This is a genomic window from Gracilibacillus lacisalsi DSM 19029, from assembly GCF_000377765.1.
GTDB lineage: Bacteria > Bacillota > Bacilli > Bacillales > Amphibacillaceae > Gracilibacillus > Gracilibacillus lacisalsi.
The window spans coordinates 230,685-346,027 of the sequence record NZ_KB898662.1; the positions used below are offsets into that span (position 1 = coordinate 230,685).

Annotated in this window: 110 protein-coding genes, 2 pseudogenes, 1 riboswitch and 1 other annotated feature (2 of these 114 cut by a window edge); of the genes and pseudogenes, 29 read left to right on the forward strand and 83 right to left on the reverse strand. The window is 36.6% G+C overall.

Annotation, left to right across the window (positions count from 1 at the left end):
- The 4 genes from D569_RS0101010 to D569_RS0101025 form a co-directional block, all read left to right on the forward strand.
- A protein-coding gene (locus D569_RS0101010; protein ID WP_018930530.1) for a GyrI-like domain-containing protein crosses the window boundary here: on the forward strand, positions 1–188 show its 3' portion. Its footprint begins 274 nt before the window's first position; only the last 188 of its 462 coding nucleotides appear in the window; its start codon lies beyond the left edge, outside the window; the stop codon is at positions 186–188.
- A complete protein-coding gene (locus D569_RS23380) occupies positions 185–586 on the forward strand; it encodes an NUDIX domain-containing protein (protein ID WP_018930531.1) in 402 nt (133 codons plus the stop codon). Before D569_RS0101010 ends, D569_RS23380 begins: the two co-directional genes overlap by 4 nt.
- A 134-nt stretch (positions 587–720) precedes the next feature.
- Positions 721–1,017: a hypothetical protein gene (locus tag D569_RS0101020; protein ID WP_018930532.1), complete on the forward strand. Its 297-nt coding sequence runs from the start codon at positions 721–723 to the stop codon at positions 1,015–1,017.
- A 78-nt stretch (positions 1,018–1,095) separates the two neighbouring features.
- Entirely contained in the window at positions 1,096–2,007 is a 912-nt protein-coding gene (locus tag D569_RS0101025) for a VOC family protein (RefSeq protein ID WP_018930533.1), read from the forward strand.
- Between the two features lie 50 nt (positions 2,008–2,057).
- Here D569_RS0101025 and D569_RS0101030 read toward each other — a convergent pair whose 3' ends face one another.
- The 7 genes from D569_RS0101030 to D569_RS0101060 form a co-directional block, all read right to left on the reverse strand.
- A complete protein-coding gene (locus D569_RS0101030) occupies positions 2,058–3,497 on the reverse strand; it encodes an MFS transporter (protein WP_018930534.1) in 1,440 nt (479 codons plus the stop codon).
- A 27-nt stretch (positions 3,498–3,524) separates the two neighbouring features.
- A complete protein-coding gene (locus D569_RS0101035) occupies positions 3,525–4,148 on the reverse strand; it encodes a cysteine hydrolase family protein (RefSeq protein WP_018930535.1) in 624 nt (207 codons plus the stop codon).
- A gap of 57 nt (positions 4,149–4,205) precedes the next feature.
- On the reverse strand, positions 4,206–5,207 hold the full coding sequence (locus D569_RS0101040) for an ABC transporter substrate-binding protein (RefSeq protein WP_018930536.1): 1,002 nt from the start codon (positions 5,205–5,207) through the stop codon (positions 4,206–4,208).
- Positions 5,208–5,229: 22 nt separating this feature from the next.
- A complete protein-coding gene (locus tag D569_RS0101045; RefSeq protein WP_018930537.1) occupies positions 5,230–6,099 on the reverse strand; it encodes an ABC transporter permease in 870 nt (289 codons plus the stop codon).
- 12 nt (positions 6,100–6,111) lie between these two features.
- Positions 6,112–6,891, reverse strand: coding sequence for an ABC transporter ATP-binding protein (locus D569_RS0101050; protein WP_018930538.1), 780 nt, complete (start codon positions 6,889–6,891; stop codon positions 6,112–6,114).
- Positions 6,892–7,020: 129 nt separating this feature from the next.
- Positions 7,021–7,191, reverse strand: coding sequence for a hypothetical protein (locus D569_RS25110; RefSeq protein ID WP_425401980.1), 171 nt, complete (start codon positions 7,189–7,191; stop codon positions 7,021–7,023).
- 397 nt (positions 7,192–7,588) lie between these two features.
- The gene (locus D569_RS0101060) at positions 7,589–8,872 is read right to left on the reverse strand and encodes an NCS2 family permease (RefSeq protein ID WP_018930540.1); all 1,284 of its coding nucleotides are present in this window, start codon (positions 8,870–8,872) and stop codon (positions 7,589–7,591) included.
- A gap of 281 nt (positions 8,873–9,153) precedes the next feature.
- Between D569_RS0101060 and D569_RS24205 the strand changes: the two genes are divergently transcribed.
- The gene (locus tag D569_RS24205; RefSeq protein ID WP_018930541.1) at positions 9,154–9,300 is read left to right on the forward strand and encodes a BH0509 family protein; all 147 of its coding nucleotides are present in this window, start codon (positions 9,154–9,156) and stop codon (positions 9,298–9,300) included.
- Positions 9,301–9,831: 531 nt separating this feature from the next.
- Here D569_RS24205 and D569_RS0101075 read toward each other — a convergent pair.
- From D569_RS0101075 to D569_RS24210, 11 genes and pseudogenes are all read right to left on the reverse strand, one after another.
- A complete protein-coding gene (locus D569_RS0101075; protein WP_018930542.1) occupies positions 9,832–10,941 on the reverse strand; it encodes a GntR family transcriptional regulator in 1,110 nt (369 codons plus the stop codon).
- 116 nt (positions 10,942–11,057) lie between these two features.
- Complete coding sequence (locus tag D569_RS0101080; protein ID WP_018930543.1) at positions 11,058–11,771, reverse strand: YesL family protein; 714 nt, start codon at positions 11,769–11,771, stop codon at positions 11,058–11,060.
- A 23-nt stretch (positions 11,772–11,794) separates the two neighbouring features.
- Positions 11,795–12,880, reverse strand: coding sequence for a Gfo/Idh/MocA family protein (locus D569_RS0101085; RefSeq protein ID WP_018930544.1), 1,086 nt, complete (start codon positions 12,878–12,880; stop codon positions 11,795–11,797).
- A gap of 27 nt (positions 12,881–12,907) precedes the next feature.
- Positions 12,908–13,786 carry a sugar phosphate isomerase/epimerase family protein gene (locus tag D569_RS0101090; RefSeq protein WP_018930545.1) on the reverse strand — a complete coding sequence of 293 codons (879 nt, stop codon included), beginning with the start codon at positions 13,784–13,786 and terminating at the stop codon, positions 12,908–12,910.
- Positions 13,787–13,813: 27 nt separating this feature from the next.
- Positions 13,814–14,647, reverse strand: coding sequence for a carbohydrate ABC transporter permease (locus D569_RS0101095; RefSeq protein ID WP_018930546.1), 834 nt, complete (start codon positions 14,645–14,647; stop codon positions 13,814–13,816).
- Between the two features lie 19 nt (positions 14,648–14,666).
- Positions 14,667–15,617, reverse strand: a complete 951-nt coding sequence (locus tag D569_RS0101100; protein ID WP_018930547.1) for a carbohydrate ABC transporter permease — start codon at positions 15,615–15,617, stop codon at positions 14,667–14,669.
- 56 nt (positions 15,618–15,673) lie between these two features.
- Complete coding sequence (locus D569_RS0101105) at positions 15,674–16,966, reverse strand: ABC transporter substrate-binding protein (RefSeq protein ID WP_018930548.1); 1,293 nt, start codon at positions 16,964–16,966, stop codon at positions 15,674–15,676.
- Between the two features lie 481 nt (positions 16,967–17,447).
- A pseudogene (locus tag D569_RS23385) lies at positions 17,448–17,880 on the reverse strand (MFS transporter); the annotation flags it as partial.
- 211 nt (positions 17,881–18,091) lie between these two features.
- Positions 18,092–19,399, reverse strand: a complete 1,308-nt coding sequence (locus tag D569_RS0101120) for an MFS transporter (protein ID WP_018930549.1) — start codon at positions 19,397–19,399, stop codon at positions 18,092–18,094.
- A 148-nt stretch (positions 19,400–19,547) separates the two neighbouring features.
- Positions 19,548–19,898 (reverse strand): carbohydrate ABC transporter permease, encoded by a 351-nt coding sequence (locus D569_RS0101125; protein WP_018930550.1) that lies wholly within the window; start codon positions 19,896–19,898, stop codon positions 19,548–19,550.
- Positions 19,899–20,135: 237 nt separating this feature from the next.
- Positions 20,136–20,279, reverse strand: coding sequence for a hypothetical protein (locus D569_RS24210; RefSeq protein WP_018930551.1), 144 nt, complete (start codon positions 20,277–20,279; stop codon positions 20,136–20,138).
- Between the two features lie 184 nt (positions 20,280–20,463).
- Here D569_RS24210 and D569_RS22285 point away from each other — a divergent pair, with 184 nt between their 5' ends.
- Positions 20,464–21,153, forward strand: a complete 690-nt coding sequence (locus tag D569_RS22285) for a hypothetical protein (protein WP_018930552.1) — start codon at positions 20,464–20,466, stop codon at positions 21,151–21,153.
- A 129-nt stretch (positions 21,154–21,282) separates the two neighbouring features.
- Here the strand turns inward: D569_RS22285 and D569_RS0101140 are convergent, their stop codons facing one another.
- From D569_RS0101140 to D569_RS0101260, 24 genes are all read right to left on the reverse strand, one after another.
- On the reverse strand, positions 21,283–22,653 hold the full coding sequence (locus tag D569_RS0101140; protein ID WP_018930553.1) for a hypothetical protein: 1,371 nt from the start codon (positions 22,651–22,653) through the stop codon (positions 21,283–21,285).
- A gap of 315 nt (positions 22,654–22,968) precedes the next feature.
- Complete coding sequence (locus D569_RS0101145; RefSeq protein ID WP_018930554.1) at positions 22,969–23,418, reverse strand: RpiB/LacA/LacB family sugar-phosphate isomerase; 450 nt, start codon at positions 23,416–23,418, stop codon at positions 22,969–22,971.
- A 15-nt stretch (positions 23,419–23,433) separates the two neighbouring features.
- The gene (locus D569_RS0101150) at positions 23,434–24,498 is read right to left on the reverse strand and encodes a LacI family DNA-binding transcriptional regulator (RefSeq protein WP_018930555.1); all 1,065 of its coding nucleotides are present in this window, start codon (positions 24,496–24,498) and stop codon (positions 23,434–23,436) included.
- 8 nt (positions 24,499–24,506) lie between these two features.
- Positions 24,507–25,391, reverse strand: coding sequence for a carbohydrate ABC transporter permease (locus D569_RS0101155; protein WP_018930556.1), 885 nt, complete (start codon positions 25,389–25,391; stop codon positions 24,507–24,509).
- A 12-nt stretch (positions 25,392–25,403) separates the two neighbouring features.
- Complete coding sequence (locus D569_RS0101160) at positions 25,404–26,294, reverse strand: carbohydrate ABC transporter permease (RefSeq protein ID WP_018930557.1); 891 nt, start codon at positions 26,292–26,294, stop codon at positions 25,404–25,406.
- Positions 26,295–26,609: 315 nt separating this feature from the next.
- Entirely contained in the window at positions 26,610–27,956 is a 1,347-nt protein-coding gene (locus tag D569_RS0101165) for an ABC transporter substrate-binding protein (protein ID WP_018930558.1), read from the reverse strand.
- A 256-nt stretch (positions 27,957–28,212) separates the two neighbouring features.
- On the reverse strand, positions 28,213–29,070 hold the full coding sequence (locus tag D569_RS0101170; protein ID WP_156822846.1) for an NAD(P)-dependent oxidoreductase: 858 nt from the start codon (positions 29,068–29,070) through the stop codon (positions 28,213–28,215).
- Between the two features lie 34 nt (positions 29,071–29,104).
- On the reverse strand, positions 29,105–29,800 hold the full coding sequence (locus tag D569_RS0101175) for an RraA family protein (RefSeq protein WP_018930560.1): 696 nt from the start codon (positions 29,798–29,800) through the stop codon (positions 29,105–29,107).
- Between the two features lie 276 nt (positions 29,801–30,076).
- Positions 30,077–31,039 (reverse strand): 2-hydroxyacid dehydrogenase, encoded by a 963-nt coding sequence (locus D569_RS0101180; protein ID WP_018930561.1) that lies wholly within the window; start codon positions 31,037–31,039, stop codon positions 30,077–30,079.
- Between the two features lie 25 nt (positions 31,040–31,064).
- Positions 31,065–32,555 (reverse strand): aldehyde dehydrogenase family protein, encoded by a 1,491-nt coding sequence (locus tag D569_RS0101185; protein WP_018930562.1) that lies wholly within the window; start codon positions 32,553–32,555, stop codon positions 31,065–31,067.
- The gene (locus D569_RS0101190) at positions 32,548–33,738 is read right to left on the reverse strand and encodes an iron-containing alcohol dehydrogenase (RefSeq protein ID WP_018930563.1); all 1,191 of its coding nucleotides are present in this window, start codon (positions 33,736–33,738) and stop codon (positions 32,548–32,550) included. Before D569_RS0101190 ends, D569_RS0101185 begins: the two co-directional genes overlap by 8 nt.
- 2 nt (positions 33,739–33,740) lie before the next feature.
- Entirely contained in the window at positions 33,741–34,829 is a 1,089-nt protein-coding gene (locus tag D569_RS0101195; protein WP_018930564.1) for an Ldh family oxidoreductase, read from the reverse strand.
- On the reverse strand, positions 34,826–35,542 hold the full coding sequence (locus D569_RS0101200; RefSeq protein WP_018930565.1) for an RraA family protein: 717 nt from the start codon (positions 35,540–35,542) through the stop codon (positions 34,826–34,828). The genes D569_RS0101195 and D569_RS0101200 overlap by 4 nt, the downstream gene beginning before the upstream one ends.
- Before the next feature lie 11 nt (positions 35,543–35,553).
- Positions 35,554–36,249: an RraA family protein gene (locus tag D569_RS0101205; RefSeq protein WP_018930566.1), complete on the reverse strand. Its 696-nt coding sequence runs from the start codon at positions 36,247–36,249 to the stop codon at positions 35,554–35,556.
- Positions 36,250–36,523: 274 nt separating this feature from the next.
- Complete coding sequence (locus D569_RS0101210; RefSeq protein WP_018930567.1) at positions 36,524–37,225, reverse strand: YesL family protein; 702 nt, start codon at positions 37,223–37,225, stop codon at positions 36,524–36,526.
- A gap of 431 nt (positions 37,226–37,656) precedes the next feature.
- Positions 37,657–38,064 (reverse strand): VOC family protein, encoded by a 408-nt coding sequence (locus D569_RS0101215; protein WP_018930568.1) that lies wholly within the window; start codon positions 38,062–38,064, stop codon positions 37,657–37,659.
- Positions 38,065–38,198: 134 nt separating this feature from the next.
- Complete coding sequence (locus D569_RS0101220) at positions 38,199–39,326, reverse strand: MFS transporter (RefSeq protein WP_211216070.1); 1,128 nt, start codon at positions 39,324–39,326, stop codon at positions 38,199–38,201.
- Positions 39,327–39,679: 353 nt separating this feature from the next.
- Complete coding sequence (locus D569_RS0101230) at positions 39,680–40,258, reverse strand: YdcF family protein (RefSeq protein ID WP_018930571.1); 579 nt, start codon at positions 40,256–40,258, stop codon at positions 39,680–39,682.
- A gap of 23 nt (positions 40,259–40,281) precedes the next feature.
- Positions 40,282–41,244, reverse strand: coding sequence for a D-2-hydroxyacid dehydrogenase (locus D569_RS0101235; protein ID WP_026287179.1), 963 nt, complete (start codon positions 41,242–41,244; stop codon positions 40,282–40,284).
- 338 nt (positions 41,245–41,582) lie between these two features.
- Positions 41,583–42,401 carry a carbohydrate ABC transporter permease gene (locus D569_RS0101240; protein WP_018930573.1) on the reverse strand — a complete coding sequence of 273 codons (819 nt, stop codon included), beginning with the start codon at positions 42,399–42,401 and terminating at the stop codon, positions 41,583–41,585.
- Positions 42,402–43,292 carry a carbohydrate ABC transporter permease gene (locus D569_RS0101245; RefSeq protein ID WP_018930574.1) on the reverse strand — a complete coding sequence of 297 codons (891 nt, stop codon included), beginning with the start codon at positions 43,290–43,292 and terminating at the stop codon, positions 42,402–42,404.
- A gap of 42 nt (positions 43,293–43,334) precedes the next feature.
- Positions 43,335–45,344 carry a glycoside hydrolase family 31 protein gene (locus D569_RS0101250; protein ID WP_018930575.1) on the reverse strand — a complete coding sequence of 670 codons (2,010 nt, stop codon included), beginning with the start codon at positions 45,342–45,344 and terminating at the stop codon, positions 43,335–43,337.
- A gap of 78 nt (positions 45,345–45,422) precedes the next feature.
- On the reverse strand, positions 45,423–46,658 hold the full coding sequence (locus D569_RS0101255) for an ABC transporter substrate-binding protein (RefSeq protein WP_018930576.1): 1,236 nt from the start codon (positions 46,656–46,658) through the stop codon (positions 45,423–45,425).
- Between the two features lie 180 nt (positions 46,659–46,838).
- A complete protein-coding gene (locus tag D569_RS0101260) occupies positions 46,839–47,864 on the reverse strand; it encodes a LacI family DNA-binding transcriptional regulator (RefSeq protein WP_018930577.1) in 1,026 nt (341 codons plus the stop codon).
- A gap of 462 nt (positions 47,865–48,326) precedes the next feature.
- Between D569_RS0101260 and D569_RS0101265 the strand changes: the two genes are divergently transcribed.
- Genes D569_RS0101265 through D569_RS0101275 form a run of 3 tightly spaced genes read left to right on the forward strand, consistent with a single transcriptional unit; the run spans position 48,327 to position 51,161 of the window.
- Positions 48,327–49,337, forward strand: a complete 1,011-nt coding sequence (locus tag D569_RS0101265; protein WP_018930578.1) for a TRAP transporter substrate-binding protein — start codon at positions 48,327–48,329, stop codon at positions 49,335–49,337.
- A 4-nt stretch (positions 49,338–49,341) separates the two neighbouring features.
- Positions 49,342–49,836: a TRAP transporter small permease gene (locus D569_RS0101270; protein ID WP_018930579.1), complete on the forward strand. Its 495-nt coding sequence runs from the start codon at positions 49,342–49,344 to the stop codon at positions 49,834–49,836.
- 20 nt (positions 49,837–49,856) lie between these two features.
- On the forward strand, positions 49,857–51,161 hold the full coding sequence (locus D569_RS0101275) for a TRAP transporter large permease (RefSeq protein WP_018930580.1): 1,305 nt from the start codon (positions 49,857–49,859) through the stop codon (positions 51,159–51,161).
- 430 nt (positions 51,162–51,591) lie between these two features.
- On the opposite strand, the gene D569_RS0101280 is transcribed toward D569_RS0101275, so the two are convergent.
- Positions 51,592–52,173 carry a thioredoxin family protein gene (locus tag D569_RS0101280; protein ID WP_018930581.1) on the reverse strand — a complete coding sequence of 194 codons (582 nt, stop codon included), beginning with the start codon at positions 52,171–52,173 and terminating at the stop codon, positions 51,592–51,594.
- A 275-nt stretch (positions 52,174–52,448) separates the two neighbouring features.
- Between D569_RS0101280 and D569_RS0101285 the strand changes: the two genes are divergently transcribed.
- From D569_RS0101285 to D569_RS0101310, 6 genes are all read left to right on the forward strand, one after another.
- On the forward strand, positions 52,449–53,117 hold the full coding sequence (locus D569_RS0101285; RefSeq protein WP_018930582.1) for an HAD family hydrolase: 669 nt from the start codon (positions 52,449–52,451) through the stop codon (positions 53,115–53,117).
- A complete protein-coding gene (locus D569_RS0101290) occupies positions 53,104–54,048 on the forward strand; it encodes a carbohydrate ABC transporter permease (protein WP_018930583.1) in 945 nt (314 codons plus the stop codon). Before D569_RS0101285 ends, D569_RS0101290 begins: the two co-directional genes overlap by 14 nt.
- Complete coding sequence (locus D569_RS0101295) at positions 54,045–54,887, forward strand: carbohydrate ABC transporter permease (protein ID WP_018930584.1); 843 nt, start codon at positions 54,045–54,047, stop codon at positions 54,885–54,887. The genes D569_RS0101290 and D569_RS0101295 overlap by 4 nt, the downstream gene beginning before the upstream one ends.
- 87 nt (positions 54,888–54,974) lie before the next feature.
- A complete protein-coding gene (locus tag D569_RS0101300) occupies positions 54,975–56,360 on the forward strand; it encodes an ABC transporter substrate-binding protein (protein ID WP_018930585.1) in 1,386 nt (461 codons plus the stop codon).
- Between the two features lie 56 nt (positions 56,361–56,416).
- Positions 56,417–57,811 carry an MBL fold metallo-hydrolase RNA specificity domain-containing protein gene (locus D569_RS0101305; RefSeq protein ID WP_018930586.1) on the forward strand — a complete coding sequence of 465 codons (1,395 nt, stop codon included), beginning with the start codon at positions 56,417–56,419 and terminating at the stop codon, positions 57,809–57,811.
- Positions 57,798–58,592: a DeoR/GlpR family DNA-binding transcription regulator gene (locus D569_RS0101310; protein WP_018930587.1), complete on the forward strand. Its 795-nt coding sequence runs from the start codon at positions 57,798–57,800 to the stop codon at positions 58,590–58,592. Before D569_RS0101305 ends, D569_RS0101310 begins: the two co-directional genes overlap by 14 nt.
- Positions 58,593–58,752: 160 nt before the next feature.
- Here D569_RS0101310 and D569_RS0101315 read toward each other — a convergent pair whose 3' ends face one another.
- The 4 genes from D569_RS0101315 to D569_RS0101330 form a co-directional block, all read right to left on the reverse strand.
- A complete protein-coding gene (locus D569_RS0101315) occupies positions 58,753–59,580 on the reverse strand; it encodes an energy-coupling factor transporter transmembrane component T family protein (protein WP_018930588.1) in 828 nt (275 codons plus the stop codon).
- Positions 59,571–61,286 (reverse strand): ABC transporter ATP-binding protein, encoded by a 1,716-nt coding sequence (locus D569_RS0101320; RefSeq protein ID WP_018930589.1) that lies wholly within the window; start codon positions 61,284–61,286, stop codon positions 59,571–59,573. Before D569_RS0101320 ends, D569_RS0101315 begins: the two co-directional genes overlap by 10 nt.
- A gap of 19 nt (positions 61,287–61,305) precedes the next feature.
- Positions 61,306–61,860 (reverse strand): ECF-type riboflavin transporter substrate-binding protein, encoded by a 555-nt coding sequence (locus D569_RS0101325; RefSeq protein WP_018930590.1) that lies wholly within the window; start codon positions 61,858–61,860, stop codon positions 61,306–61,308.
- A gap of 99 nt (positions 61,861–61,959) precedes the next feature.
- On the reverse strand, positions 61,960–62,817 hold the full coding sequence (locus tag D569_RS0101330; RefSeq protein ID WP_018930591.1) for an SAM hydrolase/SAM-dependent halogenase family protein: 858 nt from the start codon (positions 62,815–62,817) through the stop codon (positions 61,960–61,962).
- 85 nt (positions 62,818–62,902) lie between these two features.
- Positions 62,903–63,180, reverse strand: a binding site (T-box leader).
- 384 nt (positions 63,181–63,564) lie between these two features.
- On the opposite strand from D569_RS0101330, the gene D569_RS0101335 reads away from it, so the two are divergent.
- Both D569_RS0101335 and D569_RS0101340 read left to right on the forward strand, forming a co-directional pair.
- Positions 63,565–64,563, forward strand: coding sequence for a pectate lyase family protein (locus D569_RS0101335; protein WP_018930592.1), 999 nt, complete (start codon positions 63,565–63,567; stop codon positions 64,561–64,563).
- A 489-nt stretch (positions 64,564–65,052) separates the two neighbouring features.
- Positions 65,053–66,561 carry an extracellular solute-binding protein gene (locus tag D569_RS0101340; protein WP_018930593.1) on the forward strand — a complete coding sequence of 503 codons (1,509 nt, stop codon included), beginning with the start codon at positions 65,053–65,055 and terminating at the stop codon, positions 66,559–66,561.
- A gap of 110 nt (positions 66,562–66,671) precedes the next feature.
- Here D569_RS0101340 and D569_RS0101345 read toward each other — a convergent pair whose 3' ends face one another.
- The 9 genes from D569_RS0101345 to D569_RS0101385 all read right to left on the reverse strand — a co-directional run bounded on the left by D569_RS0101345 (position 66,672) and on the right by D569_RS0101385 (position 76,408).
- Entirely contained in the window at positions 66,672–67,658 is a 987-nt protein-coding gene (locus D569_RS0101345; RefSeq protein WP_018930594.1) for an RpnC/YadD family protein, read from the reverse strand.
- A gap of 173 nt (positions 67,659–67,831) precedes the next feature.
- Positions 67,832–69,361: a glycine betaine uptake BCCT transporter gene (locus D569_RS0101350; protein ID WP_018930595.1), complete on the reverse strand. Its 1,530-nt coding sequence runs from the start codon at positions 69,359–69,361 to the stop codon at positions 67,832–67,834.
- Between the two features lie 438 nt (positions 69,362–69,799).
- A complete protein-coding gene (rbsB, locus tag D569_RS0101355) occupies positions 69,800–70,723 on the reverse strand; it encodes a ribose ABC transporter substrate-binding protein RbsB (protein WP_018930596.1) in 924 nt (307 codons plus the stop codon).
- Between the two features lie 13 nt (positions 70,724–70,736).
- Positions 70,737–71,678 (reverse strand): ABC transporter permease subunit, encoded by a 942-nt coding sequence (locus D569_RS0101360; protein ID WP_018930597.1) that lies wholly within the window; start codon positions 71,676–71,678, stop codon positions 70,737–70,739.
- Position 71,679: 1 nt separating this feature from the next.
- On the reverse strand, positions 71,680–73,161 hold the full coding sequence (locus D569_RS0101365) for a sugar ABC transporter ATP-binding protein (RefSeq protein WP_018930598.1): 1,482 nt from the start codon (positions 73,159–73,161) through the stop codon (positions 71,680–71,682).
- Positions 73,162–73,178: 17 nt separating this feature from the next.
- Positions 73,179–73,568 (reverse strand): D-ribose pyranase, encoded by a 390-nt coding sequence (gene rbsD, locus D569_RS0101370; protein ID WP_018930599.1) that lies wholly within the window; start codon positions 73,566–73,568, stop codon positions 73,179–73,181.
- Positions 73,565–74,449 (reverse strand): ribokinase, encoded by an 885-nt coding sequence (gene rbsK, locus D569_RS0101375; RefSeq protein ID WP_018930600.1) that lies wholly within the window; start codon positions 74,447–74,449, stop codon positions 73,565–73,567. The genes rbsD and rbsK overlap by 4 nt, the downstream gene beginning before the upstream one ends.
- The gene (locus D569_RS0101380; RefSeq protein WP_018930601.1) at positions 74,449–75,429 is read right to left on the reverse strand and encodes a LacI family DNA-binding transcriptional regulator; all 981 of its coding nucleotides are present in this window, start codon (positions 75,427–75,429) and stop codon (positions 74,449–74,451) included. The genes rbsK and D569_RS0101380 overlap by 1 nt, the downstream gene beginning before the upstream one ends.
- Positions 75,430–75,574: 145 nt before the next feature.
- Positions 75,575–76,408 carry an AraC family transcriptional regulator gene (locus D569_RS0101385; protein ID WP_018930602.1) on the reverse strand — a complete coding sequence of 278 codons (834 nt, stop codon included), beginning with the start codon at positions 76,406–76,408 and terminating at the stop codon, positions 75,575–75,577.
- 112 nt (positions 76,409–76,520) lie between these two features.
- On the opposite strand from D569_RS0101385, the gene D569_RS0101390 reads away from it, so the two are divergent.
- A complete protein-coding gene (locus D569_RS0101390; protein ID WP_018930603.1) occupies positions 76,521–77,522 on the forward strand; it encodes a Gfo/Idh/MocA family protein in 1,002 nt (333 codons plus the stop codon).
- A 6-nt stretch (positions 77,523–77,528) separates the two neighbouring features.
- On the forward strand, positions 77,529–78,458 hold the full coding sequence (locus D569_RS0101395; protein ID WP_018930604.1) for an aldo/keto reductase: 930 nt from the start codon (positions 77,529–77,531) through the stop codon (positions 78,456–78,458).
- A gap of 466 nt (positions 78,459–78,924) precedes the next feature.
- Here the strand turns inward: D569_RS0101395 and D569_RS0101405 are convergent, their stop codons facing one another.
- The 3 genes from D569_RS0101405 to D569_RS0101415 are packed head-to-tail and all read right to left on the reverse strand — an operon-like array spanning position 78,925 to position 80,277.
- Complete coding sequence (locus D569_RS0101405; protein WP_018930606.1) at positions 78,925–79,248, reverse strand: YqfO family protein; 324 nt, start codon at positions 79,246–79,248, stop codon at positions 78,925–78,927.
- 38 nt (positions 79,249–79,286) lie between these two features.
- Positions 79,287–79,718, reverse strand: coding sequence for a cytidine deaminase (locus D569_RS0101410; RefSeq protein ID WP_018930607.1), 432 nt, complete (start codon positions 79,716–79,718; stop codon positions 79,287–79,289).
- 46 nt (positions 79,719–79,764) lie between these two features.
- Positions 79,765–80,277 (reverse strand): GrpB family protein, encoded by a 513-nt coding sequence (locus tag D569_RS0101415; protein WP_018930608.1) that lies wholly within the window; start codon positions 80,275–80,277, stop codon positions 79,765–79,767.
- A 239-nt stretch (positions 80,278–80,516) separates the two neighbouring features.
- Here D569_RS0101415 and D569_RS0101420 point away from each other — a divergent pair, with 239 nt between their 5' ends.
- Entirely contained in the window at positions 80,517–80,900 is a 384-nt protein-coding gene (locus D569_RS0101420) for an SET domain-containing protein (protein WP_026287183.1), read from the forward strand.
- 47 nt (positions 80,901–80,947) lie between these two features.
- Here the strand turns inward: D569_RS0101420 and D569_RS0101425 are convergent, their stop codons facing one another.
- The 6 genes and pseudogenes from D569_RS0101425 to D569_RS0101445 form a co-directional block, all read right to left on the reverse strand.
- Positions 80,948–81,664 (reverse strand): hypothetical protein, encoded by a 717-nt coding sequence (locus tag D569_RS0101425; RefSeq protein ID WP_018930610.1) that lies wholly within the window; start codon positions 81,662–81,664, stop codon positions 80,948–80,950.
- Positions 81,665–81,837: 173 nt separating this feature from the next.
- Entirely contained in the window at positions 81,838–82,404 is a 567-nt protein-coding gene (locus tag D569_RS0101430) for a DUF4256 domain-containing protein (RefSeq protein ID WP_026287192.1), read from the reverse strand.
- Positions 82,405–82,491: 87 nt separating this feature from the next.
- Positions 82,492–82,701, reverse strand: a pseudogene (locus D569_RS25070) (GNAT family N-acetyltransferase); the annotation flags it as partial.
- Positions 82,655–82,870: a hypothetical protein gene (locus D569_RS25075; RefSeq protein WP_018930612.1), complete on the reverse strand. Its 216-nt coding sequence runs from the start codon at positions 82,868–82,870 to the stop codon at positions 82,655–82,657. The gene D569_RS25075 and the pseudogene D569_RS25070, both read right to left, overlap by 47 nt.
- 156 nt (positions 82,871–83,026) lie before the next feature.
- Positions 83,027–83,479, reverse strand: a complete 453-nt coding sequence (locus tag D569_RS0101440) for a hypothetical protein (protein ID WP_018930613.1) — start codon at positions 83,477–83,479, stop codon at positions 83,027–83,029.
- Positions 83,480–83,662: 183 nt separating this feature from the next.
- Entirely contained in the window at positions 83,663–84,154 is a 492-nt protein-coding gene (locus tag D569_RS0101445) for an RNA polymerase sigma factor (RefSeq protein WP_018930614.1), read from the reverse strand.
- A 253-nt stretch (positions 84,155–84,407) separates the two neighbouring features.
- Between D569_RS0101445 and uvsE the strand changes: the two genes are divergently transcribed.
- Complete coding sequence (gene uvsE / locus D569_RS0101450; protein WP_018930615.1) at positions 84,408–85,373, forward strand: UV DNA damage repair endonuclease UvsE; 966 nt, start codon at positions 84,408–84,410, stop codon at positions 85,371–85,373.
- A gap of 164 nt (positions 85,374–85,537) precedes the next feature.
- Here the strand turns inward: uvsE and D569_RS0101455 are convergent, their stop codons facing one another.
- The 11 genes from D569_RS0101455 to D569_RS0101505 all read right to left on the reverse strand — a co-directional run bounded on the left by D569_RS0101455 (position 85,538) and on the right by D569_RS0101505 (position 98,595).
- The gene (locus D569_RS0101455; protein ID WP_018930616.1) at positions 85,538–86,443 is read right to left on the reverse strand and encodes a sensor domain-containing diguanylate cyclase; all 906 of its coding nucleotides are present in this window, start codon (positions 86,441–86,443) and stop codon (positions 85,538–85,540) included.
- A gap of 497 nt (positions 86,444–86,940) precedes the next feature.
- Entirely contained in the window at positions 86,941–87,210 is a 270-nt protein-coding gene (locus tag D569_RS0101460; protein WP_018930617.1) for a hypothetical protein, read from the reverse strand.
- A 9-nt stretch (positions 87,211–87,219) separates the two neighbouring features.
- The gene (locus tag D569_RS23795; RefSeq protein ID WP_018930618.1) at positions 87,220–89,283 is read right to left on the reverse strand and encodes a T7SS effector LXG polymorphic toxin; all 2,064 of its coding nucleotides are present in this window, start codon (positions 89,281–89,283) and stop codon (positions 87,220–87,222) included.
- Positions 89,284–89,574: 291 nt separating this feature from the next.
- On the reverse strand, positions 89,575–90,255 hold the full coding sequence (locus D569_RS0101470) for a DUF3169 family protein (RefSeq protein WP_018930619.1): 681 nt from the start codon (positions 90,253–90,255) through the stop codon (positions 89,575–89,577).
- On the reverse strand, positions 90,252–90,458 hold the full coding sequence (locus D569_RS0101475; protein WP_018930620.1) for a helix-turn-helix transcriptional regulator: 207 nt from the start codon (positions 90,456–90,458) through the stop codon (positions 90,252–90,254). Before D569_RS0101475 ends, D569_RS0101470 begins: the two co-directional genes overlap by 4 nt.
- A 427-nt stretch (positions 90,459–90,885) precedes the next feature.
- The gene (locus D569_RS0101480; protein ID WP_018930621.1) at positions 90,886–93,258 is read right to left on the reverse strand and encodes a glycoside hydrolase family 2 TIM barrel-domain containing protein; all 2,373 of its coding nucleotides are present in this window, start codon (positions 93,256–93,258) and stop codon (positions 90,886–90,888) included.
- Positions 93,259–93,294: 36 nt separating this feature from the next.
- Positions 93,295–93,930 (reverse strand): YesL family protein, encoded by a 636-nt coding sequence (locus D569_RS0101485; protein WP_018930622.1) that lies wholly within the window; start codon positions 93,928–93,930, stop codon positions 93,295–93,297.
- Positions 93,931–93,949: 19 nt separating this feature from the next.
- A complete protein-coding gene (locus tag D569_RS0101490; RefSeq protein ID WP_018930623.1) occupies positions 93,950–94,780 on the reverse strand; it encodes a carbohydrate ABC transporter permease in 831 nt (276 codons plus the stop codon).
- Positions 94,777–95,778, reverse strand: coding sequence for a carbohydrate ABC transporter permease (locus D569_RS0101495; RefSeq protein ID WP_018930624.1), 1,002 nt, complete (start codon positions 95,776–95,778; stop codon positions 94,777–94,779). The genes D569_RS0101490 and D569_RS0101495 overlap by 4 nt, the downstream gene beginning before the upstream one ends.
- An 85-nt stretch (positions 95,779–95,863) precedes the next feature.
- Positions 95,864–97,297 (reverse strand): ABC transporter substrate-binding protein, encoded by a 1,434-nt coding sequence (locus tag D569_RS0101500; RefSeq protein ID WP_018930625.1) that lies wholly within the window; start codon positions 97,295–97,297, stop codon positions 95,864–95,866.
- Between the two features lie 278 nt (positions 97,298–97,575).
- Positions 97,576–98,595, reverse strand: coding sequence for a LacI family DNA-binding transcriptional regulator (locus tag D569_RS0101505; RefSeq protein ID WP_018930626.1), 1,020 nt, complete (start codon positions 98,593–98,595; stop codon positions 97,576–97,578).
- Positions 98,596–99,006: 411 nt separating this feature from the next.
- Here D569_RS0101505 and D569_RS0101510 point away from each other — a divergent pair, with 411 nt between their 5' ends.
- The 6 genes from D569_RS0101510 to D569_RS0101535 all read left to right on the forward strand — a co-directional run bounded on the left by D569_RS0101510 (position 99,007) and on the right by D569_RS0101535 (position 104,857).
- On the forward strand, positions 99,007–99,687 hold the full coding sequence (locus tag D569_RS0101510) for a response regulator transcription factor (RefSeq protein WP_018930627.1): 681 nt from the start codon (positions 99,007–99,009) through the stop codon (positions 99,685–99,687).
- Positions 99,684–101,546 carry a sensor histidine kinase gene (locus tag D569_RS0101515; protein WP_018930628.1) on the forward strand — a complete coding sequence of 621 codons (1,863 nt, stop codon included), beginning with the start codon at positions 99,684–99,686 and terminating at the stop codon, positions 101,544–101,546. Before D569_RS0101510 ends, D569_RS0101515 begins: the two co-directional genes overlap by 4 nt.
- A gap of 166 nt (positions 101,547–101,712) precedes the next feature.
- The gene (locus tag D569_RS22295) at positions 101,713–102,528 is read left to right on the forward strand and encodes a polysaccharide deacetylase family protein (protein ID WP_018930629.1); all 816 of its coding nucleotides are present in this window, start codon (positions 101,713–101,715) and stop codon (positions 102,526–102,528) included.
- Between the two features lie 30 nt (positions 102,529–102,558).
- Positions 102,559–103,224 carry an N-acetylmuramoyl-L-alanine amidase family protein gene (locus D569_RS0101525; RefSeq protein WP_018930630.1) on the forward strand — a complete coding sequence of 222 codons (666 nt, stop codon included), beginning with the start codon at positions 102,559–102,561 and terminating at the stop codon, positions 103,222–103,224.
- A 469-nt stretch (positions 103,225–103,693) separates the two neighbouring features.
- Positions 103,694–104,566, forward strand: a complete 873-nt coding sequence (locus D569_RS0101530; RefSeq protein ID WP_018930631.1) for a DMT family transporter — start codon at positions 103,694–103,696, stop codon at positions 104,564–104,566.
- Positions 104,567–104,623: 57 nt separating this feature from the next.
- Positions 104,624–104,857: a hypothetical protein gene (locus D569_RS0101535; protein WP_018930632.1), complete on the forward strand. Its 234-nt coding sequence runs from the start codon at positions 104,624–104,626 to the stop codon at positions 104,855–104,857.
- A gap of 142 nt (positions 104,858–104,999) precedes the next feature.
- Here the strand turns inward: D569_RS0101535 and D569_RS0101540 are convergent, their stop codons facing one another.
- The 6 genes from D569_RS0101540 to D569_RS0101565 all read right to left on the reverse strand — a co-directional run bounded on the left by D569_RS0101540 (position 105,000) and on the right by D569_RS0101565 (position 111,256).
- The gene (locus D569_RS0101540) at positions 105,000–105,755 is read right to left on the reverse strand and encodes an HAD family hydrolase (protein WP_018930633.1); all 756 of its coding nucleotides are present in this window, start codon (positions 105,753–105,755) and stop codon (positions 105,000–105,002) included.
- Between the two features lie 3 nt (positions 105,756–105,758).
- A complete protein-coding gene (locus D569_RS0101545) occupies positions 105,759–107,204 on the reverse strand; it encodes a CehA/McbA family metallohydrolase (protein WP_018930634.1) in 1,446 nt (481 codons plus the stop codon).
- Between the two features lie 13 nt (positions 107,205–107,217).
- A complete protein-coding gene (locus tag D569_RS0101550; protein WP_018930635.1) occupies positions 107,218–108,534 on the reverse strand; it encodes an ABC transporter substrate-binding protein in 1,317 nt (438 codons plus the stop codon).
- Positions 108,535–108,553: 19 nt separating this feature from the next.
- Positions 108,554–109,390: a carbohydrate ABC transporter permease gene (locus D569_RS0101555; RefSeq protein ID WP_018930636.1), complete on the reverse strand. Its 837-nt coding sequence runs from the start codon at positions 109,388–109,390 to the stop codon at positions 108,554–108,556.
- Between the two features lie 18 nt (positions 109,391–109,408).
- Positions 109,409–110,266: a carbohydrate ABC transporter permease gene (locus D569_RS0101560; protein ID WP_051084497.1), complete on the reverse strand. Its 858-nt coding sequence runs from the start codon at positions 110,264–110,266 to the stop codon at positions 109,409–109,411.
- A 225-nt stretch (positions 110,267–110,491) separates the two neighbouring features.
- Positions 110,492–111,256 carry a DeoR/GlpR family DNA-binding transcription regulator gene (locus D569_RS0101565; protein WP_018930638.1) on the reverse strand — a complete coding sequence of 255 codons (765 nt, stop codon included), beginning with the start codon at positions 111,254–111,256 and terminating at the stop codon, positions 110,492–110,494.
- A gap of 339 nt (positions 111,257–111,595) precedes the next feature.
- A riboswitch (purine riboswitch) is annotated at positions 111,596–111,697 on the forward strand.
- 159 nt (positions 111,698–111,856) lie between these two features.
- Here D569_RS0101565 and D569_RS0101570 point away from each other — a divergent pair.
- Positions 111,857–112,930: a SulP family inorganic anion transporter gene (locus D569_RS0101570; RefSeq protein ID WP_018930639.1), complete on the forward strand. Its 1,074-nt coding sequence runs from the start codon at positions 111,857–111,859 to the stop codon at positions 112,928–112,930.
- Between the two features lie 15 nt (positions 112,931–112,945).
- Positions 112,946–113,488 carry a phosphoribosyltransferase family protein gene (locus tag D569_RS0101575; RefSeq protein WP_018930640.1) on the forward strand — a complete coding sequence of 181 codons (543 nt, stop codon included), beginning with the start codon at positions 112,946–112,948 and terminating at the stop codon, positions 113,486–113,488.
- Positions 113,489–113,602: 114 nt separating this feature from the next.
- Here D569_RS0101575 and D569_RS0101580 read toward each other — a convergent pair whose 3' ends face one another.
- Positions 113,603–115,343, reverse strand: the 3' portion of a protein-coding gene (locus D569_RS0101580) for a bifunctional diguanylate cyclase/phosphodiesterase (protein WP_018930641.1). It continues 260 nt past the right edge of the window; the window shows 1,741 of its 2,001 coding nt (coding positions 261–2,001); the start codon falls outside the window, past its right edge — the gene reads right to left on this strand; its stop codon occupies positions 113,603–113,605.

Consider the following 115,343-nt stretch of genomic DNA (forward strand, 5'->3'; position numbering starts at 1 on the left):
TGGTATTTAACCATATTGGTCATGCTAAAGAAATTCCGAATAGTTATAGAAAACTATGGAACATATTCGAAGAGCAAGGTTATCATATTAAAAAAGGAATGCCCGAAATTGAAATGGTAGCAACTAATATGTTCGGAAAAGAAGAAACAAATGAGTATGAGATGGAGATTTGGATACCAATAGAATGATATGCTATAAGTTTTTATTTCTTTTAAAAGGAGTGATTATCCTGATTCCGATAAAAAAAGCTTACGGCTATGTGACAAGGCTTAGAGAAGGAAAAATGCAAGTATTGGTTTTTCAACATTCTATTTCTGAAGCTGGAATACAAATTCCAAAAGGTACAGTAAATAATGAAGAAGAAACACATCATGCGGTGATTAGAGAAATCCAAGAGGAAACAGGATTGGAGCATTTTGAAGTGAAACAATTGATTGCGGAAGACTACTGGAGAAATAATGATGGAGCTATTCATCATAGGTTTTTTTACAAAATAAATATATCTGACGCACCCGATGAATGGCATTATCAGCCAACAGGTGGAGGAGAGGAAGAAGGACTAACCTTTCATTTCATCAAAAGATGAAGTGGAACTTCTACGTGGTCACGGAGATTATTTGAGCATTCTCTTTGATGAATGGTGATGTTAGACTTAATCGTTCTTGTTACCCCTCTTTCATATTCTTTAAGCTAATCTTTGTTTAAAGAAAGGAGAATTTTTTGCTAAAGACATCTGTGAAAACATGGAATTGGTTAGGTTTTACCTTTTTACTTCTCTCGATTTCTAGCGCTCTATTAAATATTTCTGTGTTCGGCTCAACCTATATAGTTTTTTATGGACTTAGTGTTATTGGTTTTATTATTGGATTTACTGGCTGGTTACTTCTCAAATCTCAACCAGTTGATTCCATAACTAGAATTGCAGGAAATATTGGATGCTTTGGTAACTTAGCTATTGTCATCTTATTTTTCCTTCCCTTTTACTTTCTTTGGGGGACTTATATTTTTGGTCCTTAAACCGTGGTGTATATAGCAAATTATAAGAAATCCAGCTCGAATCCAAATGATAAACTAAAACAAAAAGGAGGAAGCACTATGTCCATACGTAATCAAAATATTATTCCCCATTTATGGTATGACAAGGAAGCGAATGAAGCTGCAACGTTTTATACGACTATTTTTCCTGACTCCAGAATTACAAATCGTACAGTTCTTAAAGAAACTCCATCAGGTGACGCTGATTTAATCTCATTTGAGCTGTGGGGACACCAATTCATGGCAATTAGCGCAGGCCCTTATTTCACATTCAACCCGTCAGTGTCTTTTATGGTTAATTTTGATCCTTCAAGAGAGAAAGACGCGAGTGAGAAATTAGATGACGTTTGGAACCAATTGTCCGAAGCGGGCACGGTATTAATGCCACTTGATAAATATCCATTTAGCGAGAAATATGGTTGGATTCAAGACAAGTATGGTCTGTCCTGGCAATTAATCCTCTCCGATCCAGAAGGTGAAGAGCGCCCTACAATAGTACCCTCGCTAATGTTTGTTGGAGAAAGATGCGGAAAAGCGGAAGAGGCGATTCATTTTTATTTGTCCTTATTTAAAAATTCACGGCAGGGACAAATTGCCCGCTATCCTCGAGGGATGGAGCCTGACAAGGAAGGAACAATTATGTTTGCGGACTTCATGCTCGAAAATAATTGGTTTGCAGCAATGGACAGTGCTCAAGATCATCCATTCAATTTCAATGAAGCAGTCTCATTCATGGTAAATTGCGACACACAAGAAGAGATTGATTACTACTGGGACAAACTGTCTGCGGTTCCTGAATCCGAACAATGTGGATGGTTAAAAGATAAGTACGGAATTTCATGGCAAATAGTGCCAACAGAAATGGATGAAATGATGAGAGAAGGCACACCAGAACGAATTGAACGTGTTAATCAAGCTACTCTTAAAATGAAGAAGCTTGATGTGGTGGAGTTGCAGAGAGCGTATAAATAATAAACTCCTTACAAAGGAATCCCCATAGAGATACTCTCAGAGGGATTCCTTTAATTTTCTGCAAAAACCCTGATACTCAATAATAAGTTTACTGTATTAATGAACAACAGAAACCAAAAAAAACTTTGAAATCCAAGGATAACTTGACCTAATTGACTTTGATCACCTCCGCTCATCCATTCCGTTATTGATCCTTCTACCCACAAATTCATAAATGTTACTCCGAAGGCAGAACCTAATGCCAGTCCTAAATTTCTTAGCAAAGCGATTGCACTACTCATTGTCCCTAATAATTCTTTAGATACTTGACCAATTATCAATGTATAATTTGGTGATGTCAAAACCCCCATTGCTACTCCAAGTAGACATAATAAAGTGGCAATCTTCCAAGTAACAGTTACTGATGAAATAAAACTTAACCCCACTAAACTAACCAACATGAGACCCAATCCAGTTATCACCACCTTTTTACTACCAAAAAGGTCTGCTAGACTTCCACTGATTGGTCCAGTTATTGCCATAAATAAAGGATATGCCATTAATAATATTCCTGCGAAAGATGTACTTACTTCCAATACACCTACTAAATAAAAGGGAATAACAACCATTGTAGAAAATGTAGTCAAATAACTAACAATAATCGTGATACCTCCTATTTTTATAAGAGGCGGTTTGAATAACGAAAGTCGAATAAATGGGGATTCTATTTGATAACTTCTTTTAATAAATAACCATATTGCTATAAAACCAGTCAAAGAAACAGGTAGCAAGTAAAGAGCAAACCCATCATCCCCTATCATAGTTAATACATAAATAACTGCAGTGATACCAAAGGCAAACATTGCAGCTCCCGAATAATCAAAAGGTTTATTTGCCCGTTCAGGATTATCGCTGGGAATAAAACGAAATGATAATACAGATACAACAATAATGATCGGTACTTGTATCCAAAATAATATGTTCCACGAAAAGACATTGATCAATAATCCACCTATAGACGGTCCTAATAACGCTCCTAACCCAACTGAGGTTCCAATAATACCTAATGCTCTCCCTCTATTTTCGTCCGGATAATTCGTTGAGATAATCGCCATGTTAGTAGATTGTAGCATAGCAGCACCAACACCTTGAATAATCCTTGCTGCTATTAAAAAAAACAAGGAAAAGGAAACTGCTGATAGTAGTACACCTACCCCAAACACTATATATCCAATATTATGTACCCTTTTCAATCCAAATAAATCTGCTAGCTTACCCATTAGAGGTAAGCTAATCATTACTGCCAATAAATAGGAGGTGATCACCCATTGTGTAATACTGAGAGAAGCTTGAAAAAATAATGACAGTTGAGGTAAAGCAATATTAATCAATCCTGCGGAAAAGTGAGACAAAAAAGCACCAGGACACACTACTAACAGAATAAATACTGGTGCAATTGTTTTTTCTTTAGTTATCGGTAAAACAATATGTTCAGAATTGGCTTTTCCCATCGATCATTCACCTACACTTCTTACAATCTAGAATGTCCGTACTAATGGTTCGGGTGTCATCCATTTGTTTAAAATTTGATCTGAGGTTGTCACATCCCCAAAATATTCATCAATATTGATTATAGTCATTTCGTGTGCTTCCTTTGAAAAAGAGGCACAACAGTCTTCCAATAGCACCACCTGGTAATCTAGCATAAAACCATCTCTTGCAGTCGATTCTACACATACGTTTGTACTAATTCCTGTCACCAGCAATGACTTAATTCCCTTCGTTCTTAACACCGATTCTAGTCTTGTATTAATAAAAGCACTGTAACGATGCTTTATCACGACAATATCTTCAGCGTGTGGCTCAATTCGATAAAATTCAGAGCCCCATGTCCCTTTTCTGCATACATCTGGCTTTTCTTTATTTTTAAAGCGTTTCATCCAAGTCTTCGAATCCGTACTGTCTTCATGTATGGTCTGAATAAAAATAACTGTTACTTCTGCTTTTCTTGCTTGTTCAATCACTTTTTCTAAAGGAGTAATCATACTACTAACCATTTCTAGATTTGCTCCTTTTTGTGCTAAGCTCCCCTCTTCATGACAGAAATCATTTTGTACATCAACAACGATCAACGCTGTTTCTTCTGGTTTTAAGTGTGACATATTTCCCTTCCTCCCTTTTTAAAGAATGGAGGTTTCATCCCCCAACTCTCAATCCTGTTATTCATTTGTCTTTTCAACAAATTGCATATCGATTAATTCATCATAATCATAACCATCTGTATACACTCCTGTTTGTTCCACTACTTCCATTACATTTTCAACGGCTTCCTCAGAAATATATCCATCTACACTCCACAAATCATCTGAATACGCTCTGTCCAATGAAGCTTGCAAATCCTCTTCAGAAGATGTTGAAAATTCCTCTTTTAACACATTCATTGCTAATTCCTTATCGTCATTCACTGCTTTCAACCCTTTAATAACTGCATTTACAAAACCTTGAACAGCTTCAGGATCTTCTTCAATTGTTGATTGTCTAACACTTAAAACTGAATAAGCATAATCACCAATTTCAGGAAATTTATAAAATGGTTCATTCCAAACTTTTTTGTCAATACCACTATTTATTTGCGGTTCTGCTCCAACAGCCATATCAGCCTGTCCATTCTCAACTAAAGATAAAACTGCGGAACCGTCAGCTGGTTCTTCTAATACGACATCACTATCAGGATCAAGTCCAACATTCATTAATAACCATCTTGTTAAGAGATTGGGGCTACCTCCATATCGTCCTGCAGCAATTGTCTTTCCTTCAAAAAACTCCTTCAATCCTTGTTCACTATCATCCTCCAATACTTGATTCGTTTCAGCCATGATATACACATTTGCCCTGTTAACAACATTGACAATAGACTTAATCGGATCATCACTTCCGTCATTCGCCATTTGATTGGATTCTGGACCACCAATATTACCCCAAGCTTCTCCACTTATAACGGTGGTGACATGTGCCCCTCCAGTCGATGTTACTACTTCTACATCTAATCCTTCTTCCTCAAAATATCCTTCATTTATTGCAACATATAAAGGCAAGTATCCAATTAAATGAAGTGGTTCTGCAATTGTAATTTTCTTCAGTTGTTCCTCAGCACCTGAGGCATTCGTACACCCACCTAAAACCATCAAAGAAACAATTACTATAAGTAACAGCTTTTTCATAAACTTGTCCCCTTTTCCTCTGTTATTGTGGTCTTCCTTGTAATAAGAATCGTTCTAACCAGACCGTACCTAAGTACATAAGAATGGATACGGCAGACAACACCACTACACCAACCCAAACGAGATTAGTATCCATTATTTGTCCTGCATATAAAATCATCCTTCCAATACCTTGTCTCGAACTAATGAATTCTCCAACTATCGTCCCGGCTAAGGCCAACGCTATATTAATTTTCAAACTACTCACAATCCAAGGCATTGCAGATGGAATAACGACCTTCGAAAATACTTGGTTTCTACTCGCACCTAATGAAAATAACATCTTTTCTAAATCTTTATCTACGGAATGCACACCACTTTTTGCTGCCAACGCAGTCACAATGACAGTCATCATGAATGCTAAAATAACTTTAGAGGAGAAACCGATGCCAAACATAATAACTAATACCGGCGCCAACGCTAACTTAGGGATAGCATTGAATGCAATTATATAAGGTTCTGATATTCTGGAATATAGATCTGACCACCAAAAAGATAGCCCAAGCAACGATCCAATAAAGGTACCTAATATAAAACCGATAATAGTTGCTCCTGAAGTGTACGCCAAATCCATTAATAATGATCCTTCGGTCAATGATGTCCAGCCTGTCTGGACAATGGTGGAAGGATTACTCCAATAATAAGAATCTAGTATACCAACTCGAGTGAATAACTCCCAGGCAATTACAATAAGAAATCCAACAAGTATTCTGCCTAGTAACGTGATATTTTTTGTTCTACTTTCTCTCTGCTCTGGATCATCTACTTCGGATTGATTCTTAACTTTAGGAACAACACTTCTTTGTGTCATATGATCTTTACTTACCGCCACGTTATTAGATCCACTATTCATCTTGTTTCCTCCTTATTCAGCTTTATTAAGGCTCTCTTGATCTTCTTTTAACATTCCAAGTAATCTTTTCTTTAAATTAACAAATTCCAACATGGATAATGTATCTTGACCTCTTGGCCTAGGAAGATTAACAGCAACAATTTCCTTTAATCTCCCAGGTCGAGGTGAAAGCACATAAATTTCATCCGATAAATAAATCGCCTCATCAATGTCATGGGTAACAAATAGCACTGTTTTCTTAAAATCCCCCCAAATTTGTAATAACCAAGTTTGCATCAGTAGTCTCGTCTGAGCATCCAAAGCCCCAAATGGTTCATCTAATAAAATAACATCCTGATCATATAGCAACGTGCGAAGAAGTGCGGCCCTTTGCTTCATACCACCTGACAATTCACCTGGATAATGATTTTCAAACCCGCCTAACCCGTATTTTTCCATTAAGGGAATCGCTCTTTTTTCTGCTTCTTTTTTCGACACTCCCTTTAGTTCTAGACCTAAAATGATATTAGCCAGTATCGTCCGCCATGGAAGTAATAAATCCTTCTGCAACATATACCCTACATGTCCACTCTTTCCGATAATATTTTGGCCATCCAATAGAATTTCGCCAGAGCTAGGTTTTAATAAACCCGCTATCATATTAAATAATGTAGACTTACCACATCCGCTAGGTCCGATTATACTGACAAATTTACCTTCAGGGATTTTCATATTTGTTTCCTGTAATGCAATAATGTCTTGCCCCCCTTTCCTGAAAACTTTACTGCCCTCTACAACTTCCAATTTGTACATATTACCCACTCCCTCATTCAATTTATAATATAGAAAAAACCGTCAACTCAGATCTCCGAAAATATAGACTCTCGTCCATGTTAAGATCATAAGCTGACGGTTTTCCTGCTCTCAAAAGATTGAGTTCATTTAACCAGTCACATAATTTGTTATATTATTACTCAGAATGATAATTGTTACATTCATATTTTTAGTAGGATCATAGTCTCGTAGAACGATTTCAATATCAAAATCAAAATGTTCTACCAACTTTTTCTCCAATTGCTCTTTATAATTGATATTTACTAACCTTTCGATCATGTGGGAAACATCTTTACTTGTTTCATAGATGATATTCAAAACAGGAATTCTTTTATTTTTCGATACAATTATAATTTTGTTTTCTATTAGAGTGACGTGTTGCTCAATTAATCCTATTTTAAAAATATCCTGATGCACTTGATTATTTTGCTTCATTAAATTCTGTTTCAATTCCCCGACTGTATATTTTTCCAATGTGTGTATATCGAGTGCACCTCCGATCTATCGTTCTGATTAATCTAAATCTAACATACATGTTCATTACATTCTTGATTTTTGTCATATTGTTTAACATAGTTTTTAATGAGTGTTAAAAACAGGATGCTAAACCTTTAGCGGAGTTTACCACAACATCTTGCCTAAAGAACAAAAAAAGAGCCTTTGAAAATTCAAAGACTCAAACAGCAAAGTGAATAATGAAATGAAGTAAAAACAGACATGCGATCACGTAAAGTGTGAAGGATACTTTTCGTGCGCTCCCTGTACTTAATTTCAAAATCACATAAAGAATAAATCCAATCGCAATTCCATCTGCAATGCTATAGGTGAAAGGGATCATCACAATAATAAATATCGCAGGGAAAGACTCACTTAGATCACGCAAATCTAATTTCTTTATATCTTGAATCATAAGTCCTCCGATGATCATCAATACCGGCGCAATCGCATTGGCAGGAATCATTTGGATATATGGAATAAAAAACGTAACAATTAAAAACAAGAAACCTGTCGTAATCGTCGTTAATCCTGTTCGGCCGCCTGCCGTAATAGCTGCCGTTGTTTCCGCAGTTGATACGGTCGGACTCGAGCCAAAAAGACCAGATAACATAACCGAAATTCCATTTGACTGAAAAGCTTTCTTAAACTTCTCTGGGCGATTTGTTGCAGCAACATGGCTATACGTTAAACCAACATTCTCAAATAACACAACCATAGTAATCGAAAATACCGCAACTAAATACGGTAATGTTGCCCAATCACCGAAAGAAAAAGCTCCAAATACTTCCTGATATCCTTGCAACGAAAATGACTCATTTGTTTTAGAAGGTAGTACTCCTAATAAATAAGCAATTCCAGTTCCAAACAGAATCGTCCATAAGAAGTTACCTTTGACATTGCGAATAAATAATACTAACGCAATGATAAACGTAACAATTGTCGCAAAAACAGCAGGATCACTGAAATCTCCCAAGGCAATAATAGATTGATCGCCCCGCTCAACTAGATGCCCCTTCTCTAAACCGATCAACATAAGAAATAGTCCAATTCCGATATTAATCGCCAGCTTAATCGATTCTGGAATCGCATTTTTTATCACCGTTGTCAGCGATGAAAATGCAATCAATGTGAAAACAAAACCAGATACAGTAGTAACTCCGAGCGCTTGCTGCCACGTAAGCTCCATCGACTGTACAAGCGTATAAGTAAACATCGCATTGATCCCCATACCCGGAACGACTAGAATTGGAGCATTGGCATATAGCCCCATTATCAGACAACCGACAAAAGAAGTAAGGATGGTTCCTAGTACTGCTCCTTCTAAAGGAACACCCGCTTCTGATAAGATCAAGGAATTCACTGCAATAATGTAAGCAATCGTGAAAAACCCGATTAATCCCGCAGACAATTCTTGTTTTACGCTAGTCTCATGTTGTTTTAATTGAAAAATATCTTTTCTCAATGTAATTCCTTCTATTCAATTATCCCTCTCCCGACCCGCTCTAATAAAAGAGCCAACTTATATTGTATTAAATTTAAGGAAGTTGTCAACTCTAATTTGCCAATTGGCCCAGTAAAACACGATTTCTGCTAACTATAACAACCTCATATTACTTCATGTCCAATCGTTCTCAAATTGATATTTGTATTATCTCATATCGCGATTTATAATAAAGATAACAACATGAAAACGCTTCACCAAATGTATAACTCTTCGAAAGAAGAGCATGAGGAGGACTTCATATGAGCCAATTAGAAAGAAATGACAAAATGGAACACCTACTAGAGAAAAACAAATTTACTAAAGAAACCATCTTCAACATGACAGACGAACAAATAGAATATTTTCACTGGCTCTATTTCGAGGAATCTGTATATGATTTAATGTAAGATTAACTATAAATATATTCACAGCTCTTGGTTGAATGAATCCGAGAGCTGTTTTTTAATGCTGTCTCTGCACAAACAAATAACCCATTTGTGATTGGGGAACTTGAAGAACATCCAGATGTGATTTTAACTAACTCCGGTGTACAAAATCAGGCTTTTCTTGAAATTTTTTCAGGTAGTTTCATATGCAAGCTGACACCAAAACAGCGGAAGTACAATTTGAAGAAGTACCACATGACATGGAAGTACATGTAAATTCTTTATAAACTGCTTTTTATTTTGCGTTTGGGTTGAACTGGATGGTGTGATTTCAGATACGAGCGTAAAAAGATATAATAAGTAACTTTAAAAAAGCCACTTTTTGTACAATGGGTGGCTTTTGTTTCAAGTTTTACTTTAATATTTTTTTGAATTTCAAAAATTTATTTTGGATGGATCAACCGTTTCTGGTTAATACTGTCCTAAAATTTTGTTAAGCCTACGGTGGAGTTATAATCTCCTTTGTTTCCCCCATCCAAAACACCCTCCCGCTTATAACTCCGAAGTAATGACATTAACAAGCGGCATCGTGGAATTTCCTTCATGGAAGGTAGCTTTGATCTCTTCTTTCTCAGATTCTAAGCCATTCTCTTGCATTTTTAATAGTTTTTGAACAGCTCGCCTGCCAATTTCTCCTTCATTCTGCTTTAAGTGTGTAAAACTCCACTCCATTGAGCCTAACGCTGGGCTGTCAAAGGAGAGTATCGAGATATCTTCAGGTACCTTTTTATCCAGCTGTTCCACTGCAATCTTCGCTAAGACGGCAATTTTATATTCTAACGCCATTAATGCGGTTAAATCAGAGTTATCTGTTAAATATTGTTTAATCAATTCAATATCTCTCTTTTCGGTAGTTGGAACTCTTTTGATGGTGTCACACCAATACGCTTTATTTACACTAACCTCATTTTCTGCAAAGGCGCTTACAACTCCATTTAATCGTTCTTCTATCGTCGTAATCTCAAAATCCTCTGGAATAAGTATACCTATATGTTCATGACCAATATCAAATAAATATTTAACCCCTTTCTTAGCAGCATTAAAATTATCCGAAGATACAGACGGAGCAGCAATACCTTTGAAACTACGGTCAATTAATACAAATGGGAATTTATTCACAATCATTTTCATAATTTCCAAACTATAATGCTCAGATTTTGCGGGAAATACAATCAGTCCATCGACACCAAATGCCAATAACTCTTTAATCGCTTTTTCTTCACGTTCTGGTATACCATGTGAACGCTTCAACATAATGAAACATTTGCCATCTGCCTCTTCCTCAATCGCCTCAATAATCCCTGTACCATAGCTGTCAGCAAAATTTGGGACAATCAAACCAAATACTGGCTTTGTTTGATTTTTTTTTTCAACATGGTCCGATACTTGACTCGTATTCAAAACAAATGTTCCTTTTCCTCTTTGTCGATATACGAAACCTTCTTGAACCAACTTTTCTAGTGCCTTTTTACTAGTTATACGACTCACTGAAAACGCCTCTGCTATCTCTTTTTCAGAAGGTATCTTTTCACCAGTTTCATATTTCAATGAAAGAATATCTTGTTTCAGAGATTCATACACTTGCTCATACAATGCTCTCATTTTTATCACCTCAAGATCAACGATGTATACTCCATTAATATATTATTATAACAAAAAAAGAGGGCAGCCATAAATTATTCCTTTTTTCCATAAGCAAAAGGTTAACTAGCTAGTAGCTAGTTAACCTTTTCAGAAGTTATTGATATTGTCTTCACCATTTTAGTAAAAAAGCGATAAAAACCATAAAACGCAATATAAGCTATAAGTGATCCAAGAAAAAACGGAATCAGAAATGTAGTTATTTGAAAGCTGCAATATATAATAACTAAGCTTATAATACCAATTATGATTGTTAGTAATGGGTTAACAAAACATATTATTATAGCATTTTTTATGGCTTGGAAAAGCTTTGTATGAACATGTACAGTCACAGAAAAGAAATGTAATGTGATGACGATTAGAAAAAAAACGATCAACATAAATACATACATAAAATTTTCATTTACTTGATTTACAAAAAAGAAATAATCAACCACTAAAATAATCCAAAGAAGGGTAAAAATACTCCCACCCAGCATACTTCTGACATAATTAGCTTTCCAATTCGTTATAAATAACTTTAATATGCTCGTATCATCATCCGCATTTATGATTTTATGTCGTAATGTACCAAACATAGCTGTAGTGGATGGAAAAAACAAGAACGGAACTAAAATAAGGATATATACGGAAAACGCCATTACTTCTCTTAGATCGTCGACGACCAATAACATGAAAGTTAAATAAGCGATAGGCATGTTAAACAAAAACCATAGCAAATTAGTGACAACTATCATCATTAACCATTCGGTAACTTTATATACTTTTCCTGCTAGGCCATCTAGTTCCATGTTATCGCTCCTTTAGTAATTGATCAAATTTCCGGAATATGAATTTCTACCTCTCTTCCTAATTCTGACGATCGCAAGATGCCATCAATAATGGCTTGGTTGATCAAGATCTCTTCAGCAGGAATCGGTGCCGGTTTATTTTCTTTTACTGCCGTAACGAAATCACGTACCTTTTCTCTAAAAATATCAACAGTATGCTCCTTTACAGGAATGGATGTCTCTACATGATGATGTTTAAGATCATGGAATAATTCAATGGATCCGATACCACCATCCCAAACACCACTCCACGGACCTTTACCAGCCGGTGTTAATTTCAAGCCAGCATCTGTTCCAAGGAATAAGGTTGGTCCTAAAGAATCCATATGCATAGCCCAGGAGATTTTGAAATTCAATACTTTACCACCTTCTAGCCGAACCATCGCTACACCAAAATCTTCTACTTCAAACTTATCAGCTTCAGGGTGATAAGCTGGATTCGTTCCAAATAAATTAGAGGTATAAGCTGATACCGTTAATGGCTTAGGATAATTTAATGCATTTAAGACTAAATCTAATGAATAACAACCAATATCCGCCATTGCTCCTGCTCCAGCTAATTCTTTATTAATAAAAGTCCCGCCTGGCATTCCTCTACGCCGACCACCACCTGCTTGCATATAATAGATATCGCCTAGTTTTCCAGAATCGATTATTTCTTTAACCGCTATCATATTGGGGTCATATCTTGGTTGGAAGCCCACACTTAAGATTCTGTCATTATCTTTTGCTGCTTTTACCATATCAATACCTTGATCTAGTGTGACAGCTAGTGGCTTTTCAACTAATACGTGCTTACCTGCATTCAACGCTTCAACTGAGGCAGAATGATGTGCTACATTTGGTGTACAAACGCTTACAGCTTCAATATCTAACGCTAATAATTCTCTTACACTACTACATGCCACAGCACCTTCTATTCCAAGCTGATCAATAAAATTTTGTGCCTTACCGGGTATAATATCTGCCACACCAATAATCTTTACATCTGGAAAACTTAAATAAGCTCTCGTATGAGCTGTTGCAATTCCACCGCTTCCAATAATTCCAATCTTCACTTTTCTAGTCATCATAACGCTCCTTTTATGTCCATTCATTTATTTAAAATATCTCTCTAAATGTTGCTTCGCTTTGATAATACCTTGCTTTTCTAATTCAAGAGAACCCCAATAACGGTGATCTTCTAATTCGATGCTAATCGGCCCTTTATAACCTATAGCTTCAAGACCTATAGCCACTTTCCCCCAGTCTACTTCTCCATGACCTGGTATCGTATATCTCCAAGACCCTTCCGAAAAGTCAATATTTGTTCCAAATGTTGCTGGTAAAACCCCATATTCATATAACTCTTGCTGTAGTATTTCTGTATCTTTACCATGACAGTAATTTATATCTTCACCAAATTCTTTTAATACCCTCATATAATCTATCCCTAGGCGTACTAAGTGAGACGGATCAAAATTCAAACCAAAATGTTTAGAAGGAATCGAATTAAACATCGTTCTTAGCATCTCAGGTGTACAGCCAATTGTCGGGTAGTGTGGGTCTGGGCCTGGATACCCTTCTAAAGCAATGTAGAGATCCTCTCTTTCTGCATGTGCAACAATTTCAGGGAATGTTTCTTTCCATAATTCAAAGCTTTTCGACCTAGGCGTACTATTCTCCTCAGGAATCAAGCACATAAATAGCACCTTTCCACCTAAAGCAGCGACCTCAGACATCTGTTCTTTTAAATCGGATACTGCTTGTTTCCTTTTATCAGCATCTAAACTTAATAGTTTTGTGTTCCCCACAGCACCTCGGCCATCAATTGAACCTACTATAAGTCCATGCCTATCAAGTGTTTCTTTTATATCTTGATTCCATTCTGGAACATCCATCACCTCTAACCCTATACTCGCTGCCCAGTTAGCAGCATACTCCAGACCTTCTCCTCCAATATTCGGAGATAAACGCATTCCAATTCGATAATCCATATCAACAACCTCCTATTGAAAACTAATTTATTTGATGCCACTAAAGGTAATCCCTTGAATAAATGTCCGCTGCATAAAGAAAAATAGAACAATAATTGGTAATGTCATCATAGTGGAAACAGCCATCATCAAGCCCCATTCCGTACCTTTTTGGCTTTGGAATTGCTGTAAACCTAGTGACAACGTATATTGTGATTCATCTGTAAGATATAGCAACGGCCCAATAAAGTCAGTCCACACATTCATAAACTGAAATAACCCAATAGCTAACACAGCTGGCTTAGCTAGAGGCAGCATAATTTGCCAATAAATCCTGAATTCACTTGCCCCATCAATTTTTGCCGCATCACGTAATGTGTTGGGCAGACCCATAAAAAATTGTCTCATTAAAAAAATGGAGAATGGTACACCGAAAAAGGCTGGCACTATTAATGGTAACGCTGTTCCTACCCAACCAATTTTATTAAACAGGAGAAAAAGCGGGATCATCGTGACCTGCATCGGAATCATCATTACTGCTATCGTGATGATAAACATCGCATTACGACCTTTCCACTCTAGCTTAGCAAAGCTGTATGCTACGAGAGGACAGGATATAATAACCCCTATCGTACTGAACACTGTAATAATGGTCGTATTAGATAAGTAGGTGAAAAATGGAATATATTCTGTTGCTTCCATATAGTTACTCCATTGAAATGGATTAGGTATAAAATCAGGTGGATAAGTAAAGATTTGTGTAACTGGCTTCAATGAGGTGGACATCATCCACAGGAATGGTACTAAGAAAAACGCCGAAGCAATTAATAAACCAAAGTGAGCAGATATTCTCAAAAGATTCTTTTTAGCTTTTGGCTGCATCACTAGCTACCTCCTTTTTTTATTTCCCTTGGTAATGCACCCAACGTTTGGATGAAAGGAAAATGACTGCTGTTAAAAGCATGATAACGATAAATAGAATCCATGCCATCGCCGATGCATAGCCCATCTTAAAATACTTAAAGGCATTGTCATACAAATACATGACATAAAAGGTTAGTGAGTTATCAGGCGTTCCTTGCCCTTGTGTCATCGTGTATGGCAAGGTAAATTGCTGAAAAGCACCGATTGCTCCCATTACCAAATTGAAAAAAATAACCGGGGTTAATAATGGCAATGTGACTGTAAATATTTTTTGTAGCCAGCTTGCACCATCCACATCAGCCGCTTCATATAATTCCTGCGGGATATCTCCGAGCCCTGCTAAATAAATAATTACAGGCTGTCCAATTGCCCATAAAGACATTAGTATTAAAGATGGCTTTGACCATGTTACACTTCCTAACCAGTTAGGTCCTGTAATGCCGATTGCATCTAGCGCACCATTTACTAATCCAAAACCTGGATTTAGTAGCCACATCCACAATACCGCTAATGCCACATGAGGTACTAGAGTTGGTAGAAAAAAAATCGTACGGTAAACAGCCATCCCTTTCACTCTCATATTCAGCATCATGGCTAACGCAACCCCAATAATAATACTTAAAGGAACAAAGAAAATGGCAAAATAGATGGTATTATATATAGATTTCCAAAATAAACCATCACTCATCAATTGCCTATAATTTCCTAAACCGACAAATTCACCAGGGCTTAATATACTATATGTAGTAAAGCTAAAATAAATAGAAGAGAAGAGTGGAAACGCATAAAATAGTATTAAACCTATTACCCATGGTGAAGCAAATAACCAACCCGTCGCAGATGAGCCACTTATTTTAGACTTCTTCCTGATTGGAACTTCCATGCTTTCCTGTATTAAAGGCTGATCAGAGTCTCCTTTTATCTTCATTTAGATACCTCCCTTTTTAAGAGGTAAAGGAGAAGTGTTATCTTCTCCTTTACTGACTATTCTCCCAAAGCTTCTGTAACTTGCTGAGTTACTTCCTCTAAATTCTCTTTTGGTGTGCCATTCCCACGAGTAGAAGCCTCCACTGCATCCGCTAATGCATTCCAATACAGGGAACCTTCTGTCATTACTGGCCGTGAATTAGAGTCAGGCAATATATTAATAAATTCAGAGAATATTGGATCCTCGTCATACCCTAATGATTGATTTACTGATTCAATTACGGAGAAGTCTCTACTTGTTTCACTAAAAATCCTCTGCCCTTCCTCACTACCAAAGAACTTCAAGAATTCCCATGCACCTTCTTGATTGTTAGCTCCCTTAGGGATTACTACAGACCAGCCACCAGACCATGTTTTGAAATTATCACCTGTAGGAGTTGGAATTGGCGTAACACCATAGTTTAAATCAGGAGCAAATTTCTCTAAAGCTGCAACACCGAAGTTACCATCAATTTTCATACTAATCTGACCTGATACAAATGGGTCCATCGCGCCCGAACCTTGAGAATCTGTAAAGCCAGCAATATCTTCCACACCATATTTTTGGCCAAACTCTGTTATCCACTCAAGCGCTTCCACATTCTTAGGATCATCAGCGGTTACTTCTCCTGTCTCTACATCATAGAAATCCCCACCAAATGACCAGCCCCAGCCATAGAACCACCCTTGACCAAACCAAGGAATAAAACCAATTCTTTCAAAGCGATTTCCTTCTTTGATTGTTAATTTCTCCGCTGCTTCTTCCAATTCCTCAATTGTTGTAGGAGGATTTTCAGGATCTAAGCCTACTTCTTCAAAATGATCTTTATTATAGAAAAGCAATCGTGAATCGGTTGTTGTTGGAATTCCGTATAAATCACCTTCATAACTAACCTCTTCCCATGCGAAATCATAATAATTATCTTGACTTATTCCATCTTCTTCTGCCATCTCTGTTAAGGGTTCGAGGGAACCTTGCGCAGCCCATGCGGCTACTTCAAACCGGTCAAAATAGGCAACATCAGGAGGGTTTCCACCGGCAATAGCTGTTAATAATTTTTCGTTTTGCCCCTCACCTTGATTTGCTACATAAGTTGCTTCAATATTGATATCTGGATTTTCTTCTTCAAACACTTCTATCACATACTCTACTGCTTCCCCAGAAGTGTCAGTCATAGAATGCCAGAATTGCACTGTATTTTCACCACCAGCATCACCACCGCTTTCTTCATCTGAAGAACAAGCAGCCAAAACCAAAACTATCGCTAAACAGAAACCAACCATTGACTTATGAAAGATAGAATTGTTCATTGTTACCTCCCCTTACTTTTTAGAATTTTTCCAGAAAATAAAACCGATTTCCCTCCTTATCATTTATGTAATTGTACTTGAAGCAAACTTTCCAAAGTTGTTATATCATTCTTTATACACTCGATGTAAACGTTATCATTAATTATACATAATATACCATTGCTGTCAATGATATATTTATATGTTTTATACAAATAAAAAATGAATAATTCCCCAAAAACACCTTCCAAACCATAAAATAAAGCGTTTTTTAACAACCAAAAATATATTTTATTTATGATTTTTTATATTAAATAGAGTAGGTTTCTGTAAAACAGAATAAAAGATATAAAAATATATCATTATACGCCGATCACATCATTGGTATGCAATTTTTTTATCAATTTTACTATTGGATTGAGTCATGAAGATAATTTACCCTAAAAAAGCTGCTGAGAAATATATCTCAACAGCCTGAATTTTATGTTGATTAAACTACTTCTTACTGCCGTAACTTCTTATCTTTTACTAACAATGATATATATAACAAAATAGAAAGTACGATGGATATTGCACCTGCAACATAAATGTAGCTATAACCAAGCGCGGATGCAATAAAGCCAAAGCCGATCGCTCCACCCCCTACACCCAAATCAAAAAAAGGAGAAAAACGTCGCATTCGCCATTCCTTTGCGGTTATCCGGAGCTTGGTTTACTGCCCATGCTTGAAGGGCAGATTGTACGGTACCAAATCCTAACCCATACAAAGCAGCAGCTGTATAGAGAACAAAAGAATTGAGTAGCCAAGCTAATAACACCATGGCAATTAAAATGAGAAACATCCCTGGCAAGAACACGACAATATGCCCTTTTTTATCATACAATTGTCCGGCAAATGTTCTCATGATCATTAAGAAAGTCGCAAAAACAACAAAGTCCTCCCTCATAATTTGAGATGAATATTATACTTCCTTACTGATTATTGTTAGATAAAGCTATTGAAAGTAATAGATTTGTTCACCGTAATTGGATTTGTCGTTTATCCTAGTTTATTCTACAAATCTTTACTCTTCCTTATTGGATTTTCGAGCTAGTAAAAATTCCACCTTTCCTCATAAACCAAAAAAAGGTGGATCAACTTACTACTTAAAGATTGGAAACCGAAGATATCCGATTTGATCGATTTCCATAACGTTCTTCTTCAATTTGCTCTAGTGTCTTACCACGAGTTTTTGGTGTTAGAGCAACACCAATTATCATATGGATGATTAAGAAACCGATCATAACAATTCCTGCAACCGTAAAGCTAAGTGTATCCATTATGATAGGTAAAACGAAAGACCAAAGGGCAATTCCGCTTCGCACAATAAAGTACATAAACCCTTGTGCCGTGGCGCGATAACGCGTAATAAATAGTTCACTCGTCCACAATGCATAAAAGGCTTGTGCTCCAATACCTGCTGCTGATCCCCATAATACTACGAAAAGGAATAAAGAAACCCAATTCATTGGTACAAAAGTTAAAATCAACCATGCTACAACACCCATAGTAGCACCTAAACCAAATAAGAATCGTTGACTTATCTTATCAGCCAACTTCATGAAACCAAAGAATGTAGTCAACACTGTAAACATCCATAAAAAGGCTTGCAACAAGTTAGCTTGTCCATTCGTTAAACCGCCTACATTTTCATAAATATATGGCATGAAATATCCCATTGCTCCAGCCGTTAAATTCCAGAACAAGTAGATTCCAATTAATAGAAAAATAGCTTGTCGATTCACTTTTAGCGAAAATAAATCTTTCAACGAACTCTGTAATAACTTTTGATCTTTGCTTTCTTGTTTTTTCTTTTCATTATCATCAGACCAAATCTTAGACTCTGGTAATCCACGTCTTAAATACCAAGTAATGAAAGCCACAATTAATAAGTGGAAGAAGATCAGACGTGAGCCCAATAACCCTAATGGTTCTACGAGAACCGCTAAGAAAAAGGTAATCATTGGACCAATCGACCAAGCTAATTGCGCTGCTCCTACGCGTGCTGCTCTTTGTTTAGACGGTGCTTCTTCCGCGATATATGTCCAAGACACTGGTACAGCTACACCAACCGCTACACCTGTAATAATAGTACCGATCAATAACATTGGGAAACTGACTGAAAGCATAATCAGTAATATACCAAACATATATACAAGCAAATCATAGTTAAATACAATTTTCCGACCGAATTTGTCTGTAATATAGCCTCCTAATAATGCACCAATAGCTGCACCAAGCGCATTTGCACTTAAAGCACTCAACAAGCCAACACCAACACTGTCGATTCCCAAATAGGTTTGCCAAAGTGTAAGGCTACTGGCAGCTGCGATAATCGCACCAGCCTCAATATAATTCGCCATAGCTATCGCAACAGTAGCCTTCCACCCTGTTGTCACTTTTTGCTTTTTCATGAATCATTCCTCCATTATAGAAATTTATGAATTCGTTTACAAAAAGATCTTTATGTCTCTATAAAAATGGAAATGTTACACCTAAAATAGTATAAAAAAACAAAAAAGTCAACACAAACAAAAACTAAACAAATTAAATAGGTTTTGTTTAGTTTTGAAAAAGGGGATAATAATAGCCCACATTCTTATTGGAATATAGGCTATTATAATACAACCATGATAACCGCTTTAATAATGGTAATGTTATATGCACAAGTTTCTGCCACCAGTTCGCTCCATCCAAGCTAGCACTCTCATCTACATCCTGCGGCAAACTACTTAATTCCGTTGATAACAATAACATGTTGAATGATATACCGATCCAAATATTAGCTATAATGACACTCCACAAAGCAATATCAAGACTTGATAACCAGCCGATTGGTTCTTCTATCAAGTGAAGATCAAGCAGCATCTGATTCAATATTCCTTCAAATACACTACCTACTGTATAGATCAATGTATCCCCATTCTTCTACATAAGCTGTTATATCAGCTAAAATTCCCATCGACGCCATCGACACATTGTTAACAGTATCGGCAATCACTATACAGGCAATGTATCTTCTGCTGTTCCTACAGATAATTGTCGATTCATTTCATCGAACGGAACATATTCAGCTACTACTTCTACTTCATCTTGTTACTCATTATAATCCGCTAAAATTTCCTTTAATGCATCTTCTGACCCAGTATATTAATGCCATAATAAAAACTCCTGTTTCCCATCATCAGTTTCTTGTTGTGTTCCCTCTTCACTATCTCCACATGCAGCTAACACCAACAACATCATCAATGTCGACTTAGACCATACATCAAAGAATTGATGAAAAAGGCACATGAAAAAGGTACGCCTGTCATGAGACCACTGTGACTATTGGATTACTGCTGGTGATTCACCGGCGGAATCGTTTTGTTCATTACAGCAAAATATGGAAAGGAAAAATAATCTAGTAATGGTAAGTTGTTATCATATCAGATCTTAAAAATCTGTTGATAATTAAAATAAGATGGAGGTAAAACAAATGAACAATAATAAGGAAAGGAAATTTAAAGTAACAAACACGGGTCTCATACGTTGGGCAGGCTTATTCGCTATTTTGGCAGGGATTTTATACATCGTCATTCAGTTTATTCACCCAGCAGATAATATATCTTCAGTAAACTCAGACTCCTGGGTAATGGTTGCCTGCTTGACAGTTGCGATGTCCATCTTTAACTTAATTGGAATCATTGGGATCTATACGAAACAAGTAGAAGAAAGCGGATGGCTTGGCTTAGTTGGATTTTTAATCTTTAGCCTATTTTGGTTAGCTTCGACGGCATTTAGTTTCATCGAAGCCTTTGTATTACCAATGCTCACTAACGATGCTCCGGAATATGTGACAGGTTTCTTAGGGATCTTTGGCGGAAATGAAAGCGAGGTTAATCTTGGAGTGCTCCCTGCATTAGCACCGATAGCAGGAGGACTGTATACACTTGGCGGCCTTTTGCTAGGGATCGCAACTTTCCGTGCTAATGTCTTACCACGGTTGGCGGCAGCCCTGCTTGCTATTGCTGCAGTGGTGACACTCGCTGCTGCAATCATCCCCCATCCACTCGATCGGCTATTAGCGGTACCTATGGGAATCGCTCTAATATGGTTAGGGTATGCTCTTTGGTCAGGACGTGAAAAAAACATCAAAAATTTATCAAATGTCTCATTAGAGGTGTAAATTTTTCTCCTAGTCGACATTTGTAAAAGATCTTAAGCCTAATTTCACGCTAAAGATACGGAATTAGGCTTTTTGCTCCATTACGTTGTCATGGATATATGCAGCAGGAATTGGTAAAAAAGCATTAAATTACTGACTTGCATGCGCCTTCTTCCTTCTAGAAAACCCTTTTAAAAATTTGAATCGCTTCGTTTTTTTCGAAGTAGCATTTAAAAATAATAACAAAATAATTAGTTCTGCCAAAAAGCCAATGGATTGCGCCAATGCTCCAATCGATCCTCCTCCACTTGGAAAAACAAAAATAAGGATAAACAATGCAGCCACCGCTACTATCACATTTCCAGTTTGTGAAAATGACATCACCTTTGTTTCATTTCTTATCATGAGTATACCATTTGCAAAATCAATCCATGGAAAACAAAGCGTGAAAAGAACAAAAAAGCGTAATGCTAGAATACTATGATCAAGTAACTCACCTGAAACTCCGATAATATGTTGAAAAACCCATACACCAACAGGAGAATAAGCAATAAACATTAACATTAAGCTAGGTATCAAACTCATCAGAACAGTAAAGCGGATAACAGATCGTTGGTCTTGTTGATAAAAATTGATAACAATTTGATGAATATAAGAAGCAATACTATTTAACAAATGTACAACAGATAAAGCAACAGCATAAGAAGCAATCGCAATTTCTGCTTTCGTACTCCAACCAAGTACCGCGTTTATCGTTGGTGTGACACTTACTGCAATTAATGATGCCACCATTAAAGGGCTATAAAAACGAAAGATCTGTGATTGTTGAACAACTCTATGTTTTTCCTTTTTTTGTGGTAATTCCCTAACAATCAGTCTTCCTTCCAGAACACTGACAAGTGCTTCAATTGCCATCCCGGACAAGAAGATATAAGCACCTATATAACCGTGGTTCACCCAATCATTCTTGAGTAAGAGCCAGGCTAAAAAGGCCATAACAATGAGCCGTATGACCATTCCAATTGTCAGCCATTTCGTTTTTAAATTCGATATTATCACACCTTGATATAAACAACGAATACCTGAAAAAATTGTTACGAACATTAGCACGCGGTAAGCCTCTATTGTTGGTTCAAGCATTCGATCACTTACACCAAGCAAAACCGAAAAAAATCCTTTTCCTAAAGGAGAGTATGCTAGGATTAGACTAATTAAAAAAATAGCTGACAACACATAAAATGTAGCATTTTTCATTAATTTGTAGGAGATCTTATCTCGTACTAATGTCGAACAAGTTTGACGTAATATCACTGCGCAACGTTCCAATAAACCAAATAAACTCATTGCTACAGAATAACTTGCAATGACAATGGCTGGTTCAGGAGCACGTGCCAGCGTACTGTTTATAATAACGTGTGAAATGGTCACTAAGCTTGCTGATACACCCAATGGAACAAAAAAATAAAGAAGAGTACGAAATGAAACTTGACCACCTTGTGAAATCGCTTCCGTTTTATTCATTATGAAACACTTCCTAAAGTATGTTTATAGAACATATTAGATTAATTCATCAAATAATGCTAGTTATTAGAGCCATAAAAAAACACAATACGAAAAACACCGTCAATTCACGGTGTTTTTAGGTTTATTCGACTCTTCTGTAACTCCTTGTTGTTCCACAATCGATCTGATGAAACGGTCATGCTATACAAATAACAAATACTACCATTATTGATATTTCCCTCATAGACGATTTTCCTTTGTGAACCTTATTGATGAAGCCTCGGTGGTCTTGTGAATAACAGTCAGAAATTTAGTAAACCATTCATTTTTTCCTTATGAAAATGAATTATCCATTTCATCTAGTTTTGCTACCCTTCTCCTAAAATCTTCATCAGCACTAAATTTTGCTTTTATAAATGACTCAATGAGATCTTCTGCTAACCATTCTGACACTATTTTACCGCCAACACACATCAGATTTACATTATCGTGTTCAACGGATTGATGTGCAGAATAAGTATCATGACAAACAGCCGCCCGTATCCCTTTTATCTTATTACCTGCAACAGCTGCTCCAATACCGGTACCGCAAAAAACAATTCCTCGATCACATTCTTTTGTTACTATTTTTTTAGCTACATTTTGAACTATATCAGGAAAATCCACTTGTTCCTCTGAGTAGCATCCTATATCAACCATTTCACATCCTAAACTTTCCAGAAAAGGAATCATCCGCTTCTTTAATTGAAATCCACAATGATCACTTCCCAAAGCAATTTTCACCTTGCTGTCACCTCCTTATTGTTCTATTTCTTTTGAAGATTCTCTCACTACAAGCTCAGGTTGAAAAATAATATTTTTAATAGTTGCTATTTCTTTTGACTTTATCTCTTTAATCAGAAGCTTAGCTGATTCTTTTCCAATATCATAGGAAGGCTGTTTTATAGTTGTTAGCGGAGGAGCGAGATGCTTAGACCAAATCGTATCATCATAGCCTACAATACCCATTTCACTAGGTACTTTTTTTCCTAGTTTTTTTAATGCCTCTATTAATTCAAGCGTTAACATATTGTTAGTTGAAAAGACTCCATCTATAACTGGGTTCTCTAATAAATATTGCTTAATTTGTTTGTTTGCTTTTCTTAAATTTTCGATCTCTAATATATGAAAAGATTCTTCCGTTAAACCATTAGAAATAAGAGCCTCTTTATAACCTTTAATTCTTTCTTGCCAAGTACTAATATTTTCATTTTTATACGTAATCGCTAATATATACTGACGACCGTTTTCCAGCAGATGATTTACTGCTAGATAGCCACCTTTAACATTATCCACAACTACATTATTTGCCTGAAGACCTTCTATTTTTCGATTAATGACAACCATCGGATATTTATCATGAACTAGTTTTTCATATAACGCTTGATTTCTAACAGTTGGATTAATGACGATTCCATCTACTTGTCTCATCTGAAATTCTTTGATATATTGCTCTTCAAGTTCGGGATCACCATCTGAGTTGCATATCATCAAGTTGTATCCTTCATCCTTACAAGTATCTTCTACACCCTCTAATACATTAAACCAAAATTCATTTCGAAAATTAGATAAAACGATGCCGATCACATTTGTTTTCATGGACTTTAAGCCTTTTGCTAATGCATTGGGGCGATATTCTAATTCTTCTACAACTTTTAAAACTGTTTTAATTGTTTCAGGAGTGTTATGACCATAATTACCGTTTAAAATCCTTGAAACAGTAGTTTTGGATACCCCAGCTTTTTCCGCAACATCAGCTATTGTCACTTTCATAGCTATCACCATTTTCCAAAATTTTATATATTCTATTACTTTTACATCCATTCTACAACTTATCCTTTTAGACCCCCAGTTGTAATACCCTCAATTAAATACTTTTGAAAAAAAATAAACACTCCGAACAAAGGAATTAAAGATAAAGTAGACATGGCAAACATTGGTCCCCAAGCACTCTCACCAGCTGAGTCCAGGAACATTCTAAGTCCCTGTGCTACAGTATACAATTTTATATCGCTAATGTATAATAATTGTCCGAAGAAATCATTCCAGGTCCAGATAAATGTAAAGATCATGGTGGTTACCAAAGCTGGAATCGATAATGGTAGGATTAAATACCAGTAAGTCATGATTTTACTACTACCATCTATCTCTGCTGCTTGCACTAGTTCGTTTGGAATTCCTCTCATAAATTGCACCATGAGAAAAACAAAGAAACCTTCCACTGCAAAGAATTTTGGTAATATAAGAGGATAATACGTATTTATCCAATCTAAATAATTAAACATAATATACTGAGGGATGACCGTAACATGAAAAGGTAGCATTAGGGTTACGAGCATTAAGGCAAATAGAATTGGTTTAAATTTAAATTGTAATTTTGCAAAAGCATAGGCTGCCATAGAACAAGCGACTACATTCCCAATAATCGCTAACAAAACAATTAACATGGTATTGCTAAAAAATAATCCAAACGTGTATCCAGATACCCCTGCCCATCCCTGTGTGTAATTATCGAATGTCCATTCTGCGGGAAAAAATGATACCGAGTTAAAAATCTCAGAGGGATACTTAAAAGAACTACTTACCATCCAAAGCAAAGGATAAAGCATCACCAACCCCAAAACGATAACAAAACAATGAATGATTGTTTTACTTATTTTTCTTTTTTGCTTGGATTGATTCTTGGCTTTTAGTGCATCTCGAGCACTAATTTCCATATTCCATCACCTCTATCCTTGATAATATACCCACTTTTTCGATGTAGCAAAAACTATTGCGGTTGCAATCGAAATTACTATTAATAAAACCCAAGCCATAGCTGATGCATATCCCATCGCAAACTGGGTAAATCCTTTCTGGTAAAGATATAAAGTATAAAATAAGGTTGAATTTAATGGACCACCTGTTCCACCGCTAACAATATATGCAGGAGTAAAAGCTTGAAATGCTCCAATCATCCCCATCACTAAGTTAAAAAAGACTACAGGAGTGATCAAAGGTAATGTAATCGTAAAGAATTGCTTCACTAATCCTGCACCATCGATCTTCGCAGATTCATAAAGTTCAATTGGGACTTGCTTTAACCCAGCAAGAAAAATCACCATGGAAGCACCGAATTGCCAAACCATTAATATAACCAATGTGTATAGTGCCGTACTCGGAGTGGAGATCCAGTTTATCCCCTCCAATCCGAATTTGCCTAAAATATTATTAACTAAACCATTCCCACCAAAAATTTGCCTCCAAAGAATTGCAATAGCTACACTTCCACCAAATAAGGATGGGACATAGTAAACCGCTCGGTATACTCTCAATCCACCAATTCCTTTATTTAATAGAACCGCTATAAATAAGGCAAATGCAAGCTGTAAAGGGACACCTAAACAAACATAGATAACTGTTACTTTTACACTTTGCAGCCACTTTGGATCTGAGAAGAGAGACACGTAATTATCAAACCCTATCCAAGTTGGGGCATTAAACATATCGTAGCTAGTGAATGAAAAATAAAGAGATGCTCCCATTGGAATGGCAGTTAATGTTAATATCCCTATAATCCAAGGTGTTAAAAACAGATAACCTATCCCATTATTTTTCCAAAATAATTTGAATTTTCCCATAGTGGATACTCCTTATTCTTAAATTAAAAAATAGAGGGATTATGCGATATAACTCGTGTTTTCATAATCTTGAAATCCTCATCGTTTGAAATCTATTACTCCAGTGAATAGTTTAAAATGACAATGAACGTCTAAAACATATAGGTATGAGATTATTATGGACAAACTTTGTACTGACAACGTAATATTGTCATTAAAAACTGACACTACTTAAAAGGAATCAGATTCAATTAAGATTGCTAAAATGTAATTTTTACTTTTTCCTAATTGAATCTGATTGGTATCCATTAAAACTTGATTTCATTTCAACTGGAATTATTCTCCTAATATACTTTTTGCCTCATTCATGAAATCTGTTACAGCCTGTTCTACCGACTTTTGCCCAAATGCAATTGCTTCGGCATTGTCGGCAAAAAGCGTTTCTACTTCATTTATACCTTCTGGAGCATAAGGTGCAGGTTCTGCTAATGCAACCGTATTTTGAATATGTTCCACTGCTCTTTGCTCAGGTGGTGTAAGTTCTTCCATAACTAAATTAGAAGCCTCTGTACCAGCTGGAGGACCTTGTTCTGTTTTGAATATTTTTACTGCTTCATCATTACTTACAAAAAACTCAATGAATTTTGCTGCCGCATCTTTATGAGGAGAAGCTTCTGTAATACTGAGATAGGCACCTTCAATATATTCACCATTTGGGCCACCTTCAATATGAGCATGACGCACAATATTAATTTCACCCTCACCCATTTGTTCTTCATATAAATACATTTGATTTGCTGGCAACCCTAGTAATGCTACTTTTTTCGTTGCAAACATATTTGCTTCTAATGGTAAGCCTTCATACTCGTTACTAGTAGCCGCATCAGGAATCACGCCATCCTGTCTCATTTGATCCCACATTGTCCACCAATCTGTTAATACTTGCTCATCAAACCCTAATTTTCCGTCTTCTGTAAAAACATCCTGGCCACTTTGACGTGCAAAATATCTAAATCTTGGTTGTAACTGTCCACCACTTCCATCTTCAACAGCCCAACCATCTTCTCCGATTGCTTCCTTGATTTCATATGCTTTATCGACAAAGTCATCCCAAGTCCAATCATATTCAGGATAATCGACACCTAGATCATCAAAGACTGCTGTATTATATACATATCCCGGCATGGTAATACCTTTGGCTACCATGACAATGTCTTCTCCAACCTTTCCACTATCTAGAGCAGCCTCTGGGAAATCTGATAAATCTAGTTCACCGCTTTCCACCATATCATTCAAAACATGCAGCGCACCTCGTCGAGCATAGTCTGACACATAAAATTGATGCATACTTACAACATCAGGAGCATTTCCACCTGACACCTGTGTCGTTAATCGATCCCAGTAATCCTCCCAGCCTCCAAATTGTCTATCCACTTTTATATTTGGATACTCTTCTTCAAATAAATCAATAATTTCATTATATTTATCATGACGTCCTGTATCTCCCCACCATGAAAAACTTATCTCGATTTGCTCATCTGACTCATTTTCACTTGTGTTTCCTGAGTTATTGTCATTAGATTCACCTTCATTCGTTTCACCGGCATCTTCATTACTTGAGCAACCTACCAACAGCAAAAATGCTAACACAATTATCGATAACAACAATAAATTTCTCTTCATTGTTTTATCTCCCCTTTTTCTTTAATCACCATTAACCAAACAACACTGATAAATGAGCAATAATGGCAGGCTTTTCCGATCACCTCCTTCTTTCATAGCCTCGCTTAACATAAGCTAAATTTTTCTCACGGTCCGGATGGTCGCCTCTTCTGACATAGTAGAATCAAAGAAATAGAAGTGATGGCACGACGATAGTACCCTGATAAATTTTCTTGAGCCAAATGTAGTTAAAAACCTCGCTGATGAAAGTCTTACTTTATCGAATAATGCTTTTACTAATTGCAGCAAAATCTAATTCACTATTTTCTTGCTGGGATGATTTGTACAACTGTAATGCCAAGGATGCTAAAGGTAATACGGAAGTTCTCCCTTCATCTACAGCTATCTGTACGTCTTTTTTCATTAAATTCAGCTTAAAACCAGGTTCAAATTGTTCGTTTACAATTGAATCCAGTTTATTCATCAACATCCACGAAGCTCCAGAACTATTACCAATTACTTCTTTCAACATGGCAGAATCAACTTCTAGTTCTTTTGCTAAACTAATAGCTTCGGAAGTGGCAATCATATGAATACCTGCAAGCATTTGATTGATAGCCTTGATCGCATTACCTGCACCAACTTCTCCAACTAAATACACGTTCTGCGCCATTGCATCTATGACATCTTCTACTTCATTTAATGTCGCTGTTTCACCTCCGGCCATCACCGTTAGCGCACCATTTTCCGCACCAACTGTTCCACCACTAACAGGTGCATCTAACACTCGTATTCCGTGTTCTTGATAGACCGCATGAAGCTTTTTGATGGCATCAGGTGATCCAGAGGTCATTTCTATTAAAATAGCATTCTTTTGGAATGAATCTATGACATCATCTGAAAGTAGTACATCATTCATTTCTTTATCTGTTGGCAGAATGGAAATAACCACTTCACTGTTTCGTAATACTCCTTCTACACTGGAATGAACCTGTGCACCTTGACTTTCAAGAGTCCTTATAGGCTCCGGATTCCTATGTTGCGCAACATGTAGTTCAAACCCTTGTTTTAATACGTTCTGCGCCATCGGTAATCCCATAGCTCCTAATCCAACAAATCCTACTTTTTTCATCATTAATACCTCCAAACAATTTAAACTTATTAAACTATCACTGAACGGTATCGTCTAATTGCCAACCCAATTTTTCATATAATTTTCTTCGGCCTGCTTTATCACCTGTTAGTTCTTGGTGTGCATATTTCGCTACTTCTTTAGCGTACTTACTCGGCACCACTACTACGCCATCACCATCCGCTACCACCACATCATTTGGATAGATCGCAACTCCTCCGATAGCAACTGGAATGTCCTTCTCATAATAGCGAATTCTCGTTTGGTCCATTCCTTGTGAGACGAACTTCGACCATACCGGAATCTTCTGCATGATCACTTCATCCGTGTCGCGAATACCGCCACCATTAGTTAAGTAACCTCTCACTCCTTTTTGCAGATGATCTAACGTATTATTTGAGCCTAATATCCCTACATCTACACCTGCTACATCCATGACAATGAAGTCCCCTTCTTCGATGTCGTTCGCCCATTCATCCGTACACACTTCACCGTAATACCATTTCACCCATTTCGTATAAGCATCTCCTGTTAAATTGGGAACCGGTCCTTCAAAAGGTAAATAACGTGCTGTTCTTGCAATACCGACTACTTTCGTCCGGAATAACGGTCGAATACTATGGTCAACCGTTCCATAACCATGTAAACCGACCCAGTCCATCCCGTCACGTACATCTGTCACACGTAAATCTTTGTACAACTCCAATATTTCTTCTCGATTAAATTCACTCATCTTATATCCGCTCCTTTTTTATTTACTAAAGTGAAACTTCCATCAATGGGTGGGGCTTGACACCCATTGATAAATATTGAAACTTATCTGGGTGTTAGCGTCCGTCATAATGGGGGTCTACGGACGATTAACACCGTGATAAAACGATTTCCAAAACTCAACTAGGTACTTAAGGAACATTTCTACCCATCACCAGTTGTAAAAGAGAATGTATCAGTTACAATTTTGTCTTCCAAACAGTTTTTGGAAATCGTTACACAAACAAACAGAAATATTTTAGATCACTCTATACATTGGGGGCTTATTCTGTAGTACTCTTAGAAGATTTTCCGCTGCGACTTCCTCCATTTTTAAACGTGTTGCAATACTTGCACTCCCTATATGTGGTAGAGTGATAACATTAGGTAACGAAACAAATCGATTTGATTTGTCAATTGGCTCTTCTTCAAAAACGTCAAGACCGGCTGCCCATATTTGGTGATTAGTTAAAGCATGATAGAGAGCATCTTCGTTTACAATTCCACCTCTTGACGTATTAACTAAAATGCAGGTATCTTTCATTAATTGAAATTGTCTTTCTGCAATTAGGTTTTTTGTTTCTTCACTGTACGGAACCATCACACATATAAAATCTGAAGTTTTCAGTAATTCTTCAAATTCTACATATTGAACACCTAATTCTCTTTCAAGTTCCAGTGACCGATTACGATTATGGTAAAGGACGTTCATATTAAATCCTTTTGCACGTCTAGCTAATGCAGATCCAATTCGTCCCATCCCGATAATACCTAAGCTAGCTCCATGTATATCTCTTCCTGTTAATTGCATCGGTGACCAAGTTAACCATTTGTTGGTTGCTATATAATCAACCGCTTCGACAAGGCGACGTGCAGTTGCCATTAACAAAGCAAAGGTTAAATCAGCAGTCGTTTCAGTTAGTATTTCTGGCGTGTTGGTGACAATAATGTTATGTTTCTTAGCCTCTTCAATGTCTATATTGTTAAAACCAACAGCCATATTACTAATCACTTTTAAATGGGGTGCTGAGGCTATTATTTCTTGATCGATTGTTTCCGTGAGTAAACAGTAAAGGCCATCTATCTTACTCACTTCGTCGATAAATACATCTCTTGGAACCGGGATCTCTTCTTGATCCCAGATCGAAATGTCACAATACTTATCTAACCTCTCTATGACACTGTCTTCGATTTTTCTTGTAATATAAATTTTCGGTTTCATGTAAAGCTCTCCTATGGCCATATTCTTAATACTCAACGTACACAGTTTTTAATTCCGTGAAAAATTCTATATTAGAACTCCCTATAGAGAAGGCACCAAACCCTGAACTTTTTGTACCTCCAAACGGTAAGTGTGCTGCACTTGCTGTTCCATGATTAATATGCACCATTCCTGATTCGATTTTTTCAGCACATTGATGTGCAACGGAAAGATCATTGGTGAATACAGATGCCGCCAACCCGTAATCCACATCATTTGCAACAGATAGTGCTTCTTCTACACTGTCTACCTCTGTAATGGTAAGGACAGGACCAAATATCTCCTCTTTTGCTATTCTCATGGAGGCTTTTACGTTATCTAACAACGCCGGCTTCATATATGCACCTTTACTATATTGCTCATCCTCTAAAAGCTCGCCACCATAAATTAGATTCGCCCCTTCTTGAACACCAATTGCAATATAGTTTTGGACACTATCCAAATGACCTTTATTAACTAATGGCCCCATATTAGCATTGTCGTCCCAGGCTGGACCGATTTTTATTTTTTCTAATTGATTGCTTAACGCTTTAACAAGCTCATCTTTTTTGTCCCTTAATACAATCACTCTACTGATCGACGTGCAACGTTGCCCACTACAAGTGCAAGCAGCACTGATAATTTGTTTGGCTACGTGATTTTCGTTGGAATAGTCCAGTACAACAGCAGGGTTTTTACCACCTAATTCTAATTGTGTTTTTGCAAATTTCTTCGAAGCTAATTGATTAATTTGCTGCCCTAATTCCGTAGAACCAGTAAAACTAATCCCTTTCACATCTGGATGAGTAACTAGTGAATCGCCAACAGTTGATCCACTGCCAACAATTAGATTTACTACACCATCTGGAACACCTGCTTCCGTCAGTAACTCCATAATTCTAGCTGAAGTCCACGGAGTGGCTGTTGCAGGCTTATAAACGACTGTGCATCCATACGCTAATGCAGGTGCTATCTTTCTTATTGGTGTAATCATCGGAAAATTCCAAGGGGCAATCTCGGCGATAACACCAACAGGTTTTCTGACAGTGGAATTCCAGACATTTTGCCTTTCTGCAGGTAGTGTTTTTCCTTCCATTCTAAATGCTTCTCCAGCGCAAAAACGTGTTTCCTTGGCAGCACGTAATACTTCACCCATCGATTCATTTAATACTTTTCCTTGCTCTGCAGAAACAATAAAAGAGAGTTCTTGAAGGTTTTCTTCTAACATGTCTGCTACTTTATATAAAATAGCACCTCGTTCCGGTCCTGGTAATACAGACCATGTTTCAAATGCATCATTTGCCGCTGATACAGCTTGATTAACGTCTTCTGGAGTTGATTTAGGAAAATGGGCTAAAGGCTGCTTATTATTGGCAGCATTATATATGGTATAGGTTTCGCCACTTACACTGTTTATCCAATTGCCATTAATATAGTTTCCGTAAGCTTTAGCTTGGTGATTTTCGAGAAAATGTAACATTTTTTCTCCATTATTCATTACACGTTTCACTCCTTACTTCATCCATGACAGATCTACAAATATTCTTAAAGTCTTCTATAGTTGGTTTGACAGGGTTGATAGGAGTATTTCCCGATAACATAGCTTCTTCAGCTATTTCTTCAAGATCTTCTTCTGTTACATTAAAATCAGATAGGTTTTGCTTTATACCGATGTCTTTCTTTAATCTCCTAATAGCATCTACGGCTTTTCGAGCAGCTTCCAAGTCGGAGAGTCCATCTACTTTCTCTCCGAATATCTTTGCAATTTCAATGAATTTTTGAGTATTACCAACCAAGTTGAATTGCATGACTTCTGGCAACAATATTGCATTCACTACCCCATGTGGAATATTGAATTTCGCACCAAGCGGAATAGCTAAAGAGTGCGCTAAACCTAGCCGTGTTGTATTGAATGCCATAGCCGCCATAGTACTTGCCAATAACATATCTTTTCTAGCTGCCAAATTCTCCCCTTGCACAACAGCTAGCCTTAAACCTCTGGAAATTAGTTTCATTGATTCTACTGATAATGCTTCAGATATAGGTTGCGTTTCTTTATTCACAAAAGATTCTAACGCATGTGTTAAGGCATCCATACCTGTTGCAGCTGTAATATGAGGAGGTAACGTTAGAGTTAATTCTGGATCAACTAGTGCGATGGTGGGACAATTAAACATACTACCAACACTTAATTTTGCTTTTGCTTTTTTATCTGACAAAACCGAAAATCTCGTAATTTCACTACCAGTCCCTGCTGTTGTTGGAATCGCTATAACTGGCTTACCTTGTGAAGGAACTTTGTCTAAACCAACATAATCCCGAATATCTCCACCATTTCCTAGTAAAATTCCAACCGATTTAGCAATATCAAGTGAGCTTCCACCACCAACACCAATCACGACATCACATTGATTTTCTTTAGCTTGATAAAAAGCTTTATCTACAGACTCTATCGTTGCCTCTGTGCCAATATCACTAAATATGTGATAAGGTATATTTGCTTTTTTTATCGTGCTCTCAATTTTTTCGATAATACCAGCTTTTAAAACGCCTGGATCTCCTACAATAAGCACTTTATTCCCATTTACCTCATCAACATATTTTGCTAGATGTTGAACATAACCAGAGCCAAACTCAATTTTCGTTGGCATTTCATATTGAAATTCATCCCTAACGAGCATGACTAGACACCTTCACTTTCTGTATGATTCGCTATTAATGCATCACTTAAAGATACGCCATACTTCATCCCTATTTCTGTTAATTCCTTTTCTACTTGTAATGGTAAAATAATCCCATTCTTTTTTCTTTGTTCAGAAATTTTCCTTTCAATTTCACCTGGTATTAAAATTTCGTCGACATCTTCTGCCTTTGGTTCAGATTTAATATCACTAATATATAAGTCCATTCTTCGCTTAAATTCCGTAATATTGATAAATTGATTAATATCGATCGTGATAAAAAAGTGACCAACATTTTGAGGCTTCTCCCAATTTTCATACATATTATTCACATATTTACCGAAGCCAGCACCCGTAAGAACACCTGACAATATATCGATAAACATGGAAATACCGTATCCTTTTGGCCCGCCTAATGGTAAAACAGAACCCTCTAGTGCTTCTTCTGCATTTGTTGTAGGCTTTCCGTTTTTATCAACAGCCCATCCAATTGGAATGCTTTCACCTTTTTGTGCCGCAACAATTATTTTCCCTCTTGCCACAACACTTGTAGCCATGTCTAAAATAAATGGCTGATATGCACCACATGGAATGCCAACAGCTAAAGGATTTGTTCCGATAAAGGGTCGCACGCCCCCTGTTGGCGGCATTGTTTGAGAGGCATTTGACATAATAATAGTTATAAAATCTTGCTTTAAGGCTTTTAATGCGTAATATGCTCCTGTGCCAAAATGATTCGAGTTTTTTACACCTACCACTCCAACACCGTTTGTTTTTGCTTTTTCCATTGCTAGTTGAAGTGCCTGCTCTCCTACCACTGCTCCAAAATGATTTCCTCCATCTACTAAAGCTGTGGACCCATTCTCCTGTTCTATACGGATATTTGCAGATGGGTTAATCATATTTTTTTCTACTCTTTTTAAGTAAATAGCTGTTCGAACTACACCGTGTGAATCTACACCACGTAAGTCAGCTTGAACTAGTGATGCTGCTACAATATCCGCTTGTTTCTTCAACACTCCTGCATGAACAAATACAGTCGCACAAAAATCTTGCAACCTTTTGTAGCTATATTTATTGAGGGAGGTCATCTCCATTCACACCCTTTATTTTTTAAAGCTGCATCTACCCAACTTCTATCTACAAGGTCATTTTCTATAGCTTGAAAAGTTTCTAATTCTTTTTTTTCTTGGGTTTTAACTAGTTTGAGTACGTCTTCTGTTAGTTCTTGCGGAATGGAAACAACCCCATCCTCATCACCTAAGATTAAATCTCCCGGATTGATCACCATACCATCTATGGATAAAGGGACGTTTATTTCTCCAGGTCCATCTTTGTATGGCCCTCTATGTGTTACACCTTTGGCATACACCGGGAAATCACCATTCAAAAAGGCTGCTGAATCACGAATGGCTCCATTGATAACAAAACCTTTAATCTCTTTTTTTTTCGATAATTCCAACATGATTTCACCAACAATCGCATTTGTTGTATCACCACCAGCATCGACCACTAAAACATCACCGGGTTCTGCTATGTCGATAGCTTTGTGAACCATTAAATTATCTCCCGGCCTTGTTTTTACTGTTAGTGCAGCCCCTAGGAGCTTTCCACTCTTATAAAAAGGCTTCAGGTCTGACCCACCAGAAAACATCCTGTTCATATTATCGCTCACATGTGGTGTCACAACGTTTTCGAACCTTTTGATCACTTCTTGACTAACTTTTGCATTCCTTTTTAAAATTCTAAACCCTAAATTCTCCAACCTTCCTTCACCTCTTTTGCCTACTTGTTCACCTAACAATTTAGAGTAGATTACTGAACGGTATCATCCAACTCCCAACCCAATTTTTCATATAATTTTCGGCGTCCTGCTTTATCACCTGTTAGTTCTTGGTGTGCATATTTCGCTACTTCTTTAGCGTACTTACTCGGTACCACTACTACGCCATCACCATCCGCTACCACCACATCATTTGGATAGATCGCAACTCCTCCGATAGCTACCGGAATATCCTTCTCATAATAGCGGATTCTCGTTTGATCCATTCCTTGTGAGACAAACTTCGACCAGACCGGAATCTTCTGCATGATCACTTCATCCGTGTCGCGAATACCTCCACCATTAGTTAGGTATCCTCTCACTCCTTTATGCAGATGATCTAAGGTATTATTCGAGCCTAATATCCCTACATCTACACCTGCTACATCCATGACAATAAAGTCCCCTTCTTCAATGTCGTTCGCCCATTCATCAGTACAAACTTCACCGTAATACCACTTCACCCATTTCGTATAGGCATCACCTGTTAAATTAGGGACGGGACCTTCAAATGGTAGATACCGTGCTGTTCTTGCAATACCTACCACTTTTGTTCGGAATAAAGGTCGTATACTATGGTCAACCGTGCCATAACCATGTAGTCCTACCCAGTCCATCCCGTCGCGTACATCCGTCACGCGTAAATCTTTGTACAACTCCAATATTTCTGTTCGATTAAATTCACTCATCTTTATTCGCTCCTTTTTCATTTGATAAATCGATTTCCAAAAGCCCTTACATTTCTAGATATTAAAAAACTCGCCTCTTCATTTTGAATAAAACCATTGTAAGTATTATCATGAATTTTTTAACCAAAAAACTTGATATATCAGAGATATAGTTAAATACCTACAAATTTCAAAAAATGCAAGTCATTTTGTGTTGTTTCATTATTAGTTTGTTATTTCTTGGAAATCGATTTCTAAAAGTGAGTAGCTAACCTTTTTTAAGGTTATATTTTCATTATATTGAGCGATTTTTCATTAATTCCACTTTTCTATAAATTTTATAAAAACCACTGAATGTGACAAAAGCGATAGAAGAACCTAATAAAAATAGAAGCAAGTAAGGTGCATATAGAAAACATATATATATAATAGTTAGATTAAACACCCCAAGAGACACCGTTAAAAAAGGATTTGTAATGACCATAATGATAGAATTTTTGATCAAATCTATTATTTTTAATTCGTAATGAACAAGTGAGCAAATTAAAAAGAGTGTAATCATGAGAAGTACTACGCCAAGAATAATGAAGAATAGTGCTAAAGAGGTGCTAATGTTAGTGGTGAAATAATAGTAATCAACTGCATATATCATCCAAAAAATTTCGATGATAAATCCAGTAACTATACTTATTTTATAATGTTCCTTGAAGTAGCTTATATAAGATTGAATTACAGGCGTCGATTCATCATCCATTGCCCATTTTCTTACTACAGCAAATAAAGCACTAGTAGCAGGAAACGTAACAAATGGTGCTAGGATAAACAATAATATGATGATACTAGTAACTTGTTGACTACTAGGTGCAAAGCTTATATTAACACTAAACAAGATCACAGGTAGATTGAAAAGCAGCCACATCATATTAGCGGAAAACAATCTAGTAATCCATTCTGAAATAAATTGAATTAGTTTCGTAAGTCCACCCTCTATATTCATCTAGTATTCCTCCCATCACTTTGTGAACGTTATCATTTTTGATCTCAAGTATAAACAACTAATATAGAGAAAAATATATACTAAGTATTAAATAAGATATGATGCTATTACTATATTATTCATCAGAGTATAGCTAAAACGCCGTCAATATTACACCATTACACAGACAACAAAAACCCCGACTAACAAAATTTTAGTCAGGGTCATTGTTTATCATAATTAATTCTACATTTCTCTTGTTTTTTATAGTATTCCGATTTTTAACAATTTATAATTATAAAAACATGACACGTCAGTATTCTTGTTCAGTATCAGTCTCTACATTCCGGGAGATCGAAGGTAATATATCCACTCCTCGAAAATGTTACCGCACATTGAACGAACATTTTTATAATGAACAAGAGTTTCATGAAGAATGGAGATGGATAAGCCTATTTATTTAATTGCGGAGAATCTGGATGTAGTTGCATGAATTCAACCCGGTTACCATCTGGGTCTTTTACCCAACATTGATAATTTAAATCTAATCCTTGCTGTGGCTCTATATCTAATGTTAACCCTTTTTCTTTTAAGTGGGCTGCAATTTCATGTATATCGTCTACCTCTAAACACAAATGATTATAACCAATAGTCTCACCATCTATGGTAGTTTGTTTCTTACCTCCATAGAATAATTCGATAAATTGTCCTTCACAAACTTTTAAATAAATAATCCACGGCTCATTATCTTGATTATGTAATTCAAACAGCTTTTCGAAACCCAATTGATCACAATAAAACGCTAATGATCTCTCCATATTTTGAACAGTAAACGCAGTATGACTGATACCTTTAATCATCTTTTCTCCCCCTCTTTTCCATTGTTATCGCTTTCTTGATTTTAACACATTACTCAGATTCCTAACAAAAAGTAGCTGCTGAGAAATACGTCTCAACAGCCTGAAAATTCGTCTTATTTTATTCATCAATCTTCTCAAACTGCTTCTTGCTCCCGAACTTTCCTATCTTTCACCAACAAATATACATACAACAAAATCGAAATCGTCGCTGAGACGGCACCTGTCATGTAAATATAGCTGTAACCAAAACCGGAAGCAATGAAACCAAATCCAATCGCACCAACTCCAACACCTAAATCAAAGAAAGAAAAGAAAGTCGCATTTGCCATTCCTTTTCGATTATCAGGCGACTGATTTACCGCCCATGCTTGAAGTGCAGGTTGTACGGTACCAAATCCTAACCCATACAAAGCTGCTGCTGTATAGAGAACAAGAGAATTTGGTAGCCAAGCTAATAACACCATGGCGATTAAAATTAAAAACGTCCCTGGCAGAAACACAACTATATGCCCTTTTTTATCGTACAATTGTCCGGCAAATGTTCTCGTGATCATTAAGAAAATCGCAAAAACTAAAAAGTAAACTTCGATTCCTGCAATTCCCTCTTGTTCCGTATATAACGGCAGAAATGAAGCAATTCCACCAAAACATGTCGTAATAAAAAATAATAGTAATGAAGGTCGCAATGCCTTTTTTTCCAATACATCGAACCTTGGAGCAACTACCTTTTTCGCCTCTGGGTCAACAGGCTTATATCTAATTTGACTAGACAACAAAAGCGCTACTAATCCTAATGCTGAACAAATTAAAAACAAGGTCGTAAATGAAATATAACCGTATAAAGTAAGTCCTAATGCTGGTCCGAAGGCAAGTGCAATATTACCGGATAAACCGAAATAGCCCATTCCTTCTCCCCGTCTGCTTTCTGGAATCAAATCTGTCGCAATAGTACCAGTAGCTGTTGTCGAGAAGCCCCAACCTAACCCTTGGACACAACGCATAATAAACAAAAAGACAATACTAGTAATAAATGCATAAGATCCAATGGAAATAACAAAAATCCCCAGACCAATCATATAGACAAACTGCCTTCCCCTAGTTTCCAACGCATGTCCGGCAGTCGGACGTAAAAGTAATGCAGAGAAAGTAAAAATACCAGTAATAATGCCTATAAACTCATCACTTCCGCCTAAATGCTGGACAAACAGTGGAATCGTTGGCAACGTCATCTGAAATCCTAAAAAGATAAAAAAATTTGCCATACATATCAAGGCAAAATCCTTCGTCCAAATCTTCTCTTTTTTCTTTAGCGATTGACTCACAAGCAGGACTCCTTTATTTCGATAGTCGAAACATATTATAACGCAAGAAACATGCCGATGAAAACATTATGCCTATTAAGTAAGGTATATCCTATAACGTATTGGTAAAAAATGATACATGTACTTCGGAGAAAGAAAGGGTCATGGAATATGTGGTGGTGGATAGCCGGTGGAATAATGTCTTCGGTAACGTTCGTGTTATATTGCTGTCTAGTAGTAGCTGGCAGGGCTGATGAAGCAATGGAACAGTATATGAAAAGGAAGTAGGGTTTGGTATCCTACTTCCTTTTTGGTTATAGTCGCAAAAGTTCCCAAATAAATTTTAGTACCTCACTTGCTCCGTGCTTTCTTGTTTCATGATCCTTCCACCAATTCTTGTCATAAACATCTTCACGAACAGGGACGGAAATGACTTCGATATTTTCATCTTTCAATGTTTTTTGGAAGATCCATTTCGCTCTCGCTGAGTGATATTTGTTGGTTACAAGAAGTAAGGTATCAACGTTCAACTGACGCAGCAAAGGGATGGACAGTTCGGCCTCTTCTCTCGTACTTGTTACTTCTTTAAAGGAGTGGATAGCATCTGCTGGCACATCTAATTCGATCAAATGCTCTGTCATAATCTCTGATGTGTATGTTTCCCAACCTACAAGGGCACCAGTGACGATAATGGTATCACTCCATCCTTCATGGTAAAGCTTAGCTGCCTCTGTTTCTCGCTCCCCTTTTCCACCGCTTAATACTAAAATAGCGTCTGCTTTTTTTGGTTGTTGTTCTAACACCAGAAGTTTATGTAAATTAAATAAGATAATCAACCCAATTACTAGCAATAATAGAGGAACCGAAAGGAACATCCACTTTTTCCACCCCATACCACCACTCCCGAACCGATATTTTAATATCCCTTATCATAATCTACAATATTTACATTTGGTGCACTAAACTCAAGATAATGCCTTAAATTCGGAATGAAAATATCTCGAATGACACGCTCTGTATAGTGTTCTGTTGCTCCAGCTGTGTGCGGTGTTACGATAACATTCTCCATCGTCCATAATGGACTGTCTTCCGGTAAGGGTTCCGTCTCAAACACATCAAGTCCAGCTCCAGCAATTTCTTGATTTTCCAACGCTTGAATTAGCTCATCCTCTTTCACAATCGGTCCTCTTCCAATATTAATGAGAAAAGCACTATTTTTCATTAGATGGAACTCTTTTGCCCCGAACATGCCAGTTGTTTCCTCTGTTAATGGAAGTGTAATAACGACATAGTCACATAAAGGTAAAAGGTCAGCCAATTGATCGGGAGTATACATTTCGTCAACATGTTCAGCTGGTTTCCCTGAGTGACGAACACCAAGAACTTTCATACCAAAGGCTTTTGCAATTTTGGCTGTTTCCTGGCCAATCGCACCAACACCTATTATACCGACCGTTTTCTCGTGAATTTCTAATTTTAGCCCAGCATTGTGCCACGTTTGCTCCTGTTGTTGGCGCACATATGTATGAATTTTCCGTGTTAATCCAAGCATAAGGGCAAAGATTGTTTCAGAAATCGGGTAAGCATGAACACCATTTGCACTTGTCAATGTCACCTTTTTGGCTTGTAATGCATCAAGTGGAAGGCTATTTACTCCTGCACTCCAAGTTTGAATCCACTTTAAGTGATCATTTTTCTCCAACAAAAACGGGGCAACAGCTCTTTTCCAATGGAGCACGACTTCTGCTTGGACAAGTTCATCCGCAATTTTTTCTGTATCTTTGTTTGCGATAACGTTCCAGTCAGGGACTACCTGCTTAATTTCGTTGAACAGGTTTTCAGCTATGTTCATGTTAATAACGAGTGTTCGCTTCATGATAAAACCTCCCATTCTATAAATCTATCTTGATTTATATGTAGTTTATCATGTTTTTTGAATTGATTGGAACGGATTGCATGGCAGAAATCCCTTTTTTCTACCGGATAGCAGGTATTAATTTGAACTTTTTTAAAACTACTTGATTAGTGGACAAGATTTTGAATTAGCGAACGTAACCGACTTTCCATCTGATATCAGCAAATAAAAAGAGGTACAACCATATTCCAATAGGTTCTACCTCTTTTTCATTCTTTCAAGTAATACTTAATTGTTCCAGTTTTTCAGTTTCATCCTGAGTTAAAACTAATCTCTAGTATGAACATTATCTGTCTATCGAACTACTTAACTGATCCGCTTACTAAGCCTTCCACTAAATGTTTTTGCAAAAGAACAAAAATGATGATGACAGGTAAAACAGAAATCGTCGCAAATGCCATCAAGTTATTCCATTCGATTCCATAACGCCCTACTGCATTAAAAATACCTGCTGTAAGCGGCCACAATTCTTGATCTCGATTAAATGTAATACTAAATATTAAATCTCCCCAGGCAAAGAAAAAAGAAATTGCTCCACATACTAATATACTAGGTAATGAGATTGGAATGATTACTTGCAAAAACGCTCTTAAGCGACCACAACCGTCAATACTTGCTGCTTCTTCTAACTCTTTTGGTATTCCCGTAAAGAAGGTTCTTAGCAATAAGACAGAAAAAGGAACTCCTAGTGTTGCTGTCGCCAATACAGGTGCAGCATAAGTATTCAGTAACCCCAAATTGTTGAACACAATGAATAACGGTGTTAACACAACAGTAGCAGGTAACATTTGGGTGACAAGAAAAATGAGCATCATTGATGAAACTCCCTTAATCGGAAATCTTGCCAAGCCATACGCAGATGGTACTGCTAATAATAAAACAACCAAGGTTGCCAAACCTGCTATAATGACACTATTAAGAAAATATTGCCCAACATCCCCTTGCATCACTGCTATAAAACTATCAATCTGAAAATTTTGCGGAAATAGCGTTGGGGGTGTCCGAAATATTTCTGTTTGTGCTTTAAAAGCTGTTATTACCATCCAATAAACTGGAAAAAGAAACAAGGTAACTATCACAATACCTACTATGCTTAGCACCCAACTTTTTCTTTTACTCAATTAAATCGCCTCATCTTTCTTGATCATTCGTAAATAAATTAAACTGATCACGAATAATATAATAAATAGCACGTTAGCAACAGCTGCACCTAAACTGAAATCAAAATCACTAAACGAATATCTAAATGCCAATGTCGAGAGTACCTCTGTTGAATTAATTGGTCCTCCACCAGTCATTACATATACAACATCAAACACTTTAAATGTATAAATAAAGCCAAGCATTAATACCACCATGATTACCGGCTTTAATAATGGCAATGTAATATGAACGAGTTTTTGCCACCAGTTCGCTCCATCCAAGCTGGCACTTTCATAAACATCCTGTGGCAGGCTACTTAGCCCAGTGGATAACAATAACATGTTAAAAGGAATCCCAATCCAAATGTTAGCAATAATTACACTCCACAGTGCTATGTTAGGACTAGATAACCACCCAACTGGTTCTTCTACAAAATGTAATGCCATTAACAATTGGTTCAGTATTCCTTCTTCGGAGCCCATCATAAATTTAAACAACAAAGCTGTAACCGTCATTGGAATCAACCAGCTGATCATCATAATACCCCTTAAGAAACCCGCTAACTTAAATTTCATACTAAAAAACGAGGCAAGACAGAATCCAATAATGACTTGAAAAAAAACACTACCCACAGTGTATATCAACGTATTGTGGATAGATATACCAAACACATCTTCTTCTGCGACGGTTCGATAGTTATCAAATCCTACAAATTCTCTATTACCTCCTGCTAAATTACTTAAATCAACATTTTGAAAACTAAGAATAATATTGTAAAGCAACGGATATCCTATCAGCACTAGCATAAATAAAACAGCAGGAAGCACAAACAAGTAACCTCCCGCTTGCTTTCTAAGTTTCTTCCACACTTAGATCACCCCTTTCCTTTCTCCTGTAATTTTCATGCACGCTTATTCTTGTATAGGTAATTTAGCATCATCTTTTAAAAATAACGGAATAGTCTCGAGTGATGCCTCGCATTCTATCTGTTGACCACCATCAAACACTTCATTTGTGTGCGCATTTGTCCATGTTGCACCTTCGGGTAAATAGACATTTCTAGTTCGTTGCCCTTCATAAAGCACCGGCGCAACAAGCAGATCTGGCCCAAACATATAGGCATCCTCTATATTCCAAGCTCTTTGATCAGTATAAAAATCGTAAAAAAGCGGCCTCATCAATGGTGTACCTTTTTCATGTGCTTCTTTCATCAATTCTTTGATATATGGTCTAAGCCTTTCTCTCATTAACATGTATTTCTTGAAAATATGATAAGCTTCCTCTCCATAACTCCACACTTCATTGTCTGCACCACTTGGACAAATACCACCACCACTTAATCCAAGTGGTTCTGAATGCGGTTCTCGATCTCCATGAAGTCGGAACACCGGGCAAAACGCACCATATTGAAACCATCTAATCATACATTCTCTAAAATCTGGATCTTCTGTATAAGCCCCTTGAAATCCACCTATATCAGTAGTCCACCACGGTATACCTGCTATCCCCATATTTAGTCCTGTATTAAACTGGTTCCGTAATGATTCAAAACTGGAATCAATATCACCTGACCAAACTAGGGCACCGTATCGTTGACTGCCTGCCCAAGCACAACGTACAAGATTAACGATATTTTTTTGCCCTTCTTCTTTCATTCCATCATAAAATGCCTTAGAAAACATCATCGGATAGATATTACCAACCTGTGCATTTGAACCGATATGATAACGGTAATTCTCAAAATCATATACGTTATATTCTGGTTCTGCCTCATCTAACCAAAATATTTTAATTCCCTTGTCATAGTAATTTTGCTTTGCCTTTTCCCAAACAAATTCTCTAGCATTAGGATGTGTGGTATCAAAATAAACGGTATTCCCTAAGAAATCATGGGTAATACGTATGCCTTTTTCTGTTCTAGTCAAATAGCCTTTCTGCAACATTTCTTGGTAGTTTTCACTTTTTTTATCAACTGTTGGCCAGACTGAAACCATTAACTCTATTCCCATTTCTTGTAATTCCTTCACCATCGCTTCTGGATCTGGCCAATAATCTGTATCAAACTTCCAATCACCTTGTGTTGGCCAATGGAAATAATCAATAACAATAACGTCAATTGGCAGATCTCTCTTTTTATATTCACGAGCAACTTCCAATAACTCCTCTTGTGTTTGATAACGGAGCTTACATTGCCAGAAGCCCATTCCATAGTCAGGCATCATTGGGACAGTACCAGTTGCTCTCGCATAAGCTTCTTCGATTTCCGCCGGTGAGTCACCAGCAGTAAGCCAAAAATCAAGCTGTTTGGTGGATTTAGCCACCCATTCCGTTACATTTTTGCCAAAGGTAACTTGTCCAATTGCTGGATTATTCCAAAGGAAACCGTATCCTAAACTAGAGAGAGCAAAAGGTACACTTGCTTGTGAGTTACGATGCGCCAATTCTAATGTGCAATTTTTTAAATCCAAAAACGGCTGTTGATATTGCCCCATGCCATAAAGTTTTTCATTAGGGTCTGATTCAAATCTTTGGGTTAACTGAAAATCACCACCAAGATTTGCTTTGAATTCTCTGGCATCTATTTTCAAAGCACTTGTGAATTCTTTTAAATTTTTACGATTCCGTACATACTCTTGCAGCAAAACCTCACCTTTCTGATTATAAAAAGTGGTTTTACCTGCACCTTCTGCTGAAATAACCGCTCGAATTTTGCCATTTTCTATTATGGCATAGTCATCTTCCACTGTAATATTTGCATCTATATTTGGTTGTGGTAATAACGCCCAATCCTCATTAGTCATGGAAGATAGATAAGTAGACCGCACTCTTAAACTATTTTCTCCCCATGGTTCAATCCAAACTTTCTCACCATCAAATTCTCTTATAAGTCGATTGCCTTGCACTGTAAATACACTGTCCATTACTTCTCTCACTCCTGTTCCTGATGTTTTGATGAGGTAGTTTTTATCTAATTAGATAAAAACTGCCTCCTATTACTTTTACTCTGATGCTTCAACCTCAGCTATATTTTCAGCTACTTCACTTAAGGCATCTTCTACTGGCAGTTCATCTGTTAAGATTTTTTGAATCGCCAGCTGAATTTCTTCCGATACGCTTGGCCAATCCGGAGAAGGTCCTCGCGCTTCAGCTACTTCCATAATTGGAATAAATTCTTTTACAATTTCTTCATTCTTCCAATAATCCGCTTCATTTAACACATCCGATCTTGTCGGATAATATCCTGTCTCCATCGCGAACCTTTCATTTTGCTCAGGTTCAAACAACCATGTCATAAAGTCCCAGGCAGCATCTTGATTACCCGTTTCCGTGATCGAAATATTATCTCCACCTGTAACAGAAGCAAATTCTTTATCTTTTGGAATATTTGTAACACCAAAATCTAAATCTTCATTCTCCTGAATTCGTTCAATCATCCATGGTCCATTTATCATCATTGCTAAATTTTCTTCAATAAACATACGTGTCAGGTCATCCTGCGTTGCAGTTAGAATATCCTGGCTCATATAACCTTGGTCATACAAGTTTTTCAAGAAATTAAAAGCTTTTATGGCTTCGGAAGATTCCAATTCTTTATATGAGCCTCCTGCTGAATAGATGAAAGGATAAAACTGAAAGGTTGCCTCCTCTGACCTGACAGCAGATAAGCCAAATCCTTTAACCCCATCTGTAGTTAAAGCTTCTGCTGTTTCATCTAGTTCCTCCCATGTCGTTGGAGGTTCTTCAATCCCAGCTTCCTCTAACAATTTTTTATTATAGAATAACCCTAACGAATTTGTAGTGAGAGGAAGGCCATATTGTTTCTCCTCATATATTGTTGAATTATAAGGTCCTTCTAAAAACTGGTCTCCTTCTCCCCATTCTTCTACAAAGTCTGTAATATCAGCCAAAATCCCCATCGATGCCATCGAAACATTATTTACCGTGTCGGCAATCACGATGTCAGGTAACGTATCACCCGCTGTTCCCACAGATAATTGTCTATTCATCTCATCAAATGGTACATATTCAGCTACTACTTCTACCTCTTCCTGAGACTGATTATAATCTGCTAAAATTTCATTTAAAGATTCTTCAGACCCTGTATAGTAATGCCATAATAAAACTTCCTGTTTTTCTCCTTTTTCTTCTTGCTGTGTATTCTCCTCACTATTTCCACATGCAGTTAACACAACAAATAACATCAATGTTAAAATAACAACTATTTTATTCTTCATTTTTACACTCCTTTTTTGATTGCGCTTCCAAACCAGTCATAACAACAACACTTATTTTTGTGTAAGCACCCCCCAAAAAATGATGAGCGCTAATCATTTTTTTGTTTTATTAATGTTTATTTAATAACATTTAACTATTATTTAAATGATTAGCGCTCATCATTTTTGTGCAACCAAATATTATTTCATATAATATTTGGCATTACCTTTAGTGACAATTTCCAACTTCACGATGTTATCTTTCTTCTCAGGGTATTTATCTAACATTAAATAATTAAATGCTAAACGTAATGCTAAACTTCCTTGGTATAATGGGTCCTGACAAATGGTTGCCGCAACAATATCATTTTGTAATTGTTGATATATTGCTTCACTCATATCATGACCAATTAGGACAGGTTTATCTATCTCTATTTCTTTTACCATTTTTGCAACTTCGTCTAATGCACCGCATGCAACATAGACACCATCTACATCCAAAATGTTCTGCTTAATTTTTTTTAATGATTCATCCATTTGCTGATTATCTAATTTAAGCATTTTAACAAATTCTACTTGCTTGTTTTCGAGAGCAAATGCTTCGAATCCCCTTCGCTTCTGCTTCATCTGGAAGGTATCTGCTTCATCAGTAATAATCGCGAATTTTTTGGAGTTACCTGTTAGTTTAACAGCTAACTCACCTGCTAATCTCCCTGCATCATAATAATCTGCACCTACGTACGAAATTCGCCTGCTTGCTGGAGAGTCATTGTTAAAAGTGAAGATTGGAAAGTCATTGTTGATTCCTGATTCTATAATACTTGCAAGCGGGACCCCATCTGTAGGACATATAACTAGTCCGTCAAATTTTTGGGACTGAATAATGTTTTCAACCACTTCTACCTGTTTATGTATGGTTTGTGGTGTTTTTATAATATCTACATGAAATCCATAATCCTTAACATCTTCAATAGTAGTTTTGATCCCATCTTCTATTTCTTCCCAAAAATACTCTGGATACTCAGGAAATACACAAGCTACATGTATTGATTTCTTTTTTGCCAAAAAACTAGCTGATTTATTCGGCTCATAATTTAGCTCTTTTGCTTTATCTAATACTTTTCTCGCGGTTTTTGGACTAACACCACCTCTATTATGTATTACTCTATCTACAGTAGCTGTTGAAATATTTAGTTGTTTTGCAATAGTCTTTGCCGTTACCTTCATTTCTCTCACCAATTTCCTTTATCTATTCTGTTAAATTCAAATGATGAGCGCTCATCATTTTTTAGGAATAAAATCGCTTTCACTTAACTTGTTTTTTAGTTTAAGTTTTAAACTATATTTTGTCAATATTTTTTTAAACAGATTATGCAAAATACCTCGCAATCTTTTGTTTGTAGTTTTAGAAGTACTTATAGCTATTATCAGACACTGCCTACCGATATCTTTATCAAAAGTATTTGTTGGCAGTGTCTGATATGATTTCTAATCTCTTTTAAATATTTTGCCATCACCAAAACCTCAAACACAAACAAACCCACCAAAACAAAAATATATAAACATTATTTTTTGACTTTGTTTTTATTCGTTAGTATAATCGTAGTCGAATTATGTATATTTCCCACAAAAAATGTAAGGGGTTTCCTATTTAACAGCAAAGAAACTAAGAAGTTGGGGGTAAAATGAATGAAACGAATAATGTTATGGTTTCTGTTTAGTATCTTTCTCATTCTTTTTGTAAACGGATGCAACCAACAAACGCATGCAGAGGAGCGTGTTGTATTACGATTTGCATATGCTAGTAATGCTCAACCGGTGAAAGATGCTATGGCAAAGTTCGGCGAATTAGTCGAAGACAAAACAAATGGACAAGTTAGTGTTGAATATTTCCCTGATGGACAACTCGGCGGAGAGCGTGAACTGATTGAATTAACGCAAACAGGGGCAATTGATATTACAAAGGTTGGTGGCTCTGCGCTCGAAAGTTTTTCCAATAAATATTCTATCTTTGGTATCCCATATCTTTTTGATGATATTGATCATTTCACTCGTGTCATGGAAAACGAGGAAATCATGCAACCAATCTATCAATCTACCGAAGATTTAGGGTTTGTCGGGCTAACCTATTACAACTCCGGACAACGAAGTTTCTATTTAACAGATGGCCCTGTTGAAACTCCAGAGGATATTGAAGGGAAGAAAATTCGTGTAATGGAAAGTGAAACCGCTATCCAAATGATCGAATTGTTAGGCGGAACAGCGGTACCACTTGGAAGCGGTGAAGTATACACATCTTTGCAACAAGGTATTATCGATGGTGCTGAAAACAATGAGTTTGCCCTTGTGACAGCTGGTCATGGAGATGTAGCTTCTTATTATTCTTATGATGAACATACACGAGTACCAGATATTGTGATAATAAATGACAATACGTTAAATCAATTGAGTGAAGAGCAGCAACAGGCCGTACAAGAAGCTGCTAAAGAATCTACTGAATATGAAAAACAAGTTTGGGCAGAAGCAGTAGAAGCCGAAAAAACAGAAGCTATGGAGAAATATAATGTCAAGTTCAATGAAGTGGATAAAGCCCCTTTTTTAGAAAAAGTACAGCCTATTCATGAAAAGTTTAAAGAAAATAAGGAATTAAGTGATCTCTACCATAAGATTCAACATGGAAGTAATAATGAAGGAGAGTAGCGATATGAACAAAGCGTTTCGTAAATATCTAGATCGTACCATTGAAACCATCACATGTATGTTGCTAATGATCATGGTTGTTGTCACAAGCTGGCAAGTGATCAGTCGATACATCTTAAATAACCCAAGTTCCGTAACAGGTGAATTTCTTCGCTTTGGTTTGATCTGGTTCTCATTATTAGCAGGTGCCTATGTTGTGGGCAAAAAAAGCCATATTGCCATCACTTTTCTAAGTAACGGGATAAAAAGTGAACAGACAAAACGAGTCTTGGAAGTAATTGTGCAAATCAGCTTTATCCTTTTTGCCGTGATGATGATCATGGGAGGTACTAAGGCTGTCTCATTGACGATGGCACAAATTTCACCATCCCTTCATTTACCGATGGGATATGTATATTTAGCCCTTCCTGTTTCAGGCGTAACCATCTTATTATATTGTCTCATTAACTTAACGGACCTATTCAGTTCGAAACAGTTACACATACAAGAAAATTCTTAAAAAAAGTAGGTGAATTAGATATGGTTGCAGAAGCTAGTATTTTATTAGTTCTTGTTTTCGCAATATTATTAGCAGTAGGAATACCAATTGTCATATGTATCGCTGTAGCATCACTGGCAACGGTTCTATTGATGCTGCCACTTGATATTGCCGTTTTTACAGCTGGTCAGAAAATGGTGGCAAGTCTAAACAGTTTTTCTTTAATTGCGGTACCGTTCTTTATTCTATCAGGAGTAATTATGAATAATGGCGGGATCGCCCATAAATTAGTAGAATTTGCGAAACTGATCGTCGGGAGAGTACCAGGATCTTTAGCTCATACGAACGTGGTAGGAAACGCTTTGTTTGGATCGATTTCCAGTTCTGCCATCGCAGCATCTACTGCAATTGGCGGGGTGATGGTTCCTTTACAGAAAAAAGAAGGCTATGACCGAAAATTCGCAGCAGCTGTCAATATCGCTTCTGCCCCATCAGGAATGGTAATACCTCCTAGTACGGCGTTTATTATCTTTTCACTAATTAGTGGTGGTACTTCAATCGCAGCATTATTTGTTGGTGGATACTTAATCGGGATCCTATGGGCCATAACGATTATAGCCGTTGCATTTGTGATTGCCAAAAAACGTAATTACCCAATTGTACAAAAATCTGAAATCGCAAACATTAATAAAAAGAAAATTGTCTTAGATGCAATCCCTAGTATTCTGTTAATCTTCATTATTATCGGTGGGATTTTAACAGGTATATTCACAGCGATTGAAGCATCTGCTGTTTGCGTGGTTTATGCTTTATTTCTAGCGCTTGTGTATTATCGAACGCTAACCATTAAGCAATTACCTGAGGTTTTAATCAAAGCTGTAGAAATGTCTGGTATTGTCATGTTACTCATCGCTGCATCTTCTCTAATGTCATTTGCTATGGCATTTACCGGTATTCCAGATGCACTGAGTCAGTTTATTCTCGGTTTATCCGCTAATCCATTAATTATTTTGTTACTGATTAATATCTTCTTATTGATTATAGGTATGTTTATGGATATTGCACCAGCGATTCTCATATTCACACCAATTTTCTTACCAATCGCAGAAGGTATTGGGATTGACCCAGTGCATTTTGGCATATTCTTTATTTTAAACTTGTGTGTCGGTACGATTACGCCACCTGTTGGAACCGGTTTATTTGTCGGATCCATGGTTGGAAAAGAAAGAGTCGAAAGCCTAATCAAACCATTAATGCCATTCTATGTTGCCATGTTCGTTCTACTGATGGTTGTTACCTATATACCGGAAATTAGTTTGTTCCTCCCTAATTTGTTAGATTTGTAATGGAGAAGAAGACTCGGAGACAACCTCACAAAAATCATAAAAAATGTCCACGAGAACGTATCTCGTGGACATTAATTCTCAAAAATTACAAAATGTGTCCGTGAGAACTCATCTCGTGGACATTATTTCTCAAAAATTACAAAATGTGTCCGTGAGAACTCATCTCGTGGACACTTATTCTCAAAAATCACAAAATGTGTCCGTGAGAACTCATCTCATGGACACTTATTCTCAAAAATCACAAAATGTGTCCGCGAGAACTCATCTCGTGGACGCTAATTCACAAAAACTACGAAAAGTGTCCGCTAGAAGAACCCACAAAATAATGAGTCTATCAAGAGGTCAATCCTTGTCTTTATTTCTTAAGTGACTTCTAGTTGTGTACCTAAATCAAAACTACTAAATTAGTCAATAACCACCAACACTAATTCTAAACAAGATCACAAGCTTCTGCTGGCATCCAATGTTCATCTTTACCGTGCCATTTGACGTTACATCCGATTGGATTCGTTAATGGTGTGGTAATTTGCACTCCTGCCAAATGTTCCGCAAGGGCATTTTCTAAATCATTTACCGTTGCTTTTTCAGACTCACGTGGATTGTCGAGTCCACGACCAGTATAAACCAACTCACGATTTTGATCGAATACGTAGAAATGTGGTGTGCGCAAAGCTCCATAAGTCTTGGCTACATCTTGTGACTCATCATGTAAATATACCCATGGGAATTTGTGCTCTTTCATCTGTTCCACCATTACTTCGAATGAATCATCTGGTTTTGTATTCACACTATTAGAATTGATCCCCACAAACGTAACACCTTGATCTGCAAACTTTTCGGTAGTTGCTCTTGTCACTTCATTCGACCCAACAACAAAAGGACAATGATTGCAAGTGAAGAACACGACCAAAACATTTGCATCATTAAAATCCTCTAAGCTATATGTCTTACCATCTGTTGCAGGAAGTCTAAAATCCGGTGCCTTCTTACCCAACTCCAACGTAAAAGCCATAGAAAAATCCTCCCTTTATTTCGATATTCATGAAAACGATACCAAAGTATGAAGATAGATTCAAAGATAGTGCTCAACTAACTTCAAAATATCCAAATCATAAAATCGGTAACTTTATATTTACCATTATGTTGATGTTTGGTTGTTAAATTGACTAATCGGTAATATTTCTTTGTTTTTATTAACAGATAGTTAATATATCCTTAATAATCTATTGTTATGCTTACTTTAGAAACGAAAAACAGTAACTATCAAGTTAAAGGAGTACTAACAGAATGATAAAAACAATGAATGAGTCTACAGCCGAAACATTCTCGACGATCAACACTATCTTGTTTGACTTAGATGGCACTCTCTTAGATAGTAGAGAAACACTTGTCAAAGCAGCCTATCAAACCGTTCAGGAATTTAATCCAAACACGATAACTTATGAAGAACTAATGCGTCACTTCGGTTCAGATTTCTCTCTATATTTAACTAAATTATTACCAAAACAGCATGAGGTTAAGTCCTTCTTCATTAAGGAAAAAGCAAAATATTATCACACTCTTTCTCTCTTCCCCAATGTCTTGGAAGGTTTAAAAAGATTGCACGGTAAAAAGTTTCAATTGGGACTAGTGACAAATCAACAAAAAGAATTAGTCGAACAAGTACTAAAGGAGAATGGAATTGATGAATATTTCTCAATTGTCATTACTAGAAACGATGTAAAAAGAAGCAAACCATCACCAGAACCCATTTTACAAGCAATCAAGAAATTTAGAAGTAATCGTCAAGAAGTGTTAATGGTAGGTGATACGGAATACGACTATCTGGCAGCAAAAAGAGCTGGTATCCCTTGTGTACTATTAAACTATTATGAGAGTAAAGAAGAAGCGAATGGAATCTTCAATAAATTGGTAGAACAATTAATTTCGGGAGGTGAAGCTTATGCAAAACAGTGAAAAAGCCTTCGAACGACCTTTTGTCCTTAATAAAGCAGCATCTCCAGCAAAAAGAAAGAGACTTAGAAAAGAACAGATAATTGGCTATGGATTTATTATGCCATCTGTTATTTTACTTAGTGCTTTTGTTTTCTTTCCTTTCTTTCAAAGCATTTATTTAAGCTTTTTCATGACAGATCCAATAGGAAATATTGTAGCCTTTGTGGGGATCCAAAACTACATGGATTTGTTTACTGACCCTGAGTTTTTAAACAGTTTAAAAATAACATTTCTATTCACTATATACACCGTACCAACTGGCATTTTTATTGCATTACTTTTAGCAGTACTAACAACTTCAAAAGCTAAAGGGATGAAGGTTTTTCAATTCGCATTTTCTTTACCTATAGCTATGTCAGTAGGGACATCATCTGTTATCTGGTTGCTATTATTTAATCCAACCTCTGGCGTGTTTAATTACATATTAAATAGTTTAGGAATTCCGTCTGTTCATTGGTTGACAGATCCTAATTGGGCCTTGACTTCTATTGCCCTCATGACCATTTGGATGACCTTAGGGTTGAATTTCATTATTTTATTGGCTGGATTACAAGGCATTCCAAAGGATTTATATGAAAGTGCCAAAATAGATGGTGCCAATCAGATTCAATTATTTTTTAAAATTACGATTCCTTTACTATCTCCTACCTTGTTCTTTTTATTAATTATCTCGGTGATTAATGCATTACAAGCTTTTGGTCAATTTAACGTAATGACGAATGGTGGACCGATGAATAGTACCAATGTTTTTGTGTTTTCTTTATATCAAGAAGCATTTGTTAATTTTCAATTTGGATTAGGTAGTACAAGAGCACTCATTTTATTTGTGATTATCTTAGTACTAACCTGGCTACAATTCAAAGTCGGTGAAAAGAAGGTGCATTATCAATGAATAGCTTATCTGTGAAAGCTAAAAACAAAATGACGTTAATTGTACATTACCTATTACTATTGATGCTTGCGATCATTGTCATCTATCCTGTTTATTTCGCACTATCTTATACTTTTATGACACCTCAGGAAATTAATACAGGAGCACCTAACTTTTTGCCAGAAAGCTTTTATTTAGGAAATATCATAGAAGTCATTCAAACTACTCCGATATTAAGATTTATTCTAAATAGTTTCATTATTGCTACAGCTGTCATGATAGGAGAATTAATTACCGGTTCACTTGCTGCTTATGCCTTTGCATTTATTCCATTTAAAGGTAGAAACTTCATTTTTGCTTTATTTCTAGCAACCTTAATGGTGCCATCTGAAGTTACGGTGATTCCTAGATACTTAATGATGAATGCTTTAGGCTGGATGAACACGTACCAAGGATTGATTGTACCACACCTTGCAACTGTATTTGGAATCTTCTTATTGCGGCAATTCTTTATGCAGCTTCCTAAAGAATTAATGGATGCTGCAAAAATGGATGGTGCTGGTCATGCCCGCATCTTCTTAACCATCGTGTTACCTTTGTCGCGTCCAGCACTCGGAACGTTAGCTGTATATTCATTCTTAAATACTTGGAACCAATATTTATGGCCATTGTTAATGACTAATTCAGAAACTATGAGACCTGTACAAATTGGGATTACGATGCTAGAAAATGAAGAATTTATGGAGTGGAATCTAATCTTAGCAGGTGTAACGATTGCCCTTTTACCATCATTAATTTTATTAGTGTTTGGGTTAAAACAGCTAGTTGCTGGTATTACCGCAGGCAGTGTAAAACAATAATTATTTTCTTTTGGAGGGAGTGATGACGTCTCATTTAGTAGCTACCATGTACCAACAAAAAACAATAATTTCGAGGAGGAATAAACTATGAAAATGTTAAAGGAAAACAAAATCATTGTTGCTATAATCAGCATTATGTTATTCACACTTATCGGTTGCTCCAATCAAGAAGCTTCTTCCAAAACAGAAAATACCAATGAAGAAACATCCACCTCTTCTAATGGAGAAACAACTAATATTACACTATGGCATTCTATGGGAGGTGTTAATGGTGAAACGTTAGATACTTTAGTCAATCAATTCAACCAAACACAAGATGACATTGAAGTTGAGGCGATCTTTCAAGGTGATTATGGCGAGAGTTTCACTAAATTAAAAACAAGTTTAAGATCAGATAGTTTGCCCACAATTATGCAATCAAACTTTATTCGTAGTGGTCCTATGATTGACACAAAAATGGTGAAGCCGATTCAAGATTTTATTGATCAAGAAAACTACGATGTATCAGAATTAGATCAAAATATTCTCAGTGCATATGATATGGATGGCCAATTGTATTCGATGCCTTTTAATGCATCAACCTTATTGCTTTACTACAATAAAGATATGTTTGAAGAGAACGGATTAGATCCTAATAGCCCTCCTGAAACCTATGAAGAACTAACAGAATATGCTGAAGCAATTTCTGATGGAAATCAATTTGGGGCGTCCTTTGGAATTAATGCCTATTTTATCGAGCAACTAATTACTGTACAAGGTGCCGAACTTGTTAACAATGGAAATGGACGTGAAGGATTAGCAGATGAATCACTCCTTAATTCAGATGAAGCTATTGCTACATATGAGTGGTGGAAGGATTTAGTTGATAATGATTTGATGTTAAACCTTGGCACTAACACTCCCGATACACACGAAGCTTTTTTATCTAAAAAAACAGCGATGACACTTGCTTCCACTGCAGGGTTAGCCAATCTATTGGAAAATTCAGAAGGGAAATTTGAGCTAGGTACTGGTTTCATTCCTTATCCAGCTGATAAAGAAGGAGAAGGCGGCGTTTCAGTTGGAGGGGGAAGCTTATATATAATGGATGGACAACCAGAAGAAGAGATGCTAGCAGGATGGGAATTCATCAAATATTTAATGGAGCCTGAGCAGCAAGCATTTTGGTATATCAACACAGGGTATTTCCCAGTGAATAATTTAGCTTATGATCAAACGGAAGTACAAGAAACGCTTGACCAATTCCCACAATTTGAAACAGCGATTAATCAATTAGAAGCTGCTTTAAAAAACAACTCAGGAAGTAATGCAGGTAAAGGACCAGTGATTGGTATTTATCCAGATGCACGAGAAGAAACACAAAAAGCGATGGAAATCATGTTGAATGATAAGGCATCACCAGAGCAGGCATTGAATGATGCAGCTGCTACTATTACAAAAGCACTTGAAAGATACAATCAGACCGTTCAATAGCCAATATCGGCATCCATTTGGGTGCCGAACTCTTTAAAATGAAAGGTAGGATAAGAATGGATCATCAATTATTTTTTTATGGAGGACTAGATACTGTTGGTGGTGTACACATATTATTTGGACATGGCGAAACAGGTATACTATTTGATGCCGGAATTGCACATAGTGGCCTATTTAGAGCACCATTCATTCATGTCAATGACCCGATACAACCACTTAAGAATAGTGAGATAAGACAGCTTTTACTTAGCCGAATGGCGCCACCAATTCTTGAACTTTATAAGCCTGATGCACTTCGTGGTTTACAAAAAGAAAATATTCAATCATTATGGAACCAATCTTCCTTCCCTACGTTTAAGAAGTTATATGTATTTGTTTCTCATATCCACCAAGATCACATGGCACTGCTTCCTTACCTTGATCAACAAGTGACAGTAGTTATGCATGAATCATCTTACCTCATTTATCAGGCATTAATAAAAGCAAACTATTATCCAGATACCCATGCTAATATCATAACCTTTACAGATCAAGAAATGGTTGAACTAGATAATTTTCAATTACAAGGATTAGAGGTAGATCATAATGTCCTAGGCTCTTCAGGCTTTATTATTCGCACAGATGAACACGCTTTTGCTTTTACTGCTGATTGGAGAATGCATGGACCACATCCAGAGAAAATGGACAAATTCATCCAAACATGTCAACAAGCAGAAATTGATTTGCTTATTACTGAGACGACAATGGTTAATAAAGCATCCCTTTTCCAAAAACAAGTTCCTGCAAGTGAATCATTAGTATTGGAAAATTTCTCTAAAATAGTCTCTAAAAGCGATGGACTTGTCTATTTAATGGCCTTGCCGCTCGATGTAGAGCGAACTGCTAACCTACTTTATATAGCAAAGCAATCGAATCGTGAAGTCGTCATGGATGAGAAAATTGCCTGCTTTTGGTCCCATGTTACAAAAGACAGGAACGAATTGTTTCATCCGGAATTAGCAGCGACCATTCATGTATTAACAAGTCAAAAAAATGAAATTGATTTACCATACACACCGATCACTATAGAAGAAATAGTTTTAGAAAAAGATAAATATGTAGTAGATTTAAGTTTTTCTTCCCTACCGTTTTTAATAGAATTCGAACGAATAGGAGACCGATCAATACAATCAAACTTTATTCACGCGGATGCACCAATTGATCGAAATATCGTGATGAAGTGGCTGGAAGATTTGGAAATCGAGTATCATAATATTAGCAACGGGGGACATGCTACTCATCAGGCAATTACTCATTTCATTGAACAAGTAAAACCCAAAAAGGTTATTCCTGTTCACGGTCGTTTTCCTTTTCTGCTAAATTCCAAAAGTATTCCAAAAATACACCCGTCGATCAGTGAATCGATTAGTCTAAAAACGTTAAGCAACAAGGTACATCATGAAATCTACTAATAGAAGAGCAGAAATCTTACAAATCATTGAACATGATGGAAAGGTTTCGGTGGAACAACTTATCACTAAATATGAAGTTTCAGAGGAAACGCTAAGAAGAGATTTACGAATCTTAGCAGATAGTGGTTATGTGAAAAGAGTTTATGGTGGTGCTGAAAAAGTAGAAAAAGCTTCAAGATATATTCCTTATGAAGACCGACTTTCCATTCAATACAATGAAAAAAGAGCAATCGGGAAGGAATGCCTAACCTTAATAGAAAAAGGGGATAGTATATTTTTAGATGGTAAAACGACCTGTTTAGTGTTTGCTGGTTTGATTCCTGTTGATCTGGAATTAACGATTGTAACAAATTCGATTGTATTAGCAAATCATTTATGGAGTAAACAAGGTAAATGGAAAATCCATCTGCTTGGTGGAGAGTTAAATGCCGATGGTTTATTAAATGGACCTAAATTATACCATGAATTAAGAGAATACCGTTTTGATAAGGCTATATTCTCTTGTATTGGCCTTGATGAAAAAGGCTGTTATTTCGCAAAAGCAGACGCACAACAACTAGCTGTTACACTAAAGGAAATTACATCATCACTAATTTTACTAGCAGACTCATCTAAAATTAATCGCCATGCTTTTTTATACGGATTAACAATTGATGACTTTAGCTATATTGTAACGGATAGTGAAGCACCTAAAATCTTTGTTAAACATATTAATCAAACAAATTGCAATATACGGCTAGCGAATGTAAAGCAAGGAGAAATTTTACACAAGGATAAATAAATAGAGCCTAGGAATGTTCTAATTTAGATTAGTTCATTCCATAGGCTCCTAGTTTTATACTCTTCGCATGATTATTTCTCTTAGGACTTCTTATAACTTGAGCAAATGGAATGTAGTATTAATCATTTTCCAAATCCTTCACACAACTAGAATAGTCATTCTAAAATGGATTATAAAACCGAGTCCCATCATGAAAGGTAATCACCATAGCTGCGATAAAAAGCACCAGACTAATCATTAAGGTAAACACATCTGCCTTTAATAGCGGTCGGGCGCTATACCAGGTACGTTGTTTATGTTTCCCAAAGCTGCGTAACTCCATGGCATTACTGATTACTTCAATCCGGTCGAGACTGGAAAAAATTAATGGCACCATAATGGAAATGACGTTTTTTAGACGTTTTGTTAGTTTTTCATTTTTGGACAAATCAATTCCTCTCGTCTGCTGGACTTGAGCGATAGTACGAAAATCACGTTGGATATCTGGTATATAACGCAATGCCAACGATACTGCAATGCCTATTTTATAACTAATACCAACTTTATTAAGAGATGCTGCAAATTCACTAGGGTGCGTGGTCAGAATAAACAATAAGGCAGCTGGGATCACGACAAAATATTTCAATGTAATATTCATTTGGTAGAATAATTGCTCCCATGTCAGATTATATCTGCCTATCCCATCCCAAATCACATGACTACTGCCATAGATTTGAACACCTTCTTGGGGCGAAAATAGATAAATCGCCACATTATTAAGAGCGAGAAACGCTAGAATAATGATCAGTACAAAGGATATGTCTTTTAGTTGAATCTTCGATAGCTGGAAGATAACAAGACTTGCAATCAATAACACAAGCAATACCCTAGTATCATAAGTTAGCATAGCAACAGAAGACCAAATTAAAAAAACGATCAGCTTAGTAATTCCTGATAACTTGTGTATTGGTGATGTTCGTTCCATATAACCCAATATATTTACTGCCATCTTGCTCGAACCTTTCTATCATAAGAAATAAAGTGATGAACAAACTGCTTTGGATCTGAAATACCTACTTTTACTGCAATGTCAAATAATGAAGTACGCTTTAAGTTTGCCTTGTCGACTATTTCATCATTTGTTATAACATCAACAGCGGACTCATCTGCAATTAATCGACCATCTGCTAGTACAATCGACCTTGAAGTGTACTCCAGCATCAGGTGCATATCATGTGTAATGAATAATATCGTTGTCCCATTATCATTTAGTTGCCGTAAAAATTCCATCATTTCTGTATAATGACGAAAATCCTGTCCGGCAGTTGGCTCGTCCAAGATGATTATATTTGGCTCTAAAACTAAAATAGAAGCAATTGTTACCCTTTTCTTCTGCCCGTAACTTAAAGCAGAGATTGGCCAATTGCGGAACTGGTATAATCCGCAAACTTTAAGCGTTTCCCAAACTCTTTCCTCGATCTCTTTCTGAGAATATCCGCGATTAACAAGACCCAAGGCAACTTCATCATAAATCATATGCTTGGAAATCATATGATTCGGATTTTGTAAGACAAAACCAATGTGGTTAGCCCTTTCAAATATCGTTTGATTGGTGATGTCTTCTCCTTCTAAAAAAATCTGTCCACTATTCATTATCTCAAAACCACAAATAAGCTTGGACAAAGTAGATTTACCTGCACCATTCTTGCCAACGATACTGACCATCTCTCCCTGCTGAATCGAAAAGGAGATATTCTGTAAAATCGGGTCTTGCTGGTAACGGAAATTTAAGTTATTTACTTCCAATAGTGGTGTGAATGCCTCCTCTTCACCTCGTTCCATAGACTTGGTATACCATTGCTTTAATTGCAGCTGGCAGTCCTCAGCAATGTTTAAGGTATCTATGTGCTCCAACCCCATATCCGGCTCGATCTCACATCCACTATACTTCAATGCCTTTAAATAAAGTGGTTCGCGTATATGTACTTGGTTTAAGACATGAGATGCTAACAATTGCTTGGGAGCACCGTTGAAAACAACCTCTCCTTCATCGAGCACAATAACCCTATCAAAATCAATATGGAGTGCATCTTCTAAACGGTGTTCAATCATCATGATGGTGTTATTTGTTTCTTGATGAATACGGTCTATTAATTCCATGGCATATTGACCTGTTGCAGGGTCTAAATTGGCCAGTGGCTCGTCGAAAAGTAAAATCTCAACCTCCTCGTTTACCATAACACCGCCAACTGAGACACGCTGTTTTTGTCCACCAGAAAGCTCATGGATAGAATGATCTATATGGCGCTCTATTTCCACTAGTTCTGCTACTCGTTGAACGGATTCTTTCATCACGTGCTGAGGAACCTTTTCATTTTCTAATGAAAAAGCGATATCTTCCCCAACATTAAGCCCAATGAATTGTCCATCTGTATCTTGTAATACCGTACCTACCATTCGTGAGATCGTAAAGATATCCAAGTTTCTTGTATCGTTGCCTTTGATAAAAAGTTCCCCTTCAATATCCCCTTTATAAGAGAATGGAACTAGCCCATTTAAACAATGGACTAGGGTGCTTTTCCCTGAACCAGATGGACCTAGAATTAATACTTTTTCACCTTGGTAAATGGTTACATCGATATTTTTTAAAGTTGGGTCAGTTTGGCTGTAATATTTAAATGTGAAATGATTAAATTCTATTATCGGTTGTCTCATTCTCTACTCCTTTATCTAATTAGGCTTCCTTTGATAAACTATTACCTTTCGTCCGTGTCTTCGCGTATGCTGCAAGTAAGATCGTACCAATGACACCAACAGAGATAATATTGGAAACACCTGCTACTGCACCTTGAGTAAATACTTTGTTTGCTGGCTCTGCATATATAATAATATCTAATAATGGCGCTAAAAGGAACCAGCCAATCACCTGCACAATCACTTGCACTACATTAAATGAAATGATTTGTTTCGTACCAAATTCTCCATTCTCTATAGCAATTCGGCGTGCAAATAAACCAATGAACAACCCGATAAATAGTGAAACAAAAACCCAACTCCACCAAATAGATCCCCAAAGTAAAACATCCTTCAGTGCATGACCGATAAGACCAATAAGTCCTCCGGCGACAGGGCCAAATAATACAGCCATAAATGCTAGAAATGCAACTGCTGTCTCAATATTTGTGTTGGGAATTCCTGTTGGAATCGTTAAAAAACGCCCCAAAATCACATATACAGCAGCACCAATACCAATAGCAACAATCGTTCTAATTGATAAATTACCTTTCATTGATTTCTCTCTCCTTTATTTAAATTAGTTTTATTGCTAACAAGTTGATTTCTGTTGATTCATAGCTGTATGACAATAATTATCGAAATATTCTTACTCTTAACTATACACAATTTTAGGTGCTTTGCGTATAAAAATTTTCCACTTTTCGCCTGTCTTAATATGATATGCCTTAGCAAAAGATCCTTGATTTAAAGCCACACCAATATTCTCTAAGGAATTAATATATAGCAATGGCTCGCCAACCTGTGTATCTGCAAATGACTTACCGTAGGACATCACGTTTTTATATACTTGTCGTGTATCATCTAAAATCGTTACTTCTAATGTATCTCCATAGTCAATGGAAGCTTCCTGAAAGTAGCGTTTATGAATATTGGTCCAGAGATTACCAAAACGGATATCTAATATATCAATCGTCCCCTTAATAATCCCTCCATCTACTATCACACTTGGCGTTGAAAGTTTTACCAGCTGATCTACGTCAATTTTCTGCCCAACTTCTTCAAACGTGATAACTCCAGCAGCAAGCCTAGCTCCTGTGTAGGCATAAACATCTCTTCCATGAAACGTATAAGATTCATAGGACCTTGCCAGCCTGTTTAGCTTTTCATCAATTACTCTAGCTTCTTCAATACCAACAGAATTCTCAATATGGGTAATCGTTCCGTTATCTGGTGTAACGATAAAACGATTATCTTTCGTTTTCACTACGATACTTAATCGATCAGAGCCTACCCCTGGATCAACAACAGATACAAAAACAGAACCTTCTGGCCAATAACAAATCGTCTGGTACAACCGGTAAGATGCCTCCCAAATATTATATTGTGGTATATCGTGGGTAACATCATATAAATCTAGGGCATGATCGACTGTTTTTGCCACTCCATACATGGCACTTACTGCACCATCACTTGTACCAAAATCTGATTGAAAAACTAAATGCTTTGTCATATTATTCCTCCTTGAAAATGTTTGATTGGTGAAAGCCTTCCTGATGATCCGGAGCATTAAAAAACGCCCCTATTGTTCAATGAACAATAAGGGCGTTGATATTATTTTCAACACGGTACCACCTTAGTTTACTGCATACTCACATATACAGTCTTTACAAGTACTCCACCAAAACAGGCTTTCATACTTTGGTATAGATAACGAGTACCAAATCTCGTCGTCACTTACTTGTGTCATAAATAGACACGTTCAGCACGAAGCTCGAAGGCCATTTTCAGCATCTGCATTTTTGCTTCTTTTCAGCTACCGAAGCTCTCTGTCGAAAAACGCTCGAAACTTACTTTCCCTTTTCATCGCTTTTTAACTATTGATTTACTCAATCTTTAAATAGGATTATACGAAATATTCATTTTGAATGCAAGCATTTTTTGAATATTTAGATAATTAGTATTTAAATACAAGCTGATACATATTTCATTTACTTCCCGTTCTATCCGGATACAAAAAAATAATCATTATCTCACATTACAAATTCAAAATTGTAACTTTATTTCCGTTTTACACCTCGTCTACTTCTTACTAAATGGTAAATAATTCAATTTTAAGGATAATATATGTAAAAATGATTATTTATAGAAAACGCTTACGTGATATGATTTAAGTATCTATACGAAAGGAGGACGGATGTTTTATCGCTTCGGTGTCAAACGTAAGCTTCAAACAATAATGAAAAGGACGTGAGAAAAAATGAAGAAAAAATTGCTTAAGTGGTTGTCTTTCAGTCTTTTCGTTACTCTATTATTCGGTTTGTCGTTCCAATCTGTCTCTGCAAGTAATCCTGATTTCAGTATGACCGGTTTTGCCACGCAAAATGGCGGTACAACTGGTGGCGCAGGTGGAGATACCGTAACTGTTCATACAGGAGACGAACTTGTTCAAGCGTTAAAGGACAAAGAAGATCATACACCTTTAACCATTTATGTCAATGGAACCATTACACCAGACAATACGCCTGACAGCAAAATTAACATTAAGGATGTATCAGATGTTTCCTTATTAGGTGTTGGTACTAATGGGGAATTAGACGGCATAGGCATTAAAGTGTGGCGAGCAGATAATGTTATAATCCGTAATCTCACGATTCATGAAGTACGTACCGGTGACAAGGATGCCATTAGCATTGAAGGACCATCAAACAACATTTGGGTGGATCATAATGAACTTTATGCTAGCCTAAATGTGGACAAAGACTACTATGATGGTTTATTTGATGTGAAACGGGATGCATTTAATATTACTTTCTCATGGAACTATGTCCATGATGGCTGGAAAGCGATGTTAATGGGGTCATCAGATAGTGACAGCGACGATCGAAACATTACGTTCCACCATAATCATTTTCAAAACTTGAATTCGCGAGTCCCTAGCTACCGTCATGGCGAAGGTCACTTGTATAATAATTACTTTGAAGGAATTATCGATACAGGGATTAATGCCAGAATGGGAGCTGAACTACTTATAGAAAATAACGTATTTGAGAATTCCAAGGATCCACTTGGCGCTTGGTATAGTAGTTCTCCAGGGTACTGGAACGTTTCCAACAACTTATACATCAACAGCACTGGCAGTCAACCAACGACATCCACAACCAACTATACCGTTCCATATAACTATACACTTACACCAGTTGAAGATGTAAAATCACTCGTTACACAATATGCTGGTGTTGGAGTAATTCAACCGTAAATGAATGAGAGGGCTTGCTCTAAGCAGCCCTCCTAAGAATTGTTGTACTGCCCTAAAACGGAGCAAACTATAATTCTTGCGCTTTTATAAAATTCTCATATCGAAACTCACCAGTTCAATGATTAGCTAGTTAAACTATTGCGCTGCAGACCGCTAAAGTCATAAAATGAGACTAAGATCAGCGGGGTTTGTGTCACCACTATTCCTTAGCGAAACTTATCAGGTAGTTAGCGTCTGTTATCTCTAAACATTATTAATATAACTTTCACTACTCACAGTAACTCGTAATGATTCTAAACAACATATTAATTTTGTCGAAGGATATTTAATTCCAATTTACTATTTACTTTCGTGAAGAATTTGCATACAATTATTTCACTCGGGTTCTTACCTGAAAATAACAACGTTGTTATTGACAAGGAGGTGTCCAATCGTTCATTGAGGCAGTTTGCTTTATCGCATTAAAAACAAAAAGGGGTTGTGTGAAAGATGGAAAAAAATAAAATTCGGCTGGCTTTTCTCCTGTTTGTATCATTAGCTCTGTTTCTATTTGCTTGTTCCAAAAATGAAAGCGCTTCAAATAATGAGGATAATGATGATGGTCCACAAGAAATTTCCATGATGTTTAACTTGCATGTTCCAGAAGTACCTGACAGTCGCCTCGAAGAATTATTAGAAGAAGCTACCAACACAGAATTAGATATTCGCTGGGTACCTGACAATAACTATGCAGAAACATTGAATTCACAAATCGCAACCGGTAATCTCCCTGATGTATTTCTACTAAAAGACGTGACATTGGATCAACAAAAAGAAGCAGTGCGTGACGGACAATACTGGGAGATAGGCCCCTACCTTGAAGAGTTTCCTAACTTGAACAAACTAAATGAAGATATTCTAAAAAATACAATGATCGATGGTAAGCTATATACCCTTTACGCAGGCCGACCTCTATCTCGCCAAGGACTTATTTATCGAAAAGATTGGGCTGAGAACCTAGGACTTGATACACCAACCAACCTTGATGAATTATACGAAATGATGAAAGCATTCACTGAAGATGACCCTGATGGAAATGGCCAGGATGACACGATTGGTTTAACAGACCGAGAAATCCTAGGAACATTTGAAAACTTTGCGACATGGCACGGAGCACCTAATAGATGGGGAGAAAAAGATGGGCAGCTTTTACCACAATTTATGTTTCCTGAATACCGGGAAGCAATGGATTATTTCAAAAGCTTGTTTGATAATGGCTACATCAACAAAGATGCTCCTGTAACAAGTAAAACAGACCAACAAGAGATGCTAAAGAATGGTACTGCTGGCGTTTATATTGGTACGATGGGTGATGTGGAACCAATGTATCGTGATGCAGTTGCCATTAATCCTGATGTAGAATTGGATGTCCACAATTACATTGAAGGTCCTGACGGGGAATATCGAACGCGTGCCATCCCAGGCTATGGAAGCATGCTTATTTTTCCGAAACAATCTGTTGAAACAGAAGAAGAACTGAAAGGAATTCTTGGATTTTTCGATTATTTAATGACTCCAGAAGGCTCTAACTTACTTTACTGGGGTATTGAAGGAGAACATTATGAAGTGATTGATGGTTTTGCTAAGGTTCTCGATGAAAGTGAAGACAAGTACAATCAAGAAATCCGCCCGTACACACCATTTGAAATTGGTGAACCAGAAACAAACGGCCGTTATACGGGATACTATGACTATGAACCACGTGCAAAAGCAGATGAATTATATGAAGATAACAATAATTACTTGGTTCACGACCCAACAGCAGCATTAGAATCACCAACATGGGCTGATAAATCTGAAACACTCAATCAAATTATGGAAGATGCTACCTACCAATACTTCCTAGGTCAAATTGATGAAGCAGGATTCGATGAAGCCATTGAGAAATGGAAAAATGCAGGCGGCGCCCAAGTAATCGAAGAATATACTGAAGACTACAACAAGCAAAACAGCGAATAACATGATAAAGCAGCCCATAAGCTATGCTTGTGGGCTGCCAAAAAGTGATTTATTAATTATACGACAAATTTTCACTCTCCACTTGAGATTGACGATTAAACTTCATATTGTTATGATTCACTTCCAAAATTCTCGAGTTCTTCTTTTGTTAGCCCTGTTATCTCCATTACATATTCAGGTTGCATGCCCTTGGACAGCATTTTCTTTGCCATTTCTTTTTTTGCTATTTTTTCTCCTTCTTCTCTGCCGATTTGTTGTCCAATTTGTTGTCCGATTTGTTTTCCTATTTGTTTTCCGATTTCTCTTCCTTCAGCTAATCCCTTTTCTCTTCCTTCACGTAATCCTTTATCACGCCAGGAGTTAGGTAATTTTTTTACAAATTCCTCTAAGCTTTCATCATTTGAGTTCTGTATGCTTTCCATTAGTTTATCCTCCTCTATTTGATTTAATTTTACATACGTTTCAAAAAAGCCATATATCAATTCCATTTTAGCCGCATCTAATTCTAATTTTGCCAGCATACGCAGAAATTCTTTTTTCACTTGTACCTTTTCGCTATTCTTATAACCCATTTTACTAAGTAAGGCTGCTGCAACTGGGTTATTGGATCTTAGAAACGAACGCCAATCCTGTTTCTTTAGTTCTATTTTTAAAAAATGAAAAGTTAAAACATGGAGGAAAGGGAAAGTCAATTCAAAATAATCCTGTTCATCACGAACCTTATCATAACTGAATACTGCAATGGGGATAATTGGTTTTCTATACCTATTATACAATATACTAAAGTAATGATACATTCTTTCATGAAAATTCTTTTGCTCATAACTCTGTGATTCTACATGAATAATAATAAGCGTATCCTGTTCTTTCAACCTGCCTTCCATAACTATGTCAGCACGTCTTCTTTCTCCGTGAATCAAATCCGTAAATACTTCATCTGAAAGAGGTTTGAGTGAGGAAAAATCTAGTTGTTGATGTACAGAGGGGAAGAATACTTCGATGAATTCATCAAAAAATGTACCAATCAGTTGTTTGAACAACTGATCATGATCAATATAAGTTGGAGTGTCTTCATGGACTTTCATTAATACAGACAATGCTTATCACCCTTCTTTCTTCTTTGCTTTGAACATTATAAAGTTGTTTACATCCACCAATAGTATATCAAAAACGCATTGCTCACACAAGAACAAATGTTCCCTGCATAAAAGAACTGAGAATGATAAAAAAATAATCCCGTAACACGTTTAATCGTGCCACGAGATTATGATTATTTTTGTTCTGCTCGTTTATTCTTTCGAGGCTTAGGCTTGAGATAAAGACCAAGCTCCTTCTTCTCCTTCGCTAAAGATCGATATAGCGAAAGCATCATTAAACACATAATAATGGAGAACGGGAGTGCTGCGATGATCAGGGTATTTTGTAATGCTTGCAGTCCCCCACTATATAATAGTACTATCGCTACCGCAGATTGTGCTACCCCCCATGTTAACTTCACACTGTTTGGAGGTGTTAACGAACCGTAAGTAGTCTGCATCCCCAATACGAAAGTTGCCGAATCGGCTGATGTAATAAAGAATGTACTAACCAATAAAATGGCTACTATGGACAATACAATCGATCCAGGATATTCACTGAACATAGCGAATAACACTTGCTCAGTTGGAAATGAAGATAAATCGATATTTCCACTGTTTTGTACACCAATTGAGGATGTACCGAAGGTGGTGAACCATAGAAAACTAACGACAGCTGGTAATAATAATACCCCTATCATAAATTCGCGAATCGTCCGACCTCGTGACACACGAGCGATAAAGATACCTACGAATGGTGACCACGAAATCCACCATGCCCAATAAAAAATCGTCCAGTCGTTAATCCAATTACGGTGCTCACCATCGAGCGGTGCAATACGAAAACTCATCCGCATAATGTTTTGTATATATCCACCTACCGAGTCTGTGAACATATTTAAAATCAAAATAGTGGGACCAATAAAAAACATTAAAGCAAATAAACCAACAGCTAAGACCATATTCGTATTACTTAAGTATTTGATACCTTTACCTAAACCAGTTGAAGCAGATATCATAAATAATACAGTAACGATGATAATAATGATGAACTGTACGATGAAGCTATTTGGCACATCTGTTAAATAGGATAGACCACCATTAATCTGTGCGGCACCGAACCCTAACGTGGTTGCAACTCCAACTACTGTTGCAAATACTGCTAGGACGTCAACTACTTTCCCAAAAGCACCATCCATTTTTGAACCGAATATCGGTTTTAGTGTAGCAGATATTAAACCAGGTTCATCTTTGCGGAATTTAAAATAAGCTAAAGCTAAGGCTACAACTGCATAGATTCCCCATGCATGAAGACCCCAGTGAAAAAAGACATATCTCATTGCTTCTTTTTGCGCAGCATTTGTGCCACCTTCGGCAAGTGGCGGTTCGAGGAAATGTGATAGCGGCTCTGCTGCACCCCAGAATACCAGACCAATACCCATACCGGCACTAAAGAGCATCGCAAACCATGTTGTTTTCTTATATTCCGGTTTTTCATCAGGCTTCCCAAGCTTAATAGCACCAACGGGACTAAAAATCAAAAATATACAAAAAATAACAACCACTGTTACCAATATAAGATAATACCATCCAAACGCAGACGAGATCATCGCTTGGATGTTTCCAGTCAATTCTTCGAAACTACTTGGAGCTACCATTCCGAAAATAACTGCTGCCAAAACGATCGAAACCGTTATCCAAAATACACTTGATATTTTTTTCATGAACTTCCTACCTCTCCTACAACTTATCAACTATATTAAAATAACACTACCTGCCCTTTAAGTAAATAGTAGCAAAGATTTTCTTTGTATACATGATCGAACATTGCTTCCCTATTTTGCTTAAAATATCTTTCATAATACACCATCGAAGTCTCACCAAATTATACATACCCATAAATATCATCTACCAAACCAGTTATCTTATCCAAGTTTGAAATCGATAACTATCAATAACATATTCTTTTTTATCTACTAACGATATAAACTTAAGCGCATGAGGAATGGTAATTCAATCGTATTGCCGGTGACTATGGCATAGAATGTATACACCACTTTTCACGTACCCCTTACTGTCAACAAAGAAAAACTACCCAATCACATCGAGAATACGATGATTATTGGGTAGTATAAAACACCTCTACTACTTACATACTGTCACTATTCTTGAATTAATTCCAGTTCTACCGGAACAAACTCTTCCACTTCTTCACCTTTAAAGATTTTTTCTGCTTCTACAATAGCTGTTTCGCCAATTATGGTTGGCTGTTGGGCAACAGTGCCAGCCATTCTCCCCTCTTCCACAGCAGCAACCGCGTCATCTGTTGCATCAAAGCCGATAATATGAATATCATCACGTCCGGCTGCTTCTATTGCTTCTAATGCACCAAGTGCCATTTCATCATTATGAGCAAAAACTCCTGTGATTTCTGAGTTGCTTTGCAAGATATTCTCCATTACAGATAAAGCTTCTGCACGGTTAAAATTAGCTGTCTGAGAAGTTACAATGTCTAATGAATCTTCCGCTATATTATGGAATCCTTGACCACGCTCACGAGCTGCGGAAGAACCTGAGATTCCTTCTAGTTCAGCTACTTGAGCATCTTCACCAACTAATTCTACCATCAGCTCACCTGCTAATTCGCCACCTGCGATATTATCTGAAGCAACATGAACGGCAACATCGCCAGAATCTGCAGCACGATCTAATGTAACGACAGGAATACCAGCTGAATTCGCAGATTCAACTGCTGCTACTACGGATGCTGAATCTGTCGGATTAATCATAATAACATCCACTTCTCTTTCAATTAAATCCTCTACATCATTAATTTGCTTTGCAACATCATCTTGTGAATCTACGGTAATTAATTCAGCACCAATTTCCTCAGCCTTTGCTTCCGCCCCTTCTTGAAGGGTAACAAAAAATGGGTTGTTTAACGTTGAAATGGAAAAGCCAATCGTTAACTCTCCATCGTTGTCCTCACTACCACTTTCCTCTTCGACTGGTGATTCTGTTGAACACGCCATTAGTACACTACCTACCACTAAGATTATCCAAAATAATACTGTTTTCTTTAACATAATTTCCACTCCTTTAAGCATTTTTACGGTCTAGTAATACCGCTAATAGAATGACACTACCTTTTACTACTTGTTGGAAAAAGGAACTTACTCCCAACAAGTTGAGTCCATTGTTAAGGACCCCTATGATTAAGGCACCAATAAAGGTACCAAAAATCCACCCTTTACCTCCTGTCAAACTTGTTCCACCTAGTACAACTGCTGCGATGGCATCCAACTCATACATTTGACCTGCCGTGGGTTGTGCAGAATTTAATCTAGATGTTAAGATCATACCTGCTAAAGCAGATAAGAAACCGATTAACGAGTAAACATAAATTTTAATTCTTGTTGCACTAATTCCTGATAGAATAGCAGCCTCTTCATTGCCACCAACTGCATAAACACGGCGACCAAAAGTTGTCTTCTTTAAAATTAAGAAAAGAACAACAAAGGAAACTAACATGGTAATAGCTGGTACAGGAATACCAAAGAAATATCCCTTTCCTAACATTTCAAAAAAAGCAGACTCCCCTAAACCTGAAACAGGACGTCCATCCGTTAACATTAAAGTAAATCCTCTAAATACTGTCATCGTAGCTAATGTCGCTATAAAAGGCGCAACTTTCCCCTTAGCTATCACTAGGCCATTAATAGCACCTAATAATGTACCGGTTAATAAACCAATAATAACTGCTAAAACCGGGTCCATTCCTGCTGCCATTAAAGAGGCTGTTACAGCACCTGATAAGGCTAAAATTGACCCGACAGATAAGTCAATACCACCTGTCAAAATAACAAACGTCATACCAAAGGCAATCAAAGCATTAATCGAAACCTGGCGTAATACATTTAGCAAGTTACTAGTAGATAGAAACTCTGGGTTTAAGATACTTATGATGACGACGATAAAAAACAAACCAAGTAATGGGCCAAGCAAACCAAGCATTGACTTTACCTTTTTTATATCAAGCATTTTAATTACCTCCTGTAGCATAGTGCATTATTTTCTCTTCGGATAACTCAGAACGCTGAAGTGTTGCCATATGCTTCCCTTCACACATTACAACTACCCTCGTACTCATTCCGATAATTTCGGGTAATTCAGATGATACCATGATGATGGCTACACCTTGATCAGCTAGATCATTCATAATAGAATAAATTTCTTTTTTGGCACCAACATCAACCCCTCGAGTGGGCTCGTCCAAGATTAATATCTTCGGATTAATCGCTAGCCACTTAGCGATAACTACTTTTTGTTGATTACCACCACTTAATGATTTAGCTAATTGGCCCGCACTGGAAGACACAATATTTAATTTCTTAACCATTGTTTCATAAAGGCTTTGTTCTTTTTGTTGTAGCATCCATCCATTTTGGGATAATTCTCGTAAACTAGTCATATTCAAATTGTTTTGAATGGAAGAATCAACGACTAACCCTTTTGACTTACGATCTTCCGATACAAATCCAACCCCTTGTTGCATCGCATAACTTGGGTTTTTTATTTTCACTGGTTTACCATCGACTTTTATTGTTCCTTTATCAGGTTGACGGTAGCCAAAAATGGTTTCAACTAATTCGGAACGCCCTGCACCCATTAAGCCTGATATACCAAGAATTTCCCCTGCTCGTACTTGAAGGGAGACGGAGTCAAATTCATCTTCACGAGTCAAATTGTCAATTTCTAATTTCACGTCAGATGGTGATCCTTTTCGTTCGGGAAAACGCTCCCCAAGTTCCCTCCCCACCATCATGCTGACTATTTCATCAAAGCTCGTTTCTTTAATCACCTTTGTACCTATGGATGCACCATCTCGAAGTACTGTAATTCGGTCACATATCGCAAATATTTCTTCCATGCGATGTGAAATATAGACGAAAGAGACACCTTGTTTCTTCAAATCATCTATCGTTTCGAATAGTGTTTCTATCTCGCGGTCTGTAAGTGCAGCGGTTGGTTCATCCATGACAATATACTTAGCATTGATTAGTAATGACTTAGCTATTTCAACAATTTGCTGTTGCCCCACAGATAGATGCTTGGCTAGCATAGACGGTTTTACATGTAATCCAAGCTTGGAAAGTTGTTTTTGCGCAATCTCGTTCATTTCTTTAGTCTTAATCCAACCTGTCTTACCGATCGTTTGTTCATTTCCTAAAAACAAATTCTCTGCAATAGATAATTCAGGTAAGATGTTTAGTTCTTGATGAATGACGGCAATACCATCTTTTTCAGCTTGCTTAGGGTTGGTATAATTCACCTCTTGGCCGTTTACTTTAACCGTGCCTTCATTTCGTGAATAAATTCCAGCCAAGATTTTCATCATCGTTGATTTACCAGCACCATTCTCTCCCATGAGTGCATGTATTTCTCCATCCCTTAACGTGAAATCGACTCCTTTCAATACTTTTGTTCCACTAAAAGACTTTTCAATACCACTCATTTCAATCATCAACTACACCCCTTTCATCAAAAGATAACTCCTGCATGTAAAATAACATTGGCATATGGTGTGTTTTCTCCTGTTCGAATAATGACTTTGGCGTCTCTGGTTAATTGTTTAAACCGTTCGTGTTGCACATAATGGTCAGGCATATCATATTTCAATAAGGCAGCATGTAACGGTTGATTTTTCATCTTTATCTCTTCTGCTAAAGTGAATTGTTCTACTTCCATCTCTTGTAACATGATTGAAAGTACGTCCAAGAAATGTGGCACACCCGGTTTTAAAGAAAGATCAATACATGTTACATCGTTAGGAATCGGCAAGCCACAGTCAGCTATAACAATTTGGTCTGTATGTCCTAATTTTGATAATGCTATCGATATGTCTCTGTTTAATACGCCATGTTTTTTCATGATGATGGTGCTCCTTCCAAAAATTCAATAACCTCTCGCATTGTCGGCATTCCTTGTTGAGCGCCTCTTTTTTGTATAGATAAGGCTGCTGCTGCATTTGCAAAAGTAATCGCTTCTTCCAAATGTATCCCTTTAGCAAGTTGAACTGCCAAAGCCCCATTAAACGTGTCTCCCGCACCTGTTGTGTCAACAGGTGTTACTCTGTAACCGGTTACCGTTTCGAGATTATCTTCGGAACAGTATTCTACTCCTTTTTCACCTAATGTTACGATCATTTTCTCTTTATAAGTATCTATATCATCTGTAATTTCTAGCTTCTCTGTTTCATTCGGTGTTAGATATGTGCAATTTTCTAAAACAAATGCTGATAAACGTTGTGCTGGTGCAGGATTTAATATAACTGGTATTCCTTTCTCAGAACAGTAACCGATTACATACTCAATCGTATTTAACGGTATCTCTAACTGTAATAATACAACATCACTCTGGTCTATAACATCCAAATATTGCTGAAGATAGGATGGCGTAACACTATAGTTTGCACCAGGTGTGACAATAATTCGATTGTCATTATCTTTTATTAAAATGGTAGCCACGCCCGTATGCTTATCGGTAACCGGTTCCACATTATCGATATTAACCTTTTCTTTGCTGAGATTATTGATTAATATTTGACCAAAAGGATCATCTCCTACACAACCTAACATATTAACCTGTGCTCCTAACCTTGCACATGCAACAGCTTGATTGGCTCCTTTCCCACCTGGATTATAAAAGAATGACTCGCCCATTATGGTTTCTCCCTGTTCAGGGATCCGTTCACTGGTTGTTACTAGATCCATATTAATACTCCCGATAACGGTAATGGATGGCTCCTTCATCATGTATCACTCCTTGTTGTTTCTCGATATTGAATAGTGGTTTCAACTTCATAATTTCTTACATCAAGTAATTGTTTTTCAATTTGCTTTATTAACAGCCTTGCTGATAAAGCTCCCATTTTATAGATTGGTTGTGCAACAGTAGTTATGGCAGGTGTTAACATTTCACCTAAAGGTATGCCATCAAATCCGATTATTTGAAGGTCTTCAGGTATTTGTTTGTTGATATTTTTTGCAACTTTTAGAACACCCGCAGCAGCTATATCACTACTAGCAAATACTGCATCAATAGTTGGGTATTTCTCAAATAGACCTTTCGCAACTTCCATTGCATTTGTCATCGTAAAATCACAATCCACTACAATATGAGCAATCCCTTGTTCCTCTACTACATCTTTAAATCCTCGATACCGATCATCAGCTGGTTTTACATGATAAGGCCCGCGAATATGAGCGATGAACTCGCTTCCATTTTTAATTAAATATTCTGTTGCTTTTCTAGCACCTTCATAGTTTTTCGAGCTAACAGTTGGTACCCGATTACTAAACTGTCGATCTAATGCAACAAGTGGAATACCCAGATTTTCATAATTATCCGTACTCAATTGATTTGTTGTTAATATCAAGCCATCAATATATTTTTGCTGAAGTGCTTCTAAATACTGTGCTTCTTTTCGAATATCTTCATCGGTATTACAAATAACTACCGTATATCCATAGGTTAATGCTACATCTTCAACCGCTCTCGCCAACTCTGGAAAGAAAGGGTTGGAGATATCCGGTATCAATAATCCTATCATTTTAGATGTTTTATGATAAAGGGATCTAGCTACAGAATTTGGTTTGTAATTTAAATCAGATATCGCTTTTAATACGTTCTCTTCTGCTTCTTTACTTACATATCCTTTTTTATTAAGAACCCTCGAAACAGTTGCCACTGAAACGCTTGCATATTTTGCTACATCTTTTATCGTTGGCATATTTTCAAACCCCTTACCTGTAACCCGTTACACACACTATAATATTATATTATTATGTTGTCAATATTTTTTCAAAATTTATATGTTAAAAAATCATTCAGCAATATCATTAAATTCAGCAAGTTCAGTTAGTTATAACCTACCATCAAACATACATTTGCCGATATTTAGTAGGAGTCATCCCCTCATTTTCTAAGAAAAGTTTATTAAAATAACTAGGATTCGGATAGCCAGATCTTTCCGCGATTTCCTTAACCGTCAACTCTTTTTCTTCTAACAGTAATTGTTTACTCCATTGCAACCGACATAAAGTGATAAACGCCATCGGAGTCATCTGTGTGACACGTTTAAACAATCGACAGAAGTAAAAAGTGCTTACTCCCGTTTCTTTTGCCCAATATTCTAGATCGAAAGGTTCTGGTGCCTTTTCTTGCATTTTCGGTAAAAGTGATTGAATTCGCACATCTAATTCTTGCCTAGAATTGGACTCACTTGGCACAGCAATATTGGTAAAGGTGGACAAAAAAGCATAGGTTAATGTTGATAAAGTTGATAGCTGTAAGAAGCTGTTTTCCTCTGCTTCTTGTAATAATTGTTCGTGAGTTTGCTCTAATTTATCTAAATTCGGCAGTCTCCACAAAATAAATCTACCAAAACCAATCTCCGATAAAAACGTATGCAGTGGATTCCCATAAAAATGAACCCACCTGACACTCCAAGGATCCTCTTCGCTACTATAATACCGTTGTTCTTGCTCCGGAAAATAAAGAAAGGCATCTCCTTTTTTTAACATATATTGCTTTCTATCTATCTCTACATAGCCAGCCCCCGCTACAACAAAATGTATACTAAAATTATCTAATGAGCCTGCTTCCCGATAGACGTCATGGTCCGCTTTCAACTTATAGCAACCAACTGATTCAGGCAGGATCATATATTCATGTTTTTTCAATATTGGTAATAAAACTTGACGATTCATACCCTCACATCCTATAGGACAATATTGTGTTATCTGATAGCAAAAAGCTTCTATTTTCACATTAATACCAATCGATTATAATAACAATAAAGTTATAGGAGGAGGTTAAACGATGACGCTTAAATGGGGAATTATAAGCACCGCAAATATCGCGCAAAAAGCAGTTATACCAGGAATAAAAGAGTCAGAAACAGGTGAAGTATATGCCATTGCCAGTCGAAATCTAGACAATGCAAAAGAAACAGCAGAGGAATTAGAGATTCCGGCTGCATATGGGAGCTATGAAGAATTATTAGCTGATCCTGATATTGATGCCGTTTACATCCCATTACCGAATCATTTGCATAAAGAATGGTCGATAAAAGCTATGGAAGCTGGAAAACATGTACTCTGCGAAAAACCGATTGCTTTAAATGCCAAGGAAGCTCTAGAAATGGAAGCAGCAAGTAAAAAAGCCGGAGTTGTTCTGGCAGAAGCCTTTATGTATCGCTATCACCCCAGATATCAAAAAATTCAAAAGATCATTCAATCAGGAGAAATCGGAGCAATACGCGGCATACATGGAGCATTCACTTTCAACAATGCAGCTGCAAATGAAAATGTTCGCTTTCGAAAGGATTGGGGTGGTGGTTCCTTATATGATGTTGGAGTTTATCCGATAAGTGCCGCTAGAATGATTTTAAATGAAGAGCCTCAAGCAGCAACCGTTCATGCTTTCTTTTCCGAACAGCATGATCAGGTAGATATGATGGCATCCGGAATATTGGAATTTGATCATGGTGTTGCACTTACCTTTGATTGTGGCATGTGGGCAGACTTCCGAAATCAACTAGAAATTTTAGGGACAGACGGTCGAATTGAGATTCCTTCTGCTTTTGTTACAAATCAAAATAAGCAAGACCATTTTTATCTACACACTAGTAAAGGAACAAAAGAGGTAGAAGTTCCCTATGTAAATCAATATGCACTACAGGCAGATGTGATTGGACATAGTATTCAACAGAATAAGACATTACCTTTTCCTGTTGCAGATGCCACTTTAAACATGAAGGTATTGGATGCATGTCTTACTTCCGCTGAGGAAAGAAAACGTATTGAAATTACGAAAGGATGAGCTGAAATGAAAACGATTCAAATCGATGGCCTTGATAAGTCTGTTACTACATTAATTCAAGGGTCCGATTATTTTAAGCCGAGTGTATATGATAAAGTCTGCCAGGTATTAGATCGTTATCTAGCAATCGGCGGCAATACGATTGATACCGCTCATATCTACTGTGGAGGAGAAAGTGAAGTAGCGATCGGCATGTGGCTAAAAGAACGGAATAACCGAGAGGATATCGTTATTTTAACTAAAGGCGCTCATCATGACCAAAACGGACCACGTGTAAATCCTGAGGCAATTAGGCAAGATCTTTTTGAAAGTTTAGAAAGACTTGGCACCGATTATATTGATTTATATGCATTACACAGAGATGACCCTGATGTACCAGTAAGTGAAATTATCGATGCTTTAAATGAACATATTGAGGTAGGTCGTATTAAAGCAATTGGTGGCTCTAACTGGACAACAGAACGAATTCAAGCAGCAAATGAATATGCCGCCGCCAATAACTTAGTAGGCTTTTCATTCAGCAGTCCGAACCTTAGTTTAGCTAAGGCAAACGAGCCATTCTGGAAGGGCTGTGTCTCTACTGATAGTGATGACAAGAAATGGCACGAAGAAACCCAACTTCCCCTTTTATCATGGTCCTCACAAGCAAGAGGATTTTTCACTGGCAGGTTCACACCAGAGGACCGAAGTAATGAAGATCTAGTTCGCGTGTTTTATAGTGATGCCAACTGGGAGCGACTGGCAAGAGCAAAACAACTAGCAAATAAAAAAGGCGTAACCGCAATCCAAATCGCTTTAGCCTATGTATTAAATCAAGCCTTCCCTACCTGTGCCCTAATTGGAGCCCAAAATGAGCAAGAACTTGTCTCCTGTTTGGAAGGATCAAAGATTGAACTATCAAAGGATGAAGTTGAATGGTTAGAAAATGGGAGCTGACATAGGCTTTGCTTATGATATTCCAAATGAATAGAAGCGAACGGAAATCTTGAATAAATAGAAAACTAAATAAGCAATGGTAATTATCTTAAGAAGCTGACTTTACTTTTGTTTCAAGTGCTACTCTCGAAGACAATTGTTTCGATATTGGCTTTAGTTTGTCCATGAGAGCTTTTTCCCATTTTGGCTTTCTTTTGTCCGCGAGAGCTATTCTCATGGACACTTTTTCCGATTATGGCTCTCTTTTGTCCGCGAGAACCGATCTCGTGGACACTTTTTCCGATTTTGGCTTTCTTTTGTCCGCGAGAACCGATCTCGTGGACACTTTTTCCGATTTTGGCTCTCTTTTGTCCGCGAGAGCAGTTCTCATGGACACTTTTTCCGATTTTGGCTTTCTTTTGTCCGCGAGAGCTATTCTCGTGGACACTTTTTCCCGTTTTAGCTCTTTTGTCCGCTTATCCTGAACTTATAAGTATAATAATGGTATGACGTTAATAACAGGCTCTTCATAAGGATGGATGTTTTTAATAATCTGTTTGGCTTCTGCGATATTTTCGAGTGAACATCTAAATTCCATTTTACACTCAGATCCAAAGGAAATTTCCCCTTTCGTTCCATCAAAAGGGGAAGATCCTTCTAATGGCCTCCAATAGCCCTTCACAACAGAGTATGAAACAACATTATCATACTTTCCAACAGTTAATAGACCAATATTATTTAACTCATCTCGCAACCTTTCTATATAATCTTCTGGAACCAAAATTTCCACTTTTACAGATTCAAACTCCATTCAAATACCTCCGTCTGTATTCATTTTGAAAACATATATTACTCTACTTCTTTTGTATACTTCTCTGGTAACAGCTCCATCACATTACACTTTACTAGTTTACTATGATAGGAAATGATGACATCCGTATTTTTTCCATAATCACTGATAAGTTCTCGACACATACCACAAGGAGAAACAACCCAACATTTCTCTATGTCTTCGTTTGGATGCGGATGAGCCACTGCTACAATCGTTTCAAATTCGTTCTCACCTTCAGAAATAGATTTGCCGATTGCCATTGCTTCCCCACATACCGCTATTCTACCGACATTTGCTTCTAAATGGACAGCTGAGAAAACACGGCCAGATGTTGTTCTTACAGCTGAACCAATATGATGTCGACCATATCTATAATTTTTTTCAATTACTTTTTCAGCTTCTTTAATTAGTTGATAGTCTTTGTCTTCTAAAGGTCTTACTTTTAACATAAGGGTGCACCTACTTTCTATTGCTTTCCTAACACTATTTTTAAAGTTATCCTTGATACCAGTCTATTGCTTTTGCTTCTATTTCTTTTACAAGTTGTTCTTTACCCTCAATATATGATCCAATATCATAGGGAAACTGTTGTGCTAATTCTTCTTTTAACTCTCCATAACTTTTCTTTGATTCTGGATGAAATCGTAAGTAATCCCTAAAAGCTAAATGTCGCTTTATTTCATAACTACCAACCTGAAAAAAATGGACGTGATGAGTACGATTGTCACCACCCTTTTGAAAGTACCTCCGTCCAGGTATACCATTTTCTCCTTTTTGTACATATCCAATCTTGTTCATTTCCGCATTAAATCTATCAATACTATTAATATCCGTAACAACTGGCATCATATCAATGATAGGTTTGGCTTTTAACCCTGGAACTGATGTGCTGCCTATATGGTAAATGTCTACAATATTACTCCCAAGAATGATTTTAAGTTGGTTTGCTTCCTCCAAAAACATTTCCGGCCATTTTTCATTATACGGACAAACTTCCACCCTTCTCACCATATCGCCCCTTTTTATTACCTAAGCTCTTGATTGCATCGTAACCATTACACCATTATTTTAACATTTAGTTCCATTAATTCCATCTTATTCTTCGTTCGGTTAGCTTGGCGAATCTCTGGCTAATTGTTTTCTCCCACTATAAATGGTATTATTTAATTCTGAGGATTATCGTAAGTCTAATGCTTTAACGAACTTTTCAACATGAAGTTAATTTAAAAAGTGAGTAGGTGAACGACATAATAGAAATAAAAACATCCGCACTCAGTGATGGGGAATTCAATAGAGGAGTGTTCGCTAAAATTGATATCAAAAAAGGGGAGCTTATCCATGAAGCACCTGTTATTGCTTATCCAAATGAAGAGCACAAACACATTGAAAAAACCTTGCTTGCTGATTACGCATTCGAGTATGGCATAAATCATTCTGCTATCCTTTTTGGTTACGGAATGCTATTTAATCATTCCTATCAACCAAATGCCAATTATGAGATTAACTTTGATAATCATACCTTTGACTTTTATGCATACACAGATATAACTGCTGGTGATGAGATTGTCATTAATTATAATGGCGATGTAGATAATATGGATCCACTTTGGTTTAATGATGAAAAGAAATAACAAAGAGAAAGACCTCGTACAAGAGGTCTTTTTGCTGTTATAAATCTTTAAAATGTAGCGATATCAATTCCATTTAGTACATAGGTTGCAACGATTAATACTAATAGATATCCAGCAATTGTCCAGTACAAATCAAATTTCGCTTCCTTCATATGAACTAGGAATAGATAGATATGCAATACTCCATAGAGCATTAATGCAAACACATATGTAATCACAAATAAATCTACCATTAAAAATCCAAAAAGTAGAATTACTAAACAAAAGACAATTGCAAAAGGAATATTGACGATCGCATATTTGGTCAGCAACTCCTTGTGATCCATCTTTCTATTACCGGTATAAAGCAATAACAGGTATAGGGAAAAATAGCCGACAGCAAACGTAATAACCCAAGAAAAAATACTTCTGATTGCAAACATAAATCCAATATCACTAAACATACTTAATAAGCCATCAAAACCAAACCTGTAAAAAAGGAAGGTACAAATACCTATCAATAATGACAAAGCTAGTAAAATTAGTCCACTTGTTTGGATACGAATCGTTCTACTTGAACTCACAATTGCATGTGGTCTTAGGATAGCATCTTTCAAAATACTTCTTGTTTCTTTTACACTTTCTCCAAAATCAAAGTTTGTAGCTGAGCTGTCTTGCTTCTTTTTTTCCGTTGAGATTGCTACAGCCTCTCCAGTTTCCTGGTCTAATTTTACCTCTTCAATCTGATCTTTTTGTTCCGGTTCTTGCGTATTATTATTCTCCACCACGTCACCTCTTCACTCAAGTTTAATTATCAATGTAAAAAATACCATTAATATGCAACAACTTCAATAGGTATTTTCCACTATTTAGTAGAACAGGTGATAATCATCCACTTGTGTAAAAAAAGAGAATATATCGATTACTAAAATGGTGAGAGGCTGTATGGAAAAACAAACTAAACCCTTAACGAGCCACGAAACCCTCTGGCAGCATAATAAGACGACGCACCATTGTGATACAAGAAGACATGCCCGTAGCGATAATCACAAAAAAGGGCTCCACCGTGTTCTCTAATATCCGAAGGCGTTTGCACCCAACTCGAGGTTTTTAAATCGACACTTTCCATTTCCTGTAACGCTCGATATTGCTCCTCCGTTAACATTTCAATGCCCATGTCGGTTGCCATATCGATAGCGCTATTTTCTGGTTGATGTTTCTTCCTTGCCTCCAGTGCTTCGCGGTCGTAACAAACACTTCTGCGACCTTTAGGGCTTTCCGCTGAACAATCATAAAAAATGTATTCATCCTTCTCTTTATCATAGTCCACAACATCCGGTTCACCACCCGTTCTTTCCATTTCATTGAGCGACCACAGTTTATCAGAACTAGCTTCTAACTTGGCTTGGACTTTAGCCCACTCAAGACCTTCATGACGGGTCATGTTTTTCTCAAATCGTGCTTGCAATGTCTCAAGTAATTCTTCCTGTTGTTCTAGTGACAACTCCTTTTTATTGTTTGCCATGTTTATTTCCTCCTTATTTATGATCCTTTTTTCAAAAAAGGTCAACGATAGTTGTTTATTTACTCGGACTTCTTTCATCTTTTGAAATCCATTCTTATTATAAAAATGAATGGCTGGCGTATTGTTAGATCCTGTTGCTACTTTTATTGTTTGCACCTTGAACTTGCTTTCGATGAAATGGAACAACATTTGTGCAATACCTCTCCTAAAATGGTTTGGGTGAACGATTAACCTATGTATATCCATTGTTTCATCGTCTACTTTTATAGATAGCTCCACATAATGCTTCATTGTCATAATAACCAAAGAAAGTTTCTCCACAACTTTGCAACGTATCGACTGTATCCTTTAATGGTGGTATATCATATGAACCAATGATTTCTGCCTCTACCTGATATGATGGTATTTGAAGATTCAATATATCTTCCGCGTTTTTTCTCATACTGATGTCTATTCTTTTTATCAAATTAGCCTCCCTCCACTTACTGTTAAATCATCCCCGTGCTTGAATTAAGTCTACGTGTCTTCATCATAACATGATTTACTCTTACAAAAGAAAAAGATGACCATTTTTTATGATCATCTTGTCTCCTTTAGTTCTTTGGAATAGACGTTATTTCATCTATAAATAGTTCATTCTAACGATTTCACCAATATTAAAACCTATCCATGGTCCGATAAGTGGAAAAACCGATATAGGAAAATCCAATTGTACAAAGGCAAAATCAAGAACGAACAAGCACACTGTTAAAATAATACTTAGAACACTGAGGATAAGAGCTTCTGTTAATGTTTTTCGCTTCCAGCGCTTCTCTCCCAGATGGTCTCTGTCAAAGGCCTGCACCCGTTGACTTGTTTTTGTGCCGATCGTCTTTCCTGTCATAATGGCATACAATATATAAGCTGTTATAACCCAGCAAAACAGGCAACAAAAGCCAAAAAGGAGTGAAGGCGCCACATCGCTCAGCACTAAATACGTAAACAGAACGACAAACAAAAGCATTCCTAGATTGTATTGGACCAATTGCTTCTTTTTCAAACGCTTAACTTCCTGGATATCCCATTCTGCAGCCACCCTTTTGTCCCCCTTTCCATTTAACCTTGTTAACTTAAACTACCGCTTTAAATTAACTATATTTTCCCTCCATTCTAAAACTTATGTAATTATGAACACAAGCTCTTTGATCTTATAAACGGAAGAGCAATAGAAGTTATGGTATATTCCTCATTTTACCACTATCCAAAACCACTGGGTATTTTACAAGTATTCCTTTTGCTCTAACGTATGACGAATTTTCTTCCGTGCAAGTTTCCCCCAATTTTTCACCGCGTTTTCTGTAACTCCTTGTTGCTCCGCAATGGATCTGACGGAACGATCACGCAAGACAAATTCTACGAACCAACACCATTGCTTATCTGAAAGTTCTTCCTGTATATCCAACAACATCCGTCTATCTAAACTCAGGTCATCTTCTATCATCAAATCCTCAATGGTCACTTGATCCAGCCATTGTTGGTGTTTTTCTCTTTCGCGATTCTCTTTACGGATTTTATTAATAAAACGACGTGCAATACAGCTGTAAACGTAAGTAGATAATTTTGATTTTGTTTTATCATAACTTTTAAAAGCCTCCCATACAGCGATTAATCCTTCTTGAAAAAATTCCCCTTCCACGTCTCGAATCTGATATTTATGAATTAAGTGGTGGATCATACGCTCATAGTTTTTCAACACTTCTTCAAAATGCATTACTTATCTCCTAAATGATAAGCGCTTATCTCGTATTACCGGTGAAGCAAGCGTATCGAAATTCCAGCTTAATTTCATATCCCCGAACTTTCTTGGTGATCATAGAAAATTAAAAAACTTGGTGTGATTTTAGGATTTTCTATCTATGAAAATGATTAAAATATATGTTTTAAATAAATACAATACTTTTACATATACAAAGTATTTTCAGGAAAAACTACTATCACAAATTTTCGTAAAACTGGAGGTAAACATGACTATTGTCCGCCTTGGCTATGTTGCAATGAGCAAATATGTTCAAAATGCCTCACCGTCACAAACGATGACGTTTAAGCAATTTGATAAGATAGCTGATAGAGAGGCAGCCGTTCGTAAACTAGAGCGTATCGCCAACCATAATTTACATAATACATTAAGAATTTTAAAGCATAACGCAGCTTCAGATATATACTTTTATCGTTTAACATCAAGACTTATTCCATTAGCTAACCATGAAGAGCTTTTGGATTGGAATTATCTGAAACCACTCAAGGAGAATCTAAATGAAATTGGAGAATACGTAAAGAAGCATCAAATGCGAGTAGATTTCCATCCAGATCATTTTGTCCTACTAAATTCTTTAAGAAAGGAAGTATTGAGAAATTCAATTACAACATTAAAAATGCACTATTTATTGTTAAAAGGAATGGGAATAGACCCTGAGCACCGATGTGTGATACATATCGGGGGAAAATATAAAGAAACAGAGAAATCATTGGAGCGATTTGTAGACAATTGGATGGTTGTTCCCAGAGCTATTCAAAAAATGATCATGCTTGAGAATGATGATACTTCTTTTACTTTGGATGATACGCTTTTTTTATGTGAAAAATTGGGGATTCCACTTGTTTTTGACTATCATCATCACATTGTCCATCATCAAACGGAGAATTGGGAGGACAACTGGGAGCGTATTATAAAAACATGGAAACATTCACCTCTCCCGATCAAAATGCATATATCCAGCCCAAAAAGTAAAGAGAAGATCCGTCACCATGCTGATTATATAGATATCGATATGTTTTTTCATTTTTTAAAAGAAATAAATGGAACAGTACCACAAATTGATTGTATGATCGAAGCAAAGCAAAAAGATGCAGCTTTATTTAAACTAATCAAACAAGTCCAATTAAGAGATGATATCGATATGATCAATCGTTCTACTTTTCGATTAAAATAGCAGGTATAGTATGTTAAAAAACACCATGTCTCACTAGTGTAGAATTTTTGTTCTTCATTACGTCTATGATGGACATCTCTTTTTTGTCCTCATAAAAAAAAACGCCCAAATAGATTAGACGTTTGTGTTAGATCAAAGGATTAGCCGAAGTGATGATCATTACTCTAAGTTAACCCAATAAAGGTACCTTTCCCATTTCTTTTCGCATCATACATCGCTGTGTCTGCCTCTTTTAATGCTATTTGAATATTGTTCGCATTATCTTCATCGACTATACAAATTCCGATACTAGCAGAAATCGAAACAGCGACAGGGTAGTTGCTCCATTCCGATAAAGCTTGAATAATGTCATTTGCAATAGCTTCTAACGGTTTCTTATTTTCTTCCGTAATCACTATGGCAAACTCATCCCCACCAATTCGAGCTAATATATCATTATTTCCGATTTGTTGGTTAATTCGACTTGCAGCTTCTTTTAACACCAAGTCACCTACATCATGACCATACGTATCATTCACTTCTTTAAAATTATCCAGATCAAGTAACATGATCGCTTTTTTATTTTTGATATGCAAGAAATTTTCATACAAGTAATGTCTATTGTATAAGTTTGTTAAACTATCAATAGTTGCTAGTTTCTCAAGTTCTAGTACATAAGAAAATAGATGAGAGAATTTTTCCAGTATCTCTTCATCCCTCTCTGTAAAAGATCCTCTTTCTGTACCCACTACACAAAGAGTACCAAACATTTTCCCATCTTTATAAAAAACAGGTACACCCATGTATGCCCCTACATTTGCTTGAGTCGTAATAGCCAAATCTTTGGTAACAGGGTGTTTACTTGTATCGTTTATGATTAATGGTTTTTGTTCACCAAGATAGATAAGCTGACAAAAGGATTTTTTAAGATTCATAGTAAGGTTATTAAATTCTTCTAGTTCTTTACCATCTTCTCCTAACATTTTCACTACCGAAAAGGTTTCGTCTGTCGTTTTACCTAGAAATAGCTTTTTATTTTCGAATGATTGATTAACTAATTCCAGTAGATCCTGCACTACCCTTTGTTCCAATTAAATCACCTGCTTCCGTACACTTTGTTCCTACCTTATTTACTTTTGTCTCTCTACATTACTAAACAGGTTATTATTTCTTACTCACTCATTATAACAAATTAACAATAAGCTAGCAGGTTTAAAATTCTTCCTTTATAAGATGTCATTTACCAATTGGATTCTGCAAAGCCAGTAACGGTTTAAACTTCTCTACATTTTTATAATTCAGGAAAACATCATATTGGGCTTACAGAGCTTATCTCTACTTTCTAAATTTATTCTAGTAACACGCTCCTATTTTAAAAAAGACAGTTATCTTTTTAGATAACCGCCACCAATTAATTGATTTCTTCCTGAATAGTTTTTATTTTATTTAATTGACAACTAAAATCTTGTAGATTTGCTTACCATCATGAGTTTTTGATTCTAAATAGTTCTTTCTCATTACACTTGCCCAAAACCTTGAATGGCTAACTTATCAGTCATTCAAGGTTTAGATGTAAATATCAAATATATTATAATATTTCTTTTAGTAAGTTTTCAGCCTTGTGTAATTCTTTTAACAAGGGATTTTGATAGTCATTATAACTATCCATATAAGCTCTAACACCACCAATAATATTTATTCCGTTAAGATCTTTATTATCTTCAATAATTTCCAGTGCATTCTTATATCTTTTATATATTAACTGAAAAATACCTTTTTTTATTTCACTAGAATATTCCTTTTCTAGAATATTTATTACCCTCTTCACTTGTCTAGTTAATTGCTCTATTTTATCCATAAAATCCTCCTATTTACTCGGAACTTTTCTTATATCTTTTATCCATTCAGATGGCCACCCTTGTGGTAGAAGTATTTGGTCAGCATCACCTTCTAGTAAAGCACCTGTTTTTGTATATTGCTTTTCAACTCTACCTATATTTAATATTTGTCCTTTAGGAACTTCTATTACTGCTTCAAACTCTCTAGTATTTTTCCAATCTGGAACTAATGCCGTATCTATTTTCGCATTTATTCTATTACCAGATGGACTGGTAGTTACAAATGAACCATTTGCTTTTGCTCCTCCACCAAAAGTTCTGTAAAAAGTAATATTTTCTTCTGTAATTACAGTCCTATAATTACTATCAGTAAATGAATCCCTTATCCAATCAGGTAAATCTACTTTTTCAATTACTTTTACCTTATCATCAATACTGGTTGAATATTTTCCAAAATTCACTCCATTACCCGTATCCTTATTACCACGCCCTTTAAACAACTGCAACTGCTCCTGCAACCTTTTCGTCTCCATCCGCAACATAGATAACGAACCAAATTCAGTTGCTAATTCTTCTTTCACGAGGACAGGAACTTTTACTTTTCCTATTTGTTCAAGCGCTTTGTCCATTTTCCCCTTGATATAATCCGTTCGAAAAGGGATAAGCTGTGTTTTTCTTGTCTTCTGGCTTTTCGGAATGGTTACTGCAGGTTTTGGTTGCGTCAATGTAGGCTTGGTTAATATCTGATTAGAAGCGGCACTTAACCCACCACTAGCAATGAGCGTAGCTAAACCGAAGCTATTTAACCAGTGTTCTGGTGAATACGCCTCCTCAGGGTTAACAGCATTTACTGTCATTTCAGTTGTCCCCATCGTAGCATAGTTCAAAAAGGTGGAGACACTTGCGTCATCTTGTAATGCCTGATAACGTTGATCGAAGCCTTCCTTTATACCTAGCATAGCATCTGGTATACCAAATGTTGCGTAGTTGGCAAAGTCATAGCCAGATTCATACTTCTTTTCATTTCTTTCTTGGGCGGAGTCTGCTATAGATTTACCAATTATTTTAGCACTGTCCCACGACTTGGTCACGGGCTCTACTATCGCCTCATTCAAAATGTCTTTTCCTGTTATTTTAAAGTTGCTTAGATAGTCCGTATACGCTATCCCACTCTGTAATAAATAGCGATTGGTTACATTTATTTGTTGCGTAACGGTCTCCTGCCACCAACGATTTGCTTGAAGAAGATTCTGGCGAAGACGGGCCCGGAATAAGTTTTGGATCCGTTCCTCTAATTGCGAATCTGCGATTGTTGCTTTTTCATATTTTCTCAAGCCTACCAGTTGTCTGCTCTCTCGTGAATGCCTGGAAGCTAAAATAGATTGCCTATCTCTGTCCTCTTGCGTCAAAAGCATTCGTTCAAATGGTGCTTGCTCGATTGCATCCGATACGAACGAAGCGATAAAAGGTAATGAGGCTTGAAAATCATTCGTAGTTGCATGCTTATTTGTTTGCTTGGCCACTTTATCCATCAATACTTTGATTTCATGTAATGAACTTTCCAGCTGCTGATTGTCGCTGCTAAAAGAATGAGAATAGCTACTCAATTTACGTGATAGTTTGCTCATCACACGAATACTATTTTCTTTGGATTCTAATGGATGAAAAGTCGATGGAGATTGGGCAGTAGTCAAGTCTGAAACACTATCTATTATCCGTTCCACATCTCTTTGTACATGCTCTAGTTGTCGATATGTATCTAGTATATCATGTTCTTCTGATTCTAAGTAATTAGCTTGTATAATGGCATGGTTACTGCTATCTACTTCATCTGAGAACGCTTGGAGATGCTTGGTTATGTTTGCTTCCAGCTGTTCAAATACACCGATAAGTGCTTGAAGCAATGTCTCATGTAAAACTTGAAAATATTCTTTTGCTGCATCCGCTGCTTCTCCTTGAAATTGCTCCATATTAATGATCTCATCTATATTTCTTTGCACCTTATGTAATGTTTCTTTGATTGAGGTCGTTTCTCTTTTTATTTCTTGATCAAAGTCATTTACTTCCTTGATACTCACTTTCCAATTCGACATATTCCACCCCTCTTATGTAAAGGAAATCATATCCATTACGAATTTTAACATATAAAGAAGTCACAATTACATAGGGTGAAATCACTATTTTGGAGCAGATGCAATTACTTAAGACCTATGGAGATCAATATCTGAGGTCTAAATAAAAAATAAAGTACTTCCATTTTTTAAATGAAAATACTTTATTTTTTCCTTCAATTGCATTGGAATGGTAAGTCCGCTCTAATTTGTATACATCCTTGAGATTTTCTACAACTGTTGGTGGTAGTGGTCTTTCATATAGAATCCCTCTTACTTATTACGTATCTGTAAAATATACTGCGTGTTGATCGTAAGCAAGATGAGTCCAATAATAAAAATAGCAAATAGTTGTGATTGTTCAGAGCTAACAGAATAGACCGTCAAAATAATCATCGCACCAACAAGTAATATGTTCGTGCTATTAAAAGTATAATAAAGCCCTTCTAGCATCACATGTCGCTCTCCTTCATCAGAAGAAGCAAGTAGCTTTTTCGTATAATCTTTATCTGATGCTTCTGGGAGGTCGCGTTCTGGATACATCACTTTCAACAAATATGGCGATACAAATGAACTTGCTCCGGAAATCAATACTAGAATTAACGCACAGATAATCAGGAATAATTCTTGTTTGGTTACTATGACTATGCTTAATGTAATAATGGAAAAAATTATACTGATATTCCCCACTAATGAAACATCATTAAACTTTTTATATTGCCATTTATCACGATCATCTTCCTCTTCTCCTTCTAGAGGACTTGATGCCTTTCGTTTGATTTGCAGCATCCCTACGAGAGATAACACTAATAAAATCAGGGAAATTGCCCCCAGAATCCATATCAATTCATATGCGATATCAAACATGGTTACTTCAAATTCTAAAGCTAAAAATGCATATATCATGAAAAATCCAAAAACCGCTCCAATAAAAAATTTCGCAAAACTTTTCATACTAATTCTTCCTCCTTAAATATAAAAATCTGATCAATCGGTTCATTAAAAATACGTGACAATTTCATGGCTATGAGGAGAGAGGGCATTAATTCCTCACGTTCAATCAAACTAATCGTTTGGCGCGAAACTTTTGTTCGTTTAGCCAGCTCAGTCTGATTCAATCCATCTCTTGCACGTAATTCTTTCAGTCTTGTCTTCAATCTTGTCACCTCGCATGTTTTTCTATCTTATTCACAGTTACATGAACGAGAAATCCTATACATATTCCCATTGTAAAGGATCCTTATTATTTTGACAACTATTTTTGTCATTATGAACACTTTTGTTGTCAAAAGGTCGTAAAACATAAGCACCCCAAAAAGACTCGCGCATCATTTTAAGATGATCCAGTCTTTTGGGGTGCTTCAATATTATGATTCATTCGTGATACTGGAAAGTTCCATGTGGTTTCTATTTATCAGTCACTTTTGAGTATTTACAAGTCACTTTCAAATACTTATCAGTCACTTTTAATCATTTATCAGTCACTTTTAAATGCTACTTCATTAAACAGAGTTTGCGCCTTGTCCGCCATCAATTCTGTAATATGCTCCAGAAACAAAGACATATCCAAGGAAGAGAATACAACTAATCCACCAAAATAGTTATACTTGCATCTTTTAACTTACTTGAGCTAGCATGTAGCGTTATCTTTCCTTGATCAACTCCTGCTCTAACAAATGCTAGCAGCTTACCATGATATACCTTTCTGCTAGATTCATAATACGGTTGTAAATCTTGAATATTACCGTTTTCCATTCCGATAAGTTCACCAGGTCCTTCTATCGATAAGTGGATTTCATTATCGGCAAGATAGACAGGGTTACCATCGGAATCAGTGATTTGCATTTCAATATGAGCTATATCTTGCCCATCAGCCTTTAGATGATGACTATCTGTAACCATATCAATATAGTAAGGTGTGGATGGTGTCATTAATTGACAGTTATGTTCATTTCCTGATTCATCTTTTGCGATAACCTTTAATAACCCGCTTTCAAATGATACATCCCAGGATAAATAACTATCTTTTTCTCCTTTTCGCTTCACACCTAATGATTGCTCATTTAAGAATAATTCCGCTTCTTCACAATTGGTATAGCAAAACACTTCCAGTTTTTCATTCTCTTGCCATTCCCAATGTGGATCGCCTTTCCATCTAGAATGATGATCCCTTTCGTCTTTGGGTTTAGCTGCTAAATATACCATTGGCTTATCGCTCCAAAGACTCTTGCGATAGTAAAAACTAGATTTCTTATTTCCTGCCAAGTCTAAAAATCCAGCTGGGGAGGCTCTGACAGGCCAACCTTTAGCTTCACCTAGGTAGTCAATACCAGTCCAAATAAATTGTCCACTTATTTCATCATTATCTCTAACAATCAACCAATCTTCCAATCCAGGACTATTTTCGCTACCATAAATCACATGGTTCGGATATTTAATGATGTCTTCTTTGTATAAGTGCTCTTTATAGTTATACCCTACTACATCGAGAGATTGCGCATAACCGGTTAAGTTAGACAATTCCGGATAGGCTAACGCAGAAGTAACTGGTCTTGTCGTATCACACTCTTTTACATAGTGAACTAACTGCTTGGAAATAGTCGCTAACCGCTCAGCATTCGGTTTATCAGGATCATAGATTCTTTCTTGCTTTGGTTTATTTGCGTCATTATTCCCTGTCATTGACTGAAAGGAAGGGTGACAATATGGATCATTGGGATAATCTATTTCATTACCAATACTCCACATGATAATGGATGGATGATTTCTGTCTCTTAAAACCATCTCTTTTAAATCCATCTCTCCCCATTGTGGAAAATCTTCATAATATCCATAATGCTCAGGGGGATATACATTATGTCCAACTGTCCATTTATTTTTCACACCTTCCCATTCATCAAAAGCCTCATCCATTACTAAAAAGCCGATTTCATCACATAGATCTAATAAGTGAGGCGCAGGTGGATTATGTGCCGTTCGTATGGCATTACATCCCATCTCTTTTAAAGCCTTTAATCTTCGGACCCATACTTTTTTTGGTACCGCTGCTCCCAAGCCACCAGCATCATGATGAATACATACACCTTTTATCTTCATATTCTCCTGATTTAGAAAAAAACCTTTCTTTGCATCAAAGGCAATAGAACGGATACCTGTTGTCGTAATCACTTCATCTTTCACTTCTTCATTTACTACAATCTCTGTTACTAATTGGTATAATTGAGGATGATCGGGAGACCATAAAGCTGGATTTTCCAACTTTATCTGTTGTTCTACTTTTCCTGTAGAAAACGAATCGACCTTGATAGATTCTTGCGCTTTACCAACCTTTTCCCCTTCCTTGTTGACCAATGTCTGCTGAACAATCACTGTTTCAGCAGTAGTTTGTTCATTCACTACCTGTGTATCAGCTTGCACAATTGCTTCTGTGTTAGAAAATTGTGGTGTGGTGACAAATACACCGTATTGATCAACGTGAACAGGATCAGTAATCGTTACATATACATCACGATATATACCAGAGCCAGTAAACCAACGAGAGTCTGCAACTTCTTTATGATTAACTTTTACTGAGATTACATTAACATCATCCGCTTTCACAAATTCTGTGATGTCGTATGTAAACGTACTATAACCGAACGGCCTTTTTCCTAAATAGTTACTGTTGCACCATACCTGTGAATGATTATAAATCCCTTCAAACGTAATGAACACTTTCTTATTGTCCGCATTAGCTGGTAGCTTGAATGCTTTTCGATACCAGCCAACACCTCCCACTACATAACCTGTACCACTAGAATATTGTTGAGAGAAAGGCTCCTCGACGGACCAATCATGTGGCAGGCTGATATTGCGCCACTTAGAATCATCAAATCCTTTATACCATGCTTTCGGCTCATTACCTCGATAAAATCTCCAGTCTAAATTCAAATTTTGCTGTAATCTACTATTATTCATGCAGCACACTCCTTCTGATTTAGTATTCCTTTTATGCTATGCAGCTGATGTTAAGTTTCGATTCCTTTCTTCTGTCTTTTTAAAAGCTACATAAGCAAACCGCATCACTACTAAACTCATCACACTACCAGAGAAAAATAATAAAATAATAGGAAAAGATGCTGTTAAATACCATACAACAAAGCCTACAAATAAAATGTAAATCGTTCTTAACGGATAGGAGGCACCGATAATAAAGGCATATTTAAAGCACTCCATCAACTTAATGTCATAATGGACATAGACAGGAAAAACAAAGAACAACATCATCAAATAGTAGAAACTAACCGTTACAAGTAAAAGCAGCATCACCATATATTGCATCCCTTCCATATTTCGAACCAGCAGGTAATCACCATATAGCACTAGACCACCTACTGAACTTATATAGCCTAAGAGATTCGCTTTCAAAAAACTGCCTTTGTAAGCATGGATAAAAGTCTTCATTACTGAAACATCGGTATTTCCTTTCATCCATTTTCTTACTACCGTATACATGGCTACTGTTGCAGGAAACAAACCTAAGAATCCTAAGCCAAGGATAGAAAAACAAATCCATAACAAATTAACTAAGCTCAACTTCATGATCCAATCTGAAACTTTATAAATAAATGAAGAGGTATAAGTTGGCATTTTATTCAACCCTTCCTATCTAGCTTTTAACTGCCCCGGCAACACCTTCAATAAAGTATCTTTGCATGATAATAAAGATAATCATAACTGGTAACAAGGATATCGTCGCACCTGCCGCCATACCCGAAAAGTCTACTGCATAGGTTTGAACGAAATTTTCCATTCCGACCGCTAATGTTCTTAGTTCCGGTTTACTAATCGTTAAGACTAGTGGTACTAGGAACGAACTCCAGGTCCAAATAAATTGCATGATGGCCGTAGTTGCAACAATAGGCATGCTTAAAGGGAGCATTACTTTTGTGAAAATCGTTAAAACGCCAGCTCCATCGATTTCTGCTGCTTCTTCAATTGATTTTGGTAAATTCGCAAAAAAGGAAGCAAACATTAAGATAAATAACACATGGGCCCCTGATGACTCCGCTACAATAATCCCTAATATGGAGTTATCCAATCCCATTGCATTGACTAACTTAAATAATGGGATAATCGTATATCCTTTGGGAATAAACATAATTGCCACGACGCAGATCATAATCGTTTTCTTTCCAGGAAAATCAATTCTACCTAAGGCATAGCCTGTTAAGGAGGAAAGCACGATAACAATAATTACGGTAGAAACAGTAAATATAACGGTGTTCCAAAAATACCCAGAGAAATTAGCTGTGATCCATGCCTCTGAATAGTTTTGCCACTGAAAGTCTTCTGGTATTAACTTCGTACCACTTGTTAAAAACTCTTTATTGGTTTTTAAAGAAGAAAACACCATCCAAACGAAAGGATAGATCCACACAATTCCGAACAGAAGTAAAAAAACGTGTATCATAACCCTAGCTGATTTGGTAGTAATCATAGTGCTTTCACACCACCTTTTTTCTTTTTATTTCCTTTCAGTTTAATGATTTGTTTACCAAAGGAAGCTGCACCAAAAACCATACTAATAGCAAAGGTAAACAATCCTAGTAATACGCCTGCTGCAGAAGCATATCCCATTCTGACTTGCCCTCCACCTAATTGGCTCGAAAAAGCGTAATTATAGATAAACAAATCCATCGTTTCCGTCGCAAAGTTAGGACCACCATTAGTAAGCGTCTTCACCAAATCAAACGCATTAATCCCACTTACTAAAGAAAGCAAGATAATAACTGCAGCTATTGGTTTCAAAAGTGGTAATGTGACATGTCTTAATGTCGCCCAAAAACCTGCTCCATCAAGTTGAGCAGACTCATACAGTTCATTTGGTATGGATTGTAAACCGGCTAACCAATATACCATATTGATCCCTAACCCTTTCCAAGAACCAATCACAATTAAAATAATAACGGCAAGAACCGGATCAGTTAACCATGGAATCGGCTTATCGATGATATTAAAGTCAACAAGTAACTGATTAAAGAAACCATTGATACCAAATATGCTTCCCATGATGATCCCTACAATGGCAGTAGTGGTAACAACAGGTAAGAAATAGATAGCGCGGTAAAAGCCTTTGCTTTTTAACTTTTGGTCATTTAATATAATCGCTAAAATTAATGCACCACCTACACCTAGTAACGTTGTACCTAAAATATAATAAATCGATACTAACGCAGAGTTCCAAAACCTTCCTGAAGTCAATAATTGCTGGTAGTTCGCTAACCCAATAAAATCATTTAACGGACCAATGCCACTCCATTCATAGAAGGAATAAACATAACTCATCACTATGGGATAAGCAGAAAAGATAAAGAAGACAATGATTTGTGGAGCAAGAAAGATATAAGCCCAAATTGTTTTTCGTTTCTGAAGCGTTTTTAAATTTGATGTATCTTTGCTAGTCGATTTCTGACTTAATTCCATATTGTTTGCCAACTTCCATCACCCTTTCATATTTTAGTTAGGAAAAGGATACATTACTATAGTCTCGCTCGCACCAGACTATAGTAATGTCAACTGCCTACCTTAATTCATCATACTTATCTACTGTATATGGCTCGAACGGCTCCCAGTTTGGATAAATATAATCATCTTGAGAAACTTCAGGAAATTCATCTAATGTTTCCATAAAGGCATCCTTCATATCTTGATCAATTTGCTCTATTTCGCTATCAATATCATCTATATTCCCTGTGATATAACCGACAACTGCATCACCAATCCCACCAACTTCGAGTTTATTTCGATATGCACGGTTGAATTCTACAATCTCTGGATTTAATTCTGCCGGTTTTGGAACTGGAATGGCTAATTGACTTTCTAATTCAAGGATATCGTTATATTGTTCAAAAGGTGGCTCTCCCCCAACATCTTCTTTGGCAGGTAAACCAGCACCCGTATTGACATAAACAGTCTCATGGAGATGCTCTAATGCGTATTCTAAGAAAATCTTAACTTCTTCCCAATGCTCTGTATCATTACTAACTCTGATACTTGTAGCTTCAGAACCAGCATGATAGTAATAAGGATTTCCATCTTTCGTTGGTAGAGGTGCTACACCCCAATTTTCAAATTCGCTTTCCACAACTAATTGTCTGCCAACCCAGTCACCACTCCACAAAAATGCACTTTGTCCAACAGAAAATAAAGCTTCTGCTTCACCTAATCCGATCTCAACACTTTCTGGTGACATTAACCCTTCGTCTAATAACTCTTTAATAAATTTAGCGCTTTCAATTTTACCGTCTGTATAAACTTGAGGTACTCCCTCTTTATAGTTCTCTTGCCAAGGTACTTCAGGCGTAATAGCAGTACCCATCATAGAAACTAATTGTTCATTCGCCCATCCTGGATTATTCCAAACAATCGGATAAACACTTCCGTTCGATTCATCCACAATCGTTTGACCTAACGCTTTGAACTCTTCCCATGATGTAGGAATATCATCCTCCGTTAACCCTAACATGTCAAAAACGTCTTTATTATAGTACATAATCATTGCCTTACTTTGTGGTGCTGCTAAAGGGAACCCATAAACAGATCCATCTGCTGTTGTACCATTTTCATACCATGTTCCATCTTGGAATTGCCCTTTTACATCTTCCGTAAATATTTCATCTAGATTTTTGACAGCATCGACTTCCATTAATTCTGATAAATCTACGATATTGGTCCACATATCAGGCAAGCTGCCCTCGGAAAGTGCGGTTCTTAGTTGTGTCTCAGGTTCCGGTGTGTCTTGTGTTTCTATTCTTATCCCAGGATGCTCCGCCTCAAAATCTTCGATTAATTGAGCAAATCCTCCCCTTAATTCCGAATATCTATTCCAAAGTGAAAGAGTAACTACATCTTCATCTCCATTGTCAGAATCAACACTCTCATCATCACTACAAGCTCCTAAAATGAACACAACAGCCAGCATCAGAATGAATAAAAAACTAAATTTTTTCACCATTACACTCCCCTTTTTTCTTATCATAATTTAGTTGCGCGATAGCATGTATGTAGCTATACACCACCTCCTTTATCATCATCCCTAACAAGCATTAGTAAGCGCTATCATTTCAAAAATTAATACTAGCTAGGATGAGCATCTGTTATTTAGCTATAGTAACTAGTTAGTAACCGGTTACTTTAATGATCTAAATGATAGCAACCGGTTACTATTCCAGGTTAAAAATAAGTAATGATGGTAACCGGTTACTAACTAGTTAAAAAAATAAAATACTATCACTAAATCGTTGATTCTCTTATAACTAAATGAGGGTCAATGAAAAGATTTTCCGCTTTAACATCAGTAGTTTTCGATTTTATTAACATATCTACTGCTTTTTCTCCCAATTCTTTATAAGGGTGACTGACAGAGGTAATTTCAGGTATGGAATTCTGAGTTAATTCACTATCATCGAATCCTACAAAAGAGAAGTTATTCATTTTCTTTTGATGACACAGCTTTAATGCCCCGATAACAACTAGGTCATTAATACCTATGATCGCTGTTGGTAAATTATGTTTGTTTACCTTTAACATCTCCTCCATTGCTTCTTTACCACGTTTGACATCATATCCACTATAAATTTGCCAACTGTTCACAGCAGCTAATTTGTGTTTCTCTAAGCTTTTTCTAAAAGCTTCTACTTTAATATCTGTAGTGGTAATACCTGTCATCCCACCGATCAAGCCAATCTTTGTATGGCCTTGTTTGACTAGGTGGTCGATAATTAATTCTATTCCCTTAGCCTCATTCGTAGAAATACTCGGACATTCAAGTGTTTCCATTCTGCCATTAACAAGTATGACTGGAATTTTTTCGATGACATACTTTAATTCGTTGATTTCTGACACTTCAGGGTAGGTCTTATTTATTCTTCCACCCATAAAAATAATGCCTTCAACTTGTCGTTCAGATAATACTCTTAAATGCTTTGATTCCAATTCACTACTATTCATGGAGTTACATAAAATTAATGTATATCCCTTAGTAAGTGCGTATTTTTCAGCTTCGATGAATACTTGAGCAAAGAAAGGATTAGTGATATCTGGAAGAATAACTCCTATCATCTTGGATTCTTTCTTTGTCAGACTTCTTGCAACCGCATTTGGTTGATAATCATATTTTTCAATCAGATCGAAGACCTTTTTCTTCGTTTTCTCACTTACAGGATAATTCCCTGCAATTACTCTAGAAACAGTAGCAGATGAGACGTTTGCTTCCCTTGCTATATCGTATATAGTTATTGATTTTTGTTTCATTGTATGCTCTTCCTTCTTCGGATGTAACCGGTTTCTATACAATGTACACTACACTATAAGTATTGTCAATTCAATTTTCGTAATTTTCCAAAAATAGATCGATAGTATTATTTCTCACTTGATATTGACTTACAGTTCCTATCTAATTAGCTATTCTTATTAGGATTTGCCCTTCACATTCATTGAAGATGAGGGTTTTTTCGCCTATGAATGAACAATGCGTATACAACGAGCGAAACTCATTATATCCCCACTCTTTTTCTCCAATTTCAAAGTAATTTTCCCTATCGATATCGATTAATCTTTATTTTATCTTTACATTCTTTTGTTACTATTTATTTGTTAGAATTAAAATACTTAAAATACTTAAAATACGGATAAAACACAAATCATCTATAGGAGACATTTCGAATGAAAAAAACGGTTTTAATAGTAGAAGATGAACATATTTTACGGGAAATAAGTAAAGATTATTTCTTAGATGCTGGTTGTGATGTTTTGGAAGCAAGAGATGGTACGGAAGCAATAGATTTATTTGAGAATTTTACCATTGACCTAATTATTTTAGACATTATGATGCCCAAGTTAGATGGATGGTCAGTCTGTAAGAGAATCCGTGAAAAGTCTGTTGTCCCTATCATTATTTTGACAGCACGATCAGATGAAGAAGATACATTATTAGGTTTTGAATTAGGCGCAGATGACTATGTTACAAAACCTTATAGTCCACGTGTATTATTGGCAAGGGCAAAACGTTTACTGACATCTCATTCCCCCAATCCAAACAAAAAGGACCATCTTCTGACTAGTCAACATATTGAAGTGAACCTTCAATCTCATTCAGTAAAAGTGGATGGAAAACACATAGCATTAACACATACTGAGTTTGAAATATTAACGTATTTAATGATGAATAAAAATATTGTTATAACTAGGGAACAATTAATCAATCAAGTATGGGGGTATGAGTATGCCGGAGATGATCGAACCATTAATACACATATGCGGAATTTAAGAAATAAACTTGGGACAAGTGCAAAGCAAATTAAAACAATGGTTCGAGCTGGCTATAAATTTGAGGAGAAATCATGAAAAACCGGATAGTAATGAAGTTATTCCTTTTAACAACTGGATTATGTTTGTTTATTATACTAGCTATATTTGTCGGGCAAACTTTATTTTTTGAACGATTTTATGCCGAGAAAAAAGTCGATCAGTTAACCGAAGCTATGGCAGCTTTTCGTCAAGAATATCTAAACATTGATGAGGAGGATAGGTTACGACAATTAGAACAAGACTTTTACCAAGAGCATAATGCTTGGATTGTCGTGTTAGATGAAAATGGCAACATAAAAGGAACAGAAGACTATTTTATTGAACTAGAAAAGACATTTATATTCGCAAATACAAGTACAAGAAAGATCGAAAGAAAGTATGTTGAAAATGAACCAATCAAAATTCCTATATATTATTTAATCAATCAAGAAGAGCTTATAAATCAAGAGAATACCCTTAACAAATATCCAACTGTTGAAGTTCAAGGGATAAAGAAAGACAATACCATTTATCCGTATCAATTGTTTTGGAGATCTGATGATAATTTTGGTAGTGTAATTGATAGATGGGAATCGATTCAGGAGGCACGGCCTCAGGATACGATTGACGGTGTGTTGGATAGACAAGGATCCTATTCCTATACACTATGGGAGAATAAGCTACTTTTGCAAGAAGCCGAAGAGTTTGACGATACTTCTCTTGCGATATTTGGTCACGTCAAAGATATTCATATACCAGATGTAACTCATAATATATTTACCAACCCCATATTTCTCGACAAATTAAAGGAGTTCCAGGTTGACCTGCTGCTAAATAAGAATGTGGATACAGAAATACAAGATTTTGAGCAAGATAGTATTCAATATAAGCTACTCGTTAATGCAACAAAAAATAGCAATGGAGAAACAATTTATTTCTTTACGATGGCTTCCTTACAACCAGTGAATGAAGCCGTACAAATGATTAAAGAATATTATATATATATTGTTCTATTTGTTGTAGCGTTAGTTTTGTTAGCTGCTTTTTATTATTCAAAAGGAATCGCAAGACCTTTATTACGTATAAATGATGCTACGAAAAGAATGACAAATTTGGACTTTCCTGAGAAAATTCCTGTTCAATCCAAAGATGAGATTGGCGAATTAGCAAACAATATTAATTTTCTTTCTACCACATTGCAGTCGTATATCGATCAACTGCAACAGGATGTCGAGAAGGAACGGCAACTAGAACAAACACGGAAAGATTTCATTGCAGGGGTATCCCATGAGCTGAAAACTCCGCTAAGTATTATGAAAAGCTGTATGGCGATTCTTCAAGACGGGGTTGCAGTTGAAAAGAAAGATCATTATTTTAGTGCGATGGAAAATGAGGTAAACCGCATGGATCGGTTGATTGCGGATATGCTAGAACTGGCTAAATATGAATCAGGGACATATAAAATCGAAATGGAATCCTTTTTCATTGATGAATTAATTCGTTCGGTTTACAATCAACTGTCATTAAAAGTAATCGATCAAGAAATAGATGTGAATCTAAATCTTCAATCGATTGAAGTAATCGCTAACCATGATCGAATGGAACAAGTTATTACTAATTTTCTTTCTAATGCGATTCAGCATACACCAGACAAAGGGAAAATAGTCGTTTCTACGATCAGTGAGAAAGATAAGGTAAAGATTACTATAGAAAACGGAGGAATTCATATTGATGAGGAACAGCTAGATAAAATTTGGGATCGTTTTTATCAAGGAGAAAAAACTCAACGCTCAAAACAGGGTACAGGTTTAGGACTTGCTATTTCTAAAAATATTTTAAAGCTTCATGATGTTCCATTCGGAGTATTTAATACTGAAATAGGAGTATGTTTTTACTTTTATTTAAATAAAGTGTGACATTAGCTTGATTAAACCATTCGTTTAATACCTCATACGGTATTAAACGAATGGTTTTTTTATGCAATTCAATCTTTAGCTTATATACACTTTATCTTTATCTGATCTTTATTTCCCTATACTAATCTATTAATTGAAGATAACAACATAGAATTGAGGTTTTCATATGAAGAAGATTAGTATAATTATCTACTTCGTCTTTCTTCTCACTATTTCTGCCTGTCAAAGTGAACAGACTACGTATCAAATGAACTCACCAGAAAAGGAGATTGAACTAAATAATGTAAAGTCATTCAACGAGAATTCTAATAATGAAGATGCATCATCAGAGGGTGATCAGCCCCGAGATACAGGAAAAGTTGTTTATCTAACTTTTGATGATGGACCCACTTCAGCAACAAAAAATATTTTAGATACGCTCAAGCAATTTAATGCTAAAGCGACATTTTTTATGTTAGAGCCTGCAATGAGAGAGTTTCCAGATATGGTAAGAAAAATGGTAGAAGACGGTCATGCCGTGGGAATGCATGGGGTTACCCATGACAAAGATCAGTTTTATGCTTCTGAGCAAACTGCTCTTGAAGAAATGATCAAATCTAAGGAAACCCTTCAAGACATTACTGGCGTTGATTCCAAGTTGATACGAACACCATATGGCAGTATTCCTTATCTAACCGAATCTTATCGAGAGGCTTTGACTAGTAAAGGGTTTCAATTATGGGATTGGAATGTTGACAGTAGTGATTGGTCATTATCAAGTGACCAATATGTAGATTCTGTTGTAAATCAAATCGAAAACTTAGCTAGTGCAGGGGTTACATCTATTGTTCTGATGCATGATCAAACAGAGACTGCCAATCACCTGTCCAACCTATTAACTTATTTATCTGAAAACGGGTTTCAAACAAAGAAAATCGATGATAACACCGAACCATATAACTTTAACTGTTATGACCGTTGTCATTCACTGAACTCAAATTAACTTAAAATGCATTGAAGGAGAGAATATTATATGAAAAAATGGATGCGACTTCTACTATTATTATTATTTATTGGTTTATTGTATTTTACCCTAACCGACAAACTAGAACCTGATACATCCAATCAGACAGATAGTACTTACACTTCCTCAAAAGAAGAAAAATATAAGGTTGTCATTGACCCAGGACATGGCGGTGAAGACCCTGGCGCTATCGGTGCTAGTGGTTCATACGAAAAAGATTTTACATTAAGTCTAGCTAAAAAGATCTCCATTTTATTAGAAGATGAACCAAAACTTGAGTTGCACATGACGAGAGAAGAAGATGTTTTTCTATCAGCAGAAACTCGAGAAAGGCCTAAATTTGCCAATGAGCTAGATGCCGATTTATATATATCATTACATGCTAATACATTTACGGACCCATCTGTTTCTGGTACAGAATCTTTCTATTATCATAAAAATTCAAAACGATTGGCGAATATTATACACAGACATGTTTCTGAAACGACAGGTTTTCGAAATCGTGGTGTGAAGAAAGAAAATTATTTCGTGTTAAAGGATACTACTATGCCGGCAGTTTTACTTGAAATCGGCTATATAACCAATCCAGAAGAAGAACAAACAATGCTAACAGACGATTTCCAACAATCTTTAGCAGAAGCTATTAAGAACGGAATTAATGAATACTTGAAATAAAGTTGAAAATCATATATTGGAGTGATAAGATGAAGGTCACCTTTAATTATTCTATAACAGAAACGCAGAGATGGTTGTTGTATTTCGTTAAATTAAGTTCTATAATTCTCTTAATACGACCTACCAGATTATAAGCGATCATTGACAAGCAATTCATTTAAAGATATCACCAAAAACTAAGAAAAGAAGCAGACGGAATCTATCAATCGTCTGCTTTTTATACTATTAATATTTAATGAAAACTTAAACACATTTCAAGACTACGTAATTATGGATTTTAAGAGAATTTCCAATGCTCTGCGAAACTCTAGTTAAAAAGAATAGCCAAGAAGATCTTGCTATTCTTTTTAATTTTTCGATGAAAATATGTGAGAAAAGAATGTCATTAAGGTCGATTTGTTTGAGAACGATAGCATATTTTTTCTAAAATGAGAAATATACCAATTAATAATGAATCGGGGTTTTAGTTGTGAAACATTACGCAGCTTTATTGACACTAAGTCTTATATGGGGAATGTCCTTTTTATTTATAAAACTACTACTCCCGTACACAGGACCGTGGGGAATTGTATTTCTACGTTGTTTTTTTGGCGTAATACCTTTATACATCATTTTACTATGGAAAAAAAGGACAGAAATTACGAAAAAGCTGCCATGGAAATCACTCATCTTCGTAGGTCTCTTAAACGTTAGCATTCCGTGGGCATTAATTGGATGGAGCGAAGAGAAAATTTCGAGTAGTACAGCCGCAATTCTTAATGCCACAACACCGATTATGACAAGCTTTATTGGATTTTTGTTTTTTTTCATATTGTTGTCTAAAAAACAATGGCTTGGTATTCTTATTGGATTCGCTGGGGTTTTGACTTTGCTTGAATTTAATATTATTGGACTATTTGGTAATGATTTTATTGGCATTGGCACAATGATTATGGCTACCATTTGCTATGGAGTTGCCTCCCAGCATGCAAAAAAACACTTAAATCAAGTTTCAATACTTGTGGTCGCAATAGCTACATTAACAATTGGTACAATTTCTGGTTTGATTGGGATGGTGATGACCTCCTCTTTTCCATCTGGCATATTTTCATCTTTTACGCCTATTATTGCAATTATCGGTCTCGGTATTTTTGGATCAGGCATCTCAAATTTATTATTTTTCTACATGGTTAAAGAAAAAAGTGCAGAGTTCGCCACATCTGTATATTACCTTATCCCATTAACAGCAATGCTCTGGGGCTATTGGATTCTAAATGAAACCTTATCGGCCAATTTATTTTTGGGATTATTATTCATTTTAGTGGGCGTTTACTTATCTGGAAAGGTGAAGGGGAAGACTTAAGTAGAGTGAACCAGCCATTGAAATATGAATTAAATTTCAAGAAAGGAGTAACTGGGAATGGAGCATAATGAAGTAAACATGATCCTCCAAGCTATTAGGGAATTGTCCGAGAAAGTTGATACAAATCATACCGAATTAACGAAGCGTATGGACAGAATGGAAGATAAAATGGACTTTATTCAACATAAATCATTGGACATGATGAAGAAATTTTCTAACTATATATTCCTTTATTTTAGATATACATTAAGAAAATCTAATGAACTCCTTTCTGTTCACGTATCATCTTAATACGCCCACTGCATTTGTTGATTTGCTATAATAATAGCCTTGCACCAAATAGCCACCAAGATGAATGAATAGAGAGAACTATAAAAACATATAATTCACTTACACTTAAATGATCACCAGGAAAAAAAAGCGAAGCTAAATGCTACCGCTTTTTTTCTTCCCAGATAAACTTATTATTGTTATCTATCATTTCGCCAATTGTCGGAATGATTATATCTGCCATTCCTTGTAGATCTTTTTGGTTACTAGCACCTGATAAGACTCCTATTGCTAACCCAGCCGATGCATTCTTTGCTAATGCTAGATCTACTGGAGTATCACCCACCACCGCTACTTGTGATGGACGTAATTGATACAGTTCACAAAAATGATCAATGATTTTTGGATCAGGTTTCTGTACTGGAAACCGATCAGATGTCACTAATAATTCAAATGAATGTGAAAGATGCAATGCATCTAGACAAAGGTTAGTCGTTGTATAATCATCAGCAGTTGCGATTCCAATAATGATATTCCTTGCCTTCATTCGATCCAATAGTTGAGGTAATTGATCAGTTGTTGGTTGAACTTCATGGATATATTTTTGTGTCTGCTGGTTAATATAATTCGATACCCAGGAATAAACAACTTTTGGTGTCTCCATTGGCAGATATAACTGAATGACTTGATTTAATGCATGTGTGATATCTTTTGTCGTCCCTCCAGCCAATATACCTGTGGCTTCTACCTGTCCACCATTAAAACCGATCGCCTTTGAAAAATGTCCATATAGTTCTTCACTATCTGTATATCGATTACTTATGTGTAAAAGTAGTTCATGTATCGACTTATTCCATATGTTATGAAATTTCATTAATGTACCATCTTTATCAAAAATGATTGCTTTGATGTCATCCAAAGATTATTTCCCTGCCTTTTGTAATAATTCTCCCCAATTGCTTAGGTTTTGCTCTTTCGTTCCTTTAAATATTGGGTTCGTAAATGCTAATAACTCTCCATCTTCTTTGCGAATTTCAGCTCGTACATAACTATATGAAGAGTCTAAATGAAATGTTTCCTCTATGATGCAGTTATCTGCCATTTGCTTAGATTCCACTACTTCTCCATTAACAATCCAATTCACTTTGGAACGTTCAGTGACATTGCGACAAATAATTTTGTAGTGAAGCTGCGTACCCGTACAAGTACTTCCTAATTTTACTGGTCCATTCTCATCCTCAATCTCGATATCTAATTCAGGACCTCTAGATACATAGATCTCACCTCTACCTAAAGCCTCTAATACGGATTCCGCAGTTAATTGCTCTACATACACATATGTTGCCGGATCGCCAATTAGCGATGGAGCACCGCCTTCTTGGTAACTTTCCGTTGGAAGCATATGAGAATCTGAACCACCAATGCCATAGATATGATAACCATCGAGAAGTAATTCGTCCCATAATGTCAATGCATCCTCGGTTGCTTGTGCATTATCTTGATAGGTTGGGTCATTCCATATTTCCACAACGTCGATTTCTGTTAGTTCCGTTTTCTGGAATTGCCAATCCCATGGTTTTAGCATCGGATGATTAATCGATCTAACGCCTTGCGCATCTTTCGTTTCACGCAATAACCGATTCATTCCTTCTTCACTTTCCATGCCACCATCACTGCATGTTGGTCTCCAATCTAACCACCTGTTAATACCTAATGCATTGTAATGACCTTTCGTTGCGGTAATTTCAACTCCTGGAATGACTAGTACATCGTCTTGAACCCAATTAGTTGGGACTACGTTATGATCTGTAGCAACAAAGAAATCGAGATTTTGTAATTTTGCTTGATTCATACCTTGAAGTGGTGTTAATTTACCATCAGAGATTGTCGTATGTGTGTGGAAATCACCTTTATACCACCCTGCCTCTTTGTTAACAACTTTTTGATAATGGTAGTTATTTAAACGAAAGAACGAATCCTTCTGATTGATGGCTTTTACCCAACCATGTTTATGCTCAGAATGAACCACATGTTGACCTAACTCCACTTCTACTTGCAATGAGTATTGATCTACACTAGAAAAAATCTCTATTTCCCATTGCCCTATTGTCATTTCACCCGGTACTATACTATACGAGCATTCACTACCATCTGGAGAGAGAAACAGTTCAATGTTTTCTTCATTTACTTTTAAATATTGTCCTCTTAAATGATTATGAGGGTCCCATACAAGTAGCATCATCCAATTTGGCACAGAAAAGGATAAGTTCAATCGAAGTGTAGCACCCCTTTCATTAACAAAAAACGAGTGCTTTACATAGTTTGTATTTACTTCCACTCGATTTCCCTGACTAATTTGATTTGACATGCAGTGTCCTCCTTTAATTATCCAATACTTCATCAAGTGCTTGTTGCGCTTCTTCTTTAGCATCTTTTAGTGCTTCTTCTGCCGGAACATTCTCAATTTCCACAAGATCGACTGCTTTACTAATAGCATCTGTTATGTTCCCACCAGTTTGATCAACAAAAGCATGGGACGTTGTTTTTTCTGCCTGCTCTAAAGGTACTAGAATTTGAGGATTCTCCTCTGAAAATTCTTTATATGTGTCTACTTCTCTAGCAGATTTACGAACGGCAATATATCCAGTATTCATCGACCAATCCGCTGTCACTTCTGAGCTTGTAAAGTAAGATAGAAAGTCAAATGCTGCTTTTTGTTCCTCTTCAGAGGCGAGCTCCGTAATCGAACCTAATAACGCATCTGCTACTGGAGCTGGATCATGACCTTCCCAGCCAGGCTGCATATGCGCAGAAACAATCGCGAAGTCTAAGTCACCTTGATCACCGCTTGAGCCAGTGTAACCAGCAGCACGATTTTGAAGAACATCATCGATGGTTTTATACCAATATTCCCATCCTTGTCCGCCATGTTGAATAGCCATTACTTCGTCCTCATGAATCGCTTCTCTAAAAAACTCCCAAGTATCAATCCATTCTTTACTGTCGATCATTACTTCTGTTCCCTCTTCATTAAGGATGGTGCCGCCACGGCTTAACGAAGCATCTATTAGATTTCCAGCTCCCCACATCGGCATCCATCCATAGATATCCTTTTCTTGTTTAATCGTTTCGGCTGCCTCAAGTAATGTTTCCCAGTTATTCAAAGCATCTAGCGAAATACCTAGTTCACTGAAGACATCATCACGGTAATACAATACTTGTGTTGTCCCATATAATGGGAGTGCATATTGTGAGCCACCCACTTGACCTTGACTATAAAAAGACTCGACATAATCAGTTTCATTAAATTCCGTTGCTTGTGCGATAAAATCATCCATTGGCGCTAAGGCTTCTTTTTGTGCTAATGCATTCATTGTGTCTACACCTAACAGTACTGCTGCAGGAACCTCTTGCGCAGCAATTGCAGCCTGTAATTTTTGATAGGTTTCTGTATAGTCTCCCTGTGCAACACCGTTTACGATAACTTCATCTTGACTATTATTATACTCGTCGATAATCCGTTCCATATTGTCACCCAAATTACCTCCAAGTCCATACCAAAACTCTATCTCCGTCACTTCCTGATTTTCTTCTTCTGCATTTGCCTCTTGTTGATCATTGGAACAACCAGCTACTACTAATAAAAGAACCAATCCCCACAGCACGATTTTTAATTGATGTTGTACTTGATTTATCATTCTATTTTCCTCCTTTGTATTATCCTTTAACACCTTGATCACTAATTCCTGAAATAAACCACTTTTGGGCAAACAAGAAAAGAAGCAGTAATGGTAAAATAACAAATGTACTTGCTGCCATTATGAGCGGCCATTGCATTCCATACCCACCCTCTTGCATGAAAAATTGTTGAATACCTTGCGTAATCAGCATTTTATCCTCACTTTTTATAATCAGTGATGGCCATAAGTAATTGTTGTAGTTCTGCACAAACGTTATCAATCCGAATGCGACAAAAGATGGTAATGTCAATGGGAAGAAAATTCGCCATAAGATTCGCCAATGATTGGCCCCATCAATTTTCGCAGCATCTACTACATCTTTTGGTACTTGTAAAAATCCTTGACGCAAGAGAAAGATTCCAAAAACACTAACAGCATTGGAAATAATAATTCCTTCATAACTATCAAGTAGGTGAAAATCCGCCAAGATTACATAACTTGGCACATAGGTGGCTGCTACCGGCAACATGTAGGATGCTAGAATTAACCCGAACAGGATATTTCTACCCTTAAAACGAAACTGAGTAAAAGCATAAGCAATCATCGCAGAGTTAATTAGTTGTATTAATACAATGGCAACCGCCGTTACTACACTATTTAATATGTATTGTCCAAATGGTGCCATGTTCCATGCTTCCACGAAATTTCCCCATTGCGGTTCACTTGGCCACCAAACAGGGGGAAATTGCCAAATTTCCTCCTTCGTCTTAATAGAACTTACAACCATCCATAAAAACGGAAAGAACATCATAAAACTGAATATCGTTAATAACACATATTTGGATGTTGTGGTTAGTAGTTGCCTTATGGTCATTGTAATCTCCTTCTCAATTTATTGGTAATGTACCCATTTTTTCGATACAACAAATTGTATGAGGGACAAAAACACGGTAATGATGATTAATATCGTTGCAAGGGCTGTTGCTCTACCCATGTTAAACTCTTCAAATGCAAATTGATAATACATATACAGCAACGTTCTTGTGCTTCCGGCAGGACCGCCTTGAGTCATTACCTGTATCTGGTCATATGCTTGTATCGCCTCAACTGTAGATACAATCACTAGAAAGAATGTAGTGGGCGAAACAAGTGGTAGTGAAATATGAATAAACTTCCTTAAACCTGAAGCACCATCAACAGAGGCTGCTTCATATAGGTCAGTCGGGACCTTCTTTAATGCATTCAAATAAAAGATCATCGACCATCCTAACCCTTTCCATATCGTAACAATAATAATAGCTGGCATTGCCCATCTTTGACTGCTTGTCCATGCTAATCCTTCAATTTGAAAAAGGGATAATAGCCAATTAGCTAACCCTGTTTCAGGTTCAAATATCCATGACCAAACAATAGCAACAGCAACTGTTGGGGTAACCCATGGTGAAAATAAAATAGTACGAAATATGCCGAAGCCTTTACTGTTTTTAACGAGAAGCATCGCAAGTAACAGTCCACCAAAAACTGTCGGGATCACTGTTCCAAGCGAAAAATATAATGTATTCCACAAGACTTGATAAAAACTACTGCTTTGAAATAAATGAATATAATTTTCTAACCCTACTATCTCGTAGCTTGGACTAATATAATCCCAATCGGTTAAACTGATCCAAAACGATCTAATCATTGGATAAATCCAAAAAATAACGAGAGGAATCATTGCCGGTAACGCAAAGAGCCAGGGGGTTAACATGTACCATTTAAAACGATTCTTTTTCAACTTGGGTTTATCCACATTTTTTTCTTCTATCGATACTTCCAACTCCTGATCACTCCTTTCTCGTATCATTTACATCCTCATTCTACCGAATAAATGTGGAATAAGTGTTAACACTTGTTTAAATTTGTGTAAAAAACAACACTTTTACAACATAAATCCACATTCCTGTTTTTATGCATAAAAAAACAGGCGTACTGATTAAGAATTTATAATCTCTACGCCTGCTTTTTCATAATTTTCTTTTATATTTTCTGATAAAGAACTGTCTGTAACAATTCCATCCACTTCATTAAATGAACAAACTTTCAATAGCGATACAGCATCAAATTTACTACTATCTGCTAATACATAGCATTTATTAGATGATTCCACTAACTTCCGCTTCACATTCCATTCCATGACACCGTAGTCGGTAAGCCCTGAATGCAAGGAGATACCACTCATACTTAAAAATAAGGTATCAATATGAAATTGTGTAATAAATGATTCCGTCATATCACCAACTACACACAATTCTTCATTACGCAAAATCCCGCCTACCATGATAATGGTGTAATGTGGCATACTGGACAGTTCATATGCTATTGGCAATGAATTTGTCAATATCGTTAGCCGTGTAAATTTCTTTTTCAGAGCTTTGGCAAATTCCGTGTTGGTTGTACTTACATCCATTGCAATGGATTGACCTTCCTTAACAAACCTTGTTGCTATTTCAGAAAGTTCTTGCTTCTCTTTCACATTTATATTGCCTCTAGCGATAAAAGATTTCTCTTCCTTGTTTTCTTTTTCTAAGATAGCCCCACCATGTACTCGTTTCAGTTTTCCAATGGATTCTAAATATTCTAAGTCTCTTCGAATTGTTTCAACTGATACCTTATATTCCTTTACTAAATCTGCAACGCGAATCGAATGAAATTGATTTAGTTTCTCTAAAATATTTGATTGGCGATCTTTCATCAGCATAATCGATCTCCTCCTACAATTTGTGTAATTACAACTAAATCCACATTGATTATATCACGATTACATGCTGAGTTGTAGTAGGAATATTTTTTCAAAAGACATGGATACTATCTAATTAAAAGGTCTTCCTAATACTTAAAAAATAGTGATTTAAGATAACCTATAATATTCGTATCACAGTGGACAAATACCGGACAATATATGTTATGAATGCAAATTTAAACCATTATTAGTATGAACAATATAATAATTAACAATTGATTTAACATGCTTAGATCTAGCTGATTCAATACATTATAAGAATACCTTGTCTAATCCGACATAATGTGATAAATTACATGAATAAACAAAAAACTATATCATATAATCCTAGTAATATGGTCTGGGAGTTTCTACGGAGCAACCGATAATTGCTCTACTATGGACGTTGGATGTTAGAACACTTTATCTAAAATTATTGTGCTATCATTCTTTAGTTCTGTATATTTTAAGATACAAACGTCTATGGAAACCATAGGCGTTTTTTTATATTTAGTCTCCTAATTTCTGTAGCAGTGCATATAAGGCAAGCTCCGTAGAAAACAGAAAGGTAGGAGAACAGTGGAAATATTAAAAGACATTTTAGCTGCACTTAGTGGTGTGCTGAACGGTTTACCGCAAGGGCTTCTAGCATTAGCATTTGGCTTTGCTTCCGTTCCAACCGCAATGGCCTTTATTGTAGGTGCATTAGGAAATAGTGTAACAGGATCCGTCGCAGTCATCTCATTCCAAGCAGAAACCATTACGGTTGCAGGATCGATGGGGAAAAATATGCGTGAACGATTATCGATGATCTTTTTTGGTGCCTTCATCATGTTTGTGATTGGTGCATTTGGCGCACTAGAAATGATCATTGAATGGATTGGGCCAGTCATTACCAATGGAATGATGGCGGGCGTTGGTATTATGCTTACCAAAGTTGCATGGGATATGGCAAAGGGTGATAAAATTCCTGGAATGGTTTCTTTTGCTACAGGGTTAATCACTTATTTAGCTACACAAGACTTGGTATATACGATCACCATTTCAGTTGTCTTATCTAGTATCGTCGCTTTTTTTACTAGTAGAGATGAAGATAAGAATGTCAATAAACCATTTGTAGACGATCGATTCCACCGAACACGCTTCATCCTTAATCCGATGGTCATACGTGGTGCATTAGCTATGGTATGTTTGAATATCGGTGCAAACATTGCATTTGGAAACATTAATAGTGATATAGCAAATCGCGATGTGAATATTGATACACTAGCTATGATTAGTAGTTTAGCAGATATGGCATCTTCATTCTTTGGTGGTGGACCTGTCGAAGTTGTTATTTCTGCTACTGCAAGTGCACCACATCCGGTTTGGGCTGGGGTATTAATGATGGCGATCATGGCAGTCATTTTATTATGGAAACTATTACCTAAAATCGGAAAGTATATTCCAACCGCTTCGATTGCAGGCTTTCTATTCGTATTAGGTGCAATAGTTACACTACCAGGAAATGCAACGGCGGCACTTACAGCCGGAGAAGGCACACAAGGTATAGTTGGGGCTATTACAATGGTTGTTACAGCGATAACAGATCCATTTATCGGCATGTTATCAGGTGTAGTGGTTGAGTTTTTAATGAACATACTTGGATTTTAATCGAGGAGGAGAACAATGACCGAAACCTATAAACTTACTATTAGCGGATTGGAAAGAGAATTGCCAATTGTAGAAGTTGATGATCACCTTAGCATTGCAAGTTTCGTAATTTTAGGAGATACAGAACTTGTCTGCCATGTCGCTCCTTTACTAGCGAAGAAATTACCTCCTGTGGACTACATTGTTACAGCAGAAGCAAAAGGGATCCCATTGATTCATGAATTAACTAAAGTAATGGGCAAAAAGGAGTATATCATTGCACGTAAAAGTGTGAAAGCATACATGGAGGATCCTGTCATTAATAGAGTAAATTCAATCACGACTAGCGATGAGCAACTGCTTTGCTTAGATGGGAAAGATGCTAAATTGTTAAAAGGTAAAAAGGTGGCAATTATCGATGATGTCATCAGTACAGGAGAATCTATTCGCGCACTGGAGGAACTTGTACACCAAGCTGGCGCAATCGTTGAGGCAAAAGCTGCAATCCTTGCAGAGGGGGATGCTGCTGATCGTGATGATTTGATTTTTCTTGGGAAACTACCAGTTTTTACGAATTAGTAAACAATTACTGATGAAAGGTAATAAAAGTATTAATCTTCCTTGGATAAAGCATATCCAAGGAAGAGAACGTGTTAAAAATCCTCTCCTTTAGATTTAATACATTAAGAAAAACTATAAATGAACTCCTTTCTGTTCACGTATCATCTTTAATACACCCGCTGCATTTGTTGGTTTGCTATAATAATAGCCTTGCACCAAATAGCCACCAAGACATGTTAAGATTTCTTCCTCGTCTTTTGTTTCGATCCCTTCTGTCACGACACTAAGGTTTAGCTGTTCCGCCATTGACAGAATTCCACCGATTATGACTTGTTTATTTTTATCATCAATGTTATCAATAAAGGTTTTATCTAGTTTGATTGTGTCTAATGGTAATGTGTTTAATAGAGATATCGACGAATAACCTGTACCGAAATCGTCCATCGACACCCTTATCCCCAACTGTCGTAATTGATTCATTTGCTGAATGATCTGTTCCATATTTGAGTACATCACCGTTTCCGTAATTTCCACTTCTAAGTACGAGGGATCTAACTTATATTTGCTAAGCATTTCTTCGAAGATGCCTTTTACATTTTTATTTTCTATGAATTTAATTGATAGATTGATAGCAATAGGTAAACTTATCCCCATTCGGCTCCATTCTGTGGCTTGTACAAAAGCTTTTTCAAGGGTCCACTCGGTCAATTCCATAATATAATTCGTTTCCTCTGCCATCGTAATAAATTCCATGGGTGATACATAACCATACTTCGGGTGTTGCCATCTAGTTAATGCTTCTACTCCAACAATAGAGGAAGTTTTGATATTAAACTTTGGTTGATATAGAATAAATAATTGTTCATTTTCAATTGCTCTTCGTAAATCATGTTCTAAAATAATTCGTCTAATTCTTTCTTCTCCCATTGCCTCTGTGAAGAAAGCATACTGATTCTTTCCTGATTCCTTCGCCTTGTACATAGCTATGTCTGCTTCTTCTAGGATTTTCATTCCTTTTTTCTGATGTGGTATTCCTAAACTGATCCCAATGCTTGCTGAGATATAGAGTGGTTTATTGTCTACTTCAAAAGGCTGATTGATTTCCTCTAGGATTTCGGCTGCTAGTTGTTCAATACGCTCTTTGTCACTATGATTGATTAATAAAATAAATTCATCCCCACCAATTCGATAGCCTTGTATGCCCTCATGAGAATGGCGATGAAGAATCAAACCGACCGTTTCTAATAATTCATCCCCTACTTGATGTCCTAACGTATCATTAACCGATTTAAACGAGTCTAGATCCAAAAAAAGCACACTAACGTGCCCGGAATCCTGGTTGGTATTAAAATATTTGTTCAAGGCATTACGGTTTGATAATTGCGTAACGGTATCTTGGTAGGCTATTTTATTCAATACATGCCGATCAAATATCATCGTTCCCCACGAAACTAGTAAAATAACTATTACAATGATGGTAACTCCGTATAATAGAAAATGGTTCGTCGGTATATTTGTAGGATCGGAAACAGAATGATCGAATTCTATACTAACAGCTGCCATCCCAGTATAATGCATACCTGCAATAGCAACTCCCATTACAATAGCAGAAAGAGATTTTAACCACTTAGAACCTGCTTGGTTGCGAAAACGGATAAATAAAATGACTGCAACATAAGAGGCAATGAATGCAATAAGAACCGACAAAACCACTAGCGTGCTATTATAGTTGATTTGTGCGTCCATCTCCATTGCTGCCATTCCTAAGTAATGCATGATGACAATACCAGATCCCATCATCACTCCACCAACAACAATCCGATACCTCGGAATTATTTTGGGCATTGTAACGTAAAAGGCAATAAAGGAGGAG

What these genes read in the sequence shown, in the direction of transcription:
- D569_RS23380 (WP_018930531.1), top strand. Translation starts at nt 185, where the DNA reads ATGATATGCTATAAGTTTTTATTTCTTTTAAAAGGAGTGATTATCCTG.
- D569_RS0101025 (WP_018930533.1), top strand. Translation starts at nt 1,096, where the DNA reads ATGTCCATACGTAATCAAAATATTATTCCCCATTTATGGTATGACAAG.
- D569_RS0101030 (WP_018930534.1), bottom strand. Translation starts at nt 3,497, where the DNA reads ATGGGAAAAGCCAATTCTGAACATATTGTTTTACCGATAACTAAAGAA.
- D569_RS0101035 (WP_018930535.1), bottom strand. Translation starts at nt 4,148, where the DNA reads ATGTCACACTTAAAACCAGAAGAAACAGCGTTGATCGTTGTTGATGTA.
- D569_RS0101040 (WP_018930536.1), bottom strand. Translation starts at nt 5,207, where the DNA reads ATGAAAAAGCTGTTACTTATAGTAATTGTTTCTTTGATGGTTTTAGGT.
- D569_RS0101045 (WP_018930537.1), bottom strand. Translation starts at nt 6,099, where the DNA reads ATGAATAGTGGATCTAATAACGTGGCGGTAAGTAAAGATCATATGACA.
- D569_RS0101050 (WP_018930538.1), bottom strand. Translation starts at nt 6,891, where the DNA reads ATGTACAAATTGGAAGTTGTAGAGGGCAGTAAAGTTTTCAGGAAAGGG.
- D569_RS25110 (WP_425401980.1), bottom strand. Translation starts at nt 7,191, where the DNA reads ATGATCGAAAGGTTAGTAAATATCAATTATAAAGAGCAATTGGAGAAA.
- D569_RS24205 (WP_018930541.1), top strand. Translation starts at nt 9,154, where the DNA reads ATGAGCCAATTAGAAAGAAATGACAAAATGGAACACCTACTAGAGAAA.
- D569_RS0101075 (WP_018930542.1), bottom strand. Translation starts at nt 10,941, where the DNA reads ATGAGAGCATTGTATGAGCAAGTGTATGAATCTCTGAAACAAGATATT.
- D569_RS0101080 (WP_018930543.1), bottom strand. Translation starts at nt 11,771, where the DNA reads ATGGAACTAGATGGCCTAGCAGGAAAAGTATATAAAGTTACCGAATGG.
- D569_RS0101085 (WP_018930544.1), bottom strand. Translation starts at nt 12,880, where the DNA reads ATGACTAGAAAAGTGAAGATTGGAATTATTGGAAGCGGTGGAATTGCA.
- D569_RS0101090 (WP_018930545.1), bottom strand. Translation starts at nt 13,786, where the DNA reads ATGGATTATCGAATTGGAATGCGTTTATCTCCGAATATTGGAGGAGAA.
- D569_RS0101095 (WP_018930546.1), bottom strand. Translation starts at nt 14,647, where the DNA reads ATGCAGCCAAAAGCTAAAAAGAATCTTTTGAGAATATCTGCTCACTTT.
- D569_RS0101100 (WP_018930547.1), bottom strand. Translation starts at nt 15,617, where the DNA reads ATGAAGATAAAAGGAGACTCTGATCAGCCTTTAATACAGGAAAGCATG.
- D569_RS0101105 (WP_018930548.1), bottom strand. Translation starts at nt 16,966, where the DNA reads ATGAACAATTCTATCTTTCATAAGTCAATGGTTGGTTTCTGTTTAGCG.
- D569_RS0101120 (WP_018930549.1), bottom strand. Translation starts at nt 19,399, where the DNA reads ATGAAAAAGCAAAAAGTGACAACAGGGTGGAAGGCTACTGTTGCGATA.
- D569_RS24210 (WP_018930551.1), bottom strand. Translation starts at nt 20,279, where the DNA reads ATGTGCCTTTTTCATCAATTCTTTGATGTATGGTCTAAGTCGACATTG.
- D569_RS22285 (WP_018930552.1), top strand. Translation starts at nt 20,464, where the DNA reads ATGAACAATAATAAGGAAAGGAAATTTAAAGTAACAAACACGGGTCTC.
- D569_RS0101140 (WP_018930553.1), bottom strand. Translation starts at nt 22,653, where the DNA reads ATGAATAAAACGGAAGCGATTTCACAAGGTGGTCAAGTTTCATTTCGT.
- D569_RS0101150 (WP_018930555.1), bottom strand. Translation starts at nt 24,498, where the DNA reads ATGGATGTAAAAGTAATAGAATATATAAAATTTTGGAAAATGGTGATA.
- D569_RS0101155 (WP_018930556.1), bottom strand. Translation starts at nt 25,391, where the DNA reads ATGGAAATTAGTGCTCGAGATGCACTAAAAGCCAAGAATCAATCCAAG.
- D569_RS0101160 (WP_018930557.1), bottom strand. Translation starts at nt 26,294, where the DNA reads ATGGGAAAATTCAAATTATTTTGGAAAAATAATGGGATAGGTTATCTG.
- D569_RS0101165 (WP_018930558.1), bottom strand. Translation starts at nt 27,956, where the DNA reads ATGAAGAGAAATTTATTGTTGTTATCGATAATTGTGTTAGCATTTTTG.
- D569_RS0101170 (WP_156822846.1), bottom strand. Translation starts at nt 29,070, where the DNA reads ATGATGAAAAAAGTAGGATTTGTTGGATTAGGAGCTATGGGATTACCG.
- D569_RS0101175 (WP_018930560.1), bottom strand. Translation starts at nt 29,800, where the DNA reads ATGAGTGAATTTAATCGAGAAGAAATATTGGAGTTGTACAAAGATTTA.
- D569_RS0101180 (WP_018930561.1), bottom strand. Translation starts at nt 31,039, where the DNA reads ATGAAACCGAAAATTTATATTACAAGAAAAATCGAAGACAGTGTCATA.
- D569_RS0101185 (WP_018930562.1), bottom strand. Translation starts at nt 32,555, where the DNA reads ATGAATAATGGAGAAAAAATGTTACATTTTCTCGAAAATCACCAAGCT.
- D569_RS0101190 (WP_018930563.1), bottom strand. Translation starts at nt 33,738, where the DNA reads ATGCTCGTTAGGGATGAATTTCAATATGAAATGCCAACGAAAATTGAG.
- D569_RS0101195 (WP_018930564.1), bottom strand. Translation starts at nt 34,829, where the DNA reads ATGACCTCCCTCAATAAATATAGCTACAAAAGGTTGCAAGATTTTTGT.
- D569_RS0101205 (WP_018930566.1), bottom strand. Translation starts at nt 36,249, where the DNA reads ATGAGTGAATTTAATCGAACAGAAATATTGGAGTTGTACAAAGATTTA.
- D569_RS0101210 (WP_018930567.1), bottom strand. Translation starts at nt 37,225, where the DNA reads ATGAATATAGAGGGTGGACTTACGAAACTAATTCAATTTATTTCAGAA.
- D569_RS0101215 (WP_018930568.1), bottom strand. Translation starts at nt 38,064, where the DNA reads ATGATTAAAGGTATCAGTCATACTGCGTTTACTGTTCAAAATATGGAG.
- D569_RS0101220 (WP_211216070.1), bottom strand. Translation starts at nt 39,326, where the DNA reads ATGGCAAATTTTTTTATCTTTTTAGGATTTCAGATGACGTTGCCAACG.
- D569_RS0101230 (WP_018930571.1), bottom strand. Translation starts at nt 40,258, where the DNA reads ATGGGGTGGAAAAAGTGGATGTTCCTTTCGGTTCCTCTATTATTGCTA.
- D569_RS0101250 (WP_018930575.1), bottom strand. Translation starts at nt 45,344, where the DNA reads ATGGACAGTGTATTTACAGTGCAAGGCAATCGACTTATAAGAGAATTT.
- D569_RS0101255 (WP_018930576.1), bottom strand. Translation starts at nt 46,658, where the DNA reads ATGAAGAATAAAATAGTTGTTATTTTAACATTGATGTTATTTGTTGTG.
- D569_RS0101260 (WP_018930577.1), bottom strand. Translation starts at nt 47,864, where the DNA reads ATGAAGGTAACGGCAAAGACTATTGCAAAACAACTAAATATTTCAACA.
- D569_RS0101265 (WP_018930578.1), top strand. Translation starts at nt 48,327, where the DNA reads ATGAAACGAATAATGTTATGGTTTCTGTTTAGTATCTTTCTCATTCTT.
- D569_RS0101270 (WP_018930579.1), top strand. Translation starts at nt 49,342, where the DNA reads ATGAACAAAGCGTTTCGTAAATATCTAGATCGTACCATTGAAACCATC.
- D569_RS0101275 (WP_018930580.1), top strand. Translation starts at nt 49,857, where the DNA reads ATGGTTGCAGAAGCTAGTATTTTATTAGTTCTTGTTTTCGCAATATTA.
- D569_RS0101280 (WP_018930581.1), bottom strand. Translation starts at nt 52,173, where the DNA reads ATGGCTTTTACGTTGGAGTTGGGTAAGAAGGCACCGGATTTTAGACTT.
- D569_RS0101285 (WP_018930582.1), top strand. Translation starts at nt 52,449, where the DNA reads ATGATAAAAACAATGAATGAGTCTACAGCCGAAACATTCTCGACGATC.
- D569_RS0101290 (WP_018930583.1), top strand. Translation starts at nt 53,104, where the DNA reads ATGCAAAACAGTGAAAAAGCCTTCGAACGACCTTTTGTCCTTAATAAA.
- D569_RS0101295 (WP_018930584.1), top strand. Translation starts at nt 54,045, where the DNA reads ATGAATAGCTTATCTGTGAAAGCTAAAAACAAAATGACGTTAATTGTA.
- D569_RS0101300 (WP_018930585.1), top strand. Translation starts at nt 54,975, where the DNA reads ATGAAAATGTTAAAGGAAAACAAAATCATTGTTGCTATAATCAGCATT.
- D569_RS0101305 (WP_018930586.1), top strand. Translation starts at nt 56,417, where the DNA reads ATGGATCATCAATTATTTTTTTATGGAGGACTAGATACTGTTGGTGGT.
- D569_RS0101310 (WP_018930587.1), top strand. Translation starts at nt 57,798, where the DNA reads ATGAAATCTACTAATAGAAGAGCAGAAATCTTACAAATCATTGAACAT.
- D569_RS0101315 (WP_018930588.1), bottom strand. Translation starts at nt 59,580, where the DNA reads ATGGCAGTAAATATATTGGGTTATATGGAACGAACATCACCAATACAC.
- D569_RS0101320 (WP_018930589.1), bottom strand. Translation starts at nt 61,286, where the DNA reads ATGAGACAACCGATAATAGAATTTAATCATTTCACATTTAAATATTAC.
- D569_RS0101325 (WP_018930590.1), bottom strand. Translation starts at nt 61,860, where the DNA reads ATGAAAGGTAATTTATCAATTAGAACGATTGTTGCTATTGGTATTGGT.
- D569_RS0101330 (WP_018930591.1), bottom strand. Translation starts at nt 62,817, where the DNA reads ATGACAAAGCATTTAGTTTTTCAATCAGATTTTGGTACAAGTGATGGT.
- D569_RS0101335 (WP_018930592.1), top strand. Translation starts at nt 63,565, where the DNA reads ATGAAGAAAAAATTGCTTAAGTGGTTGTCTTTCAGTCTTTTCGTTACT.
- D569_RS0101340 (WP_018930593.1), top strand. Translation starts at nt 65,053, where the DNA reads ATGGAAAAAAATAAAATTCGGCTGGCTTTTCTCCTGTTTGTATCATTA.
- D569_RS0101350 (WP_018930595.1), bottom strand. Translation starts at nt 69,361, where the DNA reads ATGAAAAAAATATCAAGTGTATTTTGGATAACGGTTTCGATCGTTTTG.
- rbsB (WP_018930596.1), bottom strand. Translation starts at nt 70,723, where the DNA reads ATGTTAAAGAAAACAGTATTATTTTGGATAATCTTAGTGGTAGGTAGT.
- D569_RS0101360 (WP_018930597.1), bottom strand. Translation starts at nt 71,678, where the DNA reads ATGCTTGATATAAAAAAGGTAAAGTCAATGCTTGGTTTGCTTGGCCCA.
- D569_RS0101365 (WP_018930598.1), bottom strand. Translation starts at nt 73,161, where the DNA reads ATGATTGAAATGAGTGGTATTGAAAAGTCTTTTAGTGGAACAAAAGTA.
- rbsD (WP_018930599.1), bottom strand. Translation starts at nt 73,568, where the DNA reads ATGAAAAAACATGGCGTATTAAACAGAGACATATCGATAGCATTATCA.
- rbsK (WP_018930600.1), bottom strand. Translation starts at nt 74,449, where the DNA reads ATGAAGGAGCCATCCATTACCGTTATCGGGAGTATTAATATGGATCTA.
- D569_RS0101380 (WP_018930601.1), bottom strand. Translation starts at nt 75,429, where the DNA reads ATGCCAACGATAAAAGATGTAGCAAAATATGCAAGCGTTTCAGTGGCA.
- D569_RS0101385 (WP_018930602.1), bottom strand. Translation starts at nt 76,408, where the DNA reads ATGAATCGTCAAGTTTTATTACCAATATTGAAAAAACATGAATATATG.
- D569_RS0101390 (WP_018930603.1), top strand. Translation starts at nt 76,521, where the DNA reads ATGACGCTTAAATGGGGAATTATAAGCACCGCAAATATCGCGCAAAAA.
- D569_RS0101395 (WP_018930604.1), top strand. Translation starts at nt 77,529, where the DNA reads ATGAAAACGATTCAAATCGATGGCCTTGATAAGTCTGTTACTACATTA.
- D569_RS0101405 (WP_018930606.1), bottom strand. Translation starts at nt 79,248, where the DNA reads ATGGAGTTTGAATCTGTAAAAGTGGAAATTTTGGTTCCAGAAGATTAT.
- D569_RS0101410 (WP_018930607.1), bottom strand. Translation starts at nt 79,718, where the DNA reads ATGTTAAAAGTAAGACCTTTAGAAGACAAAGACTATCAACTAATTAAA.
- D569_RS0101430 (WP_026287192.1), bottom strand. Translation starts at nt 82,404, where the DNA reads ATGGCAAACAATAAAAAGGAGTTGTCACTAGAACAACAGGAAGAATTA.
- D569_RS0101445 (WP_018930614.1), bottom strand. Translation starts at nt 84,154, where the DNA reads ATGCATTTTGAAGAAGTGTTGAAAAACTATGAGCGTATGATCCACCAC.
- uvsE (WP_018930615.1), top strand. Translation starts at nt 84,408, where the DNA reads ATGACTATTGTCCGCCTTGGCTATGTTGCAATGAGCAAATATGTTCAA.
- D569_RS0101460 (WP_018930617.1), bottom strand. Translation starts at nt 87,210, where the DNA reads ATGGATAAAATAGAGCAATTAACTAGACAAGTGAAGAGGGTAATAAAT.
- D569_RS23795 (WP_018930618.1), bottom strand. Translation starts at nt 89,283, where the DNA reads ATGTCGAATTGGAAAGTGAGTATCAAGGAAGTAAATGACTTTGATCAA.
- D569_RS0101470 (WP_018930619.1), bottom strand. Translation starts at nt 90,255, where the DNA reads ATGAAAAGTTTTGCGAAATTTTTTATTGGAGCGGTTTTTGGATTTTTC.
- D569_RS0101480 (WP_018930621.1), bottom strand. Translation starts at nt 93,258, where the DNA reads ATGAATAATAGTAGATTACAGCAAAATTTGAATTTAGACTGGAGATTT.
- D569_RS0101485 (WP_018930622.1), bottom strand. Translation starts at nt 93,930, where the DNA reads ATGCCAACTTATACCTCTTCATTTATTTATAAAGTTTCAGATTGGATC.
- D569_RS0101490 (WP_018930623.1), bottom strand. Translation starts at nt 94,780, where the DNA reads ATGATTACTACCAAATCAGCTAGGGTTATGATACACGTTTTTTTACTT.
- D569_RS0101500 (WP_018930625.1), bottom strand. Translation starts at nt 97,297, where the DNA reads ATGGTGAAAAAATTTAGTTTTTTATTCATTCTGATGCTGGCTGTTGTG.
- D569_RS0101505 (WP_018930626.1), bottom strand. Translation starts at nt 98,595, where the DNA reads ATGAAACAAAAATCAATAACTATATACGATATAGCAAGGGAAGCAAAC.
- D569_RS0101510 (WP_018930627.1), top strand. Translation starts at nt 99,007, where the DNA reads ATGAAAAAAACGGTTTTAATAGTAGAAGATGAACATATTTTACGGGAA.
- D569_RS0101515 (WP_018930628.1), top strand. Translation starts at nt 99,684, where the DNA reads ATGAAAAACCGGATAGTAATGAAGTTATTCCTTTTAACAACTGGATTA.
- D569_RS22295 (WP_018930629.1), top strand. Translation starts at nt 101,713, where the DNA reads ATGAAGAAGATTAGTATAATTATCTACTTCGTCTTTCTTCTCACTATT.
- D569_RS0101525 (WP_018930630.1), top strand. Translation starts at nt 102,559, where the DNA reads ATGAAAAAATGGATGCGACTTCTACTATTATTATTATTTATTGGTTTA.
- D569_RS0101535 (WP_018930632.1), top strand. Translation starts at nt 104,624, where the DNA reads ATGGAGCATAATGAAGTAAACATGATCCTCCAAGCTATTAGGGAATTG.
- D569_RS0101545 (WP_018930634.1), bottom strand. Translation starts at nt 107,204, where the DNA reads ATGTCAAATCAAATTAGTCAGGGAAATCGAGTGGAAGTAAATACAAAC.
- D569_RS0101550 (WP_018930635.1), bottom strand. Translation starts at nt 108,534, where the DNA reads ATGATAAATCAAGTACAACATCAATTAAAAATCGTGCTGTGGGGATTG.
- D569_RS0101555 (WP_018930636.1), bottom strand. Translation starts at nt 109,390, where the DNA reads ATGACCATAAGGCAACTACTAACCACAACATCCAAATATGTGTTATTA.
- D569_RS0101560 (WP_051084497.1), bottom strand. Translation starts at nt 110,266, where the DNA reads ATGTTAACCCCCTGGCTCTTTGCGTTACCGGCAATGATTCCTCTCGTT.
- D569_RS0101565 (WP_018930638.1), bottom strand. Translation starts at nt 111,256, where the DNA reads ATGCTGATGAAAGATCGCCAATCAAATATTTTAGAGAAACTAAATCAA.
- D569_RS0101575 (WP_018930640.1), top strand. Translation starts at nt 112,946, where the DNA reads ATGACCGAAACCTATAAACTTACTATTAGCGGATTGGAAAGAGAATTG.